The organism is Salmonella sp. SAL04202, from assembly GCF_046550775.1.
In the GTDB taxonomy this organism is placed as follows: domain Bacteria; phylum Pseudomonadota; class Gammaproteobacteria; order Enterobacterales; family Enterobacteriaceae; genus Salmonella; species Salmonella enterica.
Window position 1 is genome coordinate 342,164 of the sequence record NZ_JBGDXK010000003.1, and the last position, 115,343, is coordinate 457,506.

A 115,343-nucleotide genomic window follows, 5' to 3' on the forward strand; every position below is an offset into this window, starting at 1 on the left:
AAAGAACAGATCCATGTACCGATGATTATTTCCCACCCGGCGTACCCCGGTAATAAGAAATGTCAGGCGTTGACCTGTCATCTTGATATCGCGCCGACATTAGTTGGGCTGACCGGTTTGCCGGAAGAAAAACAGCACCAGGCGTTAGGCAACCGCAAAGGCGTTAATTTTAGCGGATTGCTAAAAAACCCGGAGGGCGTTGCGGTTAATGCGGTGAGAAATGCCAGCTTATATTGCTATGGCATGATCTTGTATACCGATGCCCATTATCTCCACCGCGTTATCGCGCTACAAAGAGATAAACAAAAAACGGTGGCGCAAATCAAGCAGGAAATATCCCATTTGCATCCTGATTTCAGCCATCGTTCAGGGACGCGGATGATTAACGATGGCCGTTATAAGTTTGCGCGTTATTTCTCGCTAAGGGAGCATAATACGCCGGAAACCTGGGAGGATCTTATTAAGTACAACGATCTTGAACTTTACGATCTTAAAAATGATCCCGATGAGAACCATAACCTTGCTGCTGATAAACAGAAATATCAGGATCTCATTCTTACGATGAATGAAAAACTGAATAAAATTATCAAGGACGAAATTGGCGTGGATGACGGCAGTTTTATGCCGGATGCGGCCCATGAGCCGTGGGATCTTACTATTGAGCAGTTTAACCGCATGGCGAAAGATTAAGAGCCTGACCCATTAGGCTATTTTACTCGCCATTTTGGGACCGGGCAGTGCTCAAAATCCTCACGTACTACGTGTACGCTCCGGTTTCTGCGCGCTGATCGGCCCCAAACTGGCTTCAACAATTACGCCTGGTGGGCCATGCTCTAAGTACCTGACCCATTAGGTTAATTTATGCGTCGGCAATCTGGCATCCAGCGTGTCTGGAGGTTCAGATGCTGTTGGCGCTGCGCTTATTGGGCCTGTGTCATCATGTAATGGATTGATATTACAGTCATTACAGGCAAATTTAGCGCAGCGCCGCCCGACAAGAAGGCCTTAAACCGATTGGTCAGCGATTTAAGGCTGCTATCATCACCGACCTTCCCACACCGGATCGCGCTTTTCCGCAAACGCCTGCGGCCCTTCGAGGGCGTCTTCCGGGGCAGGATGGCGCCAACTCCTTGCTGGCGTTAATTCAATTTTTTCTGGTTAGCCGCTCAATAATATTCACTATTAGCCTGGCGAATTTGTCACTACACTTTGTAATAAAAAACAGATCATCACAGGCTAATCATGATCCTCATTATTTATGCGCATCCGTATCCGCATCATTCTCATGCGAATAAACGGATGCTTGAACAGGCAGGGACGCTGGAAAACGTCGAAATACGTTCGCTTTATCACCTCTATCCCGATTTCAATATTGACGTTGCCGCCGAGCAGGAGGCGCTGTCGCGCGCGAGTCTTATCGTCTGGCAGCATCCGATGCAGTGGTACAGCGTCCCTCCTTTACTCAAATTATGGATGGATAAAGTCCTCACCCACGGCTGGGCTTACGGTCATGGCGGTACGGCATTGCACGGTAAACATCTGCTGTGGGCGGTAACGACCGGCGGTGGTGAAAATCACTTTGCTATCGGCTCCCATCCCGGATTTGACGTCCTTTCTCAGCCGCTACAGGCGACGGCGCTCTATTGCGGCCTCAAATGGCTGCCGCCGTTTGCCATGCACTGCACGTTCATTTGCGATGACGACACCTTACAGGCGCAGGCGCGTCAGTATAAACAGCGTTTACTGGCATGGCAGGAGGTGAATCATGGATAGCCATACTCTACTGCAGGCGCTGATCTATCTTGGTTCGGCGGCGCTGATTGTGCCGATTGCGGTACGTTTGGGCTTAGGATCGGTGCTGGGGTATCTGATTGCGGGTTGCATTATCGGCCCCTGGGGGCTACGGCTGGTGACGGACGCCGAATCTATTCTGCATTTTGCGGAAATCGGCGTCGTGCTGATGTTGTTTGTTATTGGGCTTGAGCTGGACCCGCAACGGTTATGGAAGCTGCGCGCCTCGGTATTTGGCGGCGGCGCGTTACAGATGGTGGTCTGCGGCGGACTGATTGGTCTGTTCTGCATGTTTCTTGGCCTGCGTTGGCAGGTGGCGGAACTGATTGGCATGACGCTGGCGCTTTCGTCCACGGCTATCGCCATGCAGGCAATGAATGAGCGTAACCTGACCGTTTCGCAAGTAGGGCGTAGCGCATTTGCAGTGCTCTTGTTCCAGGATATCGCGGCGATCCCGCTGGTGGCGATGATTCCTCTGCTGGCCGCCAGCGGCGCATCCACCACGCTTGGCGCGTTTGCGCTGTCGGCGTTGAAAGTCGCAGGCGCGTTGGCGCTGGTGGTGGTGCTGGGACGCTACGTCACGCGCCCGGCGCTGCGCTTTGTCGCGCGTTCTGGTTTGCGGGAAGTGTTCAGCGCCGTGGCGCTATTTCTGGTGTTTGGTTTCGGCCTGTTGCTGGAAGAGGTTGGGCTGTCAATGGCGATGGGCGCGTTTCTGGCGGGCGTTCTGCTGGCGAGTTCAGAATATCGTCATGCGCTGGAAAGCGATATTGAACCCTTTAAGGGGTTGCTGCTGGGGCTGTTCTTTATTGGCGTCGGCATGTCGATTGATTTCGGCACGCTGGTGGAGAATCCGCTGCGGATTCTGCTGCTGTTGGCCGGTTTTCTGGCAATCAAAATCGTCATGCTGTGGCTGGTCGCGAGGCCGCTGGGTGTACCGGCAAAACAGCGTCGCTGGTTTGCCGTCTTATTAGGCCAGGGAAGTGAGTTTGCGTTTGTGGTTTTTGGCGCGGCGCAAATGGCGGATGTACTTGAGCCGGAATGGGCAAAAGCGCTGACGCTGGCGGTCGCGCTGTCGATGGCGGCAACGCCGATTTTTCTGATGCTGCTGACGCGCATGGAAAAGACCGAGAAGGGGGAAGCGCGCGAGGCGGATGAAATCGACGAAGAGCAGCCGCGGGTTATTGTGGCCGGGTTTGGACGGTTTGGGCAGATAGCCGGGCGTTTGCTGCTGTCGAGCGGGGTGAAGATGGTGGTGCTCGATCACGACCCCGATCATATCGAAACGCTGCGTAAATTCGGCATGAAGGTTTTTTATGGCGACGCGACGCGTATGGATTTACTGGAATCTGCCGGAGCGGCGAAGGCGGAGGTATTGATTAACGCCATTGACGATCCGCAAACCAATTTGCAACTGAGTGAACTGGTGAAGTCGCATTTCCCGCATCTGCAGATTATCGCCCGTGCCCGTGATGTCGATCATTACATTCGCCTGCGCCAGGCTGGTGTGGCGATGCCCGAACGTGAAACCTTCGAAGGCGCGCTCAAAAGCGGGCGACAGGCGCTGGAGGCGCTGGGGCTGGGGCGTTATGAAGCCCGCGAGCGCGCGGATCTGTTCCGCCATTTTAATACCCGGATGGTGGAAGAGATGGCGAAAGGGGAAAACGATCCGTTATCTCGCGCCGCCGCCTATAAACGTACCAGCGCGATGTTGAGCGAAATTATTACCGAGGACCGGGAGCATCTGTCGTTGATTCAGCGCCACGGCTGGCAGGGAACGGCTGAGGGCAAACATTCCGGGGAGGCCGCTGATGAACCCGAGGTCAAACCGTCAATCTAAAGTAAAAAATGTGATGTTCTGCAAACTTTACTGCTAATTGGCTGTTTTTGAACTACTGTAATGCTGGCGCTCCACATCAAATGAGTGGCGTCGCCAGCAGAACGAAAAATTTTCGTGCTCATCCTCTTTTCGTCAGTCGACGAAAGATTGCGCTTTACGTATAGTGGCGGCAATTTTTTTTGTATCAGGAAATAATTAATGATCAGTCTGATTGCGGCGTTAGCGGTGGATCGCGTCATCGGTATGGAAAACGCCATGCCGTGGAACCTGCCTGCCGATCTCGCCTGGTTTAAACGTAACACGTTAAATAAACCTGTCGTCATGGGACGTCACACCTGGGAGTCCATCGGACGCCCCTTACCGGGACGTAAAAATATTGTTATCAGCAGCCAGCCAGGCACCGACGATCGCGTGCAGTGGGTGAAGTCTGTCGATGAGGCGATTGCCGCTTGCGGCGATGCGCCGGAAATTATGGTCATTGGCGGCGGGCGCGTGTACGAGCAGTTCCTGCCAAAAGCGCAGAAGCTTTATCTGACGCATATTGATGCGGAAGTCGAAGGCGATACCCATTTTCCGGATTATGAACCGGATGACTGGGAATCGGTATTCAGTGAGTTTCACGATGCCGACGCGCAGAATTCTCACAGCTATTGTTTCGAGATTCTGGAGCGTCGTTAACGCTGTAGTGCCGGATGGCGGCGAAACGCCTTATCCGGCCTACTCTTGAGCCAGATGTAGCCGGATGTAGGCCTGATAAGCGTAGCGCCATCAGGCATAAACCTATCAGGCGTTGACCGCTTCGCCTTCGCCCATATCCATCTGGCGGTTTGACGGCTGCACAAAATACTGTTTATCTTCCCAGCGTAAACAGGTCAACTCCCCGCCCCAGCAGCAGCCGGTATCCAGCGCGTAAATACCTTCTGGCGTCCCCTTCCCTTCCAGCGACGCCCAGTGCCCGAACGCAATACTGTAAGCCTCGCTCACCGGCCCCGGAATGGCGAACCACGGCTTCAGCGGCGCAGGGGCATTTTCTGGCGACGCTTTGCTGTACATATCCAGTTGACCGTTAGGAAAGCAGTAACGCATACGGGTAAAGGCATTAGTAATAAAGCGTAGCCGCGCCAAACCGCTTAACTCCGGCGACCAGTTATTCGGCATATCGCCATACATCGCGTCGAGGAAAAACGGATACGAGTCGCTCGACAGCACCGCTTCAACATCGCGGGCGCACTCTTTTGCCGTCTGCAAATCCCACTGCGGGGTAATACCCGCATGCGCCATGACCAGCTTTTTCTCTTCATCTACCTGCAACAGCGGCTGACGGCGTAACCAATTCAACAGCTCATCGGCGTCCGGCGCTTCAAGAAGCGGGGTCAGCCGGTCTTTAGGTTTGTTGCGGCTAATACCGGCGAATACGGCCAACAGGTGTAAATCGTGATTCCCCAACACCAAACGCACGCTATTGCCAAGTGATTTGACGTAGCGTAACACGTCCAGCGAACCGGGACCACGGGCGACCAAATCGCCAGTTAGCCATAGAGTGTCTGTATCTGGCGTAAATTCCACTTGCTGTAATAAGGCGATCAGTTCGTCGTAGCAACCGTGAACGTCGCCGATGAGATAAGTTGCCATTGTTATAATTTTAGTGAATGAGTGTAGGGACGGCGAGTCGAAACACGGGAATGTCGATGGTAAAGGCGTCGCCATTTTCATCGATCATTTCGTAATGACCCTGCATGGTGCCCAGCGGCGTTTCAATTACCGCGCCGCTGGTGTACTGATACTCTTCGCCAGGCGCAATGCGCGGCTGGACGCCAACCACACCTTCGCCCTGGACTTCGGTTTCACGGCCATGACCATTGGTAATCAGCCAGTAGCGGCCCAATAGCTGCACTGGCGCCCGGCCCAGATTGCGGATGGTTACGGTATAGGCAAAAACGTAACGTTCATCGTCAGGTGAGGATTGCGCCTCAATGTAGACGCTTTGCACCTGAATACACACTCTGGGCGAATTGATCATGTTTAACTCTCCTTCAAAGGCGCGTTTTCCGACAGATAATTGGCCATCTGGCAGTACTGCGCGACAGAGATATTTTCTGCGCGCATTGCCGGGTCAATACCCATTTCCGTCAACGTCTCAACGCTAAAAAGATTGCCGAGACTGTTACGGATCGTTTTACGGCGCTGGTTAAAGGCCTCGGTGGTAATACGGCTCAACACGCGAATATCTTTAACCGGGTAAGGCATTGTTGCGTGTGGAACCAGACGCACCACGGCGGAGTCCACTTTGGGCGGCGGCGTGAAGGCGGATGGCGGCACTTCAAGCACCGGGATCACCTGACAGTAATATTGCGCCATCACGCTTAAACGACCATACGCTTTGCTGTTCGGCCCTGCAACCAGACGATTTACCACTTCTTTTTGCAACATAAAGTGCATGTCGGCAATGGCATCAGTATAGCTAAAGAGATGGAACATCAGCGGGGTGGAGATATTATAGGGCAGATTGCCGAACACACGCAGCGGTTGGCCCAACTGCGCAGACAGTTCGCCAAAGTTCATGGTCATGGCGTCCTGCTGATAAATAGTCAGCTTCGGCCCTAAAAACGGATGGGTTTGCAAACGCGCCGCCAGATCGCGGTCAAGTTCAATGACCGTGAGCTTATCCAGTCGTTCGCCGACCGGCTCCGTCAGCGCCGCCAGACCGGGGCCGATTTCAACCATCGCCTGGCCTTTTTGCGGATTAATAGCAGAAACAATACTGTCGATCACAAACCGATCGTTGAGAAAGTTTTGCCCGAAGCGTTTACGGGCTAAATGGCCCTGATGGACTCGATTATTCATTGGGTATTAACAATCATTTTGATGGCGAGATTAAGCGCCGTAATAAAACTGCCGACATCCGCTTTTCCTCGGCCCGCCAGTTCAAGCGCGGTGCCGTGATCAACGGAGGTTCGAATAAAAGGTAGGCCGAGCGTAATATTCACTCCCCGACCGAATCCCTGGTATTTTAGCACGGGCAGGCCCTGATCGTGGTACATTGCCAGCACCGCGTCGGCATTATCGAGATATTTGGGCTGAAACAGCGTATCAGCAGGTAGCGGCCCGTTGAGTTTCATTCCCTGCGCCCGCAGCTCGTCGAGCACCGGAATGATGGTGTCTATCTCTTCCGTGCCCATATGACCGCCTTCGCCCGCGTGCGGATTCAGGCCACAGACAAGAATGCGCGGTTCGGCAATACCAAATTTGGTCCGCAAATCGTGATGCAAAATAGCAATCACTTCGTGCAAAAGCCCAGGGGTGATGGCGTCTGCAATCGCCCGTAGCGGCAGATGCGTGGTCGCCAGCGCCACGCGAAGTTCTTCGGTTGCCAGCATCATCACGACTTTTTTCGCCTGCGAACGCTCTTCGAAAAACTCGGTATGACCGGTAAACGGAATGCCTGCGTCGTTAATAACGCCTTTGTGCACGGGGCCTGTGATCAGCGCGGCAAATTCACCGTTCAGACAGCCATCACACGCTCGCGCCAGCGTCTCTACCACGTAGGGGCCATTTTCTACCGTCAACTGACCGGGGATGGCAGGCGCGCGCAGCGAGACCGGCAATAGGGTCAGCGTTCCCGCGGGCTGCGGCGCAGCGGGGACATCAGGCGAGTAAGGGAGAAGCGAGAGGGGCAGGCCGAGCATGGCGGCCCGCTCCGTCAGGAGCGCGCCGTCCGCACAGACGACCAGTTCAATCGGCCACGCGCGTTGCGCCAGTTGGACGACAAGATCGGGGCCAATCCCGGCGGGTTCGCCGGGAGTGATAACAACGCGTTGCGCACTGCTCATTAGTTACTCAAAATCTTAACGTAAGCGCTGGCGCGCTGTTCTTGCATCCAGGTCGCCGCTTCTTCTGAGAACTTACGGTTCATCAGCATACGATAAGCGCGATCTTTCTGCGCCGCATCGGTTTTGTCTACCTTACGCGTATCCAGCAATTCGATCAGATGCCAGCCGAAAGAGGAGTGTACCGGCGCGCTTATTTGGCCTTTATGCAGCTTCGTCAGCGCGTCGCGGAACGCCGGATCGAAAATATCTGGCGTAGCCCAACCCAAATCACCGCCCTGGTTAGCGGAGCCCGGGTCCTGAGAGTACTCTTTCGCCGCAGCGGCAAATGTGGTTTTACCACTCTTAATGTCAGCCGCGATTTCTTCCAGCTTCAGGCGCGCCTGCTGATCGTTCATGATCGGCGACGGCTTAAGCAGAATATGACGAGCGTGAACTTCGGTCACGGAGATACTCTGGCTCTGACCGCGCAGGTCGTTTACTTTCAGAATGTGGAAGCCGACGCCGGAGCGAATCGGGCCGACAATGTCGCCTTTCTTCGCGGTGCTCAGCGCCTGGGCGAAAATCCCCGGCAGCTCCTGGATACGGCCCCAGCCCATCTGACCGCCTTTTAGCGCCTGCTGGTCGGCAGAGTAGGTAATCGCCAGTTTGCCGAAATCTGCGCCGTTACGCGCTTCTTCAACAATGCTTTCCGCCTGGCGCTGCGCGTCGTTAACCTGCTCGGAGGTTGGGTTTTCCGGCAGAGCAATCAGGATATGGCTCAGGTTCAGCTCGGTGCTGGCGTCGTTTTGGGTGCCAATCTGTTTTGCCAGCGCGTCAACTTCTTGCGGCAAAACGGTGATACGGCGACGAACTTCGTTGTTGCGCACTTCAGAGATAATCATCTCTTTACGAATCTGGTTACGGTAGGTTGAATAGTTCAGCCCATCGTAAGCCAGACGGCTGCGCATCTGATCCATCGTCATATTGTTTTGTTTGGCGATGTTGGCGATGGCCTGATCCAACTGCTCATCCGTGATCTTCACCCCCATCTTCTGACCCATCTGCAGGATAATTTGATCCATAATCAAACGTTCCAGGATCTGGTGACGCAGCGTGGCGTCGTCCGGAAGCTGCTGACCTGCCTGACCCGCGTTGAGTTTGACTGATTGCATTAAGCCATCAACGTCGCTTTCCAGCACGACGCCATTATTGACGACGGCTGCGACTTTATCGACTACCTGGGGGGCAGCGAAACTGGTATTCGCGATCATGGCGATACCGAGAAGCAGCGTTTTCCAGTTCTTCATACTTTTTCCATTTCAATTAACCGCAATGCGGATTACGTTGTAAATCAATCAGATTACATAGAGCTTTGGTACGGCAGAATGTTCGAACGCAACATTTCTTGCGTGCCGAGGCCGTAGTTAGAGCTCAAACCGCGCAGCTCAATGTTGAAGCCAATCGCGTTATCATAAATCGCGTGTTGTTTATCGTTATCCCAACCGTTCAGCTTACGTTCGTATCCGACGCGGATCGCATAGCAGCAAGAGTTGTACTGCAAGCCGAGCATCTGGTCTGCAGGTTTGCTCGAATTGGTATCGAAGTAGTACGCGCCGACAATCGACCAGCGATCGGCAATCGGCCAACTTGCCACCGCGCCCACCTGGTTGATGCCGTTTTTATACTGCTCTGCCGTGGAATAATACGAAGGCAACGTAGCCTGAATATATTCCGGGCTGGCATAGCGGTAGTTCAACTGTACCAGACGATCCTGATCCCGACGGTATTCGAGGCTGCTGCTGCTGGTAGCGACGCTATCCAGACGGGTATCGTACTGCACTCCGCTACGCAGCCCCCAGCGTTCTGAAATACGCCAGTAAGTGTCGCCTGCCCAAACCAGCGAACCGGTTTTGTCGTCATTCTCCCATTTAATGTTGTCATCGCCGGTGCGAGACTCCGTGAAATAGTAGATTTGACCAACAGAAACGTTAAAACGTTCAACGGCGGCATCATCATAAATGCGTGTTGTGACGCCGGTCGTGACCTGGTTGGCGGAAGCAATACGGTCGAGACCGCCATAAGTGCGGTCGCGGAACAGGCCGTTATAGTCGGATTGCAGCAAAGAAGAATCGTAGTTATAGATGCCGCTCTGGTCGCGGTACGGCACATACAGGTACTGCACGCGTGGTTCCAGCGTCTGGGTATACCCCGGCGCCAGCATCGCCATATCGCGTTCGAAGATGAGCTTACCGTCGACTTTAAACTGCGGCATGACGCGGTTAACCGAATCTTCCAGCTTATTTTTATTGTTTGGATCGCTGTTATAGCTGTCCAGATTCGTTTGCTGATAGTGCGTCGCCATCAGCTTCGCTTCGGTGTTCAGGCTGCCCCAGCGGTTGGAGAGCGGCAAATTAATGGTTGGCTCCAGGTGGACGCGGGTCGCTTCCGGCATATTGTCTTTGGTGTTGACGAAATGTACCGCCTGGCCGTAAATCCGGGTATCAAACGGCCCGAGATCGTTATGGTAGTAGTTAACGTCTAACTGCGGCTCCGCAGAGTAGCTGCTGGTGTTTTGATCGTTAAAGACCTGGAATTGTTTGGTCGACACCGTAGCGTCAAAGTTTTGTACGGCGTAGCCGACGCTGAATTTCTGCGTTGCGTAACCGTCGGTACTGGAACCGTACTTACTGTCGAAATCGTTAAAGTAGCTGGAGTCGCTGACTTTGGTGTAATCGACGTTAAAACGCCACACCTGATCCATCACGCCTGAGTGCTGCCAGTAGAATAACCAGCGGTGCTTATCGCCCTCTTTGGGATGATCGTCCTCGTAGACTTTATCAGAAGGCAGATAATCTAATTCCATCAACCCGGCGCCTGCCTGCGTGAGATAACGGAATTCGTTCTCCCACATAATATTGCCGCGGCGGTGCATATAGTGCGGGGTGATGGTGGCGTCCATATTGGGCGCGATGTTCCAGTAATACGGTAAGTAGAACTCGAAATAGTTCTTGGTCGTGTATTTCGCGTTCGGGATCAGGAAACCTGAGCGACGTTTGTCACCGACGGGTAGCTGTAAATAGGGGCTATAAAAGATCGGAACCGGACCTACTTTAAACCGGGCGTTCCAGATCTCCGCAACCTGTTCTTCACGGTCATGGATGACTTCACTCCCCACCACGCTCCAGGTATCGGAGCCAGGCAGACAGGAGGTAAAGCTGCCGTTTTCCAGAATGGTATAGCGGTTTTCGCCGCGCTGCTTCATGAGATCGGCTTTACCGCGCCCCTGACGGCCCACCATCTGGTAATCGCCTTCCCAGACGTTCGTGTCTTTGGTGTTCAGGTTCGCCCAGCCCTTCGGCCCTTTAAGGATGACCTGATTGTCATCATAATGCACATTACCCAGTGCATCGACGGTGCGTACAGGTTCCGGCTGACCTTCCGCCTGCTTCTGATGAAGCTGCACTTCATCCGCTTGCAGGCGGCTATTCCCCTGCATAATGTCCACGTTGCCGGTAAAAACGGCATCGTCCGGGTAGTTACCTTTAGCGTTATCGGCATTGATAGTAACCGGCAGATCGTTGGTATCGCCTTTTACCAGAGGACGATCGTAGCTCGGCACGCCCAACATACACTGTGAGGCGAGATCGGCTGCCAGCCCCTGATGACTATAAAGGGCGCTGGCGATCATGGTGGCCAGAAGAGTGGGAATACGTTTTTTCATACGTTGTATTTATTGTTCCATCATCGGTAGCGTTGCGCGTGACAAACGGTCACAGCCTAACTTACTCATCTTCGCTGCGCCAGTGTTAATCCTGCCGTTTAGCGTCTGTGGTGTTAGGCACGGCATTGAATGACAGGTATGATAATGCAAATTATAGGCGATGTCCCACAATTGACCGTAGCCTTCATTCGCAGAAAAGCACCTTATTTTGTGGGAGATAGCCTCACCGATAGCGTAACGTTTTGGGGAGTCTATGCAGTACTGGGGAAAGATAATTGGCGTCGCCGTAGCCCTGATGATGGGCGGCGGCTTTTGGGGCGTGGTCCTGGGTCTGCTGGTGGGCCATATGTTCGACAAAGCCCGCAGCCGAAAAATGGCGTGGTTTGCCAACCAGAGGGAACGGCAGGCGCTGTTTTTTGCCACCACCTTTGAGGTGATGGGCCACTTAACCAAATCAAAAGGACGGGTGACGGAGGCGGATATTCATATCGCCAGTCAGTTGATGGATCGTATGAATTTACACGGCGATTCACGTACTGCCGCGCAGAACGCCTTTCGGGTCGGAAAAGCGGATAATTACCCATTACGTGAAAAGATGCGGCAGTTTCGTAGCGTCTGCTTCGGGCGTTTTGATCTGATCCGGATGTTTCTGGAAATTCAGATCCAGGCGGCGTTTGCCGATGGCTCGCTACACCCTAATGAGCGGGAAGTGCTGTATGTGATTGCGGAAGAGCTAGGTATTTCCCGCGTACAGTTCGATCAGTTTCTGCGCATGATGCAGGGCGGCGCGCAGTTTGGCGGCGGTTATCATCAACAGTCCGGCGGCGGCTGGCAGCAGGCGCAGCGCGGCCCGACGCTGGAAGATGCCTGTAATGTGCTGGGGGTTAAAACCACCGACGATGCAACCACCATTAAACGCGCTTATCGCAAACTGATGAGCGAGCATCATCCGGACAAACTGGTCGCGAAAGGTTTACCGCCGGAAATGATGGAGATGGCGAAGCAAAAAGCGCAGGAAATTCAGAAAGCGTATGAGCTAATCAAAGAACAGAAAGGCTTCAAGTGATTGAATTGCCGGATACGGCTAGCGCCTTATCCGGCCTACGTTAATGAATGTAGGCCGGATAGGCGAAACGCCCCGGCATAAATTGGCTCAGAATTTAAAAATCTGCCGGGACTTTAAACGTCATGCTGGTGCCGTAAGCGGGATGGGTAATGGTCAGCATTTCGGCGTGTAACTGCAAACGCGGCGCCAGCGACAACGCTTCCGGCGAGGCGTAAAACCGATCGCCTAAAATCGGGTGGCCTAACGCCAGCATATGCACACGAAGCTGATGCGAACGCCCGGTGATCGGTTTGAGCACCACGCGGGCGGTATTATCCGCCGCAAACTCCACCACGTTATATTCCGTTTGCGCCGGTTTGCCGGTTTCATAACACACTTTCTGCTTTGGCCGGTTCGGCCAGTCGCAGATGAGCGGTAAGTCAACCAGCCCTTCCGCCGGGGAGGGATGACCCCATACGCGCGCCACATACTGCTTTTTCGGCTCACGTTCGCGGAACTGGCGTTTTAGCTCCCGCTCCGCGGCTTTGGTCAGCGCCACTACAATCACGCCGCTGGTGGCCATATCCAGACGATGCACCGATTCTGCCTGCGGGTAGTCGCGCTGGATACGCGTCATAATGCTGTCTTTGTGCGCTTCCAGACGCCCCGGCACGGACAACAGGCCGCTGGGCTTATTGACCACCATAATGTGCTCATCCTGATACAGGATAACCAGCCAGGGTTCCTGCGGCGGATTGTAGTTTTCCATCCCCATGTACGGCTCCGTTATTGGTGCGTGACGACGATAAGACGCAGCGCGTCCAGACGCCAGCCTGCCTGATTCAGGCTTTCCAGCACCTGCTGACGGTTGCTGTCGATAGCGGCAAGTTCGTCGTCGCGAATGTTCGGGTTGACGGCGCGCAGCGCTTCCAGACGCGACAGTTCCCCGGACAGTTTTTCATCCGCCTCGCGACGCGCGTTATCAATCAGCGCTCTGGCGGACTTTTCAATCTGCGTCTCGCCCAGTTGCAAAATGGCGTGGACGTCCTGTTGCACGGCGTTAACCAGTTTGCTGCCGGTGTGGCGATTCACGGCGCTGAGCTGACGGTTGAAGGTTTCAAACTCGACCTGGGCGGCCAGATTGTTGCCGTTTTTATCTAACAGCATACGTACCGGCGTCGGCGGCAGGAAGCGGTTCAGTTGTAGCTGTTTCGGCGCCTGCGCTTCCACGACGTAAACCAGTTCGACCAGCAGCGTGCCGACGGGCAGCGCTTTATTTTTCAACAGCGAAATGGTGCTGCTGCCGGTATCGCCGGAGAGGATCAGATCCAGTCCGTTACGGATGAGCGGATGTTCCCAGGTAATAAACTGCGCATCTTCGCGAGACAGGGCTACGTCACGTTCAAACGTGATAGTACAGCCGTCTTCCGGCAGGCCGGGGAAATCCGGCACCAACATGTGATCGGACGGCGTCAGCACGATCAGGTTGTCGCCGCGATCGTCCTGGTTAATGCCGACGATATCGAACAGGTTCATGGCGAACGCGATCAGGTTGGTGTCGTCGTCCTGTTCTTCAATGCTTTGTGCGAGCTGTTGGGCTTTTTCTCCGCCGTTGGAGTGGATCTCCAGCAGGCGGTCGCGGCCCTGTTCTAACTGGGCTTTTAGCGCTTCATGCTGTTCGCGGCAGGATTTGATCAGATCGTCAAACCCGTCGGTTTCTTCAGGCGCGGCCAGATAGTTAATCAGACTGGCGTAGGCTGAATCATAAATCGCGCGACCGGTCGGGCAGGTGTGCTCAAAGGCGTCCAGCCCTTCGTGATACCAGCGAACCAGCACCGACTGGGCGGTTTTTTCCAGGTACGGGACGTGGATCTGGATATCATGCGCCTGGCCGATACGATCCAGACGACCAATACGCTGTTCCAGCAGATCCGGGTTAAACGGCAAGTCGAACATCACCAGATTGCTGGCAAACTGGAAGTTACGTCCTTCGGAGCCGATTTCGGAACATAACAGCACCTGCGCGCCGGTATCTTCTTCGGCGAACCAGGCGGCGGCGCGGTCGCGTTCGATAATCGACATGCCCTCATGGAACACGGCGGCGCGGATGCCTTCGCGTTCGCGCAGCACCTGCTCCAGCTGTAACGCGGTGGTCGCCTTAGCGCAGATCACCAGCACTTTTTGCGAACGATGGCTGGTCAGATAGCCCATCAGCCACTCAACGCGTGGGTCGAAGTTCCACCAGGTGCCGGTATCGCCTTCGAACTCCTGATAAATTTGTTCCGGATAGAGCATATCGCGGGCGCGATCTTCCGCGCTTTTACGCGCGCCCATAATGCCGGAGACCTTAATGGCGGTCTGATACTGGGTCGGCAGCGGCAGTTTTACCGTATGCAGTTCACGTTTCGGGAACCCCTTGACGCCGTTACGGGTGTTGCGGAACAGAACGCGGCTGGTGCCGTGGCGATCCATCAGCATCGACACCAGCTCATCACGGGCGGCCTGCGCATCGTCGCGATCGCTATTAGCGGCCTGCAACAGCGGTTCAATATCCTGTTCGCCGATCAGATCGCCCAGCCTGTTCAGTTCGTCGTTGCTGAGTTTATTGCCCGCCAGCAGCATGGCCACCGCATCGGCGACAGGACGGTAGTTTTTCTGTTCTTCGACAAACTGTTCGAAATCGTGGAAACGGTTCGGATCGAGCAGGCGCAGACGGGCGAAATGGCTTTCCATCCCCAGCTGTTCTGGCGTGGCGGTCAGCAGTAGCACGCCCGGTACGCGTTCAGCTAACTGTTCGATGGCCATATATTCACGGCTCGGCGCATCGGTGCTCCACACCAGATGATGCGCTTCGTCGACCACCAGCAAATCCCACTCGGCGTCGCACAAATGTTCCAGACGCTGCTTATTACGGCGGGCGAAATCCAGCGAGCAGATCACCAGTTGTTCGGTTTCAAACGGGTTATACGCGTCGTGCTGCGCTTCGGTATAGCGTTCGTCATCGAACAGCGCGAAGCGCAGGTTGAAACGGCGCAGCATTTCTACCAGCCACTGGTGTTGCAGGGTTTCCGGAACGATGATCAATACGCGTTCCGCCGCGCCGGATAATAACTGTTGATGCAGTATCATCCCGGCTTCAATGGTTTTACCTAAGCCCACTTCATCCGCCAGCAGTACGCGCGGCGCATGGCGACGACCCACATCATGAGCGATATTAAGCTGATGCGGGATCAGGTTGGTCCGCTGACCGCGCAGGCCGCTGTATGGCATCCGGTACTGCTCGCTCTGAAATTTACGGGCGCGATAGCGCAGCGCGAACCGATCCATTCGATCGATTTGACCGGCGAACAGACGATCCTGGGGCTTACTGAAAACCAACTTGCTGTCGAGCAGAACTTCGCGCAGCGTCACATCGGTCTCTTCGGTATCCAGGCGGGTGCCGACATAAACAAGCAGGCCATTTTCTTCTTTTACTTCATCGATATGTAGCTGCCAGCCTTCATGGCTTGTAATCGTATCGCCAGGGTTGAACATGACGCGGGTCACGGGAGAATCACTGCGCGCATACAGGCGGTTTTCCCCCGTGGACGGGAAAAGTAAGGTGACGGTTCGCGCATCCATCGCAACAACGGTTCCAAGTCCCAGCTCGCTTTCTGTATCGCTGATCCAGCGTTGACCAAGTGTAAAAGGCATATGTGTTCGGCTCTATATCTTTAATTGCAGGCATTACTCGCCATTCCCAGGCGACAGCACTGGATAATTGCGAGTATACGACCCCGCTACCAGGCTAATGTGGTAGTGGCGTTAATTAGGTCCAGGAATGGAAAGGGCGCTATGGTACTGGAAGGCGGCGCTTTCGTCACGCGTCAAAATAGCCCCAGTTGCCCGGTCAGTAGTGTAGCAAAATTATCTTCAACGAAGGGAAGAATTCCTTCCGCCACGGGTTGTAGCTGGCGGGTAAGATAGTGTTCGTAATCCAGCGGCGACTGCTGGTAATCCACGGGCTCGGGGCCGTTAACAGTCCAGACATATTTTATGGCGCCGCGATTCTGATACTGCGCCGGACGACCCCGTTTCAGGTTTTGTTCATCCGCCAACCGGGCGGCGCGAACGTGCGGCGGGATGTTACGTTGGTACTCATGTAAAGGGCGACGCAGACGCTTGCGATAAACCAGCTGCGCGTCCAGTTCGCCCGCCATCAGTTTATCGATAGTCTCGCGCACATAGTCTTGATAAGGTTCATTGCGAAAAACGCGCAGATACAGCTCCTGTTGAAAGCGCTGCGCCAGCGGCGTCCAGTCGGTCCGCACCGTTTCCAGACCTTTAAATACCATGCGCTGGCTGTCGCCTTCCTGAATCAGGCCCGCGTAGCGTTTTTTACTGCCAGTATCCGCGCCGCGGATGGTCGGCATCAGAAAACGGCAAAAGTGGGTTTCAAACTCCAGCTCCAGCGCGCTGGTCAAATTTTGCTGTTGTAACGTCTGCGCCCACCATTCGTTCACGTGACGCACCAGCCTGTGCCCGATTTCCGCCGCGTCGGCTTCTGAATGCGCGCGCCGGAGCCAGACGAAAGTGGAATCGGTATCGCCATAAATTACGTTATAACCCTGCGCCTCAATCAGCGCTTTGGTCTGGCGCATAATCGCATGGCCGCGCATGGTGATTGACGACGCCAGACGGGGATCGAAAAAGCGACAGGCCGTGGTGCCGAGTACGCCATAAAAGGCGTTCATAATGATTTTAAGCGCCTGCGAGAGCGGTTTATTACCCTGACGTTTGGCTTCATCGCGCCCGTGCCAGATTTGGCTAACAATTTCCGGCAGGCAGTGCTTTTCTCGTGAAAACCAGGCGTCAAGGAAACCTTCGGTACTGTGTTCCGGATCCGGCTGCGCCATGCCTTCGACCAGCCCGACGGGATCAATCAAAAACGTGCGGATAATCGACGGGTACAGGCTTTTATAATCCAGCACCAGTACTGAATCGTATAATCCGGGTTGTGAATCCATTACGTAGCCGCCGGGACTTGCCAGCGGCGGCACTTCGCCGAGATTGGGCGCGACATAGCCGGCGCGGTGCATTCGCGGAAAGTAAAGATGCCCGAATGCGGCGACCGAACCGCCGTGGCGATCGACCGGCAGGCCGTTGATCGTCGCGCGTTCCAGCAAAAACGGCATGATCTCGGTTTTATGGAAAATGCGCGTGACCAGCTCGCAGTCTTTCAGGTTGTAGGTGGCGAGGGCGGGTTTATCCTGGGAAAAGCGGCGATCGATCTCATCCATACGATCCCAGGGATTATCAATGGATTTTCCTTCGCCGAGCAGTTCCTGCGAGACGGCTTCCAGCGAAAAAGACGAAAAATTCCAGAACGCGGATTTAAGCGCGTCAATACCATCGATAATGACTCGCCCTCTGGCCTGGGCGAAAAAAACGCCGTTTTTGAAGCCATGTTCGCGCCACTCCAGTTCGCTATTGTCTCGCCCCAGCCGTAAAGGGATACGGTAGCGTTCGGCATGTTTTTGCAGCATACGCAGGTCGAACTGCACCACGTTCCAGCCGATGATGACGTCAGGATCATGTTCGGCAAACCAGGCGTTGAGTTTTTCCAGCAGCTGCGGGCGGCTGGCGACATACACAAGCTCGAAGTCCAGTTGGCGGTCATCGCCATTCGCCGGACCCAGCATATAAACGGTACGCTGGCCGCAGCCTTCCAGACCAATGCAATACAGTTCGCCGTGTCGCGTGGTTTCGATATCCAGCGAGACCCATTTTAGCGGCGGTCGATAGTCGGGGTGGGGTTTAAGACGCGCATTGCGGATAACGCCGTTGCGCATCTCGCCGTCTACCCAAACGGGCGACGTAATAAAACGTTCCATCAGGTAACGTTCCGGCGGGCGGACATCCGCTTCATAAACGGTGACGCCGTTTTCGCGCAGCAGTTTCTCCATCCGCATAAGCTGGCGGTGAGTACGGCAATACAGACCGGAGACCGGCTGACGATGAAAGTCTCGCAGCTGGAGCGGCGTCAGGCGATAGTCTTTTTCCGCCTGTAGCAGCGAGGCGGCGCGGGAGGTCTGGCTGGTCGGAATAAACGCCACGGACTCTTGCGGTGCCAGCGTTGCCTGCACAGGGCCGTTGTCTGTCGCCAGCCAGAAAGAGACCTCCGTCCCTTGCGGCGTATCCCGCCAGTGCCGGGTTAAAATGAAACCTGCCTGCGCCACGATGATTACCTGTCTAAAAAATTCACGCTAATTATAACCTGTTTTAGGGGGTAATACTGTTATTTTGTACAGGCATATAACGTAAAAGCCGATATCCGCTGTAATAAAAAGTTTCTCGCAGTAAGAAGCGGGTTTTCGCCCACCAGGATTTATAGCGGGTGGATCGCGTGGGTGATGAGCGGCTATCGATACCATTATCCTGAGCGATAGTTTTCAGACGCAGCATATGCAGCGGATCGCTGACCAGTAACGCTGTGCGCCATTGTTGTTGTCGCAGTATCTGTTTTGCGTAACGAATATTTTCGCGCGTCACGGTAGAGCGCTCTTCAATAAAAATCGCCTTAGCCGGAATCCCTTTTTCCAGAACGTATTGACGGGCTATCGCCGCGTCGGAAACCGTTGCGCCAGCGCCGTAGCCGCCGGTTAATACCAACGCGCGGACAATGTGTTGTTGGTAAAGCCAGATGGCATGATCCAGTCTGGCCTGAAAAACGGGAGAAGGCGTTTTTCCGCTAACGCCTGCTCCTGCGACAATCGCGCAGTCAGCTACGCGCGTCTGGTTTTGCTGACTGAACTGATAAATAGCGATGGCATTATGGATAAACACCGTAGCCATAATGAGAATTATGCCTGCCGCGATTCTGATGATGTAGCGATATTTCATGAATGAGTTCGTTCCCCGTGACGGGTGTAATGGATATTTTAACGATAAAATGGCTTTTAGCGTCAGATATTTTTGCTGACGTATATTTATCAATATAATGATGCCGGTATATACAGCAGATATAATTATCCTATAACTGCTAATTTTGAATCATGTTTATTTACAATTTTTACCCATGTATTGGCTGTTTTGTGTCAAGTCTGTTTTCATACATTAAGTATTTTTCAGAAAGGCGCTTGTTCGAATCTGTTACTTATTTCTCGGATTAACAAAAAAGCGATATTTTTTGTTTGTTTTACTTAATGAAAAGTGTAACAATTTCATTTGGAACATCCGCACCGTCAGGTAGAAATTTAATATTCCAATTGGCCGCTATGGTTAAATAAAAATGGATTACAGTGCGAATTCGTCGGGAACTCTCTGCATAATTTAATTTTTATTTTAGAATATAATTTTATTTTGACTTTCGGGTGCGGGTGTTTTTATCAAAATTTGTGGTATTCGGGAATGATCTTTTATGAATGTGAGTATGCAGGCGCGTCTGGTAGGGAGCGACCGTTATCTTTTCGTCAATACTCAACGCGCTAACCCTTCCATAAAAACCGTGAGTCGATTTTTTGAGTATAAAACATGGACAGAACAAATTTGGCGTACCGAGATTATTGAAAACGGCAATGCTTTTTTTCACTGGCAAGGACACGACAGAAAAAACGGACATCGGGATACCATTATTAACTATCTGTTAAATGGGCAACGCTGGCAGTCAACAATCGAAGATTATATTTTCTTCCATGCGCTGGAAGGAAAAGCGTGGCAGGGACATTATGATAATATTATTGAATATGTGAGTTCTGATCATTACGTCTATAAAAGCGCATTTGCTGAATATATCACCGACCAGACTCATCAACGCGCCCCCCATGGGACGCGTTTTTAGAGGCATTACTGCCCGTAATAGGCTTTTGCGCCGTGTTTGCGTAAATAGTGTTTATCCAGCAAGGATTGCTGCATGTCGGGCAACTGCGGCGCAAGCTGGCGGCAGAAGATCCCCATATAGGCCACTTCTTCCAGCACGATGGCGTTATGCACGGCATCCTCGGCATTTTTACCCCAGGCAAACGGGCCGTGCGAATGGACAAGCACGCCGGGCATTTGAGCGGCGTTAATACCTTGTTTTTCAAAGGTTTCAACAATGACATTGCCCGTTTCCCATTCATACTCGCCATTAATTTCCGCCTCGGTCATTTTGCGAGTGCAGGGAATCGTACCGTAGAAATAGTCGGCATGGGTGGTTCCCGTCGCCGGAATCGGCTGACCCGTCTGCGCCCAGATAGTCGCGTGGCGCGAATGGGTGTGTACGATGCCGCCGATAGTCGGAAATGCCTGGTACAACAGACGGTGGGTTGGCGTATCGGACGACGGTTTCTTATGACCTTCAACGACTTCACCGGTCTCCAGGCTGACCACCACCATATCGTCAGCGGTCATGACGCTATAATCGACGCCGGACGGCTTAATCACCAGTACGCCGCGTTCGCGATCGACGGCGCTAACGTTACCCCAGGTAAGGGTGACCAGGTTGTGTTTTGGCAGCGCCAGATTAGCTTCCAGTACCTGGCGTTTGAGATCTTCTAACATTGTTTTCTCCCTGCCGGATAGCGCTTCGCTTATCCGGCCTACGAGCGACGGTGTGCCGGATGGCGACACAAATGCCTTATTCGGCCTACAGGACCGTAGGCCCGGTAAATGCAGTGCCGCCGGGCAATCCGTTTCACCAATTAACGTTTGAACCCGTAATACACCTCGTTCCAGCGCAGCGCGTCCTTAAAGGCTGGCAGACGGGTATCGTTATCAATTACCGCGATTTCGATATCGTGTATTTCTGCAAACTGGCGCATATCGTTCAGATCCAGCGCGTGGCTGAAGACGGTATGGTGCGCGCCGCCAGCCAGAATCCACGCTTCGGAGGCGGTCGGCAGATCCGGCTGCGCCTTCCACAGCGCGTTAGCCACCGGCAGTTTCGGCAGGGAGTGCGGCGTTTTTACGGTGTCAATGCAGTTGACCAGCAGGCGATAACGATCGCCGAGGTCGATCAGGCTGGCGACGATCGCCGGGCCGGTTTGGGTATTGAAAATCAAACGCGCCGGATCTTCCTTGCCGCCAATGCCGAGGTGCTGGACGTCGAGGATCGGTTTCTCTTCCACCGCGATGGAGGGACACACCTCCAGCATGTGCGAGCCGAGCACCAGATCGTTGCCTTTCTCGAAGTGGTAGGTGTAATCCTCCATAAATGAGGTGCCGCCCTGCAGACCGGTTGACATCACTTTCATAATGCGAAGCAGAGCGGCGGTTTTCCAGTCGCCTTCGCCCGCAAAGCCGTAGCCCTGTTGCATAAGACGCTGTACGGCCAGACCCGGAAGCTGTTTCAGACCGTGTAAATCTTCAAAGGTAGTAGTAAAGGCGTGGAAGCCGCCCTGTTCCAGGAAACGCTTCATACCGAGTTCAATACGCGCCGCTTCTCGCACGTTCTGGCGTTTATCGCCGTGGATTTGGGTGGCGGGCGTCAGGGTATAGCTGCTTTCATACTCGTCAATCAGAGCGTTGATATCGCCGTCACTAATTGCGTTCACCACCTGCACCAGATCGCCGACCGCCCAGGTATTGACCGAAAAGCCAAATTTGATTTGCGCGGCCACTTTATCACCGTCAGTCACTGCGACTTCACGCATATTGTCGCCGAAGCGGCAGACTTTTAGCTGGCGGGTATCCTGTTTAGAGACCGCCTGGCGCATCCAGGCGCCGATACGCGTATGGGCCTCTTTATCCTGCCAGTGACCGGTGACGACCGCGTGCTGCTGGCGCATCCGCGCACCGATGAAGCCGAACTCGCGACCGCCGTGCGCAGTCTGGTTCAGGTTCATAAAGTCCATATCAATGCTGTCCCACGGCAGGGCGGCGTTAAATTGGGTATGGAATTGCAGTAGTGGTTTGTTAAGGATACTCAGCCCGTTGATCCACATTTTGGCCGGGGAGAAGGTGTGCAGCCAGACCACCAGCCCTGCGCAGCGATCGTCATAATTGGCGTCACGACAAATGGCGGTAATCTCATCCGGCGAGGTGCCCAGCGGTTTTAATACCAGTTTACATGGCAGTTTGGCTTCGGTATTCAGCGCGTTGACCACATGCTCGGCATGTTGAGTGACCTGACGCAGGGTTTCTGCGCCATACAAATGCTGGCTGCCAATCACAAACCATACTTCATAATTATCAAAAATCGTCATTGTCGTGTCCTTAATGAGTCAGGATTGCCTGATTGGCCGGGGTCGTTGGCGCCGGCGCGGCAGTCGGAAGATAATGTTGTTCTGCGCTTAGCGCCCACTGCTGGTAGCGGCGGTAAAGCTGTTCGAGGCGTTGCGCCTGTTCAGGGCGGGGACGCAGAGTGCGTTCTACCGCGCTTGCCATGCTTTGCTGGGCGGCAGGAATATCGGCATGGACTTTCGCAGCGACGGCGGCAAAGATAGCGGCGCCTAATGCGCAACACTGGTCGGAAGCGACGATCTGCAACGGACGATTCAGTACGTCGCAGCAGACCTGCATAATGACCTGATTTTTACGGGCGATGCCGCCAAGCGCCATCACGTTATTGACCGCGATACCCTGCTCGGTAAAACACTCCTGAATGACGCGCGCGCCGAAGGCGGTCGAAGCGACCAGACCGCCAAACAGCGCTGGCGCGTCGGTGGCGAGATTGAGATCGGTAATGACGCCTTTCAGACGCTGATTAGCGTTTGGCGTGCGGCGACCGTTAAACCAGTCGAGCACCACCGGCAGGTGATCCAGGGACGGATTTTTCGCCCAGGCGTCGGTGAGCGTTGGCAGTAGCTGCTTCTGGCTGGCGTTAATCTGGGTTTTCAGTTCCGGGTGCTGCGCGGCAAGTTGCTCCAGCGGCCAGCTCAATACGCGGCTAAACCAGGCGTAGATATCGCCGAAAGCAGATTGCCCCGCTTCCAGACCGATAAAGTTCGGCACCACGCTGCCGTCAACCTGACCGCAAATGCCTTTCACGGCGCGATCCCCGACGCTCTGTTTATCCGCAATCAGAATGTCGCAGGTAGACGTGCCGATGACTTTCACCAGCGTATTGGGCTGTGCGCCCGCGCCGACCGCGCCCATATGGCAGTCGAACGCGCCGCCGGAAATCACCACGCTTTCCGGTAAGCCGAGGCGCTGCGCCCATTCGACGCACAGGGTGCCCACGGGCAGATCGGCGGTGAAGGTTTCGCTAAATAACGGGTAACGCAGATGACGGTTAATGCACGGATCGAGTTCATCAAAGAAGCTCGCGGGCGGCAGACCGCCCCAGCTTTCATGCCACAGCGTTTTGTGCCCGGCGCTGCAGCGGCCACGGCGGATATCCTGCGGGCGAGTGGTGCCGGAAAGCAGCGCCGGCACCCAGTCACACAGCTCAATCCACGAGACGGCGGCCTGCGCGACGGCGCTATCCTGCCGGGTGACGTGCAAAATCTTCGCCCAGAACCATTCGCTGGAGTAAATGCCGCCAATATAGCGGGAGTAGTCGACCTTGCCTGGCTTATGGCACAGACGAGTGATTTCGTCGGCCTCTTCCACGGCGGTGTGATCTTTCCACAGCACAAACATCGCATTCGGGTTCTCGGCGAACTCTGGACGCAGCGCCAGGACGTTACCGTCGGCGTCAATCGGCGCTGGCGTAGAGCCGGTGCTGTCAACGCCAATGCCAACGACATTTGCGCGTTGCGCGGCGCTTAATTGTGCCAGAACGGCTTTCAGCGCGGCCTCCATTGACTCCATGTAGTCGCGCGGATGATGACGGAACTGGTTGTTCGGGCCGTCGCAATAACGGCCTTCTTGCCAGCGCGGATACCACTCTACGCTGGTGGCGATCTCGTCGCCGGTGGCGCAGTCCACTGCCAGAGCGCGCACTGAATCACTGCCAAAATCGAGGCCAATTGCAATTGCCATCGTCTTACTCCATCCAGAAAAACAGGTATGGAGAAACAGTAGAGAGTCGCGGCAAAAACCGTCAGGCAGGATCCGCTAATCTTATGGACAAAAATGCTAATGCTTTGCAAAGTGTGACGCTGTGCAAATATTCAATGTGGACATTCCAGCCATAGTTATAGACACTTCTGTTACTTAATTTTATCGCCTGAACTGTACGCTTTTGTTACAAAGCGCTTTTCACAAGCGGGGTTGATACGTGCTTTCATCAAGCGCAAGGTCTTGCGGAGACGTAAGCTCTGTCGTCCTGGTCAATATGGACAATTTGTTTCTTCTCTGAACATCGGGGGGTAGAGAAATCATGGCTGAAACGCAAAATGATCCGCTATTGCCGGGATATTCATTTAATGCCCATCTGGTCGCCGGACTGACGCCAATTGAAGCGAATGGATACCTGGATTTTTTTATCGATCGTCCGTTGGGCATGAAGGGATATATTCTTAACCTGACCATCCGCGGAGAGGGCGTCATTAATAATAATGGCGAGCAGTTTGTCTGTCGGCCTGGCGATATATTATTGTTTCCGCCGGGCGAGATTCATCACTATGGACGGCATCCGGATGCCAGCGAGTGGTATCACCAGTGGGTTTATTTCCGGCCTCGCGCCTACTGGCAGGAGTGGCTGACCTGGCCGACAATCTTTGCCCAGACAGGATTTTTCCGCCCGGACGAGGCGCGCCAGCCGCATTTCAGCGAACTGTTCGGGCAGATCATCAGCGCCGGGCAAGGGGAAGGTCGCTATTCTGAGCTACTGGCGATCAATCTGCTGGAGCAGTTGTTGCTCAGACGTATGGCGGTAATTAATGAGTCGTTGCATCCGCCGATGGATAGCCGTGTGCGCGATGCCTGCCAGTATATCAGCGACCATCTGGCGGACAGCCATTTTGATATCGCCAGCGTCGCCCAGCATGTCTGCCTGTCGCCCTCCCGGTTATCGCATCTGTTCCGCCAGCAGTTAGGCATTAGCGTATTGAGTTGGCGCGAAGATCAGCGTATCAGCCAGGCGAAACTCCTGCTTAGCACCACGCGAATGCCGATAGCGACCGTTGGGCGCAATGTTGGATTTGACGATCAGCTCTATTTTTCGCGGGTATTTAAAAAATGCACCGGGGCAAGTCCTAGCGAGTTCAGGGCCGGATGTGAATAAAAAGTGAATGATGTGTCCACAAAGATGTCATAAGCCGTAACTATTCGGATAATTGACGGCTTGACGAAGGGGGACGGGGTAAGCAGAATCCCTGCTTCATCACGCTGACGGACACACTATGCAAGCACTGCTGGAACACTTTATCACCCAATCCACTCTGTATTCGCTTATCGCCGTGTTGCTGGTCGCCTTCCTGGAATCGCTGGCGCTGGTGGGGTTGATTTTACCCGGCACGGTACTGATGGCGGGGCTGGGCGCGCTTATCGGCAGCGGCGAGCTCAATTTTTGGCATGCCTGGCTGGTGGGTATTATCGGCTGTCTGATGGGCGACTGGATTTCGTTCTGGCTGGGGTGGCGCTTTAAAAAGCCGCTACACCGCTGGTCTTTTATGAAAAAGAACAAGTCGCTGCTGGATAAAACCGAACACGCGCTGCATCAGCACAGTATGTTCACGATCCTGGTCGGACGTTTTGTCGGTCCGACGAGGCCGCTGGTGCCGATGGTGGCAGGGATGCTGGATCTTCCCGTAGCGAAATTTATTGGGCCGAACTTGATTGGCTGTTTGCTGTGGCCGCCGTTTTATTTCCTGCCGGGCATTCTGGCGGGAGCGGCAATCGATATTCCTTCCGATATGCAGAGCGGAGATTTCAAATGGCTGCTGCTGGCGACGGCGTTGCTGCTGTGGGTCGGAGGCTGGCTATGCTGGCGGCTGTGGCGCAGCGGCAAAGCGGCAGTCGATCGTTTAACCGCGTATTTCCCCCGCAGCCGTTTGCTGTATCTGGCGCCGTTGACGCTCGGGATCGGCGTGGTCGCGCTGGTGGTGCTGGTTCGCCACCCGCTGATGCCGGTATATATCGATATTCTGCGCAAAGTTGTGGGTTACTAACGATTCCTTTGCCGGATGGCAGCTTCGCCTTATCCGGCCTACAAAATATGGGATTTGATGCCCAATAGCGCTGAGGCGCTGGCCTGACCGCTTAGTAGCTCGTCTGTTTTGCCTTGCCACGCAATGCGTCCGTCGGCGACGACGATTGACCGGGGCGCAATTCGCGCCGCATCTTCCACGCTGTGCGAGACCATCAACAGCGTGAGCTGTCGCTCGCGGCAGATATCGCTGACCAACGTCAGCATCTCCTGGCGCAGCGCGGGATCGAGCGCGGAGAACGGTTCATCCAGCAGCAGTACCGGCTGTTCGCGTACCAGGCAGCGCGCCAGCGCTACCCGCTGACGCTGGCCGCCGGACAGTTCGCCCGGTAAACGCGTCATCAGACTCTCAATGCCCATCTGACGTGCGATAGCGTCCCGTTTTTCCCGCTGGCTGGCGTTGAGCGTTAACCCGGGGTTTAGCCCCAGACCGATATTTTGCTGCACATTCAGGTGGCTGAATAAATTATTCTCCTGAAACAGCATTGAGACCGGACGGCGTGAGGGCGGCGTAAGCGTATGATCTTCATCGGCAATCAGTAACGTACCGCTGGCAGGCGCAAGAAAACCGGCAATTAAATTCAACAACGTGCTTTTCCCCGCGCCGCTGGGGCCAAGAATCGCCACCTGCTCGCCGCGTTCTACCGCCAGCGTAAAACGCATCGGCAAATGATGGTAAAGCCAGGTGATATCAATCAGTTTTAGCATGTCGGCCCGGTAGTTTCTCTATGAGGGTAAATAACGTAAAGCAGAGCAGCAGCAGTATCAGTGCGGTCACCGCGCCGTCCTGGCTGCGGTAGGAGCCGATCTGCTGATACAGATAAAACGGCAGCGTGCGGAAATTGTCATTGCCGAAAAGCGCGACGACGCCAAAATCACCGATAGAAAGTACGCAGGCAAACGCCAGCGCCTGCGCCAGCGGACGTTTCAGCGCCCGCAGTTCCACGACCTTTAATCGCGACCAGCCTTCAATTCCTAATGACTGGCACAGCATTCCATAACGGGCGGTAATATCGCGCATTGGGTTTTCCAGGACTTTTAGCGCGTAGGGGATTGCCATCAGCGCATTGGTGAAAATCACGATGCCGTCGGCGGATTCCGGTAAGCCAACGCTGTTATTGAGCAGTAAAAAGAAGCCTGTCGCCAGTACGATCCCCGGCATCGCGAGGATCAACATCCCGCTGAGTTCCAGCGTTTGTCCGGCGAATAGTTGCTGGCGTTGGCGTAGCTCGCGGCTACTCCACAGCAGCATCATGGTCAGCACCACACACAGAACGCCCGCCGCCAGCGCAATGCGTAGCGATGTCCAGACAGCCTGCCACAGAATGGGTTGCGCCAGCACCTCCGGCAGGCTGCGGTTGACGCCATCGACCACCACGGCGACCAGCGGCGGAAGCAGCAGCAGCAGCGCCAGCACGATTAATAAGGCGTCCGTCAGACGGCTGTGGAGACGATCGTCAGGATCGCGCCAACCCTGCGTTAGCGTCATCCCCGGCGCAATCGCTTTGCTCAGCCGTTGGCTTAGCAGTACCAGCGCCAGGCAGCAGACCATCTGGATTAATGCCAGCATCGCCGCGCGGGTGGGATCGTAGTCATAACTAAGCGCCTGAAAGATAGCCAGTTCGATAGTGGTGGCCTGCGGGCCGCCGCCGAGCGACAGAACCGTTGCGAAACTGGCGAAGCAGAGCATAAAAATCAGCGCCGCGACAGGCGGAATTTGGCGGCGCAGCCACGGCCATTCGACAAAACGGAAAAAATGCCAGCCGCGCATACCGAGCTGGGCGGCGAGCTGGCGCTGCTCGCCGGGAATGCTTTCCAAAGATTGCAGCAACAAACGGCTCGCCATTGGCAGGTTAAAAAAGACGTGCGCCAGTAAAATGCCCTGCAAGCCGTAGGGGGAGAATGTCCACTGAAGCCCCAGCATCTGCCACAGCGAGGCCAGCCAGCCCTGACGGCCATACACGCTAAGAATACCGAACACGGCAACCAGTACCGGCAGAATCAGCGTCATGGCGCACAGACGCAGCAGCGCCAGACGTCCAGGAAAACGGCGTCGATAAAGCGCGCGGGCGAGAAAAACCGCCGGGACCACAGACAGCACTGCGGACAGAAACGCCTGCCAGAATGAGAAGCGCACCACATGCCACAGGTAGCTATCCCGCCAGATTGTCGACCACGCGCCCGACGGCGCGTTCAGCCAAAGCGCCAGAAAGGCCGCCAGCGAGACGGTTATCATCAGCGCGGCGGCGCACAGCCCCGGAATCAGCCAGCCGGGAATTAACGGCTGACGGCGCGTTGCCATTCGCTAATCCATGCCTGGCGTTGTGCTGCCACTTGTTGCGGCGTGAATTCCAGCGTTGTGGCGGGTTTGGCCAATGATTCAAACCCTGCGGGTAAGGCGACGTCCGCTACCGGGTACATCCAGTTGCCGGTGGGTATGGCGTTCTGAAACGCCGGAGAAACCATAAATTTGAGGAATTTCTCCGCCAGTTCCGGCTGCTTACTGGCGACGGTACGCGCCGCGACTTCTACCTGTAAGTAATGGCCTTCGCTGAAGTTCGCGGCGGCGTAATTGTCCTTCTTCTCTTCAATAATGTGATACGCCGGAGAGGTGGTGTAACTGAGCACCAAATCGCTTTCACCTTTCAGAAATAAACCGTAGGCCTCGCTCCAGCCTTTCGTCACCGTCACCGTTTTGGCCGCCAGTTTTTGCCAGGCCTGCGGCGCGTTATCGCCATAGACTTTGCGCATCCACAGTAACAGCCCCAGCCCTGGCGTACTGGTACGCGGGTCCTGATAAATCACCCGCCATTTTTGATCGCTCTCGACCAGTTCTTTCAGGCTTTTCGGCGGATTTTTCAGCTTGCTTTTATCGTAGACAAAGGCGAAATAGCCGTAATCGAACGGCACAAATGTGTCGTTTTTCCAGCCGCCGGGCACCTTGACCGCTTCATTCGCCACGCCGCTTTTGGCAAAAAGTTTAGTTTGCGTGGCCGCTTCCAGCAGATTATTGTCCAGCCCCAACACCACATCGGCTTTGCTGTTCTTCCCCTCCATCCGCAGGCGGTTGAGCAGCGAAACGCCATCCTCCAGCGCCACCAGTTTCAGCTCGCAGTTGCAATCGGCTTCAAACGCTTTTTTCACCGCCGGGCCTGGCCCCCAGTCGGCGGCGAACGAGTCGTAGGTATAGACGGTGAGAACGGGTTTGGCGAAAGCAGGCGCCGCGCACAGGAGTAAAAGCGGAAGATATTTTTTTAACACTTTGCACCTCAGTGAAAGAGTGGCAAAGGACTTGAGAGGTAGCCTCAAATCCCTTCGCCGGCATTATCCGGATCAGGTTCGACGGGTATTTTCTCAGCGCGCGCATGAGCGCGGCACCCCGTTGAGTTCGGCGTTAGTGTAGTGATTTTGTTGCCGGGCAGCAATCAAGAGCTGGCGTTAAGGATCTGGCGGCGCAAACCACGCCGATTTAAAATCAAACCAGCCGAGGGTATTCATGCGCAGCCCGCGCATACTGCGTTGTCCCTGGATAATCAGCCAGTGGTGGATCAGCGGCACAATCGCTTTGTTGGCCAGCAGTTGCTGGCACCAGGTCGCCAGGTTCATCTCGCCAGCGCGCCACTGCGCGGCGTCGTCCTGCCAGTCGCGCGGAATGCAGTTCTGCAAGAGTGGTACTTCGCACAGGTGCGCGAACAGCGAGAAATCCAGCGGCAGCGTAAAGTTAGCGCTATTGAGCCAGATATCGCTTTCGATCTCGCCGGCGTGCCATTGATCGTAGTCGATCTCCTGAATATGCAGATGCACCTGATGCTCAGCCAGAAGCGCGCTCATGATACGGGCGATAACCCGGTGCTCAATGTGTTCGCGATAGAAGGTCAGCGTGAGGGTTTCCAGCCCGGCGGGTTTTTCGCCCGGGCCTGGACGGGCGTGATGCCAGCGCGGTAAAAGCCCATAGGCCGGGAACCAGAGCTGCTGTAGCGGTTCATCGGCATGATAGAGTAAATTGGTGGGGGAGAGGACGTGGCTTACCCATTCTCTGACCTGCGGATGCGCGCCGCGCGGCGTTCTGGCGTCGAATAGCAGGTAATAGCACCCCTCTTCCAGTCGGCTTTCTATCGCTTTTTCACCGCCTTGTATCGGCCCTTCCAGCATCAATCCGCAGGCCGGTTCTTCACTGATATCCGGCAGTACCCAGACGTTCACTTCGTCTATCAACGCCCGGTAGCCGAAGTAATCATCAAAGGCGAGTATCTTGAGCTGGTTTGGCGTATTACGCCGCACGGCATAAGGCCCGGTGCCGATAGGGTGGCTGGCGAAATTAGCCAGTGTTTCCCACTCCCGCGGCAAAATCATCGCCGGGACCTGGCCCAGCAGCCACGGCAACCAGCGATCCGGCTGGGAAAGATGAATATCCAGCGTCCACGCGGTAGGGGAGTCTATCTTTTTGATGTGCGAGTAAAGCGGAAGCGTATTGATACGCGTCAGCGAGGCGATGACATCTTCCATCTCCAGCTCGCGGCCATGATGAAAATGAATGCCGGGGCGCAGGTAGAAGCGCCACAGTAAAGGGGAAATTTGCTGCCAGTGGTGCGCAATGTCCGCTTCCAGTTCCCCGTTTTCCTCATTTACCCGCGTGAGCGAACTGAAAATTTGCCGGGCAATATGGGTTTCCGAGCGACGTAATGCGGTTCCCGGCAGGAGATTGTGCATCGGACGATAGTAAAGAACCCGCAGAATATGCCGCCCCTGGCGGAAGCTGCGTCCCAGATGGGAAATCAACATTTGTCTGACAGCGCTTTTATCGCCGACCAGTTGTACCAGTTGATCGATTCGATCTTGTTCCAGCAGGTCTTCCGCCCGCTGCTGTTGCAGCGCCAGTCCGGTATACAGGAACGTCAGACGCGAACGCTTTCCGCGTCCGACCTCGGCTTCCCATGTTAGCCAACCGCGCGCCTGCATCGTATTTAGCAGCGTACGCATATGGCGACGCGAACAGTTCAGCAGATCCGCCAGCTCATTAAGCGTGGTGTCTTGCGTTTTACCGTCACAACATTGCCAGAGACGGATAAATTGTTGTTGCAGGCGACCTGAGGGCATAAAAGGGGAACTCCGATGAAAAACTCAGCAATTTTATTATCCCTATATTAGGCCAATAATATCTTTCGATGAAGCAAGAGGAAGAGGTCACTATGCGCCAGTTCTGGTTGAGATATTTTGCCGCGACGGAAAAAACGTCCTGGCTGGCTTGCCTGAGCGCGCCGCAGCGCTTAAAAATGCTCGCGGAACTGATGCAGTGGGAGGCGACCGATTGAAGCCAATTGCAGACATCATGTGTGACTGAGTATTGGTGTAGGCGATAGCCTAAAATCACCCGCCAGCAGATAATATCTGCTGGCTTTTTTTATTTCGGCTGTTTCTGGATGACGACGATGGGACGGCGTCTCAACGGGATTTATACGGCGGTTTCTGTGGTCACGCAGGTGATGACCGGGCGAGTAAAAGACGTATAAAAAATGCCGGAGTATCCCCGGCATGAGCGACTGATGAGTAACCCGAAGTTTGATGGTACTACGCTTATCAGGCCTACAGGATATAGTGGCAACCTGGTGATATTGCATAACCTGTAGGCCCGGTAAGGCGTCAAGGGTTACCGCATAAATGCCGGTTGTTTATTTTCGTAGGCGGCAATCGCGTCTTCGTGCTGCAGCGTCAGCCCAATGCTGTCCAGACCGTTCAACATGCAGTGGCGGCGGAAGTCGTCGATTTTAAAGCTGTAGGTCTTATCGCCTGCTTTCACCACCTGTGCTTCCAGATCCACTTCAAATTTAATGCCCGGATTGGCTTTCACCAGAGCAAACAGCTCATCGACCTGTGCGTCGCTCAGGGTTACCGGCAGCAGTTGGTTGTTAAAGCTGTTGCCGTAGAAGATGTCGGCGAAGCTTGGCGCGATCACCACTTTAAAGCCGTAATCGGTCAACGCCCACGGCGCGTGTTCGCGTGAAGAGCCGCAGCCAAAGTTTTCCCGCGCCAACAGAATCGACGCGCCTTGATATTCCGGAAAGTTCAACACGAATTCCGGATTTGGCTGTTGACCCTTTTCGTCCAGGAAGCGCCAGTCGTTAAACAGATGGGCGCCAAAACCGGTGCGCGTAACCTTCTGCAAAAACTGTTTAGGGATAATTGCATCGGTATCGACGTTGGCGGCATCCAGTGGGACAACCAGGCCGGTATGCTGGGTAAATTTCTCTGCCATGGTAGTTTCCTTATTTGATGCTGCGAATGTCGGCGAAGTGGCCGGTAACGGCGGCAGCGGCGGCCATCGCCGGGCTGACTAAATGCGTGCGACCCCCGCGGCCCTGACGACCTTCAAAGTTACGGTTGCTGGTGGAGGCGCAGCGCTCGCCCGGGTTCAGGCGGTCATTATTCATGGCCAGGCACATGGAACAGCCCGGTAAGCGCCATTCAAATCCTGCTTCGATAAAGATCTTGTCCAGACCTTCCGCTTCTGCCTGCGCTTTCACCGGACCTGAACCCGGCACCACCAGCGCCTGTACGCCAGGCGCGACTTTGCGCCCTTTGGCGACTTCCGCCGCCGCGCGCAAATCTTCAATGCGCGAATTGGTACAAGAGCCGATAAAGACTTTATCGATAGCAACGTCCGTTAACGGTACGCCAGGCTGTAAGCCCATATAAGCCAGCGCTTTTTCGGCGCTGGCGCGTTCAACCGGATCGCTAAAGGAGGCGGGATCGGGGATGATGTCGGTGACGGAAATCACCTGGCCCGGATTCGTGCCCCAGGTCACCTGCGGCGCGATCTCTTCTGCTCGCAGGGTGACGACAGTATCAAAAGTCGCGCCGTCATCGGTTTTCAGCGTTTTCCAGTACTCGACGGCTTCGTCAAAATCGCGGCCCTTCGGCGCGTGCAAACGCCCTTTTACGTAGTTGAAAGTGGTTTCATCCGGGGCGACCAGACCGGCTTTGGCGCCCATCTCAATCGCCATATTGCACAGCGTCATGCGGCCTTCCATACTCAGCGCGCGGATCGCGTCGCCGCAAAATTCAACCACGTGTCCGGTGCCGCCGGCGCTACCGGTTTTACCGATGATCGCCAGCACGATGTCTTTGGCGGTAATGCCCGGCGCGGCGTTGCCCGTGACTTCAATCTTCATGGTTTTAGCGCGCCCCTGTTTCAGGGTTTGCGTCGCCAGTACATGTTCTACCTCAGAAGTGCCGATGCCGAAGGCCAGCGCACCAAACGCGCCGTGGGTGGCGGTGTGGGAGTCGCCGCAGACGATGGTCATGCCCGGCAGGGTGACGCCCTGTTCCGGCCCCATCACATGGACGATGCCCTGATACGGGTGATTCAGGTCATACAGCTCGACGCCGAACTCGTTACAGTTCTTAATCAGCTCCTGCATCTGGATACGCGCCATTTCACCGGAAGCATTAATGTCTTTAGTCTGCGTCGAGACGTTGTGATCCATCGTGGCGAAGGTTTTCCCTGGCTGACGTACCGGACGATGGTGCGCGCGCAGACCGTCAAACGCCTGCGGCGAGGTGACTTCATGCACCAGGTGGCGGTCGATGTACAGCAACGGCGTTTCGTTTGGCGCCTCAAAGACCACGTGGGCATCAAATAATTTTTCGTATAACGTTTTGGCCATGATTACACCCCTTCTGCGACATAGCGGGCGATAATATCGCCCATCTCATCGGTACTGACTGCGGCAGCGCCCCTGGCTAAATCGCCGGTGCGAACGCCCTCTTCTAATGCGCGATTGATCGCCTGTTCAATGGCTGTTGCCGCATCGTTGGCATCCAGGCTGTAGCGCAGCAGCAGCGCCAGCGACAGGATCTGCGCAATTGGATTGGCGATATTTTTCCCGGCGATATCCGGCGCGGAGCCGCCAGCCGGTTCATACAGGCCAAACCCTTGCTCGTTCAGGCTGGCGGAGGGCAACATCCCCATTGAGCCGGTGATCATGGCGCATTCGTCGGACAGAATGTCGCCGAACAGGTTAGAGCACAGCAGTACGTCAAACTGCGACGGGTCTTTAATCAACTGCATGGTGGCGTTATCGATATACATGTGCGCGAGTTCCACATCGGGATACGTTTTCGCGACATTGTTGACGATCTCACGCCACAGGATAGAGCTTTGCAGTACGTTGGCTTTATCAATAGAGGTGACTTTACGGCGGCGTTTACGCGCCGATTCAAAGGCGATACGGGCAATGCGCTCGATCTCAAAGCGGTGATAAACTTCGGTATCAAAGGCTTTTTCGTACTGACCGCTGCCTTCGCGGCCTTTTGGCTGTCCGAAATAGATCCCGCCGGTCAGCTCGCGCACGCACAGGATATCGAAACCGTTAGCGGCGATATCGGCGCGCAACGGGCAAAATGCTTCCAGTCCCTGATACAGTTTCGCCGGACGCAGGTTACTGAATAATTTGAAATGTTTGCGCAGCGGCAGCAGGGCGCCGCGCTCTGGCTGGCTTTCCGGGGGCAAATTTTCCCATTTCGGGCCGCCGACGGAGCCAAACAGAATGGCATCCGCCTGCTCGCACCCTTCAACGGTGGCTTTCGGCAGTGGATGACCATGATTGTCGATAGCAATACCGCCGACGTCATAGTGGCTGGTGGTTATACGCATATCAAAACGACTGCGTACCGCATCCATAACTTTCAGGGCTTGCGCCATGACTTCCGGGCCGATACCGTCGCCCGGCAGTACGGCAATATGATAGTTCTTCGACATTACACGGTTTCCTTGTTGTTCTCTTTATTTTGAGCTTTGCGTTGCAATTCTTTTTCAACTTCGGCGGCGCGCCAGATATTGTTCAGTACGTGCACCATCGCTTTGGCGGAGGATTCGACGATATCCGTCGCCAGCCCGACGCCGTGGAAGCGGCGACCATGATGGTTCACGACGATATCGACCTGACCCAGCGCGTCTTTGCCCTGGCCTTTGGCGTTCAGGTCGTATTTAACCAACTCAACGTCGTAGCCAGTGATGCGGTTAATCGCCTGATAGATGGCGTCGACCGGGCCGTTGCCGTTCGCCGCTTCGGCCTTGATCTCTTCACCACAGGCCAGCTTCACGGAAGCGGTGGCGATATCGCTGGAGCCGGACTGCACGCTGAAGTAATCCAGACGGAAATGCTCTGGTTCTTCTTGCTGTTTATTAATAAACGCCAGCGCTTCCAGGTCATAGTCGAACACCTGGCCTTTTTTGTCCGCCAGCTTCAGGAACGCGTCGTACAGGTGGTCCATGTTGTAGTCTGTGTCCTTGTAACCCATCTCTTCCATGCGATGTTTCACGGCGGCACGGCCAGAGCGGGAGGTCAGGTTCAGCTGTATCTGGTTCAGACCGATGGACTCTGGCGTCATGATTTCATAGTTTTCGCGGTTCTTGAGGACGCCATCCTGGTGGATGCCGGAAGAGTGGGCGAAAGCGCCGCTGCCGACAATCGCTTTGTTGGCCGGGATCGGCATGTTACAGATCTGGCTGACGGTCTGGCTGGTGCGCCAGATTTCGTGGTGATTGATGTTGGTGTGTACGTTCATGATGTCTTTGCGCACTTTAATCGCCATGATCACTTCTTCCAGTGCGCAGTTACCGGCACGTTCTCCGATACCGTTCATCGCGCCTTCAACCTGACGCGCGCCCGCATGTACTGCCGCCAGCGAGTTACCTACCGCTATCCCTAAATCGTCGTGGGTATGAACGGAGATGATGGCTTTGTCGATATTGGGGACACGTTCATACAGGCCGGAAATGATTCCCGCGAACTCAAACGGCATGGTATAGCCCACGGTATCGGGAATATTAATGGTTCTCGCGCCGGCGTTTATAGCGGCTTCCACCACGCGCGCCAGATCGTCAACAGGCGTCCGGCCAGCATCTTCGCAGGAGAACTCTACGTCATCAGTGTAATTACGCGCCCGCTTAACCATGTATACCGCGCGTTCGATGACCTCATCCAGCGTGCTGCGCAGCTTGGTGGCGATGTGCATTGGCGAGGTGGCGATAAAAGTATGGATGCGAAACGCGTCGGCGACCTTCAGCGCCTGTGCCGCGACGTCGATGTCTTTTTCTACACAACGCGCCAGGGCGCAAACGCGGCTGTTTTTGATGGTGCGGGCGATGGTTTGGACAGATTCAAAATCACCCGGAGAAGAGACCGGGAAGCCTACTTCCATGACATCAACACCCATGCGCTCAAGGGCCAGGGCAATCTGCAGCTTCTCTTTCGCGCTCAGGCTGGCCTGTAACGCTTGTTCGCCGTCGCGTAAGGTCGTATCAAAAATAATGACTTGCTGGCTCATGATGTGGTCCTTGTCTCCAGGGGCGCCTTGCGTCAGGCATAAAAAAACCCGCGCAACGGCGCGGGTTTTTGTTTGACTTCGAGCTGACTTAATGTTGAATGCCGCCCACCGGTCTACCGCGCACAATAAATGCGTTGAGTAGTAGTAGCCCAGTGAAACGAACGATATGTGACATTAATTCAGCTCCAGCGAATGCGTTATGCTTTTAGTGGTACTGGATATGCCGTTTAATGTCAACTCTATTTTCTGTCGCCATTGCATTTTGTTGACGATATCCGGATACGTACTTTAGCTAATTGTGCTGGGCTGCGCGTCCAATAAAGGATAAAAGAACGAGTGGACATTCATACTTTTCATTGTTTGAAATATTTAGGCATTTTTGTTTGCAAATTGGTTAGGGGAATGGCCTGTTAAAGGTATGCTAAAGGTTTGGTTTATCTTTTTGATTTGTTTTATATTTTAACAAATAACCTTGTTTACTTAATGGATAAGGATAAAGTTATTGATAAATTAATGTTAACTTTTTAGCTATTAATAATATAAACATTTAATTGAAACTTAAATGATCATTCACTTGGTGTATGATTGTGTATTCGCCATAGTTATGGTTATATTGCTTGCGTAATTTAAACATTATGAATCGCAATGGTGTGACTCAGGACACATTATGCTTGCGCTGGCATTCTATTTGTCTCTGTCAGCGTCTTTATGTTTTCCGAATTTTAACGCTTTCCCTTTTTCTTATTTTATATGCATGGTAAATCATATTTTCAGGAATTATTTCTGCCTTCAGCCAGAAAAAGGGAGTTAAGCGTGACAGTGGAGTTAAATATGCCAGAGGTCAAAACCGAAAAGCCGCATCTTTTAGATATGGGCAAACCACAGCTTCGCATGGTTGATTTGAACCTATTGACCGTGTTCGATGCGGTAATGCAAGAGCAGAATATTACGCGCGCCGCCCACACGCTGGGAATGTCGCAGCCTGCGGTCAGTAACGCCGTAGCGCGTCTGAAGGTTATGTTTAATGACGAACTTTTTGTTCGATATGGACGAGGAATTCAGCCGACTGCCCGTGCATTTCAGTTATTTGGTTCAGTCCGTCAGGCGTTGCAATTGGTGCAAAATGAATTGCCGGGATCGGGGTTTGAGCCGACCAGCAGCGAACGTGTATTCAATCTTTGCGTGTGCAGTCCGCTGGATAACATCCTGACGTCACAGATTTATAATCGTGTAGAAAAAATTGCGCCAAATATTCATGTCGTTTTTAAAGCGTCGTTGAATCAGAATACTGAGCATCAGCTACGCTATCAGGAAACCGAGTTCGTTATTAGTTATGAAGAATTCCGTCGTCCTGAGTTTACCAGCGTACCGCTATTTAAAGATGAAATGGTTTTAGTCGCCAGCCGAAAACACCCGCGTATTAGCGGCCCGCTACTGGAAGGCGATGTTTATAATGAACAACATGCGGTTGTTTCTCTCGATCGTTATGCGTCATTTAGTCAGCCGTGGTATGACACGCCGGATAAACAGTCGAGCGTGGCTTATCAGGGCATGGCGCTTATCAGCGTTCTGAACGTGGTTTCGCAGACGCATTTGGTCGCTATTGCCCCGCGCTGGCTGGCGGAAGAGTTTGCGGAGTCGCTGGATCTGCAAATATTGCCGTTGCCTTTAAAACTGAATAGCCGGACATGCTACCTTTCCTGGCATGAAGCGGCTGGGCGTGATAAAGGGCATCAATGGATGGAAGATTTATTAGTTTCTGTTTGTAAGCGATAAAACCGGGCAGAATAAATCAGAAACAAATTCTGGTTTATTCTGCTTTTTAGCGTATATAAAAAATTTTATGCTGAATTAACGGTGAGCGATTCTTTTCGTCGTTGTGAAAAATAGATGAATTGCTGTAAGTCTGCATTTATAAGCGATTATTTATTACCTGGTGTGATTCAGACGGAGTATTTCTCCATTTCTTCTCTTCTTGCCTCCTGATTATTCTAACCTTCCCCATCTTTACGTCATTCCACCCAATTGCCAGGCGTGATAGCAAGCGGTTAAGGTGTCCGTCAAACCGTGATGACAGGTATAAAGTGGAGGCAAGCCGTGGAGATGTTGTCTGGAGCCGAGATGGTCGTCCGATCGCTTATCGATCAAGGCGTAAAGCAGGTGTTCGGCTATCCTGGAGGCGCAGTGCTTGATATTTATGATGCGCTACATACCGTTGGAGGGATCGATCATGTGCTGGTGCGTCATGAGCAGGCCGCGGTGCATATGGCGGATGGCCTGGCGCGAGCCACTGGCGACGTTGGCGTGGTGCTGGTGACTTCCGGACCGGGAGCGACCAATGCGATTACCGGGATTGCTACGGCCTATATGGATTCCATTCCGCTGGTGATTCTTTCCGGCCAGGTCGCCACCTCATTGATTGGCTATGATGCCTTTCAGGAGTGCGACATGGTGGGGATTTCCCGACCGGTGGTCAAACATAGCTTCCTGGTCAAACAGACGGAAGATATTCCCCAGGTGCTTAAAAAGGCCTTCTGGCTGGCGGCAAGCGGACGCCCTGGGCCGGTGGTCGTGGATCTGCCGAAAGACATTTTGAATCCGGCGAAAAAAATGCCGTATGCCTGGCCGGAGACGGTCAGTATGCGCTCTTACAATCCCACAACATCAGGACATAAAGGACAAATTAAGCGTGCCTTGCAAACGTTGGCGTCGGCAAAAAAGCCGGTGGTCTACGTTGGGGGAGGGGCGATAAGCGCGGCCTGCTATGCGCCGCTGCGCCACATCATTGAAACCTTTAACCTGCCGGTGGTCTCTTCATTAATGGGACTGGGCGCGTTTCCTGCTACTCATCGCCAGTCGTTAGGAATGCTGGGAATGCATGGCACTTATGAAGCCAATATGACCATGCATAACGCCGACGTGATTTTCGCTGTTGGCGTACGATTTGACGACCGCACGACGAATAATCTCGCTAAATATTGTCCGAACGCGACGGTATTACACATCGACATTGACCCGACGTCCATATCCAAAACGGTTAACGCTGATATCCCGGTGGTGGGCGATGCCCGCCTGGTACTGGAACAAATGCTGGAGCTACTGGCGCAGGATGCGCCGTCTCAGCCGCAGGATGATATTCGCGACTGGTGGCAGCAGATAGAGAGCTGGCGCGCCCGTCAGTGCCTGAAATATGACGCGGAAAGCGAAAGTATTAAACCCCAGGCGGTGATTGAAACCCTCTGGCGTCTGACGAAGGGCGACGCTTACGTGACGTCCGATGTAGGACAACACCAGATGTTTGCCGCCCTCTATTACCCGTTCGATAAACCACGTCGCTGGATTAATTCCGGCGGGCTCGGCACGATGGGTTTTGGCCTACCGGCTGCGCTGGGCGTTAAAATGGCCCTGCCGAAAGAAATGGTGGTCTGCGTGACCGGCGATGGCAGCATACAGATGAACATTCAGGAGCTGTCGACAGCCTTACAGTATGAACTGCCGGTACTGGTTCTGAACCTGAACAACCGTTATCTGGGGATGGTAAAACAGTGGCAGGATATGATCTATTCCGGTCGCCATTCTCAGTCTTATATGCAGTCGTTACCGGATTTTGTGCGCCTGGCGGAAGCATATGGCCATGTCGGGCTGCAGATTAACCACCCGGATGAGCTGGAAAGTAAACTCAGCGAAGCCCTTGAGCATGTGCGTAATAACCGACTGGTGTTCGTCGATGTCACCGTTGATGGCAGCGAGCATGTCTATCCGATGCAGATTCGCGGGGGCGGGATGGACGAAATGTGGTTAAGCAAAACGGAGAGGACCTGATGATGCGCCGGATTTTATCGGTATTACTGGAAAACGAATCTGGGGCGTTATCGCGGGTTATCGGCCTCTTTTCGCAACGCGGATATAATATTGAAAGCCTGACCGTCGCGCCGACAGACGATCCGACGTTGTCGCGCATGACTATCCAGACGGTAGGCGATGAAAAAGTGCTTGAGCAAATTGAAAAGCAACTGCACAAGCTGGTTGATGTGCTGCGCGTCAGCGAGCTGGGACAGGGAGCGCACGTTGAGCGGGAAATCATGCTGGTGAAAATCCAGGCCAGCGGCTACGGACGGGAAGAGGTGAAGCGTAATACGGAAATTTTCCGTGGTCAGATTATTGACGTTACGCCAACGTTGTATACCGTTCAACTGGCGGGCACCAGCGATAAACTGGATGCTTTTCTGGCCTCGCTGCGCGACGTGGCGAAAATTGTTGAAGTGGCGCGTTCAGGCGTCGTCGGGCTTTCGCGCGGCGATAAGATTATGCGCTGAGCAGATTCGCCGGATGACGACGCGGTTGCGTTTTATGCGGTCTACAGGCTGATATCTGGCCCAGGTCCGATAAGCGTAGCGCCATCAGGCAGGTTTGCCGGATATCAGCCAACAGGAATTATCGCCCAACCCAATATCACCGGTTGGGCTTTTTTTTGCGAAATCCGTGGTAACCCGGAATAAAAGCGGTTGCCGGAGTGATCAAACTGCGCTTAGATGTTAACGATTTTAACCCATGCCGACATAAAGGTTATGGTTTGTACAATTTACACAAGGGGCAATTGTGAAACTGGATGAAATCGCTCGGCTGGCCGGTGTCTCGCGCACAACTGCAAGCTACGTTATAAACGGTAAAGCAAAGCAATACCGCGTGAGCGACAAAACCGTAGAAAAAGTCATGGCGGTAGTGCGTGAGCACAATTACCATCCTAACGCTGTGGCTGCCGGGCTGCGTGCTGGACGCACACGTTCCATTGGTCTGGTGATCCCGGACCTTGAAAACACGAGCTACACCCGTATCGCAAACTATCTTGAGCGCCAGGCACGCCAGCGTGGCTACCAACTGCTGATCGCCTGTTCTGAAGATCAGCCGGATAACGAAATGCGCTGCATTGAGCACCTTTTGCAACGCCAGGTGGATGCAATCATTGTTTCAACTTCGTTACCGCCGGAGCATCCCTTCTATCAGCGCTGGGCCAACGATCCGTTCCCCATCGTCGCGCTCGACCGCGCGCTGGATCGCGAACATTTCACCAGCGTGGTCGGCGCCGATCAGGATGATGCCGAGATGTTGGCGGAAGAGCTGCGTAAATTCCCGGCGGAAACGGTGCTTTATTTGGGCGCGCTGCCGGAGTTGTCCGTCAGTTTCCTGCGCGAGCAGGGGTTCCGCACCGCATGGAAAGACGATCCGCGGGAGGTGAATTTCTTATATGCCAACAGCTATGAGCGCGAAGCCGCCGCGCAGTTGTTTGAGAAATGGCTGGAAACGCATCCTATGCCGCAGGCGCTCTTTACGACATCGTTCGCGCTATTACAGGGCGTGATGGACGTTACGCTGCGGCGCGATGGAAAACTGCCCTCGGATTTGGCGATTGCGACCTTCGGCGATCATGAGCTGCTGGATTTTCTGCAATGCCCGGTGCTGGCGGTGGCGCAGCGTCATCGTGATGTCGCGGAACGCGTGCTGGAGATTGTGCTGGCAAGTCTTGATGAACCGCGTAAACCGAAACCCGGCTTAACGCGTATTCGGCGAAACCTGTATCGTCGCGGCATTCTGAGCCGTAGCTAAAGGACCGGCGGTGAAAGACTCTCTCTTCTGCCGCCGTCAAACAAATGCGTATCAGTAAAAATATCCCTCAAATAATTAAGATTATTCCTTAAAATTATCCGAAAATTCTTTTTTATTACCTTTCTTTTGTCCGAAATCGTCCATATTCCACTAATTAAGACGTAACGAGTCTTTTCCTTTGTCTTGTTTTGTTACAAGCAGGCAAGAAATCGTCGAATTAACAGCCACTTTTTGTCTTTGGCGCGACAGTCGCTCGTAGGCGCTGGTATAGCAGGCGCCGCACACGTTAAACAGGCACTGTTAACACGGTGCAATATGTCCTAAAATGCCGCTCGCGTCGCAAACTGACACTTTATATTTTTCTCGGATTATATTGAGTCCGTTTTAAACGGCGGTGGGTCTTTGGTTTTTTTCTTACAAATATTCATAACGTTAATTTGACTTGCACGCTGGGTGGAAATTAATCAACGCAGATATTCGCCGTAAACATTGGCTTTTTTACTTAGGTAAGCGTTGTGACTTGCTTGACAAGCTTTTCCTCCGCTCCGTAAACTCCTTCGAGTGGGAATTTGTGGGATAAAGTGGTAAGAAGGGGTGAGACTGGCATGTTCCGGGGGGCAACGTTAGTCAATCTCGACAGTAAAGGGCGCCTGACCGTGCCGACCCGTTATCGGGAGCAACTGATCGAGAGCACTACCGGTCAAATGGTATGTACCATTGACATCCATCACCCATGCCTGCTGCTTTACCCCCTGCCTGAATGGGAAATTATTGAGCAAAAGTTATCTCGTCTGTCGAGCATGAACCCGGTAGAACGTCGCGTACAGCGTTTACTGTTGGGCCATGCCAGCGAATGTCAGATGGATGGTGCAGGTCGATTACTGATCGCGCCAGTTCTGCGGCAACATGCCGGACTGACGAAAGAAGTGATGCTGGTTGGACAGTTCAACAAATTTGAGCTGTGGGATGAAACGACCTGGTATCAACAGGTCAAGGAAGATATCGACGCTGAACAGTCAGCTACCGAAACGTTATCGGAGCGGCTGCAGGACTTGTCTCTATAAGATGATGGAAAATTTTAAACACACTACGGTACTGTTGGATGAAGCCGTTAATGGGCTGAATATTCGTCCGGATGGTATCTATATTGATGGCACATTTGGTCGCGGCGGCCACTCGCGCCTGATCCTCTCGCAACTGGGCGAAGAGGGGCGCTTGCTGGCGATCGATCGCGATCCGCAGGCGATCGCCGTTGCGCAGACCATTAATGATCCTCGCTTCTCCATCATTCATGGACCTTTTTCCGCGCTGGCTGATTATGTAGCCGAGCGCGAGCTTACCGGCAAGATTGACGGGATCCTTCTCGATCTTGGCGTCTCTTCTCCGCAGCTTGACGATGCGGAGCGCGGTTTTTCATTTATGCGCGACGGTCCGCTGGATATGCGAATGGACCCGACGCGCGGCCAGTCTGCCGCCGAGTGGTTACAAACGGCGGAGGAGGCGGATATCGCCTGGGTGCTGAAAACATTCGGCGAGGAGCGTTTTGCCAAACGTATTGCTCGCGCCATTGTTGAGCGCAATCGCGAACAGCCGATGACCCGCACCAAAGAGCTGGCGGAAGTGGTTGCGGCGGCGACCCCGGTAAAAGACAAATTCAAACATCCCGCGACCCGTACCTTCCAGGCGGTGCGCATCTGGGTAAACAGTGAACTGGAGGAGATAGAGCAGGCGCTAAAAAGCTCGCTCAGCGTACTGGCCCCAGGCGGGCGGCTTTCAATCATCAGTTTCCACTCGCTGGAAGACCGTATTGTGAAACGCTTTATGCGTGAGCAAAGCCGCGGTCCGCAGGTGCCGGCGGGATTACCGATGACGGAAGCGCAGCTCAAAAAACTGGGCGGTCGTGAGTTACGAGCGTTAGGCAAGTTGATGCCGGGTGAAAAAGAGGTAGCTGAAAATCCTCGGGCCCGTAGTTCAGTTCTGCGTATCGCAGAGAGGACGAACGCATGATCAGCAGAGTGACAGAAGCCCTAAGCAAAGTGAAGGGATCGATAGGAAGCAACGAGCGCCATGCCTTGCCTGGCGTGATCGGTGACGATCTTTTGCGGTTCGGGAAGCTGCCACTCTGCTTGTTCATTTGCATCATTTTAACGGCGGTGACGGTGGTCACGACGGCGCACCATACTCGTTTACTCACCGCGCAGCGTGAACAATTGGTTCTGGAGCGCGATGCATTGGACATTGAATGGCGCAACCTGATCCTTGAAGAAAATGCGCTCGGCGATCACAGCCGGGTGGAGCGGATCGCAACGGAAAAGCTGCAAATGCAGCATGTTGATCCGTCCCAAGAAAATATCGTAGTGCAAAAATAAGGATAAACGCGACGCATGAAAGCAGCGGCAAAAACGCAAAAATCGAAGCGCCAGGAAGAACAGACCAACTTCATCAGTTGGCGTTTTGCGTTGCTGTGCGGCTGTATTTTACTGGCGCTGGTTTTTTTACTTGGACGCGCGGCGTGGCTACAGATTATCGCCCCGGATATGCTGGTGCGTCAGGGCGATATGCGTTCGCTGCGTGTTCAGGAAGTCTCCACCTCACGCGGTATGATTACCGACCGTTCCGGGCGTCCACTGGCGGTCAGCGTACCGGTTAAGGCGATCTGGGCCGACCCGAAAGAAGTTCATGACGCCGGCGGCATCAGCGTTGGCGATCGCTGGAAAGCGCTTTCTACTGCGCTCAATATTCCGCTCGATCAGCTCTCCGCCCGTATCAACGCCAACCCGAAAGGGCGTTTTATTTATCTGGCGCGCCAGGTAAATCCTGACATGGCGGACTACATCAAAAAACTCAAACTGCCGGGCATTCATTTGCGTGAAGAATCCCGCCGCTACTACCCGTCAGGAGAAGTAACCGCTCACCTCATCGGTTTTACCAACGTCGACAGTCAGGGGATTGAAGGCGTTGAAAAGAGCTTTGATAAGTGGCTTACCGGTCAGCCTGGCGAGCGAATCGTGCGTAAAGACCGCTATGGTCGCGTGATTGAGGATATCTCCTCCACTGACAGTCAGGCAGCGCACAACCTGGCGTTAAGCATTGATGAACGCTTACAGGCGCTGGTTTACCGCGAACTGAACAACGCGGTGGCGTTTAACAAGGCGGAATCCGGTAGCGCGGTGCTGGTCGATGTCAATACCGGTGAAGTACTGGCGATGGCGAATAGCCCTTCCTATAACCCCAACAACCTTGCCGGTACGCCGAAAGACGCGATGCGTAACCGTACCATCACCGACGTGTTTGAACCGGGTTCTACGGTTAAGCCGATGGTGGTGATGACTGCGCTTCAGCGCGGTATCGTCAACGAAAATACGGTGTTGAATACCGTTCCATACCGAATTAACGGCCACGAAATTAAAGACGTGGCGCGCTACAGCGAATTAACCCTGACCGGGGTTCTACAGAAGTCGAGTAACGTCGGTGTATCCAAACTGGCGTTAGCGATGCCGTCCTCAGCGTTAGTAGATACTTACTCACGTTTTGGGCTAGGAAAGGCGACCAATTTGGGGTTGGTCGGAGAACGCAGTGGCTTATATCCTCAAAAACAACGGTGGTCCGACATAGAGAGGGCCACCTTCTCTTTCGGCTACGGGCTAATGGTAACGCCGTTACAGTTAGCGCGAGTCTATGCAACGATCGGCAGCTATGGCATTTATCGCCCGCTGTCGATTACCAAAGTTGATCCGCCTGTACCCGGCGAACGCATCTTCCCTGAATCCACCGTACGCACCGTGGTGCATATGATGGAAAGTGTAGCGCTACCGGGCGGCGGCGGCGTGAAGGCGGCAATTAAAGGCTACCGTATCGCGATTAAAACCGGTACGGCGAAAAAAGTGGGGCCGGACGGTCGCTACATCAACAAATACATTGCTTACACCGCAGGCGTCGCGCCTGCGAGTCAGCCGCGCTTCGCGCTGGTGGTTGTCATCAACGATCCGCAGGCGGGTAAATACTACGGCGGCGCCGTTTCCGCGCCGGTATTTGGTGCCATCATGGGCGGCGTTCTGCGCACCATGAACATCGAACCGGACGCGCTGGCAACGGGCGAAAAAAATGAATTCGTAATTAATCAAGGCGAGGGAACAGGTGGCAGATCGTAATTTGCGCGACCTTCTTGCTCCGTGGGTGGCTGGACTACCCGCGCGAGAACTGCGAGAGATGACGCTCGACAGCCGTGTGGCTGCGGCGGGCGATCTCTTTGTGGCAGTGGTGGGTCATCAGGCGGACGGGCGTCGATATATCCCGCAGGCGATAGCGCAAGGCGTAGCTGCCATTATTGCAGAGGCGAAAGACGAGGCGAGCGACGGTGAGATTCGCGAAATGCACGGCGTACCAGTCGTCTATCTCAGCCAGCTCAATGAGCGTTTATCTGCGCTGGCGGGCCGCTTTTACCATGAGCCATCTGAAAACATGCGTCTGGTGGCGGTGACCGGCACCAATGGCAAGACCACCACCACCCAACTACTGGCGCAGTGGAGCCAGTTGCTCGGCGAAACCAGCGCAGTGATGGGGACGGTAGGTAACGGACTGTTGGGTAAAGTGATCCCGACGGAGAACACAACCGGTTCCGCAGTGGATGTTCAGCATGTGCTGGCCAGTCTGGTTGCGCAGGGCGCGACCTTCGGCGCGATGGAAGTCTCTTCTCACGGCCTGGTGCAGCATCGCGTGGCGGCGCTGAAATTTGCCGCCTCCGTGTTTACTAATTTGAGCCGCGACCATCTCGACTATCATGGCGATATGGCGCATTACGAGGCGGCAAAATGGATGCTTTATTCCACCCACCATCACGGTCAGGCAATCGTCAACGCCGATGATGAAGTTGGACGCCGCTGGCTGGCGTCGCTACCCGATGCGGTCGCGGTTTCAATGGAAGGGCATATCAACCCTAACTGTCACGGTCGTTGGCTGAAAGCGGAGGCGGTGGAGTACCACGACCGCGGAGCGACGATTCGTTTTGCTTCAAGCTGGGGTGAAGGCGAAATCGAAAGCTGCCTGATGGGCGCGTTTAACGTCAGCAACTTACTGCTGGCATTGGCGACGCTGCTGGCGCTGGGCTATCCGTTAACGGATTTGCTGAAAACCGCCGCGCGTTTGCAGCCGGTTTGCGGGCGTATGGAAGTGTTCACTGCGCCAGGCAAACCGACGGTGGTGGTGGATTACGCGCACACGCCGGATGCGCTGGAAAAAGCGTTGCAGGCGGCGCGTCTGCATTGCGCCGGAAAATTGTGGTGCGTCTTTGGCTGTGGCGGGGATCGTGACAAAGGTAAGCGCCCACTCATGGGGGCCATTGCCGAAGAATTCGCGGATATCGTCGTGGTGACTGACGATAACCCGCGTACCGAGGAGCCGCGCGCCATTATCAACGATATTCTGGCCGGAATGCTGGACGCCGGGCAGGTCAGGGTAATGGAAGGCCGCGCTGAGGCGGTAACCAATGCCATTATGCAGGCAAAAGACAATGACGTCGTGCTGATTGCAGGTAAAGGGCACGAGGATTACCAGATTGTCGGCACGCAGCGTCTTGATTATTCAGACCGCGTGACCGCAGCGCGTTTGCTGGGGGTGATCGCATGATTAGCGTAACGCTCAGCAAAATTGCCGATGTCCTTGGCGCCGAACACCGCGGGGCGGATCTCACGCTCGATACGGTCATTACCGACACACGGAAAGTGACGCCGGGATGCCTGTTCGTGGCGCTGAAAGGGGAACGCTTTGATGCGCATGATTTTGCTGATAAAGCAAAAGCGAACGGCGCTGGCGCCCTGCTGGTCAGTCGTCCTCTGGATATCGATCTTCCGCAGGTGATTGTAAAAGACACGCGTCAGGCATTTGGCCAACTGGCCGCCTGGGTACGTATGCAGGTACCGGCGCGGGTGGTGGCGTTAACCGGTTCGTCCGGCAAAACCTCGGTCAAAGAGATGACCGCCGCGATTCTTAGCCAGTGCGGAAATACTCTGTATACCGCAGGCAATTTTAACAACGACATCGGCGTGCCGATAACGCTGCTGCGCTTAAACCATGATTATGACTATGCGGTAATCGAGTTAGGCGCTAATCACCAGGGAGAAATCGCCTGGACCGTTAGCCTGACGCGCCCGGAAGCGGCGCTGGTCAATAACCTGGCGGCGGCGCATCTGGAAGGTTTCGGCTCGCTGGCCGGCGTGGCGAAAGCGAAAGGCGAAATCTATACCGGTTTGCCTGAAAACGGTATCGCGATTATGAATGCCGATAATAATGACTGGCTGAACTGGCAAAGCATTATTGGCGATCGTCAGGTGTGGCGCTTTTCGCCGAATGCGGCAAACAGCGACTTTACCGCTGCGAATATCCACGTGACGTCACACGGTACCGAATTTACCCTGCAAACGCCGATGGGCAGCATTGATGTGCTGCTGCCGTTGCCGGGGCGGCACAATATTGCCAACGCGCTGGCGGCCGCTGCTTTATCAATGGCGGTGGGGGCGACGCTGACGGCGATTAAAGCAGGGCTGGCGGCGTTAAAAGCTGTACCCGGGCGTCTGTTCCCGATTCAGCTAAGTGAAAACCAACTGGTACTGGATGACGCTTATAACGCCAACGTCGGTTCGATGACCGCCGCAGTGCAGGTCCTTTCTGAAATGCCCGGCTACCGCGTGCTGGTGGTAGGCGATATGGCCGAGCTGGGCGCAGAAAGCGAAGCGTGCCACATCCAGGTTGGCGAGGCCGCAAAAGCGGCGGGTATTGATCGCGTGTTAAGCACCGGAAAACTCAGTCAGGCTATCAGCCACGCCAGCGGCGTCGGCGAACATTTTGCCGATAAAGCCGCGCTCATTGCGCGTTTACACGCTCTGCTTCAGGAGCAACCGATGATGACTATTTTAGTGAAAGGATCACGCAGCGCCGCGATGGAAGATGTGGTTCATGCGTTACAGGAGAAAGGTTCATGTTAGTTTGGCTGGCCGAGCATTTGGTCAAATATTATTCCGGCTTTAACGTCTTTTCTTATCTGACGTTTCGCGCCATCGTCAGCCTGTTGACCGCGCTGTTCATCTCTTTATGGATGGGCCCGCGTATGATCGCTCGTCTGCAAAAACTCTCTTTTGGCCAGGTGGTACGTAACGATGGCCCGGAATCGCACTTCAGTAAACGCGGTACGCCGACGATGGGCGGCATCATGATCCTGACGGCGATTGTGATTTCCGTTCTGTTATGGGCTTACCCGTCTAACCCGTACGTCTGGTGCGTGCTGGTGGTATTGATTGGCTACGGCATTATCGGTTTTGTCGATGACTACCGCAAAGTGGTGCGGAAAGATACCAAAGGGCTGATTGCGCGCTGGAAATATTTCTGGATGTCGGTTATCGCGCTCGGCGTGGCCTTTGCGCTTTATCTCGTCGGGAAAGACACGCCCGCGACCCAACTGGTGGTGCCGTTCTTTAAAGATGTTATGCCGCAATTGGGGCTGTTTTACATTCTGCTGTCCTACTTTGTCATCGTCGGTACGGGTAACGCCGTAAACCTGACCGACGGGCTTGATGGTCTGGCGATTATGCCGACTGTTTTCGTTGCCGCCGGCTTTGCGCTGGTGGCCTGGGCGACCGGGAACATGAACTTCGCCAATTACCTGCATATTCCGTATTTACGCCATGCGGGCGAGCTGGTGATTGTCTGTACGGCGATTGTCGGCGCGGGATTAGGATTCTTGTGGTTTAACACCTATCCGGCGCAGGTTTTTATGGGCGATGTCGGATCGCTGGCGTTGGGCGGCGCGTTGGGCATTATCGCCGTGCTGCTGCGTCAGGAGTTCCTGCTGGTGATCATGGGCGGCGTCTTTGTGGTGGAAACTCTGTCGGTCATCCTGCAGGTGGGTTCCTTTAAACTACGCGGACAGCGTATTTTCCGTATGGCGCCTATCCATCACCACTATGAACTGAAAGGCTGGCCGGAACCGCGCGTGATTGTGCGCTTCTGGATTATTTCGCTGATGCTGGTGCTGATTGGCCTGGCAACGCTGAAGGTACGTTAATCATGGCTGATTACCAGGACAAAAACGTCGTCATTATTGGTCTGGGCTTAACCGGACTCTCTTGCGTGGACTTTTTTCTCGCCCGCGGCGTGACGCCGCGGGTGATGGATACTCGCGTGACGCCGCCGGGTCTGGATAAGCTGCCGCAAGAGGTTGAGCGTCACGTTGGCGGCCTGAACGACGAGTGGCTCTTAGCGGCGGATTTAATCGTCGCCAGCCCTGGTATTGCTCTGGCGCATCCCTCTCTTAGCGCTGCCGCCAGCGCTGGAGTAGAAATTGTCGGCGATATCGAACTGTTTTGCCGCGAAGCGCAGGCGCCGATTGTGGCCATCACCGGCTCGAACGGCAAAAGCACCGTGACCACCTTAGTGGGCGAGATGGCGAAAGCGGCGGGCGTCAATGTCGGCGTTGGCGGCAATATCGGTCTTCCGGCGCTGATGCTGCTGGATGCCGATCGCGAATTGTACGTGCTGGAATTATCCAGTTTCCAACTGGAAACTACCTCAAGTTTGCAAGCGGCGGCGGCAACGGTGCTCAACGTCACTGAAGATCATATGGACCGGTATCCGTTTGGTTTGCAACAGTACCGGGCGGCGAAACTGCGCGTCTACGAGAAGGCGAAAGTGTGCGTGGTGAATGCCGATGACGCGTTGACGATGCCGGTACGCGGGGCCGATGAACGCTGCGTCAGCTTTGGCGTCAATATGGGTGATTATCACCTTAATCGTCAGCAGGGCGAAACCTGGCTGCGAGTCAAAGGCGAGAAGGTGCTGAACGTGAAAGAGATGAAGCTTTCCGGGCAGCATAACTATACCAATGCGTTAGCGGCGCTGGCGCTGGCGGATGCCGTAGGTCTGCCGCGCGCCAGCAGTTTGAAGGCGTTGACGACATTTACCGGTCTGGCGCATCGCTTCCAGCTGGCGTTGGAGCATAACGGCGTACGTTGGATCAACGACTCGAAAGCGACCAACGTCGGCAGTACCGAAGCGGCGCTAAACGGTTTGCATGTGGACGGTACGCTGCATCTGCTGCTGGGCGGCGACGGTAAGTCGGCAGACTTTTCTCCGCTGACACGCTATCTGACCGGCGATCGTATCCGCCTGTATTGCTTTGGGCGCGATGGCGCGCAGCTTGCCGCACTGCGTCCGGAAATCGCCCAACAGACTGAGACGATGGAAGAGGCGATGCGTTTGCTGGCGCCGCGCGTTCAGCCGGGTGATATGGTGCTGCTGTCGCCCGCCTGTGCCAGCCTCGATCAGTTTAAAAATTTTGAGCAACGGGGCGATGTCTTTACCCGTCTGGCGAAGGAGTTAGGTTGATGCGTTTATCTCTCCCCCGTCTGAGAATGCCGCGCGTACCAGGCTTTGGCCTCCTGGCCTGGCTGTTTGCGGCGCTTAAAGGCTGGGTGATGGCTTCGCGCGATAAAGACGCCGACAGTCTGATCATGTATGACCGCACGCTGCTATGGCTGACCTTCGGGCTGGCGGCGATTGGTTTTGTCATGGTGACGTCGGCCTCCATGCCAGTCGGGCAGCGCCTGGCGAACGATCCGTTTTTGTTTGCCAAACGTGATGCGCTCTATATCTTCCTGGCATTTTGTCTGGCGATGGTCACGCTACGTTTGCCCATGACCTTCTGGCAAAAATACAGCACGACGATGCTGATTGCGTCGATCATTATGCTGCTTATCGTGCTGGTCGTCGGGAGCTCGGTTAACGGGGCGTCGCGCTGGATTGCGCTGGGGCCGCTGCGTATTCAGCCTGCGGAGTTTACCAAGCTGTCGCTGTTCTGCTACCTCGCGAACTATCTGGTGCGTAAGGTTGATGAGGTGCGAAATAACCTGCGCGGCTTTTTAAAACCAATGGGCGTGATTCTGGTGCTGGCGGTGTTACTGCTGGCGCAGCCTGACCTCGGGACGGTGGTCGTACTGTTTGTCACCACGCTGGCGATGCTGTTTCTCGCCGGGGCGAAATTATGGCAGTTCATCGCCATTATCGGGATGGGCATCTCGGCGGTGATTCTGTTAATCCTCGCCGAACCGTATCGTATTCGCCGCGTTACCTCGTTCTGGAACCCCTGGGAAGATCCGTTCGGCAGCGGTTATCAGCTGACGCAGTCGCTGATGGCTTTTGGTCGCGGTGAGATATGGGGGCAAGGGCTGGGGAATTCGGTGCAGAAACTGGAGTATTTGCCGGAGGCGCACACCGATTTCATCTTCGCCATTATTGGGGAAGAACTGGGTTATATCGGTGTGGTATTGGCGCTTTTAATGGTATTCTTCGTCGCTTTTCGCGCGATGTCGATTGGCCGTAAGGCATTGGAGATTGACCACCGTTTTTCCGGATTTTTAGCGTGTTCTATCGGTATCTGGTTTAGTTTTCAGGCGCTGGTAAACGTTGGCGCGGCCGCGGGGATGCTGCCGACCAAAGGTCTTACGCTGCCGCTGATCAGTTATGGCGGGTCGAGTCTGTTGATTATGTCGACGGCCATTATGTTTTTATTACGTATTGATTATGAAACGCGTCTGGAAAAAGCGCAGGCGTTTACACGAGGTTCTCGATGAGTGGTCAACCGAAGCGGTTAATGGTGATGGCGGGCGGTACCGGCGGGCACGTGTTCCCGGGACTGGCCGTTGCGCATCATTTAATGGCCCAGGGCTGGCAGGTTCGCTGGCTGGGTACCGCCGATCGTATGGAAGCGGATTTAGTGCCGAAGCATGGCATCGACATTGACTTTATTCGGATCTCCGGTCTGCGCGGTAAAGGCGTAAAAGCGCTTCTGGCGGCGCCGCTGCGGATTTTTAACGCCTGGCGGCAGGCTCGGGCGATCATGAAGCGGTTTAAGCCGGATGTCGTGCTGGGAATGGGCGGTTATGTTTCCGGCCCCGGCGGTCTTGCCGCCTGGTCATTGGGTATTCCGGTCGTTTTGCATGAGCAAAACGGTATCGCCGGGCTGACCAATCAGTGGCTGGCCAAAATCGCGACCACGGTGATGCAGGCGTTTCCCGGTGCGTTTTCGAACGCGGAAGTGGTGGGTAACCCGGTGCGTACCGACGTACTGGCGTTGCCGTTGCCGCAGGTGCGTCTGGCCGGTCGTGACGGCCCGATTCGCGTGTTGGTGGTCGGCGGTTCTCAGGGGGCGCGAGTCCTGAACCAGACGATGCCGCAGGTTGCCGCCAGACTGGGCGATACGGTTACAATCTGGCATCAAAGCGGAAAAGGCGCGCAGCTCACGGTAGAGCAGGCATATGCCGGGGCGGGACAACCGCAGCATAAGGTAACGGAATTTATCGATGACATGGCCGCCGCCTATGCGTGGGCGGATGTGGTGGTATGTCGTTCCGGCGCTTTAACGGTGAGCGAGATCGCCGCCGCCGGATTACCGGCGATATTTGTGCCGTTTCAGCATAAAGACAGGCAGCAGTACTGGAATGCGCTGCCGTTAGAAAACGCCGGCGCAGCTAAGATTTTTGAGCAGCCGCAGTTTACTGTAGAGGCTGTCGCCGACACCCTGGCGGGGTGGTCGCGCGAGGCGTTGTTAACCATGGCGGAGCGTGCCCGCGCGGTATCCATTCCGGATGCTACCGAGCGCGTCGCCAGTGAAGTCAGCCGGGTTGCCCGGACATAATTTGTGGCGGTGCCTTTTGCATCGCAGGGTTTTTCTACCCTCAATAATTTGGGTTGCAGGCAAGCCAACGCATCTGCAATTTGAAGTATGGCGGGTATTGGAGTTAATGGCGTAAAGAATGAATACACAACAACTGGCAAAACTGCGTTCCATCGTGCCCGAAATGCGTCGCGTTCGGCACATTCACTTTGTCGGCATCGGTGGTGCTGGTATGGGCGGTATTGCCGAAGTTCTGGCCAATGAAGGGTATCAGATCAGTGGTTCCGATTTAGCGCCGAATCCGGTGACCCAGCAGTTGACGAGCCTGGGGGCGACGATTTTCTTTAACCATCGTCCGGAAAATGTGCGTGATGCCAGCGTGGTCGTCGTTTCCAGCGCAATTTCCGCGGATAACCCGGAAATTGTCGCGGCGCATGAAGCGCGTATTCCGGTTATTCGCCGTGCGGAAATGCTGGCGGAACTGATGCGTTTTCGCCACGGCATCGCCATTGCCGGGACGCACGGAAAAACCACAACGACCGCGATGGTGTCCAGTATTTATGCCGAAGCGGGGCTGGACCCGACTTTCGTGAATGGCGGACTGGTGAAAGCCGCAGGCGTTCATGCGCGTCTGGGCCATAGTCGTTACCTGATTGCCGAGGCAGATGAGAGCGACGCATCCTTCCTGCATTTGCAGCCGATGGTCGCGATCGTCACCAACATCGAAGCCGACCATATGGATACCTATCATGGCGACTTTGAAAATTTAAAGCAGACGTTTATTAACTTCCTGCATAACCTGCCGTTCTACGGTCGCGCGGTAATGTGCGTCGACGATCCGGTCATCCGCGAGTTGCTGCCGCGGGTGGGGCGTCAGACCACGACGTATGGCTTTAGCGAGGATGCTGACGTCCGCGTAGAAGATTATCAGCAGATAGGGCCGCAGGGGCACTTTACGCTGTTGCGCCAGGGAATGCCGGATCTGCATGTCACGTTGAATGCGCCGGGTCGCCACAATGCCCTGAATGCCGCCGCAGCAGTGGCGGTAGCGACCGAAGAAGGCATCGACGATGACGCTATCCTGCGCGCGCTGGAAAGCTTCCAGGGGACCGGGCGTCGTTTTGACTTCCTCGGCGAGTTCCCGCTTGAGCCGGTGAATGGTAAAGCCGGGACGGCGATGCTGGTGGATGACTATGGCCATCATCCGACTGAAGTAGACGCCACCATTAAAGCTGCGCGAGCAGGGTGGCCGGATAAAAACCTGGTGATGCTGTTTCAGCCGCACCGTTACACGCGCACGCGCGATCTGTATGACGATTTCGCCAATGTGCTGACCCAGGTCGATGCGCTGCTGATGCTGGACGTTTACCCGGCGGGCGAAGCGCCGATTCCGGGCGCGGATAGCCGTTCTTTATGTCGTACGATTCGTAATCGGGGAAAAATTGACCCGATTCTGGTTTCCGATCCGGCTCAGGTTGCGACAATGTTAGCGCCGGTGCTGACGGGTAACGACTTGATATTAGTGCAAGGCGCAGGAAATGTTGGCAAAATTGCGCGTTACTTATCTGAAATCAAGCTGAAGCCGCAAATCCAGGAGGAAGAGCAACATGGCTGATAAAATCGCGGTCCTGTTGGGCGGAACCTCTGCGGAGCGGGACGTTTCGTTAAATTCCGGCGCGGCAGTGTTGGCTGGGCTACGTGAAGGCGGTATTGATGCGCATCCCGTCGATCCGCAAGAGGTCGATGTCGCGCAGCTTAAAGCAATGGGCTTTCAGAAGGTCTTTATTGCGTTGCATGGCCGCGGCGGTGAAGATGGCACCTTACAGGGAATGCTTGAGCTGCTCGGCCTGCCTTATACCGGTAGCGGCGTGATGGCCTCGGCGCTTTCCATGGATAAACTGCGCAGTAAATTGCTGTGGCAGGGCGCAGGCTTACCGGTTGCGCCGTGGGTCGCGCTGACGCGCGCTGAGTTTGAAAAAGGCCTTAGCGAAGAACAAAAAGCGCGAATTTCGGCGCTGGGTTTACCGCTGATCGTCAAACCCAGCCGTGAAGGCTCCAGCGTCGGTATGACGAAAGTAGTAGAAGAAAATGCTTTACAGGGTGCGTTATCATTGGCTTTTCAGCATGATGACGAAATACTGATTGAGAAATGGCTGTGCGGTCCGGAATTTACGGTGGCGATAGTTGGCGAAGAAATTTTACCGTCAATTCGTATCCAACCGGCAGGAACCTTCTATGATTATGAGGCGAAGTATCTCTCTGATGAGACTCAGTATTTCTGCCCTGCCGGTTTAGAAGCGTCCCAGGAAGCCGCGCTACAGTCTCTCGTCCTGCAGGCATGGAAAGCTTTAGGCTGCACGGGATGGGGGCGTATTGACGTCATGCTGGACAGCGATGGTCAGTTTTATCTGCTGGAAGCCAATACTTCTCCGGGGATGACCAGCCATAGTCTGGTGCCGATGGCGGCGCGTCAGGCGGGAATGAGCTTCTCGCAGTTAGTGGTACGAATTCTGGAGTTGGCGGACTGATATGTCGCAGGCTGCGCTGAACACGCGAAACAGTGATGAAGAGACGCCTTCTTCACGCCGCAATAATGGAACGCGTCTTGCAGGAATTTTATTTCTGCTGACGGTACTGTGCACCGTGTTTGTTAGCGGGTGGGTCGTGTTAGGGTGGATGGAAGATGCGCAGCGTTTACCGTTATCAAAGCTGGTATTAACCGGCGAGCGTCACTACACGCGTAACGATGATATCCGTCAGGCGATACTGGCTCTGGGCGCGCCGGGAACCTTCATGACGCAGGATGTGAACATTATCCAGAGCCAGATTGAGCGTTTGCCGTGGATTAAACAGGCCAGCGTCAGAAAACAGTGGCCTGATGAATTGAAGATTCATCTGGTTGAATATGTGCCGATTGCGCGTTGGAATGATCAACATATGGTCGATGCTGAAGGGAACACCTTCAGCGTGCCGTCAGACCGCATCGGCAAACAGGTTTTACCCATGTTGTATGGCCCGGAAGGCAGCGCGAGTGAAGTGTTGCAGGGATACCGCGAGATGGGGCAGGTGCTGGCTAAGGATAAATTCACTCTAAAGGAAGCGGCGATGACCGCACGTCGCTCCTGGCAATTGACGCTTAATAACGGCATTAAGCTCAATCTCGGCAGGGGCGATACGATGAAAAGGTTGGCTCGCTTTGTAGAACTCTATCCGGTTTTACAGCAGCAGGCGCAAACCGATGGCAAACGGATTAGCTACGTTGATTTGCGTTATGACTCAGGTGCGGCAGTTGGCTGGGCGCCGCTCCCCCCTGAGGAATCTAATCAGCAACAGAATCAGGCACAGGCAGAACAACAATGATCAAGGCGACGGACAGAAAACTGGTAGTAGGACTGGAGATTGGCACCGCGAAGGTTGCCGCTTTAGTAGGGGAAGTTCTGCCCGACGGTATGGTCAATATCATTGGCGTGGGCAGTTGCCCATCGCGGGGTATGGATAAAGGCGGGGTGAATGACCTTGAGTCAGTGGTGAAATGCGTTCAGCGCGCCATTGACCAGGCGGAATTGATGGCCGATTGCCAGATCTCCTCGGTATATCTGGCGCTTTCCGGCAAACATATTAGCTGTCAGAATGAAATTGGTATGGTGCCCATTTCCGAAGAGGAAGTGACGCAAGAAGATGTGGAAAACGTCGTGCATACTGCGAAGTCAGTGCGCGTGCGCGATGAACATCGCGTGCTGCATGTGATTCCTCAGGAGTACGCCATTGACTACCAGGAAGGCATTAAAAATCCGGTCGGTCTTTCCGGCGTGCGTATGCAGGCGAAAGTACATTTGATTACCTGCCACAACGATATGGCAAAAAACATTGTCAAAGCTGTTGAACGTTGTGGTCTGAAAGTTGACCAACTGATATTTGCCGGACTGGCGGCCAGTTATTCCGTGTTAACGGAAGATGAACGTGAACTGGGCGTCTGTGTCGTGGATATCGGCGGTGGTACAATGGATATCGCCGTTTATACTGGCGGCGCGCTGCGTCATACCAAAGTGATCCCTTACGCGGGGAACGTGGTGACCAGCGATATCGCTTATGCCTTTGGTACGCCGCCGAGCGATGCTGAAGCCATTAAAGTCCGCCACGGTTGCGCGCTGGGTTCCATCGTCGGTAAAGACGAGAGCGTTGAAGTACCGAGCGTAGGCGGGCGTCCGCCGCGCAGCCTGCAACGTCAGACGCTGGCGGAAGTGATTGAGCCGCGTTACACCGAGCTGCTCAATCTGGTCAACGAAGAGATATTGCAATTACAGGAACAGCTTCGCCAACAAGGGGTAAAACATCACCTGGCGGCGGGGATTGTGTTAACCGGCGGCGCGGCGCAAATCGAAGGGCTTGCTGCTTGCGCTCAGCGCGTGTTTCATACGCAGGTGCGTATCGGCGCGCCGCTGAATATCACCGGTCTGACGGATTATGCCCAGGAGCCGTATTACTCAACGGCGGTGGGATTGCTTCACTACGGGAAAGAGTCCCACTTAAACGGTGAAGCAGAAGTGGAAAAACGTGTTACGGCATCAGTTGGCTCGTGGATCAAGCGACTTAATAGCTGGCTGCGAAAAGAGTTTTAATTTTTATGAGGCCGCCAGATATTACGGCCTCAGGCGACAGGCACATGACGGAGAGAGATTATGTTTGAACCTATGGAACTAACCAACGACGCGGTGATTAAAGTCATCGGCGTCGGTGGTGGCGGCGGTAACGCTGTTGAACACATGGTGCGCGAGCGCATCGAAGGTGTTGAATTCTTCGCGGTGAATACCGACGCGCAGGCGTTGCGTAAAACGGCGGTTGGCCAGACCATTCAAATTGGTAGCGGCATTACCAAAGGTCTGGGCGCCGGCGCTAACCCGGAAGTCGGTCGTAACGCGGCGGACGAAGACCGTGAAGCGCTGCGTGCGGCGCTTGAAGGCGCAGACATGGTATTTATCGCGGCAGGCATGGGCGGCGGTACCGGAACCGGCGCGGCGCCAGTGGTTGCTGAAGTGGCAAAAGATTTAGGTATTCTGACCGTTGCCGTGGTGACTAAGCCTTTCAATTTTGAAGGCAAAAAGCGCATGGCATTTGCGGAGCAGGGTATCACCGAGCTGTCCAAGCATGTGGACTCGTTGATCACCATCCCGAACGACAAGCTGCTGAAAGTGCTGGGCCGTGGTATCTCCCTGCTCGACGCGTTCGGCGCGGCTAACGACGTGCTGAAAGGCGCGGTTCAGGGTATCGCAGAGCTGATCACCCGCCCGGGTCTGATGAACGTCGACTTTGCTGACGTGCGTACCGTGATGTCTGAAATGGGCTACGCAATGATGGGCTCCGGCGTGGCGAGCGGTGAAGACCGTGCGGAAGAAGCGGCTGAAATGGCTATTTCTTCTCCGCTGCTGGAAGATATCGACCTGTCCGGCGCGCGCGGCGTGTTGGTCAACATTACGGCGGGCTTCGACCTGCGTCTGGATGAGTTCGAAACCGTCGGTAACACCATCCGTGCCTTTGCATCGGATAACGCCACCGTGGTTATCGGTACTTCTCTGGACCCGGATATGAACGACGAACTGCGCGTGACCGTTGTTGCCACTGGAATTGGTATGGACAAGCGTCCTGAAATCACTCTGGTCACCAATAAACAGGTGCAGCAGCCGGTGTTGGATCGTTATCAGCAGCACGGTATGGCGCCGCTGACGCAGGAGCAAAAAACGGTCGCGAAAGTGGTTAACGACAATACACCACAGGCGGCGAAAGAGCCGGATTATCTGGATATCCCCGCATTCCTGCGTAAGCAAGCTGATTAAGAATTAGCTGGAATTTGGGATTCTGGGCTCTTTGTGCTAAACTGGCCCGCCGAATGTATAGTACACTTCGGTTGGATAGGTAATTTGGCGAGATTATACGATGATCAAACAAAGGACACTTAAACGTATCGTTCAGGCGACTGGCGTCGGTTTACACACCGGCAAAAAAGTCACCCTGACATTACGCCCTGCGCCGGCCAATACCGGGGTCATCTATCGTCGCACCGACTTGAATCCACCGGTAGATTTCCCGGCCGATGCCAAATCTGTGCGTGATACCATGCTCTGTACGTGTCTGGTGAATGAGCATGATGTACGGATTTCAACCGTTGAGCACCTGAACGCTGCTCTGGCGGGCTTAGGTATCGATAACATCGTTATTGAGGTTAATGCCCCGGAAATCCCGATCATGGATGGCAGTGCCGCTCCGTTTGTCTACCTGCTGCTTGACGCCGGTATTGATGAACTGAACTGCGCCAAAAAATTCGTACGCATCAAAGAGACTGTTCGGGTTGAAGATGGCGATAAATGGGCTGAATTCAGACCGTACAATGGTTTTACGTTGGATTTCACCATCGACTTTAACCATCCGGCGATCGATTCCAGCAGCCAGCGCTACGCGATGAACTTCTCTGCGGATGCGTTCATGCGCCAGATCAGCCGTGCGCGTACCTTCGGTTTTATGCGTGATATCGAATATCTGCAGTCCCGCGGCCTGTGCCTGGGCGGCAGCTTCGATTGTGCCATCGTTGTTGACGATTATCGCGTATTGAACGAAGACGGCCTGCGTTTTGAAGATGAATTCGTTCGTCACAAAATGCTCGACGCGATCGGTGACTTGTTCATGTGTGGTCACAATATTATTGGTGCGTTTACCGCGTATAAATCCGGTCACGCATTGAATAACAAATTGTTACAGGCAGTCCTGGCAAAACAGGAAGCCTGGGAATTTGTGACCTTCCAGGACGACGCAGAACTGCCGTTGGCTTTCAAAGCGCCTTCGACGGTACTGGCATAACGACATACGCTGTCGTATAAAATTCGACTGGTTAACCTGGCACTCTCTCCGGCCAGGCGAGCCAGTCGTTTTTTTTACTATCCTTTATCTGCGCTTTCCTTAATACAGCCATTTTGACAGGGTTAAATGGAAACACGGCGCGTTCGCTGTTTTCTTAGCCGATTTTCACCTTAGCTTCTCGTCATTACTGCTGTAGCGCGTACGCTTTAATGATAAGATTTGTGCGCAAATTGTTTTGATTCCGTAAGCCCATGAGGGGCATATCAGGTGGCAATGACGTGAGTGGAATACTGACGCGCTGGCGACAGTTAGGCAGACGATACTTCTGGCCGCATCTCTTATTAGGGATGGTCGCGGCGAGTTTTGGTTTGCCCGCGCTCAGTAACGCCGCTGAAACCAATACGCCTGCAAGGACGACCGCCAGCACCGCGTCTAAAGTTAACTTTAGCCATCTTGCGCTGTTAGAAGCCTCTAACCGTCGTCCCAATTTCACCGTAGATTACTGGCATCAGCACGCTATTCGCACGGTGATTCGCCACCTTTCTTTTGCAATGGCGCCGCAAACGCTGCCCGTTGCCGACGCGCCGTCGCCATTACAGGCGCATCATATCGCCTTACTGAATACGCTCAGCGCGATGCTCACGCAGGAGGGCACGCCGCCGGCGATTGTTCGCCGCCTCTCCCTGGCGTATTTTGCGCCACAAACCGCATTTAGCATCCCGGCCTGGATAAGTCAGGCGCAGGGTATCCGCGCCGGTCCGCAACGTCTCAGCTAACGAAAAAAGACCCTTTTACTTTATTTGTAGCTCCGCGGCGCGGGGCATTTGAGACTTTATTATGCTAATCAAATTATTAACCAAAGTATTCGGTAGCCGTAACGATCGTACGCTGCGTCGTATGCGTAAGGCCGTCAGCCTTATTAATGCGATGGAACCGGAGATGGAAAAACTCTCCGATGACGAACTGAAAGCGAAAACCAACGAATTTCGCGCCCGTATTGAAAAAGGCGAAAGCGTAGAGAGCCTGATTCCGGAAGCGTTCGCGGTGGTGCGTGAAGCCAGTAAACGCGTCTTTGGGATGCGTCACTTCGACGTTCAGCTATTGGGTGGTATGGTGCTCAACGATCGCTGTATCGCCGAAATGCGTACCGGTGAAGGTAAAACGCTGACCGCAACGCTGCCAGCCTACCTGAACGCGCTGTCCGGCAAAGGCGTTCATGTGGTAACCGTGAACGACTATCTGGCGCAGCGTGACGCCGAAAACAACCGTCCGCTATTCGAATTCCTCGGTATGTCCGTTGGTATCAACCTGCCAGGTATGCCTGCGCCAGCCAAACGTGAAGCTTACGCTGCCGACATCACTTACGGCACTAACAACGAATACGGTTTTGACTACCTGCGCGACAACATGGCGTTCAGCCCGGAAGAGCGCGTGCAGCGTAAACTGCATTATGCGCTGGTGGATGAGGTCGACTCCATCCTGATCGATGAAGCGCGTACGCCGCTGATTATTTCCGGCCCGGCGGAAGATAGCTCGGAAATGTACAAAAAAGTGAACAAAATCATTCCGCACCTGATTCGTCAGGAGAAAGAAGATTCTGACACTTTCCAGGGCGAAGGCCACTTCTCCGTTGATGAGAAAGCGCGCCAGGTTAACCTGACCGAACGCGGTCTGGTGCTGATTGAAGAGCTACTGGTGCAAGAAGGCATTATGGATGAAGGCGAGTCGCTCTACTCGCCTGGCAATATTATGCTGATGCATCACGTCACCGCCGCGCTGCGCGCGCACGCGCTGTTTACCCGTGACGTGGATTACATTGTGAAAGACGGCGAAGTCATCATTGTTGATGAACATACCGGTCGTACCATGCAGGGGCGTCGCTGGTCTGACGGTCTGCACCAGGCGGTAGAAGCGAAAGAAGGCGTTGAAATTCAGAATGAAAACCAGACGCTGGCGTCTATTACCTTCCAGAACTACTTCCGTCTGTATGAAAAACTGGCCGGTATGACCGGTACGGCGGATACTGAAGCCTTCGAATTTAGCTCTATCTATAAGCTGGACACCGTCGTTGTTCCGACCAACCGTCCGATGATCCGTAAAGATTTGCCGGATCTGGTCTACATGACCGAAGCGGAAAAAATCCAGGCCATTATCGAAGATATTAAAGAACGTACCGCGAACGGTCAGCCAGTGCTGGTTGGGACGATTTCTATCGAGAAATCTGAAGTGGTTTCCAGAGAGCTGACCAAAGCGGGCATCAAACATAACGTCCTGAACGCAAAATTCCACGCCAACGAAGCAGGCATCGTTGCGCAGGCTGGTTATCCAGCGGCGGTCACTATCGCTACCAACATGGCGGGTCGTGGTACCGATATTATGCTGGGCGGTAGCTGGCAGGCGGAAGTCGCCGCGCTGGAAGCGCCGACGGAAGAACAGATTGCGCAGATTAAAGCGGACTGGCAGGTACGCCATGACGCGGTTCTGGCTGCCGGCGGTCTGCATATCATTGGCACCGAGCGCCATGAATCCCGCCGTATCGACAACCAGCTGCGTGGCCGTTCCGGTCGCCAGGGCGATCCGGGTTCTTCCCGTTTCTACCTGTCGATGGAAGATGCGCTGATGCGTATTTTCGCCTCCGATCGTGTCTCCGGTATGATGCGTAAACTGGGGATGAAGCCGGGCGAAGCGATTGAGCACCCGTGGGTGACGAAAGCTATCGCTAACGCGCAGCGTAAAGTAGAAAGCCGTAACTTCGATATTCGTAAGCAACTGCTGGAATATGATGATGTGGCGAACGATCAGCGTCGTGCAATTTATACCCAGCGTAACGAACTGCTGGATGTGTCTGACGTGAGCGACACCATTAACAGCATTCGCGAAGATGTCTTTAAGGCGACTATCGACGCCTACATTCCGCCGCAGTCGCTGGAAGAGATGTGGGATATCCCGGGTTTGCAGGAACGCCTGAAAAACGACTTCGACCTGGAGATGCCGATTGCCGAATGGCTGGATAAAGAGCCGGAGCTGCATGAGGAGACGCTGCGTGAGCGCATCCTGGCGCAGTCCATCGAGGTGTATCAGCGTAAAGAAGAGGTGGTTGGCGCTGAAATGATGCGTCATTTCGAAAAAGGCGTGATGCTGCAAACGCTCGATTCCCTGTGGAAAGAGCACCTGGCGGCGATGGATTACCTGCGTCAGGGTATTCATCTGCGCGGCTATGCGCAAAAAGATCCGAAGCAGGAATACAAGCGCGAATCCTTCGCTATGTTCGCCGCGATGCTGGAATCGCTGAAATATGAAGTGATCAGTACCCTGAGCAAAGTCCAGGTACGTATGCCGGAAGAGGTCGAAGCGATGGAAATGCAGCGTCGCGAAGAGGCGGAGCGCCTGGCGCAGATGCAGCAGCTAAGCCATCAGGATGACGATGCCGCCGTGGCTGCCGATCTGGCCGCCCAAACAGGCGAACGTAAGATTGGACGTAACGATCCTTGCCCTTGTGGTTCCGGTAAGAAATACAAACAGTGTCACGGTCGCCTGAGCTAATGCGATAAACTTACCGGCCTGATAAGACATAATGTGTTGGCATCAGGTCGGTGCTGGCATTATTGCCGAAGGGCGCTACGATTATTCGGCCTGGCATTGAACACAGATAAAAAGGCGCAGGCGACTGCGCCTTTTTTATGGATGCAACAAGATGAAAAAACTGCAAATCGCGGTTGGGATTATCCGCAACCCGAACGACGAAATTTTTATTACCCGACGCGCCGCTGATGCGCATATGGCGAACAAGCTGGAATTTCCCGGCGGAAAAATTGAAGCCGACGAAACACCAGAGCAGGCGTTGATCCGGGAGTTACAGGAAGAGGTGGGGATTACGCCAACACAGGTGACATTATTCGACACTCTGGAATATCAATTCCCGGACCGACACATTACGCTGTGGTTTTGGCTGGTTGAACGCTGGGAGGGCGAACCGTGGGGGAAAGAAGGACAGCCGGGACGGTGGATCGCGCAAAACGCGTTGAATACGGACGATTTTCCGCCGGCCAATGAACCGATTATTCGTAAATTACGCCAATTTGCGCCTTAGTGGGGGATCGCAACACGATCCCCATCGATCTTATTAGCGATTTAATGTCGACATAATTTCCGGCCAGTAGCGGGGGCCGGCTGCGGCGTCGTGAGGAAAAACCGCCTCAATTGCCGCCAGCTCCTGCGGGCTTAGGGTCAGTGATAACGCGCCGAGGTTTTCATCCACCCTGGCGCAGTGGCGGGTGCCGGGAATGGGAACGATGTGCCTGTTGCGGGCCAGCAGCCAGGCCAGCGCTAATTGTGCGGGGGTACACTCTTTTTCGCGTGCCATTTGTTTTATTGCTTCAGCCAGACGTAAATTGCGCGAGAAGTTCTCGCCCATGAACCTGGGATTTGTGCGACGGAAGTCATTCGCAGCAAAATCTTCTGGCGTTTTAATCGTACCGGTCAGAAATCCGCGTCCCAGCGGGCTGTAAGCGACGAATCCTATACCCAACCGTTCACAGGTGGAAAGTGCTGAAATTTCCGCTTCGCGGGACCAAAGCGAATACTCACTTTGCAGCGCGGTAATAGGGTGAACGTTATGGGCGCGTTCCAGCGTTTGCGTTGATGCTTCGGATAGCCCGAGATAACGCACTTTTCCCTCGCGCACCAGGTCCGCCATTGCACCGACAGTCTCTTCTATGGGGACTGATGGATCAACGCGATGTTGGTAGTACAGATCGATATGATCGACCCCCAGGCGTTGCAGACTTTGCTCACAACTACGGCGAACGTACTCCGGCCTGCCATTGACGCCACGCGCCATAGGGTTAGCAGGGTCGAGAATGATACCAAATTTCGTCGCTAAAAATACCCGATCGCGACGATCGGCGATGGCTCTTCCGACTAATCTTTCATTGGTATAAGGGCCATACATATCTGCGGTATCGAGCAGTGTTACCCCCTGATCTAACGCATAATGTAGCGTCTTAATTGAGGTGCTGTCGTCATGAGCGCCGTAAAATGCGCTCATGCCCATACATCCCAGTCCGATGGCTGACACTCGCGGTCCGTTTGCGCCTAATGTACGATATTGCATACTACCTCCATGAGGATATTTTGTGCATGGCAGGCAGTCTATATCTGGCGTATAAGATGAAAAATAGGGGGAATAAGCATGGTTTATGAAGGCTGGCTTAATAATGCGTCATGATGTGATGTCCATATTGCATGCTTTTTGCATGATTGCTGAAAACCATAGCTTCACGCGGGCAGCGGCGCAGTTACATATTTCCACGTCGGCGTTAAGTCAGAATATGCGTCAACTGGAGGATGAACTTGGCGTAAAATTGTTGAACCGAACCACCCGGCGTGTCGGTTTGACAGAAGCAGGACATGCCTTTCTTGCCAGTATCAGGCCCGCATTGAACCATATTGATGAGGCGATGGAACATGCTCGCCAGAGCCGCGATATACCCGGAGGGACATTACGCCTGACCGTACCGCGCACGGCGGCTACGCTTCTGTTACAACCTAATCTCGCCGGTTTCATGCGCGATTATCCCGATATTCGGCTGGATATCGATGTGAATGACGGTTTTGTGGATTTAATTAACGAACGCTTTGATGCCGGTATTCGCTTTGGCGATGCGGTACAACTTGATATGAATGTCGTTCCGCTCGGTGATGTTTTACGCCCGGCGATCGTAGCATCCCCTGCATACCTTGCGCGTTTTGGCACGCCGCTGCACCCTCAGGAACTCATCAATCACCGCTGCCTTTGCCATCGTTTTACGCGTGAGGGCGGGCTATATCGGTGGGAGTTTGTTCACGGAGCGCAACGGCTGGAAATTACGCCGGAAGCCGCGTTAATGGTGAATGATAAAGCGTTGCGTCTCTCCGCCGCGCGTGATGGGGCAGGGCTAACCTATGTTTTTGAACAGGATGTCCACGAAGACTTACAGGATGGGCGGTTGTGTTCCGTGCTTGAGGAGTGGCTGCCTGCGGCGGACCGGTTTTATTTGTATTATCCCGGCCGCGCGCATATGGCACCAAAACTACGCGTATTTATTGATTATTTTTGTCATAAGGCGATATTGCCGTCTCAACAGAGCCATCACTGTTAGCGCTCTTCGCTCCAGTCGTCGCTATCAGACTGGTCGCCGCTGCTGGCGATTCGTTTCTCTTCGGCGGCCCATTCGCCCAAATCAATTAGCTGACAGCGTTTAGAACAAAATGGGCGGAAGGGGCTAATTTCCCCCCAGACGACCGGTTTACCGCAGGTCGGACAGTTTACGACGGTCACGTCAGACATTTTTACTCCTTAGCAACAGGCCAGTTCAAAATCAAGACGCTCCGGCACCAGACCATTTTCACTATCCAGCGGCATAAAGCGAATGGCAAAACGGCTCTTATGGCCGGAAATTTGCGGATAAAGTTGTGAATCGAGCGTCAGCATAAGACGCAGCAAATCGGCGTCGTCCCCGTTATCCTGATAAAAACCGTTCAGGCTGGTTTGCTTACGGAAAGGCGCTGAATTACGGATCAGATCAAGCACCAAAGTCAGCGCCTGGGTGAGGGGATTCAGGCTGGCAAGCCAGCTTTCAATCTGGGCGTCGCGCTGCGCCTGTTGTAGGTGCAACCAGATATGCAGAGTGGGTAAATCGAAACTGCAACAGCCGCCAGGAATACTTAGGCGTTGACGCACAAGGGCAATCAAGCGATCTTCGCGTAGCTGCTGGCCAATCCTCGGGGCGGAGATTAGCACGCTGCCCGCGGATTTTAACTGCTGGCGCAGGGCTTCAATACGGTCTTGATCGACGCCGGGAACCTCAACCCAGGCCTGTAATTTACGCTGCTGGCGCTCCAGTTCTTTCAGCAGTTCGGTACGGACTTCGCCCCGTTCGAACACATCCAGTAGATCGCTGATGTTACGGAAAAAATGCAGTGCGCCAGCATGGTCTGCAATTGGCAGGTTGATGGAGAGCTGTTGGATCAAAAACTCTATGCGCAGCCACGTACGCATCTTCTCATTGAGAGGGTGTTCAAATAGGACCTGGGTGTGCATTACGGTTTTTCCTGTGAGACAAACTGCGACGCGAGCTTAAGATAACTGGCGTGCAGGCGGGCCACATCTGATGCGATAGCATCCGGTGCGCCGTTATTATCAATAACATCGTCCGCCACGGCAAGGCGCACTTCACGCGTCGCCTGCGCAGCGAGAATGTGTTCAACATGCTCGCGCGTAACATCATCACGCTGCATTGTGCGTATGAGCTGCGTTTCGGGCGTCACGTCAACCACCAGTACGCGGTTGGCTTTTTGATACAGCCTGTTTTCAACCAGCAGAGGCACAACCCATAACACATAGGGCGACGTAGCCTGTTGAAACTGTCGTTGGGTTTCCTGCTGAATTAAGGGATGAAGCAGAGCGTTAAGCCAGGCTTTTTCTTCCGGATGCGAAAAAATACGCTCACGCAGCGCCCGGCGACGTAACGTGCCGTTGGCGGCGATAAGTTCAGAACCAAAATGTTCCGCTATTGCGTTCAGGGCGGGCTGCCCTGGCTCAACCATCTGGCGCGCGATAATATCCGCGTCGATGACGGTTATTCCGAGGTCAGCGAAGGCATCAGCGACGGTACTTTTACCGCTGCCAATACCGCCGGTTAAGGCTACGGTATACCTCATATCTCCAGCTTCCGGAATTTTAGTTTGATAATCAAAAGGTTAAATTTTAAACATACAAAGACGATGCGCTCTGAGCATTAACCTACTATTCGCCAGGTAAATTTATGGGATTGTAACGTAAAAAAAGAGAATTTCGCAGTCTTGTACGGCCATGATTAGTGCGTATGATAGCGTCACTGGAGTTGTGAGTTTCGATTTTTCGCCATTAACCCCAGGAATCCGCACATGCGTATTGAAGAAGATCTGAAGTTAGGTTTCAAAGACGTTCTTATCCGTCCTAAACGTTCTACCCTCAAAAGCCGTTCCGATGTCGAACTGGAACGTCAATTCACCTTTAAACACTCAGGTCAGACCTGGTCTGGCGTACCGATTATCGCGGCCAATATGGATACCGTCGGGACGTTTGAAATGGCGCAAGCATTGGCCGGGTTTGATATTCTGACTGCTGTACATAAACATTATACCGTTGAAGAGTGGGCAGCTTTTATCAACACGGCTTCGGCTGATGTTCTCAAGCATGTGATGGTTTCCACCGGGACCTCTGATGCTGATTTCGAAAAAACCGTGCAGATTCTGGCGCTGAATCCTGCGCTGAACTTTGTCTGTATTGATGTGGCCAATGGCTATTCAGAACATTTTGTGCAGTTCGTCGCGAAAGCACGTGAAGCATGGCCGACAAAAACAATCTGCGCAGGCAATGTGGTAACGGGCGAGATGTGCGAAGAGCTTATCCTCTCCGGCGCCGATATCGTGAAAGTGGGAATTGGTCCCGGCTCCGTATGCACGACGCGTGTAAAAACCGGCGTTGGTTATCCGCAACTGTCGGCGGTTATCGAATGCGCTGACGCGGCGCATGGCCTGGGCGGTATGATCGTCAGCGATGGCGGCTGCACCATGCCAGGCGACGTAGCAAAAGCCTTTGGCGGCGGCGCGGATTTCGTTATGTTGGGCGGCATGCTGGCGGGGCACGAAGAGAGCGGCGGCAGCGTGGTAGAAGAGAACGGCGAGAAATTTATGCTGTTCTACGGCATGAGTTCGGAATCTGCGATGAACCGTCATGTCGGCGGCGTCGCGAAATACCGCGCGGCAGAAGGTAAAACGGTTAAATTGCCGCTGCGTGGGCCGGTGGGCAATACTGCCCGCGATATCCTGGGCGGTCTACGCTCAGCCTGCACTTATGTCGGCGCGTCTCGCCTGAAAGAGTTGACCAAACGCACCACCTTTATTCGGGTGCAGGAACAAGAAAACCGCATTTTCAATAGCCTCTAATATTCTGGCTGGCGTAAATGTGCGCCAGCCTTATCCCATCCCGCTCATCGCGTCTCCCAGATGAAAAATCGGCAAATACATCGCCACCACCAGCGTACCGATAATTAAGCCGGTGATGATCAATAACGCCGGTTCCAACAGCGACGCCAGATTATCGGCCAGCGCCAGCGTAGTTTCACTGTGGTGACGGGCAAGGTTATGCAGCATGATATCGAGTGAACCGGACGCTTCGCCCGTTCTGACCAGTTGCAGGCATAGCGGACTAAATTCCTGGGTATTTTTTAGCGCCAACCAGACCGGATTGCCTGCGGCGATCTCCTGATGTACCTGCGTTAAACGCTGTGACCAGTAAGGGCAGCCGAGACTCTCGATAGCGCTTTCCAGTCCCTGAAGAAAAGGAATGCCTGCGCTTTGGGTCAATGCCAGTACGGTGAATATTTGCGCTAGTTTCTGGCCTCTTATCAGGCGACCCATAACGGGAAGCCGTAGCAGAAGACGCTGCCGCTGCGCTTGCCAGGACGGCTTTTGTTTTACCCTGCGGTGAGCGATAGCAATGAGCATCGTCAGGAACAAGATGAGCCAACCCCATGCCGACCCCCATTGCGCTATCGCGATAATACCGCGCGTCAGAAGAGGGAGCGGGGTATTGAAGCTACGGTAAATGGCGGCAAATTCCGGCAGGACAAAGTGCAGCATGGCGAAAACGACCAGGGCGGCCATTGTCAGAATAATGGCGGGATAGCGCAGCGCCTTTTTCACGCTAACCGTAATCTGCCGTTGCGCTTTTTGCTGACGGGCCAGTTCAAAGCAGCAGTCGGCCAGTTTGCCGGTCAGTTCTCCGGTGCGGATCATCGTCTGGTAGAGCGGCGGAAATACCTGCGGCCAGGAGACTAATGCGCTGGAAAAAGGGACGCCCTGTTCAAGCTCGTGAGCCAGCGTGCGCAACAGCGCTTGCCATTGTCGGTGGGGATGCTGTTGCGCAAGGAGTTCCAGCCCTTCAGAAAGCGTCAGCCCGGCATGAATGAGCGTGGCCAGCTGATGAATAATTTCAGCGCTTTGCTCTTCTTTCCACAGTGCGGCGTTAACGCCCATACGCTTGATGCGAAGCGGCATAATGCGCTGATGTTGCAGGGTGATGATCAGCGCCAGACGATTGTCCGCCCATACAACGTCTTGTTCCAGTTGACCTTTATCGTTAACGCCTTGCCAGCGCCAGAGCTGTTTAACGCTCATGGGGCATTCCCAGAACGCGCAGTATCTCTTCAAAGGACGTCATGCCTTGCTCAACGGCGCGACAGCCATTTTCAAAAAGCGTCCCTGTACCGGTCTGTTGGAGGTGGGCTTCCAGTGCTTGCGCCGATGCGCCGCTCGCAATTAACTGACGTAATGCCGGGGTAACGGTTAACACTTCGAATAACGCGGTTCGGCCATAAAAGCCGTGGTAGCAATGCTGACAGCCGTTTGCCTGCCAGCGCGGTAGCGCGCTGGGCCAAAGATTGGGCGATAGCACTACGGGATCGTTCAGGCGCTGTTTGCAGTGCGGGCAAAGCTTCCTTACCAGGCGTTGCGCTACCACCAGCGTAAGCGCCGATGAGATCATCCAGCGTGCTACGCCCATTTGCTGCAAACGTATCAGGGTTTCACTGGTGGAGTTCGTATGGAGCGTTGAAAGTACCAGATGGCCCGTTTGTGCCGCCTTAATGGCGATTTCTGCGGTGTCGCCGTCACGAATTTCACCTACCATGATGATGTCAGGGTCCTGGCGTAAAAGCGCGCGCAGCACATTTTGAAAGGTGAGCCCGGCGCGGGGATGGACCTGCGTCTGGTTAATCCCATCCAGTGGAATTTCTATCGGATCCTCAACGCTACAGAGGTTGATACCCGGCGTATTCCGGGTTTGTAGCGCGCTGTATAGCGTGACTGTTTTTCCGCTACCGGTGGGGCCAGTCACCAGTACCAGCCCCTGAGGTTGCTGTAGGGCTTGTCTAAAAGCGGTAAGTTGTGCCCCGTACATGCCCAGCGTGTCCAGATCCAGCGTTTGTTCAACCTGATGCAACAACCGTAAGACGACTTTTTCGCCTTCTTTACAGGGAAGCGTGGCGATACGAAAAGAGATGCTGTCGCCCGTCAGGTCAACGGTAAATTGCCCGTCCTGCGGCAGCCGATGTTCAGCGATGTCCAAATTTCCCAGGACTTTCAATCTGGCCGTCAGCGCAAGCCCCGTCTCTTTGGCGATGTCCTGCAGAATATGAAGAACGCCGTCGACGCGGAGTCTTATTCGGTAGCGGCTGGCGCCGGGTTCGAGATGGATATCAGAGGCGCGTTTCTCCATCGCCGAGCGTAATGTCTGATTGAGAAGCTGGGCCGCGGTTTCTCCACCTTTCGCGGCGTTTGTCGAGGGAGCCTGATCCGGCTTATGCCGATGATTTTCCATTTGCTGGCGAGTCCAGCACACAATATCAATCTGTTTTTGCGTGGCGAAATGCAGAGCGTCCAGTAACGCATGAGAGGGCGCGTCGACCACCGCAACAGTGATACTGTTGCTGGCGCTATTGATCAGTACAGCCTGATGACGTTGACACAAGGTGTTGAGCTGAGCGTCTTTCATCTTGTCTCCTTAGTTGGCGTCAAAACGGAAGACATCTTCACAAGCCTGTTGTAACGCGCTGTCGCTTTGAATATTGCAGTTACGCGTCCAGCCGGTAATGCCGTTAGCATTGTCCCAGGCGGGCGTCATGATGACGCTAAGCCCGCTCAGACTCTCCTGGCCGGTAAGCGTGATGACGCCTTTTTCCACGCTCATGCCCGAAACATAACGGGTGATGACGGGCGAGGGGATACCGTTGACGCCCGCATCGCATGTGTTCGTCCCACCATGTTCCAGAGCGCAGAGTTCGACGGCGGTACGGTAGGGGACAAACGTTTGCAACATATCCGTCAGCGCCGCTTTACGCAGATAGTTCTGGTAAGCCGGAATGCCGATGGCGCTTAAAATGGCGATGATGCCAATAACGACCATCAGTTCGATAAGCGTGAAACCGCGTTGTTTTTCCATTGTTCGCTCCTTGAGTTAGCTGGCGCTACTGTGGCAAACGCGGGAAGAGCGGGCGAGCGGCAAAAGGTAAAACGGGAAGGCGGATTCTGAAGATTTTTGCTGCGTTACATGACACGGCAACGTTATTGCGAGGCGCTACGAATATTTTACCGAATCACGACGCGGATCTACGGACAGGTGATTTATAGACCCGACGGCGCAGCGCCATCGGGCGGAGAGGATCAGCAAAAACGCATGGAGAGATCGAGCGCGCGTACGTGCTTGGTCAGCGCGCCAACGGAGATGAAATCCACCCCGGTTTCAGCAAATTCGCGTAAGGTTTCCGCGGTGACGTTGCCGGATACTTCCAGCCGCGCCTGGCCGTTGACGCGTTTCACCGCCTCGCGCATCTGGTCGGTGTTGAAATTATCCAGCATGATAATATCCGCGCCTGCTTTCAGCGCATCGTCCAGTTCATCCAGATTTTCGACCTCGACTTCTACCGGCACGTCCGGATGTAGCCAGAACGCTTTTTCCACCGCCTGACGAACCGAACCGGAGGCGATGATATGGTTTTCTTTAATCAGGAACGCGTCAGTGAGGCCCAGACGATGATTGGCGCCGCCGCCGCATAAAACCGCATATTTGAGCGCGGTGCGCAGACCCGGCAGCGTTTTACGCGTGTCGAGCAACTGGGTTTGGGTGCCAGCCAGCAGTCCAACGTAGCGGCGTACTTCACTGGCGACGCCGGAAAGGGTCTGGACAAAGTTTAGCGCCGTGCGCTCGCCGGTCAGCAATACGCGAGCCGGGCCGTTCAGTTCAAACACTGTTTGGTTGGCGTGAATGGCGTCGCCGTCATCGACATGCCAGGTGAGGCGCACATCATCGCCCGCCAGTTGGATGAAGACCTCTTCAACCCAGCGCTTGCCGCAGAAAACGCCGTCTTCACGAGTGATCACCGTGGCATGGGCTTGCGTATCTGCCGGCAAAAGTTGCGCGGTGATATCGTTGCCAGCATCGACTTCTCCACCTAAATCTTCACGCAGCGCCTGAGCAACGGCGGCAGGGATATCGAGATTAATGCGTTCCAGTAGCGCGTCACGTCGGTCGTCTGGGTTATAACGGCGAGGCGGCATGATAAAACTCCAAATTGCTAACGAATCATAAGGTAGAAACATGCTACTCTGAAGCAGCTATAAGCACCACTCAAAAGGAGACTCTGCATGTTGCCAGATAAGGGTTGGTTGGTAGAGGCGCGACGCGTCCCTTCTCCGCATTATGATTGCCGTCCGGATGACGAAAAACCGTCCTTGCTGGTGGTGCATAATATTAGCCTGCCCCCCGGCGAGTTTGGCGGTCCGTGGATCGATGCATTATTCACCGGAACGATAGATCCAGACGCCCATCCTTTTTTTGCAGAAATCGCTCATCTTCGTGTTTCGGCCCATTGTCTGATTCGTCGCGACGGTGAAATCGTCCAGTATGTGCCTTTTGATAAGCGTGCGTGGCATGCGGGCGTGTCAAACTATCAGGGGCGGGAACGTTGTAATGATTTCTCCATTGGTATTGAGCTGGAGGGGACGGATACGCTGGCTTATACCGATGCGCAGTATCAGCAGCTAGCCGCCGTGACGCGCACGCTTATCGCTTGCTATCCGGCGATCGCCGACAATATGACCGGACACTGCAACATTGCGCCTGACCGCAAAACGGACCCTGGCCCTGCCTTTGACTGGCCGCGCTTTCGCGCTTTGGTAGCCCTCTCGTCGCACAAGGAGATGACATGACGCTGTTTACGACATTACTGGTGCTGATTGTCGAGCGCCTGTTTAAGCTGGGCGAGCACTGGCAGCTCGATCATCGGCTGGAGGCGCTATTCCGTCGGATTACGCATTTTTCGATGTTGCGCACGATGGGAATGACGGCGATCGCGATGGTGGTGACTTTTCTACTGCTCCAGGCGTTAAAAGGGCTGCTATTTAACGTGCCGACGCTGGTGGTGTGGATTCTCCTGGGCGTGCTGTGTATCGGCGCGGGCAAAGTGCGAGTACATTATCACGCCTGGCTGAAAGCGGCGTCCCGTAACGATCCGCATCCTTGCGAGGCGATGGCCAGCGAGCTTACGCTGATTCACGGCGTGCCGCCGGATTGTAATGAGCGTGAATTTTTGCGTGAGCTGCAAAATGCGTTGTTATGGATAAATTTCCGTTTTTACCTCGCACCGCTATTTTGGTTTATCGTTGGCGGTCCATGGGGGCCGGTAACGCTGGTGGGCTATGCGTTTTTACGGGCCTGGCAGACCTGGCTGGCGCGCTATCAGACGCCGCACCAACGTTTGCAATCCGGCATTGACGCTATTCTTCATGTGCTGGACTGGATTCCGGTACGTCTGGCGGGCGTAGTGTATGCATTACTGGGGCATGGCGAGAAAGCGTTGCCGGCCTGGTTTGCCTCGCTGGCGGATCTGCATACTTCGCAGTATCAGGTGCTCACACGTCTGGCGCAGTTCTCACTGGCGCGTGAACCGCATACTGACAAAGTAGAAACCCCCAAAGCGGCGGTGTCGATGGCGAAGAAGGCCTCGTTTGTGGTGGTGGTGATTATTGCGTTGCTCACCATTTATGGGGCATTAGTGTAGCGTTGTGCCGATGGCGCTAACGCTTATGCTGCCTACAATGGAAAAATCTGTAGGCCCGGTAAGCGCTAGCGCCACCGGGCAGTGCAACGGCTTAGATCGTATCGGCTGGCGGCACGCCAAAATCAGGCATCCCGTTTTCGTCCCAGCGCACCCGTTTCAGACGCGTATGGCGGTTGGGATCGTACAACGGATCGCCTTCAATTTCGGTGTAATTTCTCGCGTGGTACACCAGTACATCTTCACCTTCCGGCGTTTGCGTAAAGCTGTTATGTCCCGGCCCATACTGGCGATTTTCATAGCTGGTGGTAAAGACCGGGCGCGGTGATTTATGCCAGTTGGCCGGATCGCGCGGATCGTCGTTTACGTTAATCCACAGTAATCCCATACAGTAGTTTTCATCGGTGGCGCTGGCCGAATAGCTGATAAACAGCTTGTCGCCATGCACCACGACGGCCGGACCTTCGTTAACCCAAAAACCCCGACACTCCCAGTCGTACTCTGGCTTACTGAGTCTTACCGGCTCGCCTTTAATCGTCCACGGATTTTCCAGTTCAGCCAGATAAATATTTGAGTTACCGGCAATATCCGGCGCTTTTTGCGCCCACAGATACCACTGCTTTCCCTGATGATAAAAAGTGGTGGCATCGAGGGCGAAGGTATCAAACGGTGTTTTAATTTGACCTTTCTCCGTCCACTTGCCGGTGAGTGGGTCGGCATCGGCGCACTCCAGGGCAAACATGCGATGCTGGAACATTCCCAGCTTATCAAGCGCTTGAGTATGGGTAGCGGCAAAATAGATGTACCACTTGCCGTTGATGCGGTGCATTTCCGGTGCCCAGATGAGCTGGCTCATCGGGCCACTTTCCGGTTTGCGCCAGACGACAACGGGGTCGGCGGCGCGCAACCCTTCCAGCGAATCAGCCCGGCGGATTTCCAGCCTGTCATATTCCGGTACGGAGGCAATAAAGTAGTAATCGCTGCCGTCGCGTAAAATAAACGGATCGGCACGTTGTTCAATAAACGGGTTTGGCCAGTTTGCCATCAGGCTTTCCTTACGCTTTCAGCGGCTTTGAGCTCCTGCAACTCACTCAATTCGCGGTAATTAGTGCGACGTTTTTCCAAATCGTCCTGGATTTTTTTCATCAGTTCACGGTCAACTTTCAGCAGACGTACCACGCCTGCGGTAATCAGATAGCCAACGCCGGGGATAACGGTAAACAACAGCATAATACCGTTCATCGCCGAGGCGCTTTGCGCTTTGGCGCTGGCGTCATAACCGTACCAGGAGAGCAAAAAGCCGACCATCGCCCCGGCAATCGCCAGGCCCAGTTTCAGGAAGAACAGATTACCGGAGAAGCTAATACCGGTAATGCGTTTGCCGGTTTTCCATTCGCCGTAATCATCGACGTCCGCCATCAGCGACCAGTGCAACGGGGAAGGGATCTGATGCAGAATATTGAGCAGGAAGTAGAGCGCCACTATCATCACGGTGGCTTTCGGGTCAAAGAAATAGAATGCGCAGGAGAAAATCGCCAGCGCGATATTGGTCCAGAAAAATACCTTCAATTTACACCAGCGATCGGTTAAGACTTTTGCCAGCATACTGCCGATCATCATACCGACCACGCCAAGACTAATAAAAAGCGTAGCGAAATGGGTGCTTTGTCCCATCACCCAGGTGACGTAATACATGGTCGCCGCCATACGGATAAACCCCGGGCAGACGTTACATAAGGTCAATAGCAGAATGCGTACCCACTGATCGTTTTTCCACACGTCTTTGAAATCATTCTTCATATCATCGTGCGTCGGAACGGCAGGGCGAACGCGTTCGCGGACGCTGGCAAAGCAGAACAGAAACATACCCATGCCGATAATCGCCAGCACGGTCATCGCCAACTGATAGCCTTTGGCTTTGTCGCCGCCGCCAAACCAGTCCACCATCGGCAATAGCGTTAACGATAGCAACAGCGTCGCGATGCCGACTAACACGAAGCGATAAGCCTGACAGGCCACGCGCTCTTTTGGATCATTGGTGATCACGCCGCCCAGTGAGCAATAGGGAATATTGATGGCGGTGTAGGTCACAGAAAGCAGAAAATAGGTGACGAAAGCATAGACAACTTTGCTGTTATAGCCCCAGTCCGGCGTCGTGAACATCAGCACGCTGAACAGCGCGTAGGGAAATGCAATCCACAGTAGCCAGGGGCGGAAACGACCATATTTACTTTGGGTACGATCGGCAAGCGCGCCCATCACCGGATCGGTAACGGCATCGATAACGCGTACTGAAAGGAGTAAAACACCGACTAACGCCGGGGCAAGACCAAAAATATCCGTATAAAAATAATTAACAAACAGCATGATAGCGCCAAAAATAATGTTACATCCGGCGTCGCCCATGCCATACCCGATTTTCTCTCTTACCGAAAGTCTGCCCTTATCCATTGAGACTTCTCCCCATCAGATGATGGCGGTAATTATTCGCCTGCGAGCTTTTTTTTGCGTAGCAGGATCACGCCGCTGATATGGATAAAATGGTTATACGTGGGAAACTGTGAGGCAGATAACACCCTCCCCGGACGGGGAGGGCGGAAAAGTAGCGTCACGATCAGTGGGCTTTCACCGTTTTTGCCGTTTTTTCTTTACACAGATAGCCGACGCCCAGGATAAGCAGCCATACCGGAATCAGCCACACGGAGATCGCCATACCTGGCGTCATCAGCATAATGATCAATACCGCCGCCATAAACAGCAGGCAGAGAACGTTGCCGAACGGATAAAACAGGGCCGGGAAGCGGGTTTTCACGCCCTGCTGCTGTTTCGCGCGACGGAACATCATATGGGCAAGGCTAATCATCGCCCAGTTAATGACCAGCGCGGAGACCACCAGCGCCATCAGCAGTCCGAATGCGGACTCTGGGGCCAGGTAGTTGAGCAGCACGCACAACGCAGTCACGACGGCGGAAACCAAAATGGAGCTCACCGGCACGCCGCGTTTGTCGACGTTCAGCAGCGCTTTCGGCGCATTTCCCTGCTGGGCCAGACCGAACAGCATACGGCTGTTGCAGTAAACGCAGCTGTTATAAACCGATAGCGCGGCGGTGAGAACCACGATATTCAGCGCATTGGCGACAAACGTATCGCCCAGCTCATGGAAGATAAGGACAAACGGGCTGGTATCGGCGGTGACGCGAGTCCATGGCAGCAGCGAAAGCAGAACCGCCAGCGAGCCGATATAAAAAATCAGGATGCGATAGATAACCTGATTGGTAGCTTTGGGAATGCTCTGTTCCGGGTTATCGGCTTCAGCGGCGGTGATCCCTACCAGCTCCAGTCCGCCGAACGAAAACATAATAATGGCCATCATCATCACCAGCCCGGTCCAGCCATGCGGCAGAAAGCCGCCCTGTTCCCACAGGTTGCGCACGGTGGCCTGCGGACCAGCGGTATCGCTGAAGAGTAACCACGCGCCGAACAGAATCATAGCGATGACGGCGATCACTTTAATAATGGCGAACCAAAACTCCATCTCACCGAACACTTTAACGTTGGTCAGGTTGATGGAGTTGATAATCACAAAGAAGGCTGCCGCAGAAGCCCAGGTGGGGATCTCCGGATACCAGAACTGGATATATTTACCCACTGCGGTCAGTTCCGCCATGGCAACTAATACGTACAGCACCCAGTAGTTCCAGCCGGAAGCGAATCCGGCAAAGCCGCCCCAGTATTTATAGGCGAAGTGGCTAAAAGAGCCGGCGACCGGTTCTTCAACCACCATCTCTCCCAGCTGGCGCATAATCAGAAAGGCAATAAAGCCTGCAATCGCATAGCCCAGGATAATTCCTGGCCCCGCCGACTGAATAACGGAGGCGCTTCCCAGGAACAAGCCTGTCCCTATCGCGCCGCCCAATGCGATAAGCTGAATATGGCGGTTTTTCAGGCCGCGCTTGAGCTGCTCGCCGTGCTGCTGACTGTCCATTATAAAACCTCGTGTATCGGGCGCGGTTTATTCATAACGCGCTTATTTTGAACGATGCAGTAGTGCGTGTGTAAGTTTGCAATTCCGCTTTTTGTATTGATTTATTTACAGATTCGTTTTTTTAAATGTCACTTCAACTCTTTCGTCTTGATCAGAATAATGGTATGTGGCCGCGAATGCACCTGCTTTGTGCAGGGGTGATGACGAGTTGCGTAAAAAGAAAGCACTTGTAAATACCTCCTTTTATTTTCCCTTACAGATGTTAATTTGTTTTTATTCATTATTTATGCATAAAAATGCATTTAATCTACTGTTGAATCGGTTCAGATGAGATTTTTTATCGTTTCAAATACGTTAAATCTACCTCCTGGTGGGTAAATTTAACATTTGTGCACAGTTACAGTTTTGAAACATGATTTCTGTAAAATTGTTAAAATGTGCCTCCTTTACTGATTTCAATCAAAACCTGTATGGACAGAAGGTGAATACTTTGTTACTTTAGCGTCACAGACATGAAATTGGTAAGACCAATTGACTCCGGGCAAATGGCTTAAGACAGGAAATCATGGCCTACAGCAAAATCCGCCAACCAAAACTCTCCGATGTGATCGAGCAGCAGCTGGAGTTTTTAATCCTTGAGGGAACATTGCGTCCCGGAGAAAAACTCCCACCGGAACGTGAACTGGCAAAACAGTTCGACGTCTCCCGTCCCTCCTTGCGCGAGGCGATTCAACGTCTCGAAGCGAAGGGATTGTTGCTTCGTCGTCAGGGCGGCGGAACCTTCGTGCAGAGCAGCCTGTGGCAGAGCTTTAGCGACCCGCTGGTGGAACTGCTCTCCGATCACCCTGAATCCCAGTTTGATCTGCTCGAAACGCGCCATGCTCTGGAAGGCATTGCGGCTTATTACGCGGCGCTGCGCAGCACCGATGAAGATAAAGACCGTATTCGCGAGCTGCACCACGCTATTGAGCTGGCGCAAGAGTCCGGCGATCTGGATGCCGAGTCCGAAGCCGTGCTCCAGTATCAAATCGCCGTCACCGAAGCGGCGCACAACGTGGTATTGCTTCATCTGCTAAGGTGTATGGAGCCGATGCTGGCGCAAAACGTGCGGCAGAACTTCGAATTGCTGTATGCGCGTCGGGAGATGCTGCCGCTGGTGAGTACGCATCGCACCCGTATATTTGAAGCCATTATGGCCGGAAAACCAGAAGAAGCGCGTGAAGCGTCACACCGCCATCTGGCGTTTATCGAAGAGATTATGTTGGACAGAAGCCGTGAGGAGAGCCGTCGTGAACGCGCTTTACGCCGTCTGGAACAGCGCAAGAATTAGTTTTTTCTGGCAGAACGTTAACCAGAAGATGTTGTGAATAACGCGCAAAAATGTGCGCGGCAACTAAACGCAGAACCTGTCTTATTAAGCTTTCTGACGAAAGTTTAATGGGACAGGTTCCAGATAACTCAACGTATTAGATAGATAAGGAATACCCCCATGTCAGAACGTTTCCAAAATGACGTGGATCCGATCGAAACTCGCGACTGGCTACAGGCGATCGAATCGGTCATCCGTGAAGAAGGTGTTGAGCGCGCTCAGTATCTGATTGACCAACTGCTTTCTGAAGCTCGTAAAGGCGGCGTGAAAGTCGCGGCAGGCGCAGGGGCCAGTAATTACATCAACACTATTGCCGTTGAAGACGAACCGGAATACCCGGGCAATCTGGAGCTGGAACGTCGCATTCGTTCTGCTATCCGCTGGAACGCCATCATGACCGTGCTGCGCGCGTCTAAAAAAGACCTTGAGTTGGGCGGCCACATGGCGTCCTTCCAGTCTTCCGCCACGATCTATGATGTCTGTTTTAACCATTTCTTCCGTGCGCGCAACGAACAGGATGGCGGCGACCTGGTGTACTTCCAGGGCCACATCTCTCCGGGCATCTACGCTCGCGCGTTCCTGGAAGGTCGTCTGACCCAGGAACAGATGGATAACTTCCGTCAGGAAGTTCACGGCAATGGCCTCTCTTCCTATCCGCACCCGAAACTGATGCCGGAATTCTGGCAGTTCCCGACCGTCTCTATGGGGCTGGGCCCAATCGGTGCTATCTACCAGGCGAAATTCCTGAAATATCTGGAACACCGTGGCCTGAAAGATACCTCTAAACAGACCGTTTACGCCTTCCTCGGCGACGGCGAGATGGATGAGCCGGAATCCAAAGGCGCGATCACCATCGCCACCCGTGAAAAACTGGACAACCTGGTTTTTGTTATCAACTGTAACCTGCAGCGTCTTGACGGCCCGGTCACCGGTAACGGCAAGATTGTTAACGAACTGGAAGGCATCTTTGCAGGTGCTGGCTGGAACGTTATTAAAGTCATGTGGGGCGGTCGTTGGGATGAACTGCTGCGTAAAGACACCAGCGGTAAACTGATCCAGCTGATGAACGAAACCGTTGACGGCGACTACCAGACCTTCAAATCCAAAGACGGCGCTTACGTGCGTGAGCACTTCTTCGGTAAATATCCGGAAACCGCCGCCCTGGTGGCCGACTGGACTGACGAGCAGATTTGGGCGCTGAACCGTGGTGGTCACGATCCGAAGAAAGTCTACGCGGCACTGAAAAAAGCGCAGGAAACCAAAGGCAAAGCGACCGTAATCCTGGCCCATACCATTAAAGGTTACGGCATGGGCGACACCGCGGAAGGTAAAAACATCGCTCACCAGGTTAAGAAAATGAACATGGACGGCGTGCGTTACGTCCGCGATCGTTTCAACGTGCCGGTTGCCGATGCTGATCTCGAAAAACTGCCGTACATTACCTTCCCGGAAGGTTCTGAAGAACACAAATACCTGCATGAACGCCGTCAGGCGCTGCATGGCTACCTGCCAAGCCGTCAGCCGAACTTCACCGAGAAGTTAGAGCTGCCTCAACTTTCAGATTTCGGCGCGCTGCTGGAAGAGCAAAGTAAAGAGATTTCCACTACGATCGCTTTCGTGCGTGCTCTGAACGTGATGCTGAAGAACAAGTCGATCAAAGATCGTCTGGTTCCGATCATTGCCGACGAAGCGCGTACTTTCGGTATGGAAGGTCTGTTCCGTCAGATTGGTATCTACAGCCCGAACGGCCAGCAGTACACCCCGCAGGACCGTGAGCAGGTTGCTTACTACAAAGAAGACGAGAAAGGCCAGATTCTGCAGGAAGGTATCAACGAGCTGGGCGCAGGCGCATCCTGGCTGGCTGCGGCGACCTCTTACAGCACCAACGATCTGCCGATGATCCCGTTCTACATCTACTACTCTATGTTCGGGTTCCAGCGTATCGGCGACCTGTGCTGGCAGGCTGGCGACCAGCAGGCTCGCGGCTTCCTGATCGGCGGGACTTCCGGTCGTACTACGCTGAACGGCGAAGGTCTGCAGCACGAAGATGGTCACAGCCACATTCAGTCGCTGACTATCCCGAACTGTATCTCTTACGACCCGGCTTACGCTTACGAAGTGGCTGTCATCATGCATGATGGTCTGGAGCGTATGTACGGTGAGAAACAAGAGAACGTTTACTACTACATCACCACCCTGAACGAAAACTACCACATGCCGGCCATGCCAGCAGGTGCCGAGGAAGGTATCCGTAAAGGTATCTACAAACTCGAAACCCTCGAAGGTAGCAAAGGTAAAGTTCAGCTGCTGGGCTCCGGTTCTATCCTGCGTCATGTGCGTGAAGCGGCACAGATCCTGGCAAAAGACTACGGCGTAGGTTCTGACGTGTACAGCGTAACCTCCTTCACCGAACTGGCGCGTGATGGTCAGGATTGTGAGCGCTGGAACATGCTGCACCCGCTGGAAACCCCGCGCGTTCCGTACATCGCTCAGGTGATGAACGACGCTCCGGCAGTGGCATCTACTGACTATATGAAACTGTTCGCCGAGCAGGTTCGTACTTACGTACCGGCTGACGACTATCGCGTACTGGGTACGGATGGCTTCGGTCGTTCCGACAGCCGTGAGAACCTGCGTCACCACTTCGAAGTTGATGCTTCTTATGTGGTTGTTGCAGCGCTGGGCGAACTGGCTAAACGTGGCGAAATCGACAAGAAAGTGGTAGCGGATGCGATTACCAAATTCAACATCGATGCAGATAAAGTTAACCCGCGTCTGGCGTAAGAGGTAAAAGAATAATGGCTATCGAAATCAAAGTACCGGACATCGGGACAGATGAAGTTGAAATCACCGAGATTCTGGTCAAAGTGGGCGACAAAGTGGAAGCTGAACAGTCGCTGATCACCGTAGAAGGCGACAAAGCCTCTATGGAAGTCCCGTCTCCGCAGGCTGGCGTCGTGAAAGAGATCAAAGTCTCTGTCGGCGACAAAACCGAGACTGGTGCACTTATCATGATTTTCGATTCCGCCGACGGTGCAGCTGACGCTGCACCTGCTAAGGCAGAAGAGAAGAAAGAAGCGGCTCCGGCAGCAGCACCTGCTGCGGCAGCGGCGAAAGACGTTCACGTTCCGGATATCGGCAGTGACGAAGTTGAAGTGACTGAAGTGATGGTGAAAGTGGGCGACACCGTAGAAGCTGAACAGTCGCTGATCACCGTCGAAGGCGACAAGGCCTCTATGGAAGTTCCTGCTCCTTTTGCAGGCACCGTGAAAGAGATCAAAGTGAACACCGGCGACAAAGTCTCTACCGGCTCTCTGATTATGGTCTTCGAAGTGGCGGGTGAAGCAGGCGCAGCAGCACCAGCGAAAGCGGAAGCCGCTCCGGCTGCGGCTGCTCCAGCAGCAGCGACGGGCGTGAAAGACGTTAACGTACCGGACATCGGCGGTGACGAAGTTGAAGTCACCGAAGTGATGGTCAAAGTCGGCGATAAAGTTGCCGCTGAACAGTCGCTGATCACCGTCGAAGGCGACAAGGCCTCTATGGAAGTGCCTGCGCCGTTCGCGGGCACCGTGAAAGAAATCAAAATCAGCACCGGCGATAAAGTGAAAACCGGTTCTCTGATTATGGTCTTCGAAGTAGAAGGCGCAGCGCCTGCGGCCGCTCCGGCTAAACAGGAAGCGGCGGCACCGGCTCCGGCGGCGAAAGCTGAGAAGCCTGCTGCCCCGGCTGCCAAAGCGGAAGGCAAATCTGAGTTCGCTGAAAACGACGCTTACGTTCACGCTACCCCACTGATTCGCCGCCTGGCGCGCGAGTTTGGCGTAAACCTGGCGAAAGTGAAAGGCACCGGTCGTAAAGGCCGTATTCTGCGCGAAGACGTTCAGGCTTACGTGAAAGACGCTATCAAACGCGCGGAAGCTGCGCCGGCTGCTGCGGGCGGCGGTATCCCGGGTATGCTGCCGTGGCCGAAAGTGGACTTCAGCAAGTTTGGTGAAGTTGAAGAAGTGGAACTGGGCCGTATCCAGAAAATCTCTGGCGCGAACCTGAGCCGTAACTGGGTGATGATCCCGCACGTTACGCACTTCGACAAAACCGATATCACCGATCTGGAAGCGTTCCGTAAACAGCAGAACGCCGAAGCTGAGAAGCGCAAACTGGATGTGAAATACACGCCAGTGGTCTTCATCATGAAAGCGGTTGCCGCTGCTCTGGAACAGATGCCGCGCTTCAACAGCTCTCTGTCCGAAGACGGTCAGCGTCTGACCCTGAAAAAATACATCAACATCGGCGTGGCGGTTGATACCCCGAATGGCCTGGTGGTTCCGGTCTTTAAAGACGTGAATAAGAAGAGCGTGACCGAGCTGTCTCGTGAACTGACCACCATCTCCAAAAAAGCGCGTGATGGTAAGCTGACCGCTGGCGAAATGCAGGGTGGTTGCTTCACTATCTCCAGCATCGGCGGCCTGGGAACTACCCACTTTGCGCCGATTGTCAACGCGCCGGAAGTGGCTATCCTCGGCGTTTCTAAGTCGGCGATGGAACCGGTGTGGAATGGGAAAGAGTTTGTGCCGCGTCTGATGATGCCTATCTCTCTTTCCTTCGACCACCGTGTGATCGATGGTGCTGATGGTGCGCGTTTCATTACCATTATCAACAATATGTTGTCTGACATTCGCCGTCTGGTGATGTAATGAAAAAGCCGGCCCGACGGCCGGCTTTTTTTTGATAATCTCATGTATTTTGTGAGGTTATTAGCGAAAGCGATAATTCGTGATCCGTTTGTTGTTTCAAAATTGTTAACAATTTTGTAAGATACGGGCGGATAGAACGACCCGGTGGATGATGGGCGATCAAGTACCCCGGACCGCCGGATACAAATAAAGAGGTCATGATGAGTACTGAAATCAAAACTCAGGTCGTGGTACTTGGGGCGGGCCCGGCAGGCTATTCTGCCGCTTTCCGTTGCGCTGATTTAGGTCTGGAAACCGTAATTGTAGAACGCTACAACACCCTTGGCGGTGTTTGTCTGAACGTCGGCTGTATCCCTTCTAAAGCGCTGCTGCACGTAGCAAAAGTTATCGAAGAAGCCAAAGCGCTGGCTGAACACGGTATCGTCTTCGGTGAGCCGAAAACTGATATCGACAAGATTCGTACCTGGAAAGAGAAAGTGATCACGCAGCTGACCGGCGGTCTGGCGGGTATGGCCAAAGGCCGTAAGGTGAAAGTGGTCAACGGTCTGGGTAAATTCACCGGGGCGAACACCCTGGAAGTTGAAGGCGAAAACGGCAAAACCGTGATCAACTTCGACAACGCGATTATCGCGGCAGGTTCTCGTCCGATCCAATTACCGTTTATTCCGCATGAAGACCCGCGCGTATGGGATTCTACCGACGCTCTGGAACTGAAAGAAGTACCGAAGCGTATGCTGGTCATGGGCGGCGGTATCATCGGTCTGGAAATGGGTACCGTATACCACGCGCTGGGTTCAGAGATCGACGTGGTTGAAATGTTCGACCAGGTTATCCCGGCGGCTGATAAAGATATCGTTAAAGTCTTCACCAAGCGCATCAGCAAGAAATTCAACCTGATGCTGGAAACCAAAGTGACTGCCGTTGAAGCGAAAGAAGACGGTATCTACGTTTCGATGGAAGGCAAAAAAGCCCCGGCTGAAGCGCAGCGTTATGATGCGGTTCTGGTGGCGATTGGTCGTGTGCCGAACGGTAAAAACCTCGACGCGGGCAAAGCTGGCGTGGAAGTTGACGACCGTGGCTTTATCCGCGTCGACAAACAGCTGCGCACCAACGTGCCGCACATCTTCGCTATCGGCGATATCGTCGGTCAGCCGATGCTGGCGCATAAAGGCGTTCACGAAGGCCACGTTGCCGCTGAAGTTATCGCCGGGAAGAAACACTACTTCGATCCGAAAGTTATCCCGTCTATCGCGTACACCGAGCCAGAAGTGGCATGGGTTGGCCTGACCGAGAAAGAAGCGAAAGAAAAAGGCATCAGCTATGAAACCGCCACCTTCCCGTGGGCAGCTTCTGGCCGTGCTATCGCTTCTGACTGCGCAGACGGTATGACCAAACTGATTTTCGACAAAGAATCTCACCGCGTGATCGGCGGGGCGATTGTCGGCACCAACGGCGGCGAGCTGCTGGGTGAAATCGGTCTGGCGATCGAAATGGGCTGTGATGCGGAAGACATCGCGCTGACCATTCATGCGCACCCGACGTTGCACGAGTCCGTCGGTCTGGCTGCTGAAGTGTTCGAAGGTAGTATTACCGACCTGCCGAACCCGAAAGCGAAGAAGAAATAATCTTCTGTAGGTGACAATGCGCCACCCGATACAAAAAAGCGGCTTTACAGCCGCTTTTTTTAAGCATGGCAAATCAGATGTGTCAAATGATGGCGAAGGATAACGAAACCGCAAAATTTATCTTTTCCGCAGCAGTACGTTTTCAAAGCTTATGCCGTCGGTAGTGCCTTTGTCTGTCATTTTCGACCAACTAATTGTTTCATAAGAAATACCTCTCCTTACTTTGTCATCACCCTGAAATTAGTAACGCTATAAAATAATAGCGAGCTAATTATGAGGTTTGATATATGAAACTTTTTCTGACAACAGCAGCGCTAACTGCGACGTTGATTTCCGGCATGGCATTTGCCAGCGATCCCGTCATCCCCTGGGCGACTAACAGCGGCGGTACGGAAAGCACGCATATTGCGGCAATGGGCGAGGATTTGAATGCGCAGCATCAGCAGATCACCCACACGCATGAAGGCGTATGGGCGGCCAATTCCGGCAGCATTCAGGCTGATGAAGCCGCGCTGACCAGCAACAAGCCGCCGGTACAAGGCCACCCGGAATTAATGCCGCATCAGGGCTAATGATCATGGCCTGGCGATAACGCCAGGCGCTTACGGGTTATTCGGCGACCTGCCACTGCGCGTCTGGCGCAAAACGCGTGATAGCCTGAACTTTACTCTCCGTCTCCTTGCCTAAATCCGCCTGATAAATACGATCGTCCTGGTTGACCATAAAACTCATCACCCCGGTTTCGCCGTAATGCATCGGCCAGGCCAGAAGCGCCGCGCCGTGACCGTCGTTATCGCTGATAATACGGAAATGGTAGCCGTGGTAACCCTCGTCTGGCGCTGCGGGGCTAAAGTTTGGGCCTAACGGACTGGGGACGTCGCCTGCTTTGGTTGGCCAGTACAGGCCATCTTTTTGGCCTTCGCTACTGATTATCCTGTGCGCCCAGCGATGGTTTTGTAAGTAATAGTCCTGCTGCGCATCAACGTAAGCATGCATGGCCTGTAAGGTAGAAAGTTCATTTCGCCCAATAGTACGGGTGAGGATCTCATTCCCGGCTGCCGCCATATCAAAGCGCCAGCCGCCAGTCTCTTTCACCATGGGCACCGGGAGCTGCCAGTCTTCTCGTCCGACATTCAGGTGCGCCGTATTGTCTTTTTGTACAATGCGATGGCCTTCGCGCCAGTCACGATTGAAGCGGGCCACGGCCTCGGGATCGGCACCTTCCGGCGGCAGAAATTGCCGCCAGTCATCGCCCAGTAGCGCGGTAAGCTGCGTTTCGTTTTTTCCGGCTACCGCCGCGGCGAAGGCGCTGGCGGCCGCTTCCGGGGAGGGGAACCGTTCCTGCGCGTAGCCCAGCAAGGGTAACGACAGTAACAGAGCGCTTAACATAACCTTTTTCATTATCTGCTCCGGTTAACGGCGATGAAATTCATGATGTTCAGAAAAATGTTCCCGCGCGGCGGCGCGTTGCTCGGTGTTTAAGTGACTGCCGCGACGACTTTCCAGGCCGCGTAGCTGTTGCGATTGCCATGACGGCGATCGACTGTCGTTCCCGCTAAACACATTGGCGTGCATATTCTGGCGAAATGCCTGACGCTGCTGCGGCGTAGAGGATTCAATACGCTGGCGGGCGGTGTCTCTCTGCTGCTGTGAAACAGGGTGCTGCTGGGCTTTAGCCTTCAGCTCGGAACGATGCTGCTGTGTGGTGGATTTATTCAGTGTCTGCTGCGCCGCCTCGCGACGACTGCTGTTTTGTGTTCCGTCATAGCCACGGTAATTATTACGCTGGGCAATTTGATTTAACTGCTGCGATGCCGCTTTGCGCTGTCTATCGCGGGATGTCTCGCCTGACAGGTTAGCGGGTGATGTATGGCTGCGTTGTTGGAATTGCGCCATGGCCGCCTGGCGCTGACTGTCGCGAGACACTGGCGCTTGCTGCGTTGCGCTTAACCCGCCGCTAACATTGGTGGGATGGAACCGTTGCGCAACGGTATTATTCGGATAGGGGACGCCATTGCGCCAGGCGGGATTATGCTGCCAGCCCATCGTTTGGCCCGGCAGGTTTTGCCCGGATATCCGGTTGAAATTATTGACATTGATGTTGATATTATCGCCATTGTGTTGGTAACCGTTACCACCATGATGGTAATCATCATCATGATGGTCGTCGTCATGGTGGTGATGATCGTCGTCATCCCAGTCTATGCTGCTGAACAACGCATAGGTGGTAGCGACGCCCAGACTATAACCAAAACCTTTAACAAAACTATCGGCAAACTGCTGCCCCGGAGGGGGCGGTAAATACACCGGCGGATAAGCGGTATTGGGCCAGGCGCCATACACCGTCGCGGGGTTATAGTTCGGCACGTACACCACCTGCGGATTCGCGGGTTCAATTTTGATGACGGTCGACGGTGTCGCTGGCGTACTGGCGGATGTGGTGGTGGTTGTTGTCGTCGTGACGGCGGTAGAAGCGCTGGACTTCGGCACGCTGGTGACGGTTTGCTGCGGCGTTGATTTTAGCGAACCGGTTTGTTGAGCGAGCAGACGCAACCTTTGCACCGCATCCATCACATCCTGTGGCTGGGCTAAGAACGCATCGCCCAGGTTTTGCACCCATTGCGGATTCTCGCCCATAAGCGCCATCAACTGGGGAAAGGCGACCAGCGATTTGACGCTGGGGTCCCACGGTTGGCTGGCCACCGCCTGAATAGCGGCATCGCCCTGCAGCGTGGGGTTATCCCGCGACCACTGGACGGCCTGAACCACGTTCGCCGGGTAGGTGGAGGCCATGAGCACCTGCGAAAGCAGGGCATCGGGATAAAGCGCGACAGGCGCGACCCATTGATCGATTTGCGCAGTGGTAAAGGTCGTTTTCGCGACAGGCGCGGGCACAGCGGTCTGCGTTTGCTCAGGGGCGGGAGCTGCCGCCTGCGCGGGCGCTTCGGGAGCGCGGCTTTTAACATACAGTACGCCCGAAGCGGCAAATAACCCGGCACTGCACATAAGGGCAATGAGATGGGGTTTAAAGGGCAACGTCATTTTATCTCTCCCGATTCCAGAGAATCGCTATGGTCATTATGCCTGCCGCCGACGGGGTGCAGTTTCGCGTGAGTATAAAGGGACGATAGTTTAATTTTTAGCTAATGTTGGGATCGATAACGTTAAGTGACGATCAAAGCACGAAATGAGGTAAGCATTTATGGCTGCAGCTCCCGTCTCAGTAGAGCATTAGACCATCCTTAACGATTCAGCCACTTTTTTATGTTGCTTTTTTGTAAACAGATTAACACTTAAAGAAAATCCTGTTATTGTGCCTTATGCGGTACCGGGCATTTACCCTACTAACTACTGTCTCACAGGAGCGTGAAGAGAATCGCCCATCAACAAAAGCGCCGCATTATGACAATGAGAGCGAGGAGATATCGTCGTGCTAGAAGAATACCGTAAGCACGTAGCTGAGCGTGCTGCCCAGGGGATTGTGCCGAAACCTTTAGACGCAACCCAAATGGCTGCGCTTGTCGAGCTGCTGAAGACCCCGCCTGTGGGCGAAGAAGAATTCCTGTTAGACCTGTTGATCAACCGCGTTCCTCCTGGCGTAGATGAAGCCGCTTATGTTAAAGCCGGTTTTCTCGCTGCTGTCGCGAAAGGCGACACCACCTCCCCGCTGGTCTCCCCAGAAAAAGCCATTGAACTGCTGGGCACCATGCAGGGTGGTTACAACATTCATCCTCTGATTGATGCGCTGGACGATGCGAAACTGGCGCCGATTGCGGCCAAAGCGCTGTCCCACACCCTGCTGATGTTCGATAACTTCTACGACGTAGAAGAGAAAGCCAAAGCGGGCAATGAATATGCCAAACAGGTGATGCAATCCTGGGCCGACGCCGAATGGTTCCTGAGCCGTCCGCCGCTGGCGGAAAAAATCACCGTCACCGTTTTCAAAGTGACCGGCGAAACGAATACCGACGATCTCTCTCCGGCGCCGGATGCGTGGTCGAGACCGGATATCCCGTTACATGCGCAGGCGATGCTGAAAAACGCCCGTGAAGGCATTGAGCCGGATCAGCCAGGCGTTGTCGGCCCCATCAAACAAATCGAAGCATTGCAGAAAAAAGGCTACCCGCTGGCCTACGTGGGCGACGTGGTGGGCACCGGTTCTTCCCGTAAATCCGCGACCAACTCCGTGCTGTGGTTCATGGGCGATGACATCCCGAACGTGCCGAACAAGCGCGGCGGCGGCCTGTGCCTCGGTGGCAAAATTGCGCCTATCTTCTTTAACACTATGGAAGATGCGGGCGCACTGCCGATTGAAGTTGACGTTTCTAACCTGAATATGGGCGATGTGATTGACGTCTACCCGTACAAAGGCGAAGTGCGTAACCACGAAACCGATGAACTGCTGGCAACCTTCGAACTGAAAACCGACGTGCTGATCGACGAAGTGCGTGCTGGTGGTCGTATCCCGCTGATTATCGGCCGTGGCCTGACCACCAAAGCGCGTGAAGCGCTGGGGCTGCCGCACTCAGACGTTTTCCGTCAGGCAAAAGACGTGGCGGAAAGCAGCCGTGGCTTCTCTCTGGCGCAGAAAATGGTCGGTCGCGCCTGTGGTGTGAAAGGTATCCGTCCGGGCGCGTACTGCGAACCGAAAATGACCTCCGTCGGTTCTCAGGATACTACCGGCCCGATGACCCGCGACGAGCTGAAAGACCTGGCCTGTCTGGGATTCTCCGCCGATCTGGTCATGCAGTCGTTCTGTCACACCGCAGCCTATCCGAAGCCGGTTGACGTCACCACGCACCACACGCTGCCAGACTTCATTATGAACCGTGGCGGTGTCTCTCTGCGTCCGGGCGACGGCGTGATTCACTCCTGGCTGAACCGTATGCTGCTGCCAGATACCGTGGGTACCGGCGGCGACTCCCATACCCGTTTCCCGATCGGTATCTCCTTCCCGGCGGGCTCTGGTCTGGTGGCGTTTGCCGCCGCGACCGGCGTGATGCCGCTGGATATGCCGGAATCCGTGCTGGTACGCTTCAAAGGCAAAATGCAGCCGGGCATCACCCTGCGCGATCTGGTCCATGCCATCCCGCTGTACGCCATCAAACAGGGCCTGCTGACCGTTGAGAAGAAAGGCAAGAAAAACATCTTCTCTGGCCGCATCCTGGAAATCGAAGGTCTGCCGGATCTGAAAGTGGAGCAGGCGTTTGAGCTGACCGATGCTTCTGCCGAGCGTTCCGCTGCGGGTTGTACCATCAAGTTGAACAAAGAGCCGATCATTGAATACCTGACCTCCAACATCGTCCTGCTGAAGTGGATGATTGCGGAAGGCTACGGCGACCGTCGTACGCTGGAACGCCGTATCCAGGGCATGGAAAAATGGCTGGCGGATCCGCAACTGCTGGAAGCCGATGCTGACGCAGAGTACGCGGCGGTGATCGACATCGATCTGGCGGATATCAAAGAGCCAATCCTGTGTGCGCCGAACGATCCGGACGACGCGCGTCTGCTGTCTGACGTGCAGGGCGAGAAGATCGACGAAGTGTTCATCGGTTCCTGCATGACCAACATCGGCCACTTCCGCGCGGCTGGTAAGCTGCTGGATAGCCACAAAGGCCAGTTGCCAACCCGCCTGTGGGTAGCGCCGCCAACCCGTATGGACGCTGCGCAGCTGACCGAAGAAGGTTACTACAGCGTGTTTGGTAAGAGCGGGGCGCGTATCGAGATCCCAGGCTGTTCCCTGTGTATGGGTAACCAGGCGCGTGTAGCCGACGGTGCGACGGTCGTCTCGACTTCAACCCGTAACTTCCCGAACCGTTTAGGTACCGGGGCGAACGTCTTCCTGGCTTCTGCGGAGCTGGCGGCGGTGGCGGCGCTTATCGGCAAACTGCCAACGCCGGAAGAGTACCAGACCTTTGTGGCGCAGGTGGATAAGACGGCGGTGGATACCTACCGTTACCTGAACTTCGACCAGCTCTCTCAGTACACTGAGAAAGCAGATGGCGTGATTTTCCAGACTGCGGTATAAAAGTGACTGGCCCGGATTTCCGGGCCAGTTTTTACAGCGAAGAATCGTAATAAAAATGGATATCCAGGTTTTCATCGGGCTTGAAGTTTTTTTGTTTAAACTCCAGGGTTAACGGATCAATTTGTTTTAGCGGGTAATTAAAGCAGGGGACGACCACTTCAGTCTCATCCTTCTTATGAATGCGCAAGGTAAAGTCGCCAATGACACCTTCTTTCCAGTTAGCGCCAGTTTTCAGAATATAGCCCAGATAGCCCCAGCCGATATTCGCGCTACCGTCTTCGTTTTTATATTTTATTCCTGCATCCAGCTGTTTTAACGCCTTGCGAGTGGCGGCGGTCAGGCATTGATCGCCGAGCTCATCACCAAGAAGACTGTCAAGGCTGTCAGGCACGCCGGTGGATTTACTGGGCGTGTATGAGTGGTGAATCACGATCTCCTTGCCCGCCGGAAAACGTTGTTGCCAGATAAAATATTGTTGAACGGCAATATTCAGATAGCCGTCATCAAACCACTCTGACGGTAATTGCTGTTTTCCCTCTTTATATCTTTCTTCAATAGAGGCTTTGCCCTCGCGATTGAGGACATGGCGTAGCTGTGGGATCGTCCAGCCGGTTTGCAGTAGTTTCGCCGTAATGTCTTCTTCACCTTTACCGCCTAAGTCATGGATGACTCGCCAGCGGGACTCGCTTTTAACCGGTTTACCGTCCACGCTGATCTTAAAGTTGGCAATACCTTCTGTGCGATCTCCCATATATCGTTGGGAAATAGCCGGCATCGGAAAGGCTACCGGAACGGTAATATCCTGCGCCGAATGATTAATAAATACATAATCGACATTGATACGATCGCTGGCAATCAACAATCGCTCTTTCGCCATGCTGATCTCATTTTGTTGCAGAAATTCAATGGAACCATTGGTTTCCCCGACCGCCGAGTCGTTTGCATAAGCATGATAACTGGTAATAAAACACAGGAGTACGCTCAGCCATTTAAAATATGTCATACCGGTGCATTCCATGTCCGAAACATAATCATTATCATAATCCGGCGAGTGCCGTTTTTCGAGGGAAGAAAAATGCGGTATTATTTATTTTTATTATTAATAATTTGCCAAAATACATTTGCCGAAGAAATAAAACCATTGCCACAAGGTGATACCTGGCGCAAATATATTGCCCTGTCGCTGCGCGATGAAGAAGGGCTTGAGGATGGGCTGTTTAACCTGCGGCGGATTGAAGCAAACAGTAGCATTGCTTACGTTTGTGGCTTAATAAAAGACAAAAACGATAATTTTCTGACGGATGGGCAAAATCAATATCATCTTTATGACCGTGTGATGGCGATAGGTTATCGCTGGAGTTGGGGCAGCGTTGTGCGCTTTGATAAAACCATTGCTTCGCCGCAGGATGTTCACTGCCATTATGGTAAAAACGTACCGTTAACGTCTGCGCTCTTACGTGAGCAGGTCGCCGCGCAAGGGCGCAAAAATATTTGCCAGCCGGTAAAAGCCAGCGACCCGCTGCGAAGCGATATTCTGAACGGCCTGCGCGCCAGTTATATTGGCGACAGCAATAGCTTAACTCTTAACGGCCCGCTGCCGACGGTAAAATTTATCGTCGAAGACCTTTGCGCCACGGAAGATTATGCTTACTTTTTGGGTAAGGCGACGGGAGATAAAACGAGTTTTTTTATCCATGATGACGCCAATAATCGGCTTCGCGTCGTGTTGAAAAAATCCCCGGATGGCGTGTGGCGCCCGCAGCCGGAAAACAACCTGCTGACACAACAATCTAAAGTGAGCGGCGGGTACTATAGCGATGGCACGCTGCGAGAAACCGATTTAGCGCAACTGGCGCAGGCGTGCAGGGTGGAGGGAGACACCGTTAACCTCACCGGCACGCTTCGCCAGCAGGGGGACGGCGAGTCCGCTTACTGGACCCTGACCCCGGATAGCCCCCTTACCTGCGTGCGCGATGCCAATAAGCAGCAGCCTGGCTGGAACCAGACGATGCAACTGGTGCTAACCCCACAAGAGCGGGAATCGCTCAACAATTTGGTCGGTAAAAAAGTCAGCGTCGGCGGCGATATTTTTCTGGCGCTGAGCGCCTCGCATCATACGCCGCTGTTACTGGATAATATTTTTCGCTTAACGGAAATAAAGTGAATGAGAAAGCTATGGGTTATAGGAATGCTATTGATGCTATGCGGCAACGCTGATGCGGCGGCTAAATTACAGTATTTACACGTTACTAACGGTGGGATGATGGCATTTTACGATGACGGTAACGCAAAAATGTGCGCGCGCTGCGAACCGATGGTGCAGAATCTCAAATCAATGAATAACAAGGCGCCTTATGCCCGTTGGAAACAGATGGGGGATGTCATAAAACTGAAGTCGCCAAATGGCGAGAGTGATTATAAATTTTACCAGCAGGGTGAAATTCTTTCTACCTGGTGGATTTTTAATTATAAGACGCTTCATGCGCTCGTGGATTTGAGTGAGTAAAGCGTTTTATGCCATCATTCGTACATAGACGATAAAGAATAAAACGTCACTGCCAAATTTTCCGCAGGCCGGAAATTTTTCTGCTTAAATTCCAGCGTAGTGGCGTTAACCCGCGTCAGCGGCGGCTGAAAGCAGGTGGTTATCGCATCGCCGTGAAGGCGCAGCGTAAACTCGCCGATGTCTCCCTCTTTCCACGCGGGATCACCGGTTAGCACCACATCCATCCGGTTTTGCCCCAAAGCGCCTGCCGGGCCTTGCGTCGCCATTAACTGATCCAGCGCCTGCTGTATTTGCTGGCGGTTTTCCGCCGTCGGGCAGGTGTTGTCATTGCCCAGCTCATCCGTTGACATTAGCGCGCTGAGTGACACGCTCGGGGTATAAACCTGGTGGATAGTCACCGCTTTCCCCGCCGGAAAGCTCTGCTGCCAGATGAAGTTGCGCTGGATAGTAAACTGCGGCTGATTATCCTTAAACCATTCCGGCGGCAGCGCCGGGAGATCCGCCGGAGGCGAAAATCCACCGTCGCTTAGCGCGGCGATCAGTTGCTCCACCGTCCAGCCAGCCTGCTGAAGTTTATCGGTGATCTCTTCCTGCGGAGCATTCAGTACTACGGTCCAGCGTGGTTGTGGGGTCACGATCTGACCATCGACGCGGATTTTAATGTTGCGGATGCCGGGGATGTAATCTTCGCCAACTTCGTTAACGTCGCTAAATGACAGCGGCGGCATGGGGAAAACGACAGGAACGGTAATATCCTGCGTGGTCGGATTCACAAACAAATAATCGGCATTAATCCGCTCGCGTTCAATTAACAGACGCTCTTTCGCCAGTTGAATATCGCTCTGTGCCAGTAAATGCAATGAACTATTCGCCACGGCCTCATTGGCTTGCGCCGGATAAGGCAATACTGCCAGCAATAACGGGAAACCGAACGCGATCTTTTTCATGAGCAAATGATTACTGATAATAACGCAAAGCGCTATTATGGCACCCTCAATGCAATTTTTCGACGGTCACGTTCATGCGTTATTTTTTATTGGTGTTGATGATGATTTGTTGCAATTTATATGCATCAGATATGTTCCCGCTGAAGCCTGATGAAAATCCACGCGGCGCTATTGCATTAACGCTACGCGAGGAGGTTGGGCTATTAAACGCCCGCTTCGATATCAAGCGGATTGAAATCAACGAGACGCGCGAACTGGCCTATTTTTGCGGCCTGCTAAAAGATACTGACGGTCAGTATATTAAAGATGAAGATGATAAATATTATCTCTTCGATCGTATTCTGCTGGACAGCGGTACCGAAGGGTGGGTGAGTACGGTTTACCTGGATGAAGAGTTTAGCGCGCCGGAGCAAGCAAAGTGCCACTTTGCCGGGAATGTTGACCTGAAGTCACAGGAATTACGCGCGCTGGTGAAACAGTACGGGCGCATCGCAGCTTGCCTGCCGGTAGAAAAAGGCGATCCGTTGCGCACGCAACTGCTTGACGCGGTACGTGAAAACTACGTTGGCGATCTTAATCGTAAAACAACGCTGAATAATACGCCTGTGCCATCCTTCGTGGTGACGCAGCTATGCGCGGCGCAAAAATATGCCTATTTTTGTGGCGAACCTGCCAATGCCGATGCTGACTGGTATAGTCAGGATAGTAAAAAGCTGGATGTGGTATTGCAGAAAGACGCTAATAACACATGGTGGTTGCCCGTTCCTCAATTTCAGGGCATTAGTCGCCAAAGCTCACTGGCCTGGTGTAACCACAGCACCGACATTTTGCCAGTCAAAACGGTTGAAGAAATGGCGAAAAAACGGCAACAGCGTTGCGTGCGGGAAGGCGATACCGTGTCATTGCGCGGAATACTGGCAGAGCAAAAAAGCGGCGCGCAGCGTTATTGGGTGGTTAAACTCGAAGAACCGTTAACCTGCGTCCAGGATGCCGACATGCAGACAGCCGACTGGAATGGGCAAGTGCAACTCTTGTTGAGCGATGAGATCATAGAAAGAGTTAAAGTACAGTACGGCGACGATTTGTTAAACCAAGAAATTGTTGTCACAGGTGATGTTTTACTGGCATTAAGTTCAGATCACCACACGCCACTGGTACTGGAGAATATTGTGGAACTCATGCCCGTGATGGAGGGGCCGGGCTGGTGATGTGAGACTCTCCATTTTTAATGACTGCGTTATTCCGGCGCATAATAAAAGGTCATCGACAGATCGTTTTCCGGCTTCTGCGAGGCTGGCGGCGGTGGATACCTACCGTTACCTGAGCTTCGACCAGCTCTCTCAGTACACTGAGAAAGCGGACGGCGTGATTTTCCAGACGGCGGTGTAACAGAGACGGGCCCGGATTTCCGGGCCCGAATGGCGCTTCTTATTTATTATTACGCTTCACTTCCCGTAGCCCCGGCAAATACGTAATTACCCCGCCCATTATTGCCCCGGCTACAATCGCTGGAATAAGCATAATCAATACTTCACCATATATTAATGGTAGTATGCTTATGTCAAAACCATATCGCGCAAAATTAAACAGCGTCGTGATCAGACCACCTGCAATGGCGCAAAGGATCATCCTGTTAATTATTTTTTGATATAATTTCAGGGGTATCAGCGCGCAGGCGACACCGGTTAACCATGCGGGGAGGAGACTGTATATCCAGCCGGTAATAATCACTAATTCTGGTATTGTTCTGCAGAAATAGAACAAAAATGAGTCTGGTCCGCCAATAATGGCGGGTAAAAAGTTTATGATACCTATCGCGATGGCTGCGCCTATTAACGGCCCAAACAGAATAAACCAACCGCTATGATAAATTATTCGTCGAAATACAGACATAATGTATCCTTCCTGAATTTTCCTTCAACCGTCTGACAAAAAATACAACTCACTACGGCTTCTCTGCTGATATCGCCCATTGCTGGAGCTCAGTTGAAAAGCGCTTATCAAGTAGCCAACAATTTCATGACAACGACCCGGATGATAAGGAAGCGTCTGAAAGACTAGCAGGCGTCGGCGTGGGCAGGGTATTGATGATTTCTGAAAAAACGCCAGAGGGACACCGGGCTGGTAATGCTATAACTGGATGAGGGGCAGCCATTTTTAATGACTGCGCTCTTCCGGCACATAATAAAAGTTCATCTAAACGGCGCGCTGCCTGATGTGAAATTTGTCGTCGAGTTTTCGCTTAACGGAGATTAAGTGAATGTAATCGTGATCGATGATGGACATTTCCTTGCGGCAATGCCTATATCCCCAGCACTTCCGGCACCAGCTCTTCCAGTTGCCTGACCAGCTCAGGGTCCATATAGCGGTAGTCATCGGGGATATCGAGTACGTGCAGGGGCTTATTTTCAATAATACGGCGATATTCAGCCATCAACCGGTCTTTATGTTTCTGCTCCATAACGCAGATAACGTCAGCCCACTGAAGTAACCCGCACGACACGCTTTTTTTGGCGTTGCGGCTGGTGCCGGCGGAACGGACGCTAAGGCCGGGATAGCGGCGGAACACCTGCTCCGCCGTGGGGCTGCGCCATTGATTACGGCTGCATATGAAAAGCACATTCATTAAATAAATACTCTTCCAGATCGCGCTTCGCTAACGGCGAGTTTGTCAGTCGTGGAGACTCAATACCCCACGGTGCGGCACGTAGCACTTTGTCGGAGCGCGTGTAGATATATTGAAGCGCTAGAGTGACTTTCTGTATGAATAATAAACCGTTTTGGCATTTTTATTTTATCTTTTGTGCGCCCCGCTGTTTTTCTTTCACCGTGCTGCGATAATTACCTCAAGGCGCAATGCGGTATTGGCGCATTGCCAGGGCAGAGGAAAACAATTATGGATTACGAATTTCTGCGCGACGTTACCGGAGGGGTAAAAGTACGAATGTCGATGGGCCACGAGGTGGTCGGTCACTGGTTTAATGAAGAGGTTAAAGACAATCTCTCGCTACTGGATGAAGTAGAACAAGCCGCGCGTACGGTCAAAGGCAGCGAACGCTCCTGGCAACGAGCAGGGCATGAATACACGATCTGGATGGACGGCGAAGAAGTGATGATTCGCGCCAATCAGCTGGATTTTTCCGGCGATGAGATGGAAGAGGGGATGAGTTATTACGATGAAGAGAGTTTATCCCTGTGCGGCATGGAGGATTTTCTACGGGTCGTCGCCGCGTATCGGGAATTCGTCAGTAAAGCCTGACCCTCTCTTCGTTATTGTCCCGCAACGCCAGTCGACGGACAGTTGGGGGCGGTAGTGGAAACGAAATCACCACACATTCCAGCCGGGAGTATCCCGGCTTTTTTATAGCAGAATGATTTTTTGATTTTTATTAATCATTTTAAAACTGTGATCTGACGCATTTGTGATCTTAATTTGATTGAATATAATCGTTATGATTTCATTCAATCACAACAAGCAACAGGCGGTAAGACCATGAACATCAAAAAAGCAATAGAGCGCGTACCCGGCGGCATGATGGTCGTACCGCTCGTTATTGGCGCAGTCATTAACACCTTCGCTCCACAGGCGCTTGAGATCGGCGGTTTTACCACCGCCTTATTTAAAAACGGCGCGGCGCCGCTGATTGGCGCTTTTCTGCTGTGTATGGGAGCCGGTATTAGTGTGAAAGCCGCACCCCAGGCGTTATTGCAGGGCGGGACGATTACGCTCACTAAGTTGCTTGTCGCCATCGGCATTGGCCTGGGCGTGGAGCATCTTTTCGGCGCGGAGGGTATTTTTGGCCTGAGCGGCGTGGCGATTATCGCGGCGATGAGCAATTCGAATGGCGGACTTTATGCTGCGCTGGTAGGCGAATTCGGCAATGAGCGCGACGTCGGCGCTATCTCTATTTTGTCTCTTAATGATGGCCCTTTCTTTACGATGATTGCGCTGGGCGCGGCAGGGATGGCGAACATTCCCATTATGGCGCTGGTGGCGGTGCTGGTTCCGCTGGTTGTCGGCATGATCCTCGGCAATCTTGATCCTCATATGCGCGATTTTTTGACCAAAGGCGGCCCGCTGCTCATTCCTTTCTTTGCTTTTGCGCTGGGGGCGGGCATCAACCTGGAAATGTTACTGCAAGGCGGACTTGCCGGAATTCTGCTCGGCGTGCTGACAACGTTCGTTGGCGGTTTTTTTAATATTCGCGCAGATCGTCTGGTTGGCGGAACTGGCATTGCCGGGGCGGCGGCCTCCAGCACCGCGGGTAATGCCGTTGCGACGCCGCTGGCTATTGCGCAGGCCGACCCTTCGCTCGCCGAGGTGGCCGCTGCTGCCGCTCCGCTGATTGCCGCCTCGGTGATCACCACGGCAATCCTGACGCCAGTGTTGACCTCCTGGGTTGCGAAAAAACAGGCGCGTCAGGCTTCTTTGGAGAAAAACGCATGAAAATGATAGTTATCGCCGATGATTTTACCGGATCGAATGATACCGGCGTCCAGTTGGCGAAGAAGGGGGCGAGAACGGAAGTCATGTTGAGCGCGTCGCAAAAACCGTCCCGCCGCGCCGATGTGTTAGTCATTAACACCGAAAGCCGGGCGATGCCCGCAGATCAGGCGGCATCTGCCGTTTATGCCGCGCTTTCGCCGTGGTGTGAGACATCGCCAGCGCCGCTGGTGTACAAAAAAATCGACTCTACATTTCGCGGCAATATCGGCGCCGAAGTGACGGCGGCCATGCGCGCCAGTCAGCGAAAACTGGCCGTTATCGCCGCCGCGATCCCTGCGGCCGGACGCACGACGCTTGAAGGAAAATGTCTGGTTAATGGCGTCCCGCTACTGGAAACCGAATTTGCCAGCGATCCGAAAACGCCCATTGTCTCTTCCCGTATTGCCGAGATAGTGGCGTTGCAAAGTGAGATCCCTGTGTATGAAGTCTTTTTGCAGGATGTCCGACGCGGCGGGTTAAGCGCCTTACTTACGGCTTATGCGGCTGAGGGCGAAGGGATTATCGTCGTGGATGCGGTAGAAGAGCGGGACCTGACGTTGATTGCGCAAGCGGCGTGCGAACAACCGTCGATGCCGCTGCTCGTCGGCGCAGCTGGTCTGGCGAATGCGTTGCCGGTTGAACTTTTTATGCAAGACCGGCAGCGGCTGCCGGTGCTGGTGGTGGCCGGTTCGATGAGCGAAGCCACGCGACGTCAGGTGGCTAATGCGCTGTGCCGGGGACGTGCGGAGGTCGTGGATATTGATGCCGCGCGCATGGTGTCGGATAGCGCGGAGCAGGAAATCGCGTCTGTCGTAGAGCAGGCCTGCGCGCTGTTAAGTCAGCATCGACATACGATTTTACGCACCAGCCGTCGCGCAGAAGATCGACAGTTAATCGACGCGCTGTGCGAAAAATCCGCGATGAGCCGTCAGCAATTGGGCGAGCGACTGAGCCAGCGGCTTGGCGTCGTCACGTTAAACATTATCGAGCAGGCGCGGATTGGCGGGTTGTTTCTGACCGGCGGCGATATCGCTACCGCCGTCGCCGGCGCACTTGGCGCTGAAGGTTATCGCATTCAGAGCGAGGTGGCGCCCTGTATTCCCTGTGGAACGTTTGTAAACAGCGAAATTGACGATCTGCCGGTCATTACCAAAGCGGGCGGATTCGGTTCAGACAGTACGTTGTGTGACGCGCTTTATTATATTGAGGAGATGTATTGTGGAGACTAAAACCGTTGCCATTACCATGGGCGATCCAGCGGGCATTGGGCCGGAAATTATTGTTAAAGCGCTAAGCGAAGACGGTCTCAACGGCGCGCCGCTGGTGGTTATTGGATGCCTCGCAACGTTGAAACGTTTACAGGCGAAGGGCATCACGCCGAACGTCGAGTTACGGGCCATTGAACGGGTCGCCGAAGCGCGTTTTGCGCCCGGCATCATTCATGTGATTGATGAGCCGCTGGCGCAGCCGGAGGCGCTGGAGGCCGGGAAAGTTCAGGCGCAGGCGGGGGATTTAGCGTATCGCTGCGTGAAGCGCGCCACCGAGTTAGCGTTACGGGGCGACGTACAGGCTATCGCTACCGCGCCGCTGAATAAAGAGGCGCTGCACCTGGCAGGGCACAACTATCCGGGCCATACCGAGCTGCTCGCGACCCTGACCCATAGCCGCGATTACGCGATGGTACTTTACACCGATAAACTAAAAGTGATTCACGTTTCAACGCATATCGCGCTGCGTAAATTCCTTGATACGTTAAGTACCACGCGTGTCGAAACGGTGATTGGTATTGCTGATACTTTCCTCAAGCGTGTGGGTTACGTTAAACCGCGTATCGCCGTGGCAGGCGTGAATCCTCATGCGGGCGAGAATGGCCTGTTTGGCGATGAAGAGACGCGTATCCTGACGCCAGCCATTACCGATGCCCGTGCAAAAGGTATGGACGTTTATGGGCCGTGTCCGCCGGATACTGTATTTCTCCAGGCTTATGAGGGGCAGTATGATATGGTGGTGGCGATGTATCATGACCAGGGACATATCCCGTTGAAATTGCTTGGCTTTTATGATGGCGTGAATATCACCGCGGGGCTGCCGTTTATTCGGACCTCTGCCGATCATGGCACCGCATTTGATATCGCCTGGACGGGAAAAGCAAAATCTGAGAGCATGGCCGTATCGATCAAACTGGCAATGCAACTGGCATAATTCCCTGTTATGAAAGGACAACACCGTCTGGATCTCATTGTGGCGTATCTGAAAAACCATACGCTGGTTACGGTAGAACAGCTGGTTGAGGCGGTTGACGCATCGCCAGCCACTATCCGTCGCGATTTGATCAAGCTGGATGAGCAGGGCGTGATCAGCCGTAGTCATGGCGGCGTGGCGCTGCGGCGTTTTGAACCCGCCCAGCCCACCACCAATGAAAAACAACTGCGATCGCCCGCTGAAAAACGGGCGATCGCACGCGTTGCCGCATCGCTGGTGAATGCTGGCGATGCCGTCGTGCTGGATGCCGGTACGACAATGATGGAACTGGCGAAATGCTTAACCCATCTTCCGCTGCGGGTCATCACCGTCGATCTGCATATTGCGCTGTTTTTAGCTGAGTTCCGGCAAATTGAAGTGACGATTGTCGGCGGTCGTATCGATGACAGCAGTCAGTCCTGTATCGGTGAGCATGGGCGCAAGCTGTTGCGCAGCGTTTACCCGAACATCGCGTTTATGAGCTGTAATTCATGGGGGGTAAAAACGGGCGTGACGACCCCAACGGAAGATAAGGCCGGGCTTAAACAGGAGATTATTGCTAATGCGCAGCGCAAAGTGTTGCTGGCGGACAGCAGTAAGTATGGCGCGCATTCGCTCTTTAATGTGGTGCCGCTTGAGCGCTTTAATGATGTGATTACTGACGTCAATCTGCCGCCGTCAGCACAGGTTGAACTGAAAGGGCGCGCTTTTGCGCTAACGCTGGTGCAGCCGGAGTGACAGCGCCGTCAGGCGCTGCCAGTGGTGAATCAGACCGCAGAAATATTGCGGCCGTAGTAAATCTCGCGCATCTCTTTCCACAGCGCGGCGGTGATCTCCTGGCGTTCGGTTTCAGTGAGATCTTCCGGTTTGGTGTGAAACATGTAGTGCTTAAGATCGAACTCTTTAAGCAGCATCTTGGTATGGAAAATATTTTCCTGATACACGTTTACATCCACCATGTCATACAGCGACTTCATATCTTCCGACATAAAATTCTGAATAGAATTAATCTCATGATCGATAAAGTGCTTCATACCGTTGACGTCGCGCGTAAAGCCGCGCACGCGGTAATCGATGGTGACAATATCGGACTCTAGCTGGTGGATCAGGTAATTGAGCGCTTTTAGCGGTGAAATCACCCCGCAGGTTGACACTTCGATGTCGGCGCGAAAGGTACAAAGCCCGCCTTCCGGATGGCTTTCCGGATAGGTATGCACGCAGATATGGCTCTTATCGAGGTGCGCCACCACGGTTTCCGGCAGCGGGCCGGGATGTTCGGTTTGATCGATAAGTTTCGGGTCGACTGGCTCTTCGCTAACCAGAATCGTGACGCTGGCGCCCTGGGGTTCATAATCCTGACGGGCGATGTTCAGGATGTTCGCGCCGATAATGGAGCAGGTCTCCGACAGGATCTCGGTCAGTCGGTTGGCGTTATAGAGTTCATCGATATAGGCGATATAGCCATCGCGCTCTTCTGCGGTTTTGGCATAGCAGATATCGTAAATACAAAAACTCAGGCTTTTCGTCAGATTGTTAAAGCCATGCAGTTTCAGCTTTTTCAATTTTTATCACCTCCTTAACGTCACTGTGCGGACAGTGCGTCATGTAGATATTGCGGTAGCGCAAATGCAGCGGCATGAATAGCCGGGTTGTAATAGCGACATTTGAGGCCGGCGGCATGAAAACGCGCCTGAATAATTTCGCTCGACAGGTGACGAAGAGCGTCGTTGTCCGTCGCCCAGGCGAAGGTCATAATGCCGCCGTAATAGGTCGGAATCGCCGCCTGGTAGAAGCCGACATCGCTGAAGTAATGACTCAGCTTGCGGTGGCTGTCGAGCGCTTCATCCTGTTGCAGGAAGCACACGCCGTTCTGGGCGACAAAAATGCCGCCCGGATTCAGGCAACGCTTACAGCCTTCATAAAAGGCGGAGGTAAACAGGCTTTCGCCGGGGCCTATCGGATCGGTACAGTCGGAAATGATCACATCAAAGGTCTGATGGGTCTGATTGACGAAATTCACGCCGTCGTCGATTACCAGCGTAAAGCGCGGATCGTCGTAGCTGCCGGCATTGTGGTTGGGTAAATACTGGCGGCAAAACGAGACTACGCCAGCGTCGATCTCCACCATGGTGATGGTTTCGACGTTTTTATGCCGGGTAACTTCACGTAGCATTGCGCCGTCGCCGCCGCCGATAATCAGAACGTGTTTCGCATGACCGTGCGCCAGCAGCGGGACGTGGGTCATCATTTCATGATAAATAAACTCGTCGCGTTCGGTGGTCTGTACCACGCCGTCCAGCGCCATCACGCGGCCAAAAGCGGCGTTTTCAAAGATGATTAAATCCTGGTGGTCGGTTTTTTCATGATACAGAACGTTGTCTACGGCAAAGTACTGACCAAACTGGTCGTGTAGCGTTTCATGCCACATCGTATTTTCGGCCATTGGCTGATACCTCCATTGTTAACACCCGTAAAAAAAGGGCGCAACATCATAGCTAACAATGACCGTGGATGCACGGTCATTATTTCAGCAATAGGATCGCGGAGGATTATTTAACGTAGGCTAACAGGCTCAGAGAATCGCGGGCCAGAGCTTTGCATTTTTTAGCGACCGGAATACCGATGCCGCTAAGATCGCGGTAGCTGTCTTCGCCCAACGATTTCATATCGAAGGTGTCGTAGTTACTCAGGTCCCACTGATTTTGCTGGGCAAAAAAGACCAGCGCACGGCGAATCTGACTGTTGGGTAAATTTTGGTAACCACAGTCATTTTTCAGAAAAACGAAAACTGCCGTTAAATCGGCCATATCTTCAGCTTCGGATTCAGTAAGCGCATAGCTATTTGCGCATAAGGCCATCAGGCTGCCAAACAACACGGGTCTGAAAAACGTCTTCATTGCTTCTACCACGGCATCAGGGAAAGTCAACGTTAGCATACTGAGAACGTAGCGACGACTTTTATTATCAGGATTGGTCGCGGCGTTTTCATTCTTATTGTATTGCTGTCAGGAATGGTAAAGACGTGTTGCTGGCTTGACCTTCCCGTTAGGGCAGGGTCTAAGCTTAGACACCCGCCTGTTCATTATAAGGAAATGATTATGTTACGCCGTGATTTCTTAAAATATTCAGTGGCGCTGGGGGTTGCATCAGCGCTGCCGCTGTGGAGCCGCGCCGCTTTTGCCGCCGAACGTCCCGCGTTGCCTATTCCTGACCTGTTAACGGCAGATGCGAGCAACCGTATGCAGTTAATTGTTAAAGCCGGACAGTCGACATTCGCCGGTAAGAACGCGACAACCTGGGGCTACAACGGTAATTTGCTGGGGCCAGCGGTACAGCTTCACAAAGGAAAAAGCGTGACCGTTGATATCCATAACCAACTGGCCGAAGACACGACGCTTCACTGGCATGGTCTGGAGATTCCGGGCATCGTCGACGGCGGCCCGCAGGGGATTATTCCCGCAGGCGGAACCCGCACGGTGACGTTTACGCCGCAGCAACGCGCCGCGACCTGCTGGATTCATCCGCACAAACACGGCAAAACCGGGCGCCAGGTGGCGATGGGCCTTGCCGGACTGGTGCTGATTGAAGATGACGAGATTCGCAAATTGCGCCTGCCGAAACAGTGGGGCATCGACGATGTGCCGGTGATCATTCAGGACAAACGCTTCTCCGCCGATGGCCAGATTGATTATCAACTGGATATTATGACCGCCGCCGTCGGCTGGTTTGGCGATACGCTGCTGACCAATGGCGCTATCTATCCGCAGCATTCCGCGCCGAAAGGCTGGCTACGTCTGCGCTTGCTAAATGGCTGTAATGCGCGTTCTCTGAATATCGCCGCCAGCGATAATCGCCCGCTTTATGTGATCGCCAGCGACGGCGGCCTGCTGGCGGAGCCAGTGAAAGTCACCGAACTGCCGTTATTAATGGGCGAGCGTTTTGAAGTGCTGGTGGATATCAGCGACGGGAAAGCCTTTGACCTGGTGACGCTGCCGGTCAGCCAGATGGGAATGGCGATCGCTCCGTTTGATAAACCGCATCCGGTGATGCGTATCCAGCCGCTGCGGATTACCGCCTCCGGTACGCTGCCGGATACGTTGACGACGATGCCGGCGCTGCCGTCGCTGGAAGGGCTGACGGTGCGCAACCTGAAACTGTCGATGGACCCACGCCTTGATATGATGGGGATGCAAATGCTGATGAAGAAATATGGCGCTCAGGCGATGAGCGGCATGGATCATGACAACATGAACGCGCATATGCAGGGCGGCAATATGGGGCATGGCGAGATGGATCATGGCAACATGGATCACAGCGGGATGAATCATGGCGCGATGGGCAATATGAATCACGGCGGAAAATTCGACTTCCATAACGCTAACTTTATCAACGGCCAGGTCTTCGATATGAACAAACCGATGTTCGCGGCGCAAAAAGGCCGACATGAACGTTGGGTGATTTCCGGCGTGGGCGACATGATGCTGCATCCTTTCCATATTCACGGCACGCAGTTCCGTATTCTGTCAGAGAACGGCAAAGCGCCAGCAGCGCACAGAACGGGCTGGAAGGATACGGTACGCGTTGAGGGCGGTATCAGCGAAGTGTTGGTCAAGTTCGATCACGACGCGCCGAAGGAACATGCCTATATGGCGCACTGTCATCTGTTAGAACATGAAGATACGGGAATGATGTTAGGATTTACGGTCTGACTGATGTCTGTGACGCAGGCCGGGTAAGGCGAAGCCGCCACCCGGCACAATGCCCGGCATACGCCGGGCATTAATGGTTATTTCGCGTCGTCAGGCAAAGCATAGGCCACGATATAGTCGCCCATCTTCGTACCAAACGAACCGTGGCCTCCGGCAGAAACGACCACGTACTGCTTACCGTTTACCTCATAGGTCATCGGCGTTGCCTGGCCTCCGGCGGGTAAACGTCCCTGCCACAGTTTTTCCCCGTTGCTCATGTTATAAGCGCGCAGGTAGTTGTCGGCGGTTGCGGCAATGAACAGCACGTTACCGGCGGTTGAGATTGGCCCGCCGAGCATGGGCATCCCCATGTTGAATGGCACCGGAACCGGCATCGGGAACGGCATACTGTCGCGCGGCGTCCCTATACGTTTCTTCCACACGATTTCATTGGTCTTCAGATCCAACGCGGAAATATAGCCCCAGGCCGGTTGTTTACACGGCAGGCCAAACGGCGAAAGGAACGGATTCAGCGTGACGCCGAACGGTACGCCGTACTGTGGCTGAATACCCGCTTCTGTTCCGGTACCTTTCGCGTCTTTCGGCGGCTCCATCGGATTACCCGGGCCGCGTGGGATCAGCTTCGAGACAAACGGCAGCGCCATCGGGTTAGCGATAGCGACCTGACGGTCTGGATCGACGGAAATACCGCCCCATTCAAACATCCCCAGGTTGCCAGGGAATACCAATGTCCCCTGCTCGGACGGCGGGGTGAAGATACCTTCATAGCGCAACTGGTGGAACATAACGCGGCACACCAGTTGGTCGAACATGGTCGCGCCCCACATATCCGCGCCGGAGAGATCTTTTTTCGGGCGGAAGGTTAAATCAGAGAACGGCTGAGTTTTGGCGACGTAATCGCCTTTTGCCGCGCCCTGTGGGACCGGTTTTTCCGGAGCGGGCACGACCAGCTCGCCATTACGTCTGTCGAGCACAAAGATATTACCGGTTTTCGCTGGCGCATAGATAACCGGAACGGTAGTACCGTCAACGGTAATATCTGCCAGCGTCGGCTGTGCCGGCAGGTCCATATCCCACAGATCGTGATGGACGGTCTGATAACTCCAGGCCAGTTTCCCGGTGGTGGCATTCAGCGCCAGAATGGAGCTGGCATAACGTTCCTGCTCCGGCGTGCGGTTACCGCCCCAGATATCCGGCGTGGTCACGCCCATCGGCAGATAGACCAGATCCAGTTTCGCATCATAGGCGGCAGGCGCCCAGGAGTTCGGCGAGTTAAAGGTAAAAGCGTGCTCATCGGCTGGAATCGCGTTCGGATCTTTCGCCCCCGGATCGAAGGCCCACAGTAGTTTACCGCTATTAACATCAAAACCACGGATAACGCCGGACGTTTCGCGGGTAGAGAAGTTATCCGTGACCGAACCGGCAATGACAATCGTTTTATCGGTGATAATCGGAGGCGACGTCGGTTCATACAGTCCCGGCGTGGTGTCCGGCATATTGGTTTGCAGATTCAGGACGCCTTTGTTGGCGAAGGTTTCACACAGCTTGCCGGTTTCGGCATTCACCGCGAAAAGGCGACCGTCATTGACCGGAAGGATAATGCGGCGCGGACAGTCGGCGATGACCTCCGGCGAGGCGGTATCCGCTTTGGCCTCATGATAAGAGACGCCGCGGCAGGTCACATGCTGGAAAGACGAATCGGTCTTCAACTGAGGATCAAAATGCCACTTCTCTTTACCGCTGGCGGCGTCCAGCGCGAACAGACGCTGGTGAGCTGTACACAGATAAAGCGTATCGCCGACCTTAATCGGGGTCACTTCGTTGGTGATTTCGCCCGGATCGTTGGGTTGTTTCAGATCGCCGGTGCGGAAGACCCACGCTTCTTTCAGTTGGTGAACGTTATCCGCAGTGATCTGTTTCAGCGGCGAATAGCGTTGGCCTTCCTGATTACGTCCATAGGCCGGCCAGTCTTCGTCGGCGATCGACGAGCTTGTTGCGGCGGGCGTGGCGTCGGCGCGAAGCGTACCGTTGATCTCCTGCGGGTCGTTGAAGCCAGCCCAGGTCAGAATGCCGCCGCTAATCAGCAGCGCCACGACCAGCGCCGCCACTGCGCCGCTGGAAGGAACCACCAGCCGATGCCAGACAAACGGCAATATTAGCCAGATGCCGAAAAACACCAGAATATCGCTACGCGGCGTGAGCGCCCAGAAGTCGAACCCGACTTCCCACACGCCCCAAATCATTGTCGCCAGCAGCAGGGCGGCATACAGCCACAGCGCGGCACGTTTACTGCGCCATAGCAATCCGGCCACAACCAGCATCACGAGGCCCGCGATGGGGTAGTACCAGGAACCGCCAATAGCAACCAGCCAGACACCTCCGATAAGAAGATACAGCCCACAAAGTGCTGCAAAGAGGGCCGTCAGCGTCACGAGTAATCGTGGCGATCGTGCGTTATTTTCTGCCATAAAAAGACACCATCCCAAATTGTTAATTTTTTAGTAGCAATTAAGTATAGGAATTAACATGTGTGATCGTCATCACAAAATGAGCTTTCTTATCAAATGCCGCGAATGAATACGTTTGCTGTTATACTGCGTGCCTTGCGCGTCAATGCGGCGTTATTAGTCACCGGCATTGAGTGATTTGTTTTTAAATCATATGGTTATAAATATGAAACATACTGTTGAAGTCATGATCCCCGAAGCGGAGATCAAAGCACGTATTGCCGAGCTGGGTCGTCAGATTACCGAACGTTATAAAGACAGCGGCAGTGAAATGGTGCTGGTAGGTCTGTTGCGTGGCTCATTTATGTTTATGGCGGACCTGTGCCGTGAAGTTCAGGTTCCTCATGAAGTCGATTTTATGACCGCCTCCAGCTATGGTAGCGGCATGTCCACCACCCGCGACGTGAAAATCCTCAAAGATCTGGATGAGGATATTCGCGGTAAAGACGTGCTGATTGTCGAAGACATTATTGATTCCGGTAATACGCTGTCGAAGGTCCGTGAAATCCTGGGCCTGCGCGAGCCGAAATCGCTGGCGATTTGTACGCTGCTGGATAAACCGTCTCGCCGCGAAGTGGACGTGCCGGTTGAGTTCGTTGGCTTTTCGATTCCGGACGAATTTGTAGTCGGTTACGGTATCGACTACGCCCAGCGTTATCGCCATCTACCGTATGTTGGTAAAGTGGTGCTGCTGGACGAGTAAGCGCAGAAATGCCGGATGGCGTCGCTAAAGCGACTTATCCGGCCTATAGCTAATGGCTTATTGGTGGGGAATGTATTTCAGACTTAGGGCGGAGATACCCTTATGATAGCCGTTCTCCAGCGTTTTTTTGTTGGTGGCGGTGACGTCAAGATCGCGCAGCAGGCCATCATTGATACTGTACGCCCAGCCGTGAATGGTCACATTCTGCCCGCGTTTCCACGCTGACTGCATAATGGTGGAATGCCCCAGGTTATAAACCTGCTCCATGACGTTCAATTCATAGAGCGCGTCCAGACGTTGCTCTTCGGGCATTTTTCCCAACAGCGAGCTATGTTTAAGCCAGATGTCGCGGATATGCAGCAGCCAGTTATTAATCAAGCCCAGCTCAGGGTTTTCTACCGCAGCCTTGATACCGCCGCAACCGGAGTGGCCGCAAATGATAATATGCTCAACTTCCAGAACATCAACCGCATACTGAACCACGGAGAGACAGTTCAGATCGGTGTGAATAACCAGGTTAGCCACATTACGGTGAACAAACAATTCGCCCGGTTCAAGCCCGGTTAAACGCTCTGCGGGAACGCGGCTGTCGGAACATCCAATCCATAGAAAGCGCGGTTTTTGCGCTTGCGCCAGTTTCTCAAAAAATCCGGGGTCCTCTTCCACCAGCATTTTTGACCATAGTGCATTGTTGCTGATGAGTGTATCTATGTCTTTCATGGAAGTTAACGACCTGTAACCAAATAAGTGCGTTGGGCTAATATAGGGCAACTCCGTAGTTATTTAAACCATATATAAAGTGTAAGAACGTAAAGTAAGTGAGAATTTATGACCATTGCGCTGGAACTTCAACAACTTAAAAAAACCTATCCCGGCGGCGTTCAGGCGCTGCGCGGCATAGATTTGCAGGTCGAAGCGGGGGATTTTTACGCGCTTCTGGGGCCAAATGGAGCAGGGAAATCGACCACCATCGGTATTATCAGCTCATTGGTTAATAAAACGTCCGGGCGCGTTAACGTTTTTGGTTACGACCTGGAAAAAGACGTGGTCAACGCCAAGCGACAGCTTGGACTGGTGCCACAGGAGTTTAACTTTAACCCGTTTGAAACGGTGCAGCAGATCGTAGTGAATCAGGCCGGTTACTACGGCGTGGAACATAAAGAGGCGGTTTTACGTAGCGAAAAGTATTTAAAACAGCTCGATCTGTGGGAAAAACGTCATGAACGCGCGCGGATGCTCTCCGGTGGGATGAAACGCCGCCTGATGATCGCCCGCGCATTGATGCATGAACCTAAGCTATTGATTCTCGACGAGCCGACGGCGGGCGTCGATATCGAATTGCGTCGCTCGATGTGGGGATTCCTGAAAGACTTAAACGCCAAAGGCACCACCATTATTCTCACCACCCACTATCTGGAAGAGGCGGAAATGCTGTGCCGCAATATCGGTATTATTCAGCACGGTGAGCTGGTGGAAAATACCTCCATGAAAAATCTGCTTTCAAAGCTGAAATCGGAGACGTTTATTCTGGATTTAGCGCCAAAAAGCCCGCTACCTAAGCTTACGGGTTATCAATATCGTCTGGTGGATACCTCGACTCTGGAGGTGGAAGTGTTACGCGAGCAGGGGGTTAACAGCGTCTTTAGCCAACTGAGCGAGCAGGGGGTTCAGGTATTAAGTATGCGTAATAAAGCTAACCGTCTGGAAGAACTGTTTGTGTCGCTGGTGCATGAAAAACAAGGAGATCGCGCATGATGCAGCTTTACTGGGTTGCCCTTAAAAGCATCTGGGCGAAAGAGATCCACCGCTTTATGCGGATCTGGGTGCAAACGCTGGTGCCGCCCGTCATCACCATGACGCTCTATTTTATTATTTTCGGCAACCTGATTGGTTCGCGCATCGGCGAAATGCATGGTTTTAGCTATATGCAATTTATTGTGCCGGGCCTGATTATGATGGCGGTCATTACTAACTCCTACGCGAATGTCGCGTCGTCATTTTTTAGCGCCAAGTTTCAGCGCAATATTGAGGAGCTGCTGGTCGCGCCGGTACCAACGCACGTGATCATCGCCGGATTTGTCGGTGGCGGCGTAGCGCGCGGGCTGTGCGTGGGGATTCTGGTGACGGCGATTTCGCTCTTTTTCGTGCCTTTCCAGGTGCATTCCTGGGTATTTGTCGCGCTAACGCTGATTCTGACCGCGATTCTGTTCTCGCTGGCCGGACTGCTGAACGCCGTGTTTGCGAAAACCTTTGACGATATCAGCCTGATTCCCACCTTCGTGCTGACGCCGCTGACCTACCTCGGCGGGGTATTTTACTCGCTGACGCTGTTGCCGCCGTTCTGGCAAGGGCTGTCGCACCTGAACCCAATCGTCTACATGATCAGCGGCTTCCGCTACGGCTTCCTGGGTATCCATGATGTACCGCTGGTGACGACGTTTGGCGTACTGGTGATCTTTATCGCCGCTTTCTACCTGCTGTGCTGGTCACTGATCCAGCGTGGGCGCGGGTTGCGCAGTTAAGCGTTGACAGGGGCGTTGGGTTGCGCTTCGCTTCACTTCATCTACGGGTCCGTAATATCAATGGGTTACGGGGCTGTAGGTGGGGGAGGCTTGCTGAACCCCAACGCTTCTCTCAGCGAATCTGAATCTCCAGCGTGGCGGTAGCCTGGTATTCTCCGGTGTGGGGAACATGTCCGGTGGTATTGACCGGCGCGGCGGTGAACTCGGTGCTGCCTTTACCGTCTGTGTAATCTTCAATCGGCAATTCGGCGCTGCCGCCGGGAACGATGGTCTTATCGTATTTATCGGAAATCCGTATCCCTAAATTCTCATTGTCGGTTTTCAGGTATTCCGGGTTGTGCGGATCGGTTTCTCCGTTCAATGACATTGACAGGTTGGTGCCGTCCGCCACGTTGCTACAGGTAAAGTTTACCTGAGTGGTGACGTGCGAGTTCTGCGGACTGTCGCCGAGATTACGAATATCTTTGCCCTCAATATCCGGCAGCCTGACCTCGATAACCTGCCCGGCGTTGATGGAACAGGACTGAGGCACGGTAATAGTTCCGGACAGGGTGACGTGCGCGACAGGGGGAACGGCGGGGGAAATATTATCTCCGCTGCTGCCCGGCGTTTTTGATAAATAGAGATTCATGATCGTTGTTTGCGGGATCGAGATTTCGCCGACCAAAGGATGAGTAATATAAATCCTTACCGTGCCTTTATTGCCCGCTGTCATTGATTTCATTTCTGCATCGCCACAGCCGCCTGCGGAACTATCCTCATTGCTGATTGAGGAAAACGGGACGGGAATATATTCGCCAAGCTTCCCGGCTATATACGCTTCGGTGCCAATTTCCAGTTTGCCTGCCACGAGGACATAGTAATCCATATGTCCGTAGTATCGCGTCTCGCTGTGTGTGCCTTTCTGCGTCAGATCGCCGGTGGTCGCGGTGAAATAGTTGTACCCGCGATAATCACTGTTATCGCAGTCGCATTTAGCCGAATATTCTCCGCCTGCTGACCAGTGCTCTTCAACGATGGTTCCCGTCTGGTTCCCATCCGTATCGGTAATGGTTTGATTAAAACTAAAAGGAAAATTATGCGTGCCGCTGGTGGGTTGACACCAGCCGCTTCCGTTGCCCATCGTTCCTTCTGCCAGCGCATGGCCTGAAAATAGCGACAACGCCAGCAGCATCCATAAATTCTTCATTGTGTTCCTCACTGGCAGACGGCGTTCGCCATCACGATGCCGTTCATATTTTTGCTGATATCCAGACGGTAATCCGCGCGGCAAGAGGCGCTTCCCCAGTTCACCAGCAGCAGGCCCTCTTCCGGCAGGCCGCTGAGGAAGGTCTGGCCTTTATCGCCGACGATACTGGCCAGGTTCGCATCCTGCCCATCGACGCTTGCCGTCGCGCCAAAGGGCACGGGCTCGCCATTGCTGCGCGTCAGCGTTAACAACACGCGATAGCCCTTATGCGTGTCATACGCCGCGCGCACCACCGCATTACGCGTCGGATAGACGGTCTGGTTGTTGAGCGGAATATCCACGTTGTCAGCAAACGTGCTGCTGTCGAGCGAGATATCGTAGCGATAATACGGCGTGACGTTGGGGATCACCGTATAACCCCGGAAGTCGGTGGCGACGCCGGTCTGGTTTTCAACCGAAACGCCGCTGGCGCCGGGCGCTTTAATTAAAATCGCCGCTCCGGTAATCGGCTGGCTCAGGGTAATACCGTTTTCGTGCGCCAGAATGCCGCCACTGATGC

At 54.0% G+C, this 115,343-nt stretch carries 100 protein-coding genes, 2 pseudogenes and 1 riboswitch (2 of these 103 running past the window's edge); of the genes and pseudogenes, 55 read left to right on the forward strand and 47 right to left on the reverse strand.

What is annotated here, in order from left to right; all coding sequences use genetic code 11:
* Window positions 1-690, forward strand: partial view of a sulfatase-like hydrolase/transferase gene (locus tag ACLJQJ_RS15405; RefSeq protein WP_000066315.1) — the 3' portion only. Its footprint begins 1,200 nt before the window's first position; 690 of the gene's 1,890 nt are visible here — the last part of the coding sequence; the start codon falls outside the window, past its left edge; it ends in the stop codon at window positions 688-690.
* 351 nt (window positions 691-1,041) lie between these two features.
* Here the strand turns inward: ACLJQJ_RS15405 and ACLJQJ_RS15410 are convergent.
* A pseudogene (locus ACLJQJ_RS15410) lies at window positions 1,042-1,107 on the reverse strand (hypothetical protein); the annotation flags it as partial.
* Window positions 1,108-1,242: 135 nt separating this feature from the next.
* Here ACLJQJ_RS15410 and kefF point away from each other — a divergent pair.
* The 3 genes from kefF to folA all read left to right on the forward strand — a co-directional run bounded on the left by kefF (window position 1,243) and on the right by folA (window position 4,306).
* A complete protein-coding gene (gene kefF, locus ACLJQJ_RS15415; protein WP_000600706.1) occupies window positions 1,243-1,773 on the forward strand; it encodes a glutathione-regulated potassium-efflux system oxidoreductase KefF in 531 nt (176 codons plus the stop codon).
* Window positions 1,766-3,628 (forward strand): glutathione-regulated potassium-efflux system protein KefC, encoded by a 1,863-nt coding sequence (kefC, locus tag ACLJQJ_RS15420; protein ID WP_063808742.1) that lies wholly within the window; start codon window positions 1,766-1,768, stop codon window positions 3,626-3,628. The genes kefF and kefC overlap by 8 nt, the downstream gene beginning before the upstream one ends.
* Window positions 3,629-3,826: 198 nt before the next feature.
* The gene (folA, locus tag ACLJQJ_RS15425; protein WP_000624379.1) at window positions 3,827-4,306 is read left to right on the forward strand and encodes a type 3 dihydrofolate reductase; all 480 of its coding nucleotides are present in this window, start codon (window positions 3,827-3,829) and stop codon (window positions 4,304-4,306) included.
* Window positions 4,307-4,411: 105 nt separating this feature from the next.
* Here the strand turns inward: folA and apaH are convergent, their stop codons facing one another.
* Genes apaH through lptD form a run of 6 tightly spaced genes read right to left on the reverse strand, consistent with a single transcriptional unit; the run spans window position 4,412 to window position 11,158 of the window.
* Window positions 4,412-5,260, reverse strand: coding sequence for a bis(5'-nucleosyl)-tetraphosphatase (symmetrical) ApaH (gene apaH, locus ACLJQJ_RS15430; RefSeq protein WP_000257211.1), 849 nt, complete (start codon window positions 5,258-5,260; stop codon window positions 4,412-4,414).
* Window positions 5,261-5,270: 10 nt separating this feature from the next.
* The gene (apaG, locus tag ACLJQJ_RS15435; protein ID WP_000610894.1) at window positions 5,271-5,648 is read right to left on the reverse strand and encodes a Co2+/Mg2+ efflux protein ApaG; all 378 of its coding nucleotides are present in this window, start codon (window positions 5,646-5,648) and stop codon (window positions 5,271-5,273) included.
* Window positions 5,649-5,650: 2 nt separating this feature from the next.
* A complete protein-coding gene (gene rsmA / locus ACLJQJ_RS15440; RefSeq protein ID WP_001065397.1) occupies window positions 5,651-6,472 on the reverse strand; it encodes a 16S rRNA (adenine(1518)-N(6)/adenine(1519)-N(6))-dimethyltransferase RsmA in 822 nt (273 codons plus the stop codon).
* The gene (pdxA, locus tag ACLJQJ_RS15445; protein ID WP_063808743.1) at window positions 6,469-7,458 is read right to left on the reverse strand and encodes a 4-hydroxythreonine-4-phosphate dehydrogenase PdxA; all 990 of its coding nucleotides are present in this window, start codon (window positions 7,456-7,458) and stop codon (window positions 6,469-6,471) included. The genes rsmA and pdxA overlap by 4 nt, the downstream gene beginning before the upstream one ends.
* Window positions 7,458-8,744: a peptidylprolyl isomerase SurA gene (surA, locus tag ACLJQJ_RS15450; protein ID WP_000800482.1), complete on the reverse strand. Its 1,287-nt coding sequence runs from the start codon at window positions 8,742-8,744 to the stop codon at window positions 7,458-7,460. The genes pdxA and surA overlap by 1 nt, the downstream gene beginning before the upstream one ends.
* Before the next feature lie 53 nt (window positions 8,745-8,797).
* Window positions 8,798-11,158, reverse strand: coding sequence for an LPS assembly protein LptD (gene lptD, locus ACLJQJ_RS15455; protein ID WP_000746116.1), 2,361 nt, complete (start codon window positions 11,156-11,158; stop codon window positions 8,798-8,800).
* A 253-nt stretch (window positions 11,159-11,411) separates the two neighbouring features.
* On the opposite strand from lptD, the gene djlA reads away from it, so the two are divergent.
* Complete coding sequence (gene djlA / locus ACLJQJ_RS15460; RefSeq protein ID WP_001200595.1) at window positions 11,412-12,224, forward strand: co-chaperone DjlA; 813 nt, start codon at window positions 11,412-11,414, stop codon at window positions 12,222-12,224.
* A 94-nt stretch (window positions 12,225-12,318) separates the two neighbouring features.
* On the opposite strand, the gene rluA is transcribed toward djlA, so the two are convergent.
* From rluA to ACLJQJ_RS15480, 4 genes are all read right to left on the reverse strand, one after another.
* On the reverse strand, window positions 12,319-12,978 hold the full coding sequence (gene rluA, locus ACLJQJ_RS15465) for a bifunctional tRNA pseudouridine(32) synthase/23S rRNA pseudouridine(746) synthase RluA (RefSeq protein ID WP_000525198.1): 660 nt from the start codon (window positions 12,976-12,978) through the stop codon (window positions 12,319-12,321).
* An 11-nt stretch (window positions 12,979-12,989) separates the two neighbouring features.
* Entirely contained in the window at window positions 12,990-15,896 is a 2,907-nt protein-coding gene (gene rapA, locus ACLJQJ_RS15470) for an RNA polymerase-associated protein RapA (RefSeq protein ID WP_045341731.1), read from the reverse strand.
* A 173-nt stretch (window positions 15,897-16,069) separates the two neighbouring features.
* On the reverse strand, window positions 16,070-18,421 hold the full coding sequence (gene polB, locus ACLJQJ_RS15475; RefSeq protein ID WP_023197367.1) for a DNA polymerase II: 2,352 nt from the start codon (window positions 18,419-18,421) through the stop codon (window positions 16,070-16,072).
* Between the two features lie 43 nt (window positions 18,422-18,464).
* Window positions 18,465-19,085: a YdcF family protein gene (locus tag ACLJQJ_RS15480; protein ID WP_000877511.1), complete on the reverse strand. Its 621-nt coding sequence runs from the start codon at window positions 19,083-19,085 to the stop codon at window positions 18,465-18,467.
* Between the two features lie 517 nt (window positions 19,086-19,602).
* Between ACLJQJ_RS15480 and ACLJQJ_RS15485 the strand changes: the two genes are divergently transcribed.
* On the forward strand, window positions 19,603-20,022 hold the full coding sequence (locus ACLJQJ_RS15485; protein WP_063808744.1) for a DUF4751 family protein: 420 nt from the start codon (window positions 19,603-19,605) through the stop codon (window positions 20,020-20,022).
* Between the two features lie 5 nt (window positions 20,023-20,027).
* Here the strand turns inward: ACLJQJ_RS15485 and araD are convergent, their stop codons facing one another.
* The 3 genes from araD to araB all read right to left on the reverse strand — a co-directional run bounded on the left by araD (window position 20,028) and on the right by araB (window position 24,086).
* Window positions 20,028-20,723 (reverse strand): L-ribulose-5-phosphate 4-epimerase, encoded by a 696-nt coding sequence (araD, locus tag ACLJQJ_RS15490; protein ID WP_063808745.1) that lies wholly within the window; start codon window positions 20,721-20,723, stop codon window positions 20,028-20,030.
* Window positions 20,724-20,863: 140 nt separating this feature from the next.
* Window positions 20,864-22,366, reverse strand: a complete 1,503-nt coding sequence (gene araA / locus ACLJQJ_RS15495) for an L-arabinose isomerase (RefSeq protein ID WP_063808746.1) — start codon at window positions 22,364-22,366, stop codon at window positions 20,864-20,866.
* A 10-nt stretch (window positions 22,367-22,376) separates the two neighbouring features.
* The gene (gene araB / locus ACLJQJ_RS15500; protein WP_063808747.1) at window positions 22,377-24,086 is read right to left on the reverse strand and encodes a ribulokinase; all 1,710 of its coding nucleotides are present in this window, start codon (window positions 24,084-24,086) and stop codon (window positions 22,377-22,379) included.
* Window positions 24,087-24,426: 340 nt separating this feature from the next.
* On the opposite strand from araB, the gene araC reads away from it, so the two are divergent.
* Window positions 24,427-25,272 (forward strand): arabinose operon transcriptional regulator AraC, encoded by an 846-nt coding sequence (gene araC, locus ACLJQJ_RS15505; RefSeq protein WP_000852387.1) that lies wholly within the window; start codon window positions 24,427-24,429, stop codon window positions 25,270-25,272.
* A 118-nt stretch (window positions 25,273-25,390) separates the two neighbouring features.
* Window positions 25,391-26,158, forward strand: coding sequence for a DedA family protein (locus tag ACLJQJ_RS15510; protein ID WP_001148369.1), 768 nt, complete (start codon window positions 25,391-25,393; stop codon window positions 26,156-26,158).
* A gap of 38 nt (window positions 26,159-26,196) precedes the next feature.
* Here the strand turns inward: ACLJQJ_RS15510 and thiQ are convergent, their stop codons facing one another.
* The 4 genes from thiQ to sgrR all read right to left on the reverse strand — a co-directional run bounded on the left by thiQ (window position 26,197) and on the right by sgrR (window position 31,293).
* Complete coding sequence (gene thiQ / locus ACLJQJ_RS15515; protein ID WP_063808748.1) at window positions 26,197-26,904, reverse strand: thiamine ABC transporter ATP-binding protein ThiQ; 708 nt, start codon at window positions 26,902-26,904, stop codon at window positions 26,197-26,199.
* Window positions 26,888-28,498 (reverse strand): thiamine/thiamine pyrophosphate ABC transporter permease ThiP, encoded by a 1,611-nt coding sequence (gene thiP, locus ACLJQJ_RS15520; RefSeq protein WP_063808749.1) that lies wholly within the window; start codon window positions 28,496-28,498, stop codon window positions 26,888-26,890. The genes thiQ and thiP overlap by 17 nt, the downstream gene beginning before the upstream one ends.
* Window positions 28,474-29,457, reverse strand: coding sequence for a thiamine ABC transporter substrate binding subunit (thiB, locus tag ACLJQJ_RS15525; protein ID WP_000915326.1), 984 nt, complete (start codon window positions 29,455-29,457; stop codon window positions 28,474-28,476). Before thiB ends, thiP begins: the two co-directional genes overlap by 25 nt.
* Window positions 29,458-29,488: 31 nt before the next feature.
* A riboswitch (TPP riboswitch) is annotated at window positions 29,489-29,588 on the reverse strand.
* A gap of 46 nt (window positions 29,589-29,634) precedes the next feature.
* Entirely contained in the window at window positions 29,635-31,293 is a 1,659-nt protein-coding gene (sgrR, locus tag ACLJQJ_RS15530; protein ID WP_063808750.1) for an HTH-type transcriptional regulator SgrR, read from the reverse strand.
* 92 nt (window positions 31,294-31,385) lie between these two features.
* On the opposite strand from sgrR, the gene sgrT reads away from it, so the two are divergent.
* A complete protein-coding gene (gene sgrT, locus ACLJQJ_RS15535; RefSeq protein ID WP_001248755.1) occupies window positions 31,386-31,508 on the forward strand; it encodes a glucose uptake inhibitor SgrT in 123 nt (40 codons plus the stop codon).
* Between the two features lie 335 nt (window positions 31,509-31,843).
* Here the strand turns inward: sgrT and leuD are convergent, their stop codons facing one another.
* The 5 genes from leuD to leuL all read right to left on the reverse strand — a co-directional run bounded on the left by leuD (window position 31,844) and on the right by leuL (window position 36,700).
* Window positions 31,844-32,449, reverse strand: coding sequence for a 3-isopropylmalate dehydratase small subunit (gene leuD, locus ACLJQJ_RS15540; protein WP_000818267.1), 606 nt, complete (start codon window positions 32,447-32,449; stop codon window positions 31,844-31,846).
* Between the two features lie 10 nt (window positions 32,450-32,459).
* Window positions 32,460-33,860, reverse strand: a complete 1,401-nt coding sequence (leuC, locus tag ACLJQJ_RS15545; RefSeq protein WP_001140632.1) for a 3-isopropylmalate dehydratase large subunit — start codon at window positions 33,858-33,860, stop codon at window positions 32,460-32,462.
* Between the two features lie 2 nt (window positions 33,861-33,862).
* Window positions 33,863-34,954, reverse strand: coding sequence for a 3-isopropylmalate dehydrogenase (gene leuB, locus ACLJQJ_RS15550; protein ID WP_063808751.1), 1,092 nt, complete (start codon window positions 34,952-34,954; stop codon window positions 33,863-33,865).
* Window positions 34,954-36,525, reverse strand: coding sequence for a 2-isopropylmalate synthase (leuA, locus tag ACLJQJ_RS15555; RefSeq protein ID WP_000082819.1), 1,572 nt, complete (start codon window positions 36,523-36,525; stop codon window positions 34,954-34,956). The genes leuB and leuA overlap by 1 nt, the downstream gene beginning before the upstream one ends.
* A gap of 88 nt (window positions 36,526-36,613) precedes the next feature.
* The gene (gene leuL / locus ACLJQJ_RS15560) at window positions 36,614-36,700 is read right to left on the reverse strand and encodes a leu operon leader peptide (RefSeq protein ID WP_001575587.1); all 87 of its coding nucleotides are present in this window, start codon (window positions 36,698-36,700) and stop codon (window positions 36,614-36,616) included.
* A gap of 656 nt (window positions 36,701-37,356) precedes the next feature.
* Between leuL and leuO the strand changes: the two genes are divergently transcribed.
* The 23 genes from leuO to mutT all read left to right on the forward strand — a co-directional run bounded on the left by leuO (window position 37,357) and on the right by mutT (window position 64,730).
* A complete protein-coding gene (gene leuO, locus ACLJQJ_RS15565) occupies window positions 37,357-38,301 on the forward strand; it encodes a transcriptional regulator LeuO (protein WP_001115420.1) in 945 nt (314 codons plus the stop codon).
* A 321-nt stretch (window positions 38,302-38,622) separates the two neighbouring features.
* Window positions 38,623-40,347 carry an acetolactate synthase 3 large subunit gene (gene ilvI, locus ACLJQJ_RS15570; RefSeq protein ID WP_000425613.1) on the forward strand — a complete coding sequence of 575 codons (1,725 nt, stop codon included), beginning with the start codon at window positions 38,623-38,625 and terminating at the stop codon, window positions 40,345-40,347.
* Between the two features lie 2 nt (window positions 40,348-40,349).
* Entirely contained in the window at window positions 40,350-40,841 is a 492-nt protein-coding gene (ilvN, locus tag ACLJQJ_RS15575; protein ID WP_001563086.1) for an acetolactate synthase small subunit, read from the forward strand.
* A 283-nt stretch (window positions 40,842-41,124) separates the two neighbouring features.
* Window positions 41,125-42,129: a catabolite repressor/activator gene (cra, locus tag ACLJQJ_RS15580; RefSeq protein ID WP_000762406.1), complete on the forward strand. Its 1,005-nt coding sequence runs from the start codon at window positions 41,125-41,127 to the stop codon at window positions 42,127-42,129.
* A 605-nt stretch (window positions 42,130-42,734) separates the two neighbouring features.
* Window positions 42,735-43,193: a division/cell wall cluster transcriptional repressor MraZ gene (gene mraZ, locus ACLJQJ_RS15585; RefSeq protein ID WP_063808752.1), complete on the forward strand. Its 459-nt coding sequence runs from the start codon at window positions 42,735-42,737 to the stop codon at window positions 43,191-43,193.
* A 1-nt stretch (window position 43,194) separates the two neighbouring features.
* Window positions 43,195-44,136 carry a 16S rRNA (cytosine(1402)-N(4))-methyltransferase RsmH gene (gene rsmH / locus ACLJQJ_RS15590; protein ID WP_000970444.1) on the forward strand — a complete coding sequence of 314 codons (942 nt, stop codon included), beginning with the start codon at window positions 43,195-43,197 and terminating at the stop codon, window positions 44,134-44,136.
* Complete coding sequence (ftsL, locus tag ACLJQJ_RS15595; protein WP_000625651.1) at window positions 44,133-44,498, forward strand: cell division protein FtsL; 366 nt, start codon at window positions 44,133-44,135, stop codon at window positions 44,496-44,498. Before rsmH ends, ftsL begins: the two co-directional genes overlap by 4 nt.
* 15 nt (window positions 44,499-44,513) lie before the next feature.
* Window positions 44,514-46,280 (forward strand): peptidoglycan glycosyltransferase FtsI, encoded by a 1,767-nt coding sequence (gene ftsI, locus ACLJQJ_RS15600; protein WP_000642235.1) that lies wholly within the window; start codon window positions 44,514-44,516, stop codon window positions 46,278-46,280.
* On the forward strand, window positions 46,267-47,754 hold the full coding sequence (gene murE, locus ACLJQJ_RS15605; RefSeq protein ID WP_000775072.1) for a UDP-N-acetylmuramoyl-L-alanyl-D-glutamate--2,6-diaminopimelate ligase: 1,488 nt from the start codon (window positions 46,267-46,269) through the stop codon (window positions 47,752-47,754). The genes ftsI and murE overlap by 14 nt, the downstream gene beginning before the upstream one ends.
* Window positions 47,751-49,109: a UDP-N-acetylmuramoyl-tripeptide--D-alanyl-D-alanine ligase gene (murF, locus tag ACLJQJ_RS15610; protein ID WP_000626636.1), complete on the forward strand. Its 1,359-nt coding sequence runs from the start codon at window positions 47,751-47,753 to the stop codon at window positions 49,107-49,109. The genes murE and murF overlap by 4 nt, the downstream gene beginning before the upstream one ends.
* Window positions 49,103-50,185: a phospho-N-acetylmuramoyl-pentapeptide-transferase gene (gene mraY, locus ACLJQJ_RS15615; protein WP_000964138.1), complete on the forward strand. Its 1,083-nt coding sequence runs from the start codon at window positions 49,103-49,105 to the stop codon at window positions 50,183-50,185. The genes murF and mraY overlap by 7 nt, the downstream gene beginning before the upstream one ends.
* Window positions 50,186-50,187: 2 nt before the next feature.
* On the forward strand, window positions 50,188-51,504 hold the full coding sequence (gene murD / locus ACLJQJ_RS15620; protein WP_000796445.1) for a UDP-N-acetylmuramoyl-L-alanine--D-glutamate ligase: 1,317 nt from the start codon (window positions 50,188-50,190) through the stop codon (window positions 51,502-51,504).
* The gene (ftsW, locus tag ACLJQJ_RS15625) at window positions 51,504-52,748 is read left to right on the forward strand and encodes a cell division protein FtsW (protein WP_001239803.1); all 1,245 of its coding nucleotides are present in this window, start codon (window positions 51,504-51,506) and stop codon (window positions 52,746-52,748) included. Before murD ends, ftsW begins: the two co-directional genes overlap by 1 nt.
* On the forward strand, window positions 52,745-53,812 hold the full coding sequence (murG, locus tag ACLJQJ_RS15630; protein WP_063808753.1) for an undecaprenyldiphospho-muramoylpentapeptide beta-N-acetylglucosaminyltransferase: 1,068 nt from the start codon (window positions 52,745-52,747) through the stop codon (window positions 53,810-53,812). Before ftsW ends, murG begins: the two co-directional genes overlap by 4 nt.
* Window positions 53,813-53,930: 118 nt before the next feature.
* Window positions 53,931-55,406, forward strand: coding sequence for a UDP-N-acetylmuramate--L-alanine ligase (gene murC / locus ACLJQJ_RS15635; RefSeq protein ID WP_001096072.1), 1,476 nt, complete (start codon window positions 53,931-53,933; stop codon window positions 55,404-55,406).
* Entirely contained in the window at window positions 55,399-56,319 is a 921-nt protein-coding gene (locus tag ACLJQJ_RS15640; RefSeq protein ID WP_000763895.1) for a D-alanine--D-alanine ligase, read from the forward strand. Before murC ends, ACLJQJ_RS15640 begins: the two co-directional genes overlap by 8 nt.
* A gap of 1 nt (window position 56,320) precedes the next feature.
* Window positions 56,321-57,151 (forward strand): cell division protein FtsQ, encoded by an 831-nt coding sequence (gene ftsQ / locus ACLJQJ_RS15645; protein ID WP_000075728.1) that lies wholly within the window; start codon window positions 56,321-56,323, stop codon window positions 57,149-57,151.
* Complete coding sequence (gene ftsA / locus ACLJQJ_RS15650; RefSeq protein WP_000588463.1) at window positions 57,148-58,410, forward strand: cell division protein FtsA; 1,263 nt, start codon at window positions 57,148-57,150, stop codon at window positions 58,408-58,410. The genes ftsQ and ftsA overlap by 4 nt, the downstream gene beginning before the upstream one ends.
* Window positions 58,411-58,470: 60 nt before the next feature.
* Window positions 58,471-59,622 carry a cell division protein FtsZ gene (gene ftsZ / locus ACLJQJ_RS15655; RefSeq protein WP_000462785.1) on the forward strand — a complete coding sequence of 384 codons (1,152 nt, stop codon included), beginning with the start codon at window positions 58,471-58,473 and terminating at the stop codon, window positions 59,620-59,622.
* A 100-nt stretch (window positions 59,623-59,722) separates the two neighbouring features.
* Window positions 59,723-60,640: a UDP-3-O-acyl-N-acetylglucosamine deacetylase gene (gene lpxC / locus ACLJQJ_RS15660; RefSeq protein ID WP_000595487.1), complete on the forward strand. Its 918-nt coding sequence runs from the start codon at window positions 59,723-59,725 to the stop codon at window positions 60,638-60,640.
* A gap of 278 nt (window positions 60,641-60,918) precedes the next feature.
* Window positions 60,919-61,416, forward strand: coding sequence for a secA translation cis-regulator SecM (gene secM, locus ACLJQJ_RS15665; protein ID WP_000014336.1), 498 nt, complete (start codon window positions 60,919-60,921; stop codon window positions 61,414-61,416).
* A 61-nt stretch (window positions 61,417-61,477) separates the two neighbouring features.
* The gene (secA, locus tag ACLJQJ_RS15670) at window positions 61,478-64,183 is read left to right on the forward strand and encodes a preprotein translocase subunit SecA (protein ID WP_000905756.1); all 2,706 of its coding nucleotides are present in this window, start codon (window positions 61,478-61,480) and stop codon (window positions 64,181-64,183) included.
* A gap of 151 nt (window positions 64,184-64,334) precedes the next feature.
* Window positions 64,335-64,730 carry an 8-oxo-dGTP diphosphatase MutT gene (gene mutT, locus ACLJQJ_RS15675; protein ID WP_000736058.1) on the forward strand — a complete coding sequence of 132 codons (396 nt, stop codon included), beginning with the start codon at window positions 64,335-64,337 and terminating at the stop codon, window positions 64,728-64,730.
* 33 nt (window positions 64,731-64,763) lie between these two features.
* On the opposite strand, the gene ACLJQJ_RS15680 is transcribed toward mutT, so the two are convergent.
* Window positions 64,764-65,753: an aldo/keto reductase gene (locus ACLJQJ_RS15680; RefSeq protein WP_063808754.1), complete on the reverse strand. Its 990-nt coding sequence runs from the start codon at window positions 65,751-65,753 to the stop codon at window positions 64,764-64,766.
* 85 nt (window positions 65,754-65,838) lie between these two features.
* Here ACLJQJ_RS15680 and ACLJQJ_RS15685 point away from each other — a divergent pair, with 85 nt between their 5' ends.
* The gene (locus ACLJQJ_RS15685; protein WP_063808755.1) at window positions 65,839-66,780 is read left to right on the forward strand and encodes a LysR family transcriptional regulator; all 942 of its coding nucleotides are present in this window, start codon (window positions 65,839-65,841) and stop codon (window positions 66,778-66,780) included.
* On the opposite strand, the gene yacG is transcribed toward ACLJQJ_RS15685, so the two are convergent.
* Genes yacG through coaE form a run of 3 tightly spaced genes read right to left on the reverse strand, consistent with a single transcriptional unit; the run spans window position 66,777 to window position 68,341 of the window.
* Window positions 66,777-66,968, reverse strand: a complete 192-nt coding sequence (gene yacG, locus ACLJQJ_RS15690; protein WP_001286419.1) for a DNA gyrase inhibitor YacG — start codon at window positions 66,966-66,968, stop codon at window positions 66,777-66,779. The genes ACLJQJ_RS15685 and yacG overlap by 4 nt on opposite strands.
* 9 nt (window positions 66,969-66,977) lie before the next feature.
* The gene (gene zapD / locus ACLJQJ_RS15695) at window positions 66,978-67,721 is read right to left on the reverse strand and encodes a cell division protein ZapD (RefSeq protein ID WP_000557441.1); all 744 of its coding nucleotides are present in this window, start codon (window positions 67,719-67,721) and stop codon (window positions 66,978-66,980) included.
* Window positions 67,721-68,341, reverse strand: coding sequence for a dephospho-CoA kinase (coaE, locus tag ACLJQJ_RS15700; RefSeq protein ID WP_063808756.1), 621 nt, complete (start codon window positions 68,339-68,341; stop codon window positions 67,721-67,723). The genes zapD and coaE overlap by 1 nt, the downstream gene beginning before the upstream one ends.
* A 225-nt stretch (window positions 68,342-68,566) precedes the next feature.
* On the opposite strand from coaE, the gene ACLJQJ_RS15705 reads away from it, so the two are divergent.
* Window positions 68,567-69,610, forward strand: a complete 1,044-nt coding sequence (locus tag ACLJQJ_RS15705; RefSeq protein WP_001217365.1) for a GMP reductase — start codon at window positions 68,567-68,569, stop codon at window positions 69,608-69,610.
* A gap of 30 nt (window positions 69,611-69,640) precedes the next feature.
* On the opposite strand, the gene hofC is transcribed toward ACLJQJ_RS15705, so the two are convergent.
* The 4 genes from hofC to nadC all read right to left on the reverse strand — a co-directional run bounded on the left by hofC (window position 69,641) and on the right by nadC (window position 73,780).
* Entirely contained in the window at window positions 69,641-70,843 is a 1,203-nt protein-coding gene (gene hofC / locus ACLJQJ_RS15710) for a protein transport protein HofC (protein WP_063808757.1), read from the reverse strand.
* Entirely contained in the window at window positions 70,833-72,218 is a 1,386-nt protein-coding gene (gene gspE, locus ACLJQJ_RS15715) for a type II secretion system protein GspE (protein ID WP_063808758.1), read from the reverse strand. The genes hofC and gspE overlap by 11 nt, the downstream gene beginning before the upstream one ends.
* A gap of 9 nt (window positions 72,219-72,227) precedes the next feature.
* Complete coding sequence (gene ppdD / locus ACLJQJ_RS15720) at window positions 72,228-72,665, reverse strand: prepilin peptidase-dependent pilin (RefSeq protein WP_000414982.1); 438 nt, start codon at window positions 72,663-72,665, stop codon at window positions 72,228-72,230.
* A gap of 221 nt (window positions 72,666-72,886) precedes the next feature.
* Window positions 72,887-73,780: a carboxylating nicotinate-nucleotide diphosphorylase gene (gene nadC / locus ACLJQJ_RS15725; RefSeq protein WP_001135135.1), complete on the reverse strand. Its 894-nt coding sequence runs from the start codon at window positions 73,778-73,780 to the stop codon at window positions 72,887-72,889.
* A gap of 87 nt (window positions 73,781-73,867) precedes the next feature.
* Between nadC and ampD the strand changes: the two genes are divergently transcribed.
* Both ampD and ampE read left to right on the forward strand, forming a co-directional pair.
* Window positions 73,868-74,431 carry a 1,6-anhydro-N-acetylmuramyl-L-alanine amidase AmpD gene (gene ampD / locus ACLJQJ_RS15730; protein WP_000936326.1) on the forward strand — a complete coding sequence of 188 codons (564 nt, stop codon included), beginning with the start codon at window positions 73,868-73,870 and terminating at the stop codon, window positions 74,429-74,431.
* Window positions 74,428-75,282 carry a beta-lactamase regulator AmpE gene (gene ampE, locus ACLJQJ_RS15735; protein WP_000172039.1) on the forward strand — a complete coding sequence of 285 codons (855 nt, stop codon included), beginning with the start codon at window positions 74,428-74,430 and terminating at the stop codon, window positions 75,280-75,282. The genes ampD and ampE overlap by 4 nt, the downstream gene beginning before the upstream one ends.
* 91 nt (window positions 75,283-75,373) lie before the next feature.
* Here the strand turns inward: ampE and ACLJQJ_RS15740 are convergent, their stop codons facing one another.
* From ACLJQJ_RS15740 to aroP, 3 genes are all read right to left on the reverse strand, one after another.
* On the reverse strand, window positions 75,374-76,324 hold the full coding sequence (locus tag ACLJQJ_RS15740) for a family 43 glycosylhydrolase (RefSeq protein WP_000024767.1): 951 nt from the start codon (window positions 76,322-76,324) through the stop codon (window positions 75,374-75,376).
* Window positions 76,324-77,730: a glycoside-pentoside-hexuronide (GPH):cation symporter gene (locus ACLJQJ_RS15745; RefSeq protein ID WP_000357539.1), complete on the reverse strand. Its 1,407-nt coding sequence runs from the start codon at window positions 77,728-77,730 to the stop codon at window positions 76,324-76,326. The genes ACLJQJ_RS15740 and ACLJQJ_RS15745 overlap by 1 nt, the downstream gene beginning before the upstream one ends.
* 163 nt (window positions 77,731-77,893) lie before the next feature.
* Complete coding sequence (gene aroP, locus ACLJQJ_RS15750; RefSeq protein ID WP_161976011.1) at window positions 77,894-79,267, reverse strand: aromatic amino acid transporter AroP; 1,374 nt, start codon at window positions 79,265-79,267, stop codon at window positions 77,894-77,896.
* 562 nt (window positions 79,268-79,829) lie between these two features.
* Here aroP and pdhR point away from each other — a divergent pair.
* The 5 genes from pdhR (at window position 79,830) to ACLJQJ_RS15775 (ending at window position 87,518) form a co-directional block, all read left to right on the forward strand.
* Window positions 79,830-80,594 (forward strand): pyruvate dehydrogenase complex transcriptional repressor PdhR, encoded by a 765-nt coding sequence (gene pdhR / locus ACLJQJ_RS15755; RefSeq protein ID WP_000331771.1) that lies wholly within the window; start codon window positions 79,830-79,832, stop codon window positions 80,592-80,594.
* Window positions 80,595-80,753: 159 nt separating this feature from the next.
* Window positions 80,754-83,417, forward strand: a complete 2,664-nt coding sequence (gene aceE / locus ACLJQJ_RS15760; RefSeq protein ID WP_000003852.1) for a pyruvate dehydrogenase (acetyl-transferring), homodimeric type — start codon at window positions 80,754-80,756, stop codon at window positions 83,415-83,417.
* A gap of 14 nt (window positions 83,418-83,431) precedes the next feature.
* The gene (gene aceF / locus ACLJQJ_RS15765; RefSeq protein WP_000963594.1) at window positions 83,432-85,321 is read left to right on the forward strand and encodes a pyruvate dehydrogenase complex dihydrolipoyllysine-residue acetyltransferase; all 1,890 of its coding nucleotides are present in this window, start codon (window positions 83,432-83,434) and stop codon (window positions 85,319-85,321) included.
* A 200-nt stretch (window positions 85,322-85,521) separates the two neighbouring features.
* Window positions 85,522-86,946, forward strand: coding sequence for a dihydrolipoyl dehydrogenase (gene lpdA, locus ACLJQJ_RS15770; protein ID WP_001519338.1), 1,425 nt, complete (start codon window positions 85,522-85,524; stop codon window positions 86,944-86,946).
* A gap of 287 nt (window positions 86,947-87,233) precedes the next feature.
* Window positions 87,234-87,518, forward strand: coding sequence for an outer membrane protein (locus ACLJQJ_RS15775; RefSeq protein ID WP_000765363.1), 285 nt, complete (start codon window positions 87,234-87,236; stop codon window positions 87,516-87,518).
* Between the two features lie 37 nt (window positions 87,519-87,555).
* On the opposite strand, the gene ACLJQJ_RS15780 is transcribed toward ACLJQJ_RS15775, so the two are convergent.
* Complete coding sequence (locus tag ACLJQJ_RS15780) at window positions 87,556-88,347, reverse strand: DUF2950 family protein (protein WP_000757452.1); 792 nt, start codon at window positions 88,345-88,347, stop codon at window positions 87,556-87,558.
* A gap of 12 nt (window positions 88,348-88,359) precedes the next feature.
* Entirely contained in the window at window positions 88,360-89,988 is a 1,629-nt protein-coding gene (locus tag ACLJQJ_RS15785) for a DUF3300 domain-containing protein (RefSeq protein ID WP_063809443.1), read from the reverse strand.
* A gap of 388 nt (window positions 89,989-90,376) precedes the next feature.
* Here ACLJQJ_RS15785 and acnB point away from each other — a divergent pair, with 388 nt between their 5' ends.
* A complete protein-coding gene (acnB, locus tag ACLJQJ_RS15790; protein ID WP_021294366.1) occupies window positions 90,377-92,974 on the forward strand; it encodes a bifunctional aconitate hydratase 2/2-methylisocitrate dehydratase in 2,598 nt (865 codons plus the stop codon).
* Window positions 92,975-93,005: 31 nt separating this feature from the next.
* Here acnB and ACLJQJ_RS15795 read toward each other — a convergent pair whose 3' ends face one another.
* Window positions 93,006-93,977 carry a DUF4424 family protein gene (locus ACLJQJ_RS15795; RefSeq protein WP_063809442.1) on the reverse strand — a complete coding sequence of 324 codons (972 nt, stop codon included), beginning with the start codon at window positions 93,975-93,977 and terminating at the stop codon, window positions 93,006-93,008.
* A gap of 138 nt (window positions 93,978-94,115) precedes the next feature.
* Between ACLJQJ_RS15795 and ACLJQJ_RS15800 the strand changes: the two genes are divergently transcribed.
* Both ACLJQJ_RS15800 and ACLJQJ_RS15805 read left to right on the forward strand, forming a co-directional pair.
* Window positions 94,116-95,138: a DUF4431 domain-containing protein gene (locus tag ACLJQJ_RS15800; RefSeq protein WP_223195066.1), complete on the forward strand. Its 1,023-nt coding sequence runs from the start codon at window positions 94,116-94,118 to the stop codon at window positions 95,136-95,138.
* Window positions 95,139-95,480, forward strand: a complete 342-nt coding sequence (locus tag ACLJQJ_RS15805) for a hypothetical protein (protein WP_017441548.1) — start codon at window positions 95,139-95,141, stop codon at window positions 95,478-95,480. It begins immediately after the preceding gene.
* Between the two features lie 14 nt (window positions 95,481-95,494).
* On the opposite strand, the gene ACLJQJ_RS15810 is transcribed toward ACLJQJ_RS15805, so the two are convergent.
* A complete protein-coding gene (locus tag ACLJQJ_RS15810; RefSeq protein WP_063809441.1) occupies window positions 95,495-96,427 on the reverse strand; it encodes a DUF4424 family protein in 933 nt (310 codons plus the stop codon).
* 74 nt (window positions 96,428-96,501) lie between these two features.
* Here ACLJQJ_RS15810 and ACLJQJ_RS15815 point away from each other — a divergent pair, with 74 nt between their 5' ends.
* Both ACLJQJ_RS15815 and ACLJQJ_RS15820 read left to right on the forward strand, forming a co-directional pair.
* Window positions 96,502-97,635 (forward strand): DUF4431 domain-containing protein, encoded by a 1,134-nt coding sequence (locus ACLJQJ_RS15815; RefSeq protein ID WP_023223792.1) that lies wholly within the window; start codon window positions 96,502-96,504, stop codon window positions 97,633-97,635.
* A gap of 88 nt (window positions 97,636-97,723) precedes the next feature.
* A pseudogene (locus tag ACLJQJ_RS15820) lies at window positions 97,724-97,816 on the forward strand (hypothetical protein); the annotation flags it as partial.
* Between the two features lie 39 nt (window positions 97,817-97,855).
* On the opposite strand, the gene ACLJQJ_RS15825 reads toward ACLJQJ_RS15820, so the two are convergent.
* Window positions 97,856-98,320: a membrane protein gene (locus tag ACLJQJ_RS15825; RefSeq protein ID WP_000110435.1), complete on the reverse strand. Its 465-nt coding sequence runs from the start codon at window positions 98,318-98,320 to the stop codon at window positions 97,856-97,858.
* A 409-nt stretch (window positions 98,321-98,729) separates the two neighbouring features.
* Window positions 98,730-99,053 carry a low molecular weight protein tyrosine phosphatase family protein gene (locus tag ACLJQJ_RS15830; RefSeq protein ID WP_001101536.1) on the reverse strand — a complete coding sequence of 108 codons (324 nt, stop codon included), beginning with the start codon at window positions 99,051-99,053 and terminating at the stop codon, window positions 98,730-98,732.
* 270 nt (window positions 99,054-99,323) lie between these two features.
* On the opposite strand from ACLJQJ_RS15830, the gene yacL reads away from it, so the two are divergent.
* The 5 genes from yacL (at window position 99,324) to ACLJQJ_RS15855 (ending at window position 103,892) form a co-directional block, all read left to right on the forward strand.
* Window positions 99,324-99,686, forward strand: a complete 363-nt coding sequence (gene yacL / locus ACLJQJ_RS15835; protein WP_000384308.1) for a protein YacL — start codon at window positions 99,324-99,326, stop codon at window positions 99,684-99,686.
* Window positions 99,687-99,920: 234 nt separating this feature from the next.
* Window positions 99,921-100,874: a 2-keto-3-deoxygluconate permease 1 gene (locus tag ACLJQJ_RS15840; protein WP_001022089.1), complete on the forward strand. Its 954-nt coding sequence runs from the start codon at window positions 99,921-99,923 to the stop codon at window positions 100,872-100,874.
* Window positions 100,871-102,142, forward strand: coding sequence for a D-threonate kinase (dtnK, locus tag ACLJQJ_RS15845; RefSeq protein WP_063809439.1), 1,272 nt, complete (start codon window positions 100,871-100,873; stop codon window positions 102,140-102,142). The genes ACLJQJ_RS15840 and dtnK overlap by 4 nt, the downstream gene beginning before the upstream one ends.
* Window positions 102,132-103,115 carry a D-threonate 4-phosphate dehydrogenase gene (locus tag ACLJQJ_RS15850; RefSeq protein WP_000448749.1) on the forward strand — a complete coding sequence of 328 codons (984 nt, stop codon included), beginning with the start codon at window positions 102,132-102,134 and terminating at the stop codon, window positions 103,113-103,115. The genes dtnK and ACLJQJ_RS15850 overlap by 11 nt, the downstream gene beginning before the upstream one ends.
* Window positions 103,116-103,124: 9 nt before the next feature.
* Window positions 103,125-103,892 (forward strand): DeoR/GlpR family DNA-binding transcription regulator, encoded by a 768-nt coding sequence (locus ACLJQJ_RS15855; RefSeq protein ID WP_000678254.1) that lies wholly within the window; start codon window positions 103,125-103,127, stop codon window positions 103,890-103,892.
* A gap of 29 nt (window positions 103,893-103,921) precedes the next feature.
* On the opposite strand, the gene speD is transcribed toward ACLJQJ_RS15855, so the two are convergent.
* From speD to ACLJQJ_RS15870, 3 genes are all read right to left on the reverse strand, one after another.
* A complete protein-coding gene (gene speD, locus ACLJQJ_RS15860) occupies window positions 103,922-104,716 on the reverse strand; it encodes an adenosylmethionine decarboxylase (RefSeq protein ID WP_000734293.1) in 795 nt (264 codons plus the stop codon).
* Window positions 104,717-104,736: 20 nt separating this feature from the next.
* Entirely contained in the window at window positions 104,737-105,597 is an 861-nt protein-coding gene (speE, locus tag ACLJQJ_RS15865) for a polyamine aminopropyltransferase (RefSeq protein ID WP_000829968.1), read from the reverse strand.
* A gap of 106 nt (window positions 105,598-105,703) precedes the next feature.
* Entirely contained in the window at window positions 105,704-106,051 is a 348-nt protein-coding gene (locus ACLJQJ_RS15870; protein ID WP_000846613.1) for a YacC family pilotin-like protein, read from the reverse strand.
* 201 nt (window positions 106,052-106,252) lie between these two features.
* Here ACLJQJ_RS15870 and cueO point away from each other — a divergent pair, with 201 nt between their 5' ends.
* A complete protein-coding gene (gene cueO / locus ACLJQJ_RS15875; protein ID WP_000946056.1) occupies window positions 106,253-107,863 on the forward strand; it encodes a multicopper oxidase CueO in 1,611 nt (536 codons plus the stop codon).
* Between the two features lie 77 nt (window positions 107,864-107,940).
* Here the strand turns inward: cueO and ACLJQJ_RS15880 are convergent, their stop codons facing one another.
* Window positions 107,941-110,331, reverse strand: a complete 2,391-nt coding sequence (locus ACLJQJ_RS15880; protein ID WP_000829727.1) for a glucose/quinate/shikimate family membrane-bound PQQ-dependent dehydrogenase — start codon at window positions 110,329-110,331, stop codon at window positions 107,941-107,943.
* Between the two features lie 205 nt (window positions 110,332-110,536).
* Between ACLJQJ_RS15880 and hpt the strand changes: the two genes are divergently transcribed.
* Entirely contained in the window at window positions 110,537-111,073 is a 537-nt protein-coding gene (hpt, locus tag ACLJQJ_RS15885; RefSeq protein ID WP_000683342.1) for a hypoxanthine phosphoribosyltransferase, read from the forward strand.
* Window positions 111,074-111,130: 57 nt separating this feature from the next.
* Here the strand turns inward: hpt and can are convergent, their stop codons facing one another.
* On the reverse strand, window positions 111,131-111,793 hold the full coding sequence (gene can / locus ACLJQJ_RS15890; protein ID WP_000651590.1) for a carbonate dehydratase: 663 nt from the start codon (window positions 111,791-111,793) through the stop codon (window positions 111,131-111,133).
* Between the two features lie 108 nt (window positions 111,794-111,901).
* Here can and ACLJQJ_RS15895 point away from each other — a divergent pair, with 108 nt between their 5' ends.
* Together ACLJQJ_RS15895 and ACLJQJ_RS15900 are read left to right on the forward strand one after the other, a co-directional pair.
* Window positions 111,902-112,828, forward strand: coding sequence for an ABC transporter ATP-binding protein (locus ACLJQJ_RS15895; protein ID WP_000150619.1), 927 nt, complete (start codon window positions 111,902-111,904; stop codon window positions 112,826-112,828).
* Window positions 112,825-113,595, forward strand: coding sequence for an ABC transporter permease (locus tag ACLJQJ_RS15900; RefSeq protein ID WP_000983418.1), 771 nt, complete (start codon window positions 112,825-112,827; stop codon window positions 113,593-113,595). The genes ACLJQJ_RS15895 and ACLJQJ_RS15900 overlap by 4 nt, the downstream gene beginning before the upstream one ends.
* A gap of 112 nt (window positions 113,596-113,707) precedes the next feature.
* On the opposite strand, the gene ACLJQJ_RS15905 is transcribed toward ACLJQJ_RS15900, so the two are convergent.
* Both ACLJQJ_RS15905 and ACLJQJ_RS15910 read right to left on the reverse strand, forming a co-directional pair.
* On the reverse strand, window positions 113,708-114,784 hold the full coding sequence (locus ACLJQJ_RS15905; protein ID WP_063809438.1) for a fimbrial protein: 1,077 nt from the start codon (window positions 114,782-114,784) through the stop codon (window positions 113,708-113,710).
* An 8-nt stretch (window positions 114,785-114,792) separates the two neighbouring features.
* Window positions 114,793-115,343, reverse strand: partial view of a fimbrial outer membrane usher protein gene (locus tag ACLJQJ_RS15910; RefSeq protein WP_063809437.1) — the 3' portion only. It continues 1,996 nt past the right edge of the window; only the last 551 of its 2,547 coding nucleotides appear in the window; the start codon falls outside the window, past its right edge — the gene reads right to left on this strand; the stop codon is at window positions 114,793-114,795.

Bases quoted from the DNA above. Each gene is read 5' to 3' on its own strand.
- kefF (WP_000600706.1), top strand. From the start codon at position 1,243: ATGATCCTCATTATTTATGCGCATCCGTATCCGCATCATTCTCATGCG.
- kefC (WP_063808742.1), top strand. From the start codon at position 1,766: ATGGATAGCCATACTCTACTGCAGGCGCTGATCTATCTTGGTTCGGCG.
- folA (WP_000624379.1), top strand. From the start codon at position 3,827: ATGATCAGTCTGATTGCGGCGTTAGCGGTGGATCGCGTCATCGGTATG.
- apaH (WP_000257211.1), bottom strand. From the start codon at position 5,260: ATGGCAACTTATCTCATCGGCGACGTTCACGGTTGCTACGACGAACTG.
- apaG (WP_000610894.1), bottom strand. From the start codon at position 5,648: ATGATCAATTCGCCCAGAGTGTGTATTCAGGTGCAAAGCGTCTACATT.
- rsmA (WP_001065397.1), bottom strand. From the start codon at position 6,472: ATGAATAATCGAGTCCATCAGGGCCATTTAGCCCGTAAACGCTTCGGG.
- pdxA (WP_063808743.1), bottom strand. From the start codon at position 7,458: ATGAGCAGTGCGCAACGCGTTGTTATCACTCCCGGCGAACCCGCCGGG.
- surA (WP_000800482.1), bottom strand. From the start codon at position 8,744: ATGAAGAACTGGAAAACGCTGCTTCTCGGTATCGCCATGATCGCGAAT.
- lptD (WP_000746116.1), bottom strand. From the start codon at position 11,158: ATGAAAAAACGTATTCCCACTCTTCTGGCCACCATGATCGCCAGCGCC.
- djlA (WP_001200595.1), top strand. From the start codon at position 11,412: ATGCAGTACTGGGGAAAGATAATTGGCGTCGCCGTAGCCCTGATGATG.
- rluA (WP_000525198.1), bottom strand. From the start codon at position 12,978: ATGGGGATGGAAAACTACAATCCGCCGCAGGAACCCTGGCTGGTTATC.
- rapA (WP_045341731.1), bottom strand. From the start codon at position 15,896: ATGCCTTTTACACTTGGTCAACGCTGGATCAGCGATACAGAAAGCGAG.
- ACLJQJ_RS15480 (WP_000877511.1), bottom strand. From the start codon at position 19,085: ATGAAATATCGCTACATCATCAGAATCGCGGCAGGCATAATTCTCATT.
- ACLJQJ_RS15485 (WP_063808744.1), top strand. From the start codon at position 19,603: ATGAATGTGAGTATGCAGGCGCGTCTGGTAGGGAGCGACCGTTATCTT.
- araD (WP_063808745.1), bottom strand. From the start codon at position 20,723: ATGTTAGAAGATCTCAAACGCCAGGTACTGGAAGCTAATCTGGCGCTG.
- araA (WP_063808746.1), bottom strand. From the start codon at position 22,366: ATGACGATTTTTGATAATTATGAAGTATGGTTTGTGATTGGCAGCCAG.
- araB (WP_063808747.1), bottom strand. From the start codon at position 24,086: ATGGCAATTGCAATTGGCCTCGATTTTGGCAGTGATTCAGTGCGCGCT.
- araC (WP_000852387.1), top strand. From the start codon at position 24,427: ATGGCTGAAACGCAAAATGATCCGCTATTGCCGGGATATTCATTTAAT.
- ACLJQJ_RS15510 (WP_001148369.1), top strand. From the start codon at position 25,391: ATGCAAGCACTGCTGGAACACTTTATCACCCAATCCACTCTGTATTCG.
- thiQ (WP_063808748.1), bottom strand. From the start codon at position 26,904: ATGCTAAAACTGATTGATATCACCTGGCTTTACCATCATTTGCCGATG.
- thiP (WP_063808749.1), bottom strand. From the start codon at position 28,498: ATGGCAACGCGCCGTCAGCCGTTAATTCCCGGCTGGCTGATTCCGGGG.
- sgrR (WP_063808750.1), bottom strand. From the start codon at position 31,293: ATGCCCTCAGGTCGCCTGCAACAACAATTTATCCGTCTCTGGCAATGT.
- sgrT (WP_001248755.1), top strand. From the start codon at position 31,386: ATGCGCCAGTTCTGGTTGAGATATTTTGCCGCGACGGAAAAAACGTCC.
- leuD (WP_000818267.1), bottom strand. From the start codon at position 32,449: ATGGCAGAGAAATTTACCCAGCATACCGGCCTGGTTGTCCCACTGGAT.
- leuC (WP_001140632.1), bottom strand. From the start codon at position 33,860: ATGGCCAAAACGTTATACGAAAAATTATTTGATGCCCACGTGGTCTTT.
- leuB (WP_063808751.1), bottom strand. From the start codon at position 34,954: ATGTCGAAGAACTATCATATTGCCGTACTGCCGGGCGACGGTATCGGC.
- leuA (WP_000082819.1), bottom strand. From the start codon at position 36,525: ATGAGCCAGCAAGTCATTATTTTTGATACGACCTTACGCGACGGCGAA.
- leuL (WP_001575587.1), bottom strand. From the start codon at position 36,700: ATGTCACATATCGTTCGTTTCACTGGGCTACTACTACTCAACGCATTT.
- leuO (WP_001115420.1), top strand. From the start codon at position 37,357: ATGCCAGAGGTCAAAACCGAAAAGCCGCATCTTTTAGATATGGGCAAA.
- ilvN (WP_001563086.1), top strand. From the start codon at position 40,350: ATGCGCCGGATTTTATCGGTATTACTGGAAAACGAATCTGGGGCGTTA.
- mraZ (WP_063808752.1), top strand. From the start codon at position 42,735: ATGTTCCGGGGGGCAACGTTAGTCAATCTCGACAGTAAAGGGCGCCTG.
- rsmH (WP_000970444.1), top strand. From the start codon at position 43,195: ATGATGGAAAATTTTAAACACACTACGGTACTGTTGGATGAAGCCGTT.
- ftsL (WP_000625651.1), top strand. From the start codon at position 44,133: ATGATCAGCAGAGTGACAGAAGCCCTAAGCAAAGTGAAGGGATCGATA.
- ftsI (WP_000642235.1), top strand. From the start codon at position 44,514: ATGAAAGCAGCGGCAAAAACGCAAAAATCGAAGCGCCAGGAAGAACAG.
- murF (WP_000626636.1), top strand. From the start codon at position 47,751: ATGATTAGCGTAACGCTCAGCAAAATTGCCGATGTCCTTGGCGCCGAA.
- mraY (WP_000964138.1), top strand. From the start codon at position 49,103: ATGTTAGTTTGGCTGGCCGAGCATTTGGTCAAATATTATTCCGGCTTT.
- murD (WP_000796445.1), top strand. From the start codon at position 50,188: ATGGCTGATTACCAGGACAAAAACGTCGTCATTATTGGTCTGGGCTTA.
- ftsW (WP_001239803.1), top strand. From the start codon at position 51,504: ATGCGTTTATCTCTCCCCCGTCTGAGAATGCCGCGCGTACCAGGCTTT.
- murG (WP_063808753.1), top strand. From the start codon at position 52,745: ATGAGTGGTCAACCGAAGCGGTTAATGGTGATGGCGGGCGGTACCGGC.
- murC (WP_001096072.1), top strand. From the start codon at position 53,931: ATGAATACACAACAACTGGCAAAACTGCGTTCCATCGTGCCCGAAATG.
- ACLJQJ_RS15640 (WP_000763895.1), top strand. From the start codon at position 55,399: ATGGCTGATAAAATCGCGGTCCTGTTGGGCGGAACCTCTGCGGAGCGG.
- ftsQ (WP_000075728.1), top strand. From the start codon at position 56,321: ATGTCGCAGGCTGCGCTGAACACGCGAAACAGTGATGAAGAGACGCCT.
- ftsA (WP_000588463.1), top strand. From the start codon at position 57,148: ATGATCAAGGCGACGGACAGAAAACTGGTAGTAGGACTGGAGATTGGC.
- ftsZ (WP_000462785.1), top strand. From the start codon at position 58,471: ATGTTTGAACCTATGGAACTAACCAACGACGCGGTGATTAAAGTCATC.
- lpxC (WP_000595487.1), top strand. From the start codon at position 59,723: ATGATCAAACAAAGGACACTTAAACGTATCGTTCAGGCGACTGGCGTC.
- secA (WP_000905756.1), top strand. From the start codon at position 61,478: ATGCTAATCAAATTATTAACCAAAGTATTCGGTAGCCGTAACGATCGT.
- mutT (WP_000736058.1), top strand. From the start codon at position 64,335: ATGAAAAAACTGCAAATCGCGGTTGGGATTATCCGCAACCCGAACGAC.
- ACLJQJ_RS15680 (WP_063808754.1), bottom strand. From the start codon at position 65,753: ATGCAATATCGTACATTAGGCGCAAACGGACCGCGAGTGTCAGCCATC.
- ACLJQJ_RS15685 (WP_063808755.1), top strand. From the start codon at position 65,839: ATGAAGGCTGGCTTAATAATGCGTCATGATGTGATGTCCATATTGCAT.
- yacG (WP_001286419.1), bottom strand. From the start codon at position 66,968: ATGTCTGACGTGACCGTCGTAAACTGTCCGACCTGCGGTAAACCGGTC.
- zapD (WP_000557441.1), bottom strand. From the start codon at position 67,721: ATGCACACCCAGGTCCTATTTGAACACCCTCTCAATGAGAAGATGCGT.
- coaE (WP_063808756.1), bottom strand. From the start codon at position 68,341: ATGAGGTATACCGTAGCCTTAACCGGCGGTATTGGCAGCGGTAAAAGT.
- ACLJQJ_RS15705 (WP_001217365.1), top strand. From the start codon at position 68,567: ATGCGTATTGAAGAAGATCTGAAGTTAGGTTTCAAAGACGTTCTTATC.
- hofC (WP_063808757.1), bottom strand. From the start codon at position 70,843: ATGAGCGTTAAACAGCTCTGGCGCTGGCAAGGCGTTAACGATAAAGGT.
- gspE (WP_063808758.1), bottom strand. From the start codon at position 72,218: ATGAAAGACGCTCAGCTCAACACCTTGTGTCAACGTCATCAGGCTGTA.
- ppdD (WP_000414982.1), bottom strand. From the start codon at position 72,665: ATGGAAAAACAACGCGGTTTCACGCTTATCGAACTGATGGTCGTTATT.
- nadC (WP_001135135.1), bottom strand. From the start codon at position 73,780: ATGCCGCCTCGCCGTTATAACCCAGACGACCGACGTGACGCGCTACTG.
- ampD (WP_000936326.1), top strand. From the start codon at position 73,868: ATGTTGCCAGATAAGGGTTGGTTGGTAGAGGCGCGACGCGTCCCTTCT.
- ampE (WP_000172039.1), top strand. From the start codon at position 74,428: ATGACGCTGTTTACGACATTACTGGTGCTGATTGTCGAGCGCCTGTTT.
- ACLJQJ_RS15740 (WP_000024767.1), bottom strand. From the start codon at position 76,324: ATGGCAAACTGGCCAAACCCGTTTATTGAACAACGTGCCGATCCGTTT.
- ACLJQJ_RS15745 (WP_000357539.1), bottom strand. From the start codon at position 77,730: ATGGATAAGGGCAGACTTTCGGTAAGAGAGAAAATCGGGTATGGCATG.
- pdhR (WP_000331771.1), top strand. From the start codon at position 79,830: ATGGCCTACAGCAAAATCCGCCAACCAAAACTCTCCGATGTGATCGAG.
- aceE (WP_000003852.1), top strand. From the start codon at position 80,754: ATGTCAGAACGTTTCCAAAATGACGTGGATCCGATCGAAACTCGCGAC.
- aceF (WP_000963594.1), top strand. From the start codon at position 83,432: ATGGCTATCGAAATCAAAGTACCGGACATCGGGACAGATGAAGTTGAA.
- lpdA (WP_001519338.1), top strand. From the start codon at position 85,522: ATGAGTACTGAAATCAAAACTCAGGTCGTGGTACTTGGGGCGGGCCCG.
- ACLJQJ_RS15775 (WP_000765363.1), top strand. From the start codon at position 87,234: ATGAAACTTTTTCTGACAACAGCAGCGCTAACTGCGACGTTGATTTCC.
- ACLJQJ_RS15780 (WP_000757452.1), bottom strand. From the start codon at position 88,347: ATGAAAAAGGTTATGTTAAGCGCTCTGTTACTGTCGTTACCCTTGCTG.
- ACLJQJ_RS15785 (WP_063809443.1), bottom strand. From the start codon at position 89,988: ATGACGTTGCCCTTTAAACCCCATCTCATTGCCCTTATGTGCAGTGCC.
- ACLJQJ_RS15795 (WP_063809442.1), bottom strand. From the start codon at position 93,977: ATGACATATTTTAAATGGCTGAGCGTACTCCTGTGTTTTATTACCAGT.
- ACLJQJ_RS15805 (WP_017441548.1), top strand. From the start codon at position 95,139: ATGAGAAAGCTATGGGTTATAGGAATGCTATTGATGCTATGCGGCAAC.
- ACLJQJ_RS15810 (WP_063809441.1), bottom strand. From the start codon at position 96,427: ATGAAAAAGATCGCGTTCGGTTTCCCGTTATTGCTGGCAGTATTGCCT.
- ACLJQJ_RS15815 (WP_023223792.1), top strand. From the start codon at position 96,502: ATGCGTTATTTTTTATTGGTGTTGATGATGATTTGTTGCAATTTATAT.
- ACLJQJ_RS15825 (WP_000110435.1), bottom strand. From the start codon at position 98,320: ATGTCTGTATTTCGACGAATAATTTATCATAGCGGTTGGTTTATTCTG.
- ACLJQJ_RS15830 (WP_001101536.1), bottom strand. From the start codon at position 99,053: ATGAATGTGCTTTTCATATGCAGCCGTAATCAATGGCGCAGCCCCACG.
- yacL (WP_000384308.1), top strand. From the start codon at position 99,324: ATGGATTACGAATTTCTGCGCGACGTTACCGGAGGGGTAAAAGTACGA.
- ACLJQJ_RS15840 (WP_001022089.1), top strand. From the start codon at position 99,921: ATGAACATCAAAAAAGCAATAGAGCGCGTACCCGGCGGCATGATGGTC.
- dtnK (WP_063809439.1), top strand. From the start codon at position 100,871: ATGAAAATGATAGTTATCGCCGATGATTTTACCGGATCGAATGATACC.
- ACLJQJ_RS15855 (WP_000678254.1), top strand. From the start codon at position 103,125: ATGAAAGGACAACACCGTCTGGATCTCATTGTGGCGTATCTGAAAAAC.
- speE (WP_000829968.1), bottom strand. From the start codon at position 105,597: ATGGCCGAAAATACGATGTGGCATGAAACGCTACACGACCAGTTTGGT.
- ACLJQJ_RS15870 (WP_000846613.1), bottom strand. From the start codon at position 106,051: ATGAAGACGTTTTTCAGACCCGTGTTGTTTGGCAGCCTGATGGCCTTA.
- cueO (WP_000946056.1), top strand. From the start codon at position 106,253: ATGTTACGCCGTGATTTCTTAAAATATTCAGTGGCGCTGGGGGTTGCA.
- ACLJQJ_RS15880 (WP_000829727.1), bottom strand. From the start codon at position 110,331: ATGGCAGAAAATAACGCACGATCGCCACGATTACTCGTGACGCTGACG.
- hpt (WP_000683342.1), top strand. From the start codon at position 110,537: ATGAAACATACTGTTGAAGTCATGATCCCCGAAGCGGAGATCAAAGCA.
- can (WP_000651590.1), bottom strand. From the start codon at position 111,793: ATGAAAGACATAGATACACTCATCAGCAACAATGCACTATGGTCAAAA.
- ACLJQJ_RS15895 (WP_000150619.1), top strand. From the start codon at position 111,902: ATGACCATTGCGCTGGAACTTCAACAACTTAAAAAAACCTATCCCGGC.
- ACLJQJ_RS15900 (WP_000983418.1), top strand. From the start codon at position 112,825: ATGATGCAGCTTTACTGGGTTGCCCTTAAAAGCATCTGGGCGAAAGAG.
- ACLJQJ_RS15905 (WP_063809438.1), bottom strand. From the start codon at position 114,784: ATGAAGAATTTATGGATGCTGCTGGCGTTGTCGCTATTTTCAGGCCAT.